This window comes from Desulfovibrio sp. An276 (assembly GCF_002159665.1).
Taxonomy (GTDB): Bacteria; Desulfobacterota; Desulfovibrionia; order Desulfovibrionales; family Desulfovibrionaceae; genus Desulfovibrio; species Desulfovibrio faecigallinarum.
In genome coordinates this window covers 284,957-399,762 of record NZ_NFJC01000001.1, presented here as the reverse complement: position 1 = coordinate 399,762, position 114,806 = coordinate 284,957, and the positions used below count along the sequence as shown (strand labels likewise).

Genomic DNA, 114,806 nt, shown 5'->3' with positions numbered 1-114,806 from the left:
TTTTTCATCACCGCTTCTTCAATATGTTCAAAAAGTTCTGTTACCTGATGCAGAAGATTTTCCAGACCTGTGTAGATCTGCATCCACTTGAGCACGGAGGGAAGGCTGGACAGATTTTGTTCGCTCACATCCATCACCTCGGCAAGGCCGACTGCGAGCAGTGAATCGCATTCCGCACGCATGTTGCGGAAAGCCCTTGTCTTGTGTGCGTCCCGACGCTTGCTCAGGCCGACAAGCATGTCCGTTGTGAGTGCGAACATTTCCTGCACAATGCTTGCTGTCTTTTGGGCTGAAAAGAGCATGTCCGGCATGTTATAGGACGTGAGTCTGGCAGCCAGACTCTGCAGATTGTCCAGACATTCTTCCTGGCCCTGGCTGATGCGCAGGATGTCTTCCCTGTCGATTGGAGTTATGAAGGTTGAAGACAGGCTGCGTCCTAGCTTGCGGTACAGGATATCTGCCTTGTCTTCAAGTTCCGCAATGATTTTGTAACTGCTGTAGCGGTTTTCTACTTCGCTGAAGAGACGCACATTTTCTTCAGCAGCTTGGCGCAAAAGATTGTTCTGTTCGAGGAGCATCTCGAAAAAAGGGGCCGATTTGGGGAGCAATGCTGCAAACATGGGCGATCCATCGGTTTGAGATGTCGGGCATGCCCTGGCGAGAATGCCAAATACGTGACAGGCATGTTTCGGTTATGTTACACCGGACATCTACCATAGCCGACAAAATTGTTTTGTGCAAACCATTTGTGCGCTTCATGTTCGCCCCTGTCGATCCTGGAAAGCCAGTCTGGCAGGCTTTCAACCACATTTTGGTCAAATTCGAGTCTTGCATGATGCAGGAAAAAATGTCGTGTAGTCCCTGTATCCTGCACACGTTCCTTGTTAGTCTTGAGTTTGTGTGGGGAGAAGGTATTGCTGCCCTGCCCGTTAGAGTGTCCGTAGAGGTCGTCATTTGCCAGGGGGTGTCCGGCTAGAGCGCAATGGGCACGAATCTGATGTCGAAATCCCCTGTGGATACGGCACCCTGCCAGGGTAAGGCTTGAGTCCTGCACGTCTCTGGGGAGGAAGAAACAGGCCTCTTGCGCGTCGAGAACCTTGAGGGGAACAATCTCTGTCCAGCGCGCAGGATCGGGATTGTTCTCGTTTGTGGCCTGAACCCTTGCACCCTTGCCCACAAGCCGGGCCTTCATGAGCAGGGAATGATCGAGATTGCCCTGCAAAAGACAGAGGTAGTATTTGCAGACATGGCCCGAGCTTTCCTCTGCACGGAACAATGCTTCTGCACTGGCATTCAAAGCACAGGTCACTATGCCCGATGTCGCGTAATCCAGACGCTGCAAAAGCCTTTTGTCTTCCTCTCCGGGCAAGAGATGCGCAAGAAAATCCTCAAGACTTGTGTTGTTCCTGCCTGCAAGATGTACGGTATGCAAGAGGGACGGCTTGTACAGAAAGGCAAAGCTTGCGTTGCAAAGCAAAAGCCTCGCAGATGCATGCTTCTCATTCTCGTCAAGGCTTTTCTCTGGAGCCGTTATCTGTGCAACGCATACGACGTCTTCTTCCCGTACCCTTTGACCTGGCCTTGCCCTTTTGTTGTTGAGAAGGACCTGTCCATCGTCGATAAGTCTTTTGCTGGCCCGCAGGGAAAGATTCAAAAACTGGGAAAGGCAGTGATCAAGCCTGTCTCCTGCATGTTGCGGCCCGACTATGTATATTGCGTCAGGCATTATTCGTTCCCGTCATGTGCTGGATAAGCTCTGCAAGCTTTTGGGGATTATGGTGTTGTCTGTCTTCGTCTACCAGGGGCAGATCGAGAACCTGCACCCCGACTTCCTGTGCAAGTTTTTGCGCAAGCTCCATGCTTCCGGGATAGTGACCGTTGCGGGTATCCACCATCATGTGGGTGAGGAAAAGACCTGCAGACTCCTTCCAGCCGTTGTCTGCTGCACTGCAACGTTCACCCAGAAGCGTCTGCACAAGGATGCGCATCTCGTCGCACAAGGTATGACCCATGAGTTCGTGATCGTGCCCAGTATTGGGAATGAAGACCTTGGGACAGTCAAGTGCTGCCACGACATTGGCCACCCCGTCTGCAAGAAGGTTCGCTACCACGCTCGAAAAGAAGCTCCCCATGGGATAGCAGACAAGTCCTGCCTCTCGCAGTCTTGCAAGGGCAGCCGAGGAAGCCCTTGGTTTGCAGACGACAGGTTCGTCCCTGCCCCTGTCGGGCTCGTTCACGGTGAGGAAGCACTCTTGTATCGGGCTTGTGAATTCCTTGAAGTGGTGCTGCCCCACACGCGTTGTGCCGTCACACAGCCTTGCCGCAAGATGAAGGCTCTCTTCCACAATGGGCAAGACCTCGCCCTGCACGTGAAGCAGGCGGGAGAAAAGCCCCAGGACGGCATTGAGCGAGCGGTGTTCCTGCAGATATTTGCCTGCCATGCAGATATTGCCGAGACTTGCCTGTCTTGCGTCAAAGCTGGCTGGCATGGCTGCGAGAAAGTGGGTCAGACACTGACGCAGACACCTTGCCGGAGTTGCGTTTATGCCCTGCCAGACAGGATGGTCCTCCCTACCCATGGCAACGAGCATTTGCCGCAGATTCTGCGGATCACCTGTGTCAGGGATCCTTGTTTCCATGCAGTGCACAAGGGCGTGGCTGCACAGGTCTGGGTCCGCAAGGGCAACCAGGCGGTTGCGCAAATCCCCCAGGGCAGGCATGGCAAAGGCCGCCCTCAGCCTAGCCGTAGAGCCACCGGAGTCAAAGGTCGTGACAAGATGCACAGTGTGGCAGCCCTGGGCGGCAAAGGTCGAGCTCAGCCTTTTGAGAGCAGTACCGCCGCTGAAGAAAATGGGCGGATGTTCCGTATCTGCAAGGTGGGGCTTGTCGTCAGTCAAGTTGGCTCCCCTTGGGCAATCCCTTGAGGCCGAGTTCACGCATGCGCAAAAAGATGCGCCTGCCCATCCATGCGTCTGTGGCAGCGTATATGACCTGACGAACGCTCAGGTTGGGAAGGCTCCAGTTGGAACACTGGGGCCCCTTGGAGATGCGTTCGCCGAAGAGACTGGCTGCAAGCGAGCGGAGCCCGCGGCTGCTGATGTCGTTTTTTTCTGCTATGTTGGCGAGATCCACATGCCCCTGGGGGGTGAAGGACAAAAGATTGGCCAGTTCGCGCATGTCCTCGCCAATGCCCACGCCTGCCTTGATCTGATTGGGGGAGGACAGCAGATCCGTGATTTCCCTGTTCAGGGGTAGATGCTTTAGCTGAATGATGTAGACGCACTTTGCCGTAGCAAGCTGGATGAGGGAGGGGTAATGGGCAACTCCCTTGCGAAAGGTCGGCCGAGATTCGGTGTCAAAGCCCAGTACAGGCTCCTCCTTGAGAGCAGGCAGGGCAAGATCCAGCAGCATTTTGCTGCGTATGATGGAAACCGGACCTCCATAGTGCACCAGGGGCAGCTCATTGATCTCTTCGCTTGTCAGCTTCTTGCGTATGTTTTCATCAAGTTCCATGAAAGAGCCCCCAGCGTGCCGGCTCTTCTCTCCGGCTGGAAGGCCGGCAGGACTTTAGGATGTGGCTATTTGCCTATGCAGAAGCTTTCAAAGACGTGATTGAGCACATCCTGAGCGGTTCCCACACCAATGACTTCATCCAGAAAAGAGCAGCACATGTCTAAATGTACCGACAGAAGATCATACAGCTGTCCGGCCTCAATGTCACGAGCCAGGGCGTCAAGCTCCCTGCAGGCGTAGTGCAGGGCATGGGCCTGCCTGTCGTTGGGAGCTAGACCGTATTCGTCACCAGGAAGATTGCCGAGGATCAGCTGCGCCATTTTGTCGCAAGCCAGATCAAGATTGAAGCCTGTGAGTGCCGAGACACAGACAAAGTCCACTTCTCCATGCGCTGATACGCACCATTCGGGCCTTGTCTGTTTTTCGGAAAGTTCCGGAAGGCATATATCAGCCTTGTTCCAGACTACAAGAGTGGACGGGGAAGCATTTTGCAAAAGCCTTGCCGCAACCTCGTCCGGGCAGCTGAGCTCTCCTGTCCCGGAAGAACCGAGGGCTGCCCCGTCAACCACGATAACAAGCAGATCCGCTTCCTCTATCTGCTGCCTTGAGCGTTCTATGCCGAGGGATTCGACCTTGTCGCTGCTTTCGCGCACACCGGCAGTGTCCACCAGGCGTATGGGAAGATCTCCCAGAAGAAGCCCCTCTTCCAGAAAATCCCTGGTCGTGCCGGGCACGTCTGTTACCAGAGCACGGTTTTTGCCGAGCAACGCATTCATGAGGCTGGATTTGCCGGCATTGACGGATCCGGCCAGAACAACCCTTGCGCCGTTCGCATAGACCTTTGCACGCGCCACTCCACGCAGAAGATCCTGCAGTGACCTGCCTGCAGACTGGACATGGGCCAGAAAATCCTTTCTGTCCAGAATTTCGACTTCGTCTTCGGGGAAATCTACCGCAAGGCTCATGTTCATGCGCACCCAGTCGAGTTTCTCACGCACTTTGCCGACCCTGCGGCCGAGTTCGCCGTTCAGTCTGCGCAGGGATTGTCCGAGAGCAGTCCTGCTCGGAGCAGCAATCATTTCCGCCACTGCTTCGGCCTGACTCAGATCCATGCGGCCGTTGAGAAAGGCCCTGTGTGTGAATTCTCCACGTCGTGCGGGACAGGCGCCTGCCTCAAGCAAAGCCTCGATGATGGCCGACACTATAAGCTGCCCGCCATGGCAGTGTATTTCGGCGCAGTCCTCGCCAGTGTATGTCCTTGGACCAGGCATGTAAAAACAGAGCACATCGTCTATTTTTGTGCCATTCAGGTCATGAACTATGCCATGGTACACCCTCCAGGGTACAAAATCGCTGAAAGTAGCCTGGGATGGCGTAAAAAGCAGGCCCAAGAGCTTTTTTGCCATTGGGCCTGAAATGCGGATAATAGCAATGGCACCACTGCCCTGGGCTGTTGCCTGGGCTACAATGGTGCCATTTGTCGTTGTAGAAGCTGTCATGACAGGCAAGGGTTCTCCTGCTGTGGGGCTTTTCTTTTCTGTATGAGCACGCGCTTCAGTGTGCCCTGGCCCGCGCTGCGCGTCTGGATGCCTTCCTGTCCCTTCAGAGCCATGTGTACAATACGGCGCTGATAGGAACTCAAGGGCCGGGTGGAAAGAGACTTTCCGCTGTCGCTGACCTTTTGGGCCAGAGACAGGGCCAGTTCCTTCAATTCCTCCTCCTGTCTGCTGCGATAATCCCCAACGTCAATCCGTATGCTTATCCCTGCCTGCATCTTTCGCGAGACCAGGCGGCTTGCCAGATGCTGCAGGGCTACAAGCACAAGTCCGTCACGGCCGATTATGTGGGACGGGTCGTCGATGCCGGACACACAGGCAAGGATTTCTCCTTCTTCACAGAAAAGCTCCAGCCGGGGAAGACTGTTTACCAGAGGAACAAGAAGTCTGGTCAGAATTTCCCTGGTTTCCTCCAGGGCAGAGGGTATGGCCTCTTTCTTCAGGGGCCTGTTTGGCAGGCTTTCCTCGCAGCTTTTGCGAAAGCCGCGGGAACACCCCCCTTCTTCCTGGTGCCTGTCCGCTTCTTCTGCTGCCTGTGAACCGAAATTTTCGCGACCAGCCCCTGCCCTTGCGGGCGAGGGGCTTATGGGGCGCGAGACTTTTCCGTGTGCTGAAAGGGAACCGAGCACGCTTTGCACGGTAGCGCGCAGTCTTGCCCGCCGTGCACGAATTTTGGCCTTGCGGGCACCGACTATGCCAAATATGCCGTTCCTGGCATCCTGCAGTATCTCTATTTCCAGCCGCTCGCGGCTGGCATTGAAGTACTGACAGGCGTCCTCGATGGCTGCATCAAGATTTTTTCCCAGAAACTCCTTGAACCCGTCCTCGGTCGCTGTCTCCATGCCAGATACCCGGAGCTAGGCGTTCTTTGGGCCGGTTGCTGCCGCAGGTGCAGGCTTGGAGGCAGCCGGCTTTGAAGAGGCTGGCTTGCGCAGCTGTCCCTTGGGGCCCTTGTCCTTCTTGTTGTGATTCTTCTTGTCTGTGCCCATCTTGTGCATCATCCAGCGCTGCTGACCGATGGAGATGATGTTGTTGACAAGCCAGTAGACCACAAGGCCGGAAGGGAAGGCCAGGAAGAGGAAGGTAAAGACAACGGGCAGCAACATCATGATTTTCTGCTGGCGCGCATCAGTAGCCGGCGGAGAAAGACGCTGCTGGATGAACATGGAAAGACCCATGACAATGGGGGTGATATACAGGGGGTCCTTGGAGGACAGGTCGGCCAGCCAGGCAATGTCCGTACCGGGGAGGGTGGCCAAAAGGGGCGCGTGGCGCAGCTCGATTGCTGTCAGAAGAGCCTGATAGAGACCAAGGAAGACAGGCATCTGGATGAGGATCGGGATACAGCCGCTGGCGGGATTGACGCCGTAGGTCTTGTACAGGGCCATCACTTCCTTGTTGGTGGCTTCCTTGTCGCCCTTATGCTTTTCCCTGATCTGCTGCATCATGGGGGCCAGTTGCTTCATTTTCTCCATGGAGGAGTAGCTCTTGGCTGTGAGGGGCCAGAAAATGATCTTGATGACAATGGTCAGCAGGATGATGGCCACACCCCAGTTGTGCACGTAGCCATAGAAGAAATTGAGAATCCAAAGAAGGCCCTTGGCGATGAGGCTGAACATGCCAAGGTCGATGCACTTTGTGAGCTCCTCGCTGACGGGAGCCATGAGATGGCGGTCCTTGGGACCCATCCAGTAGGTTGTGGAAACAACGTTTTCCTGGCCGGGGATAGCATTGAAGGGCTCAAGCTCAATGGCAACGCGGTAGACCTGATTCTGCAGCACGCCCTTGAAGGTCACGTTCTCGGGCTTTGCCGGAAGCACGCCATTGAAGAAGTAGGTGCTCATGGCGCCGGCCCAGTAGATGGTGCCGGTTTTGGTAACGCCTGTGGCGAGCTTGTCGGCGCTGCTTTCCTCTTCAAGGCTGCCTGCTTCATCCCAGCCAACACGCATGGCATCGTAGCGATCCCCATGAGCGTTGCTTGCGTCTGCGCCGGCAGTGTAGCCAAGACGCACGGACAGTGCCTGTGTTCCCACAGGAGTCACATGCACGTTTTCCTTGATGGCATAGCTTGCAGCATCAAAGGTGAGCTCGCGAACCACGCGCAGATCGCCTACCATGCCGATAAGGCGAATGGTCTTTTGCGTCCCTTCAGCAACGGTAACGTCGCCCTGTTCCTCGCACTGCCATTTGCCGACACTCCAGGTAGGCTGGCCGTTGAGCAAGAGTCCCATGGGAGCCATGGCAGCAGTGGTTTCATTGATAAGATTGACCTTGGGAGAATCTGCTTCCACTGCCGTACGGTAGTTTGCCAGCTCGAAGGAACGCAGGATACCGCCACCAGTGTAGAGCCTTGCCGTGTACAGGGGAGTGACAATGGCCATGTCACGCCCTTCGGATTCGGTGAAAACAGGCAGGGGGGCAGCTGGAGCCTGAGGCGTCTGGGCTGCCTGCTGGGCCTGTGCCTGAGCTGCTGCCTCCGGGTTTTGTGTCTGTTCGACCGGGACAGGCTTGGGCGCCCAGCCCATTTTTTCTCCCAGATAGGACCAGCCCACTACGACGAGCAGACAGAGAACTATGGCCAATATGAGATTTTTACCATCTTGCATGGGACATACCTTGATTCGGACTAGCGGGGATTTTTGCTGCGTGGCGGGGGGACTGGATCATAGCCGGAACCGCCCCATGGATGACAGCGCGCAAGACGCCGCAGGGCAAGCCAGCTGCCGCGCAATATGCCATGGGTCATGATGGCCTCGTAGGCATACGCAGAACATGTAGGAAGAAAGCGGCAGGAGTTGGGCAGAACCGGAGAGAGAAACAGTTGGTAGATGCGAATGGGAATGACGGCAATCTTGCGCAAAATGTGCATCTTTCACTCCCCTGCACGCCGGAGCTGAAAGTGCCTTGAAAGGGCGCGAAGCAATTCGTCCGAGACGTTGTCAAGCTTGAGCCTGGCTGCGCCGGCAGAGGACTTTGCCACGACCACTATGCGTGCATTCACGGGAAGATGCCGCAGGCTGAGCCTGAAGCATTCCCGCAAAAGTCTCTTAATACGATTGCGGACCACCGCATGCCCGACCTTCCGGGATACGGCGGTCCCCAAGCGGACCCCCTCGTTGCCGTCGGCTGGAGGTGCAACAAAAAGAAGGAAATGTCTGGTATGCAGCCGAATCCCAGTTTCATAACACTGAGAGTATTCGGCTGTGGTACGTATCAGACTTTCCTTCGGCAGCGAGAAGCCGCACTCGTTGTGTGCGCAGATGCGATATTCCGCACTGCTGTCTTCGAGCTTAGGCACTCAGAGATTTGCGGCCCTTGGCGCGGCGGCGGGCAAGCACTGCACGACCATTCTTGGTGGCCATGCGGGCACGGAAGCCATGAGTGCGGGCGCGGCGCACCTTGCTCGGCTGATATGTTCTTTTCATCTGAAATTCTCCTGCGGGCAGATTGATTTTAGTGCCATTAAAGGCCCTTGCCCTATAGAAATTTGTTCCATGAAATGGGTTTTGGGGATCAGCCCCCCAAATAAAGAGCTATTCCCTTACACGCCAAAAACACCTTCGTCAAGGTGTCGCCTGCATTCTTCCTCCGCAGGGAAAGTATCCCCCGAGGGCGTGATCCCTGGGCAAAAAACAAAAGCGATCCCGTGTACAATCGCAAAAAACACAAATATTGTTGAGAAAATAGCAGGCCCTTGCCCATGGAAGCAAAAGCCGATTACCAGAGTCTTCTTGACAAGAGAAGGGCTGTCAGGGGAAAATTATGGAAAATGGAGGTTGTTCGCACATGGCTGAAAATAACACTATCCGTCGCCCCGAACACCCGGATCCCTGTATCACTATCATTGGCATGGCCGGTTCGGGCAAGTCTACGCTTGGCAGGGCTCTTGCCACAAGGCTGGGATACGCCTTTGTCGACACGGATCAGCTCATGGAATCTGCATACGGAGCTCCTCTGCAGGCCATCACCGACGCCCTCTCGGGAGAAGAGTTCCTGGATTTGGAAGGCCGCTTTGTAGGTTCCCTTCGCATGGGAAAAGCAGTGATCTCCACAGGTGGATCGGTGGTCTACAGGGATGCCGCCATGCAGCATCTGCGCTCGCTTGGGCCAGTAGTTGCGCTTGATGCTCCATTGAATGTCATTCAGCAACGTATAGCTCTCAATCCTGACAGGGGCCTTGTGATAGCCAAGGGACAAACCATAGCCGATCTCTACAATGAGCGTTCTGCCCTCTACAACAAATACGCGGACATATACTGCGATACCACGCAACCCCTGGAAGCTTGCGTTGAAAGCATTGCACGCGAGCTTGAGAAGAGGGCAAATGGCAACTGATGCTCAGTCAGCAGCCTGGATGAACAGAAAGTACTGCTCAAGAAAATAGAAGGGCGGCAGATTTCGCTGGGAAATCTGCCGCCCTGAAATTTGTTGTGCCCGCGGGAGGAGAGCTGAAAACTGCAGCCTTCCGTGTGGTCTGGCAGTGCTCAAGGCCGCAAGGCCCGGTCAAAAGCTCTTGTTGCCCGTACAAATCCTGAATGGCTCAGGATATGTTTTGTCAGCACTATGGGCTGAAAATGAAGTCTTGCAGTATCCCGGACAAGCCTAGTACTGCCACTTCTTGCCATCGTAGCTGATAAGTTCCTGAACACGCCTGCTCTTGGTCGGCTTGCAGTCCTTGAGGGACTTTGCTGCGGCCCTTGTTGTGCCGCGGCACTCGTAGCCGTTTTCCATGTATTCGATGATGCCCACATAGGGCACCCTGGAAGACTGGCCGGGACGCATGGTTGTGCGCACGGACTGCAAATCGACTTCCACATAGGAAGCAACGTATTCCTTGCCCCTTTTGGTAACCGTGGGGGTTTTCTTGTTGGGGGCCACTGTCCTGTTGGCCATGGACGCGAGTTTCATGCCGGTCTGATCCAGCTTGGCCTGAACCTGATTCTTGCCCTCTGGGGCCGTGGACGCAGCCTGCGAGCCGGCCTGAGCTGCAGCTTTGCCTGCTTCGCTGCCATTTGTTCCAGACGCTGCGCATCCGTTCAGGACGAGCAGAAGAGCGCACATGAATGCGCATGCCTTGATGTTTTTCATCTCTTTCTTCGGCGCGGCCCCTTTTCGTTCATGCAAAAAGGGACCAAGCGCCGCCTCCATTTTGTTTTTTTTTTGATGGACAAGAAGGATAAACCCCGACAGCAGAAAGTTCTTCTGTCGGGGTTTTGTACTTTGAGAAAAGCTGCTTTGGAACTAGTCGAACGAGATTTCCGTGCGACGGTTCATGTAGCGGCCTTCTTCGCTGTTGTTGTCATACTTGAAGGACTTGCCCTTGCCCACGGTGGTCATGCGGCTGGCAGGCACGCCCTGTTCGCTCAGGTAGCTCTTCACTGCGTTGGCACGATTCTTGGAAAGCTTTGCGTTGTAGGCGTTGGAACCGATGGAGTCGGTCCAGCCGGTCAGCACAACGTTCTTGCCGGGCTGGCTCTTGATGATTTCGGCAGCTTCGGAAAGGATGCCCTGGGCCTTGGCGTCGAGAGCATAGGAGTCGAAGGCGAAGTTCACGCCACGCAGAACGATGACAGACTCGGTCTTGCCGCAGAACACTGCAACGACAAAGCGCTCGAGAGCAGCGTCGTCATTGGCAAGGTCTTCAGCCTTCACGTACTGGGCCTCGGGATGCATGGCAGCGATGGCCTTCAGATTGGCTTCGCCGTCCTTGGTGTCGGCAAAGGACACGATGTGGATAACCAGATTGCGCTGGGAAGCGTAGATCTGGCGGGCAGTCTCGACAAAGTCCACGCCCATGTTGTTGGCGCCGTCGGTGAACAGGATGATGGCGGCATCGCGCTTCATGCTGCTCAGGAAGGACTCGTACTGGTTCAGGCTGTCACCCATGTAGGTCAGACGGCCGTAGATGGGGAAGTTGCCCTTCAGCTTGTCGATGGCAGTGTGCATCCTGGCGCGATCCCAGGGGCCCTGGGCGTAGAGGGTGCCATTGGGGGTGATGGTGTGCAGGCCGCCGTTGAAGGTCTGATTGGGAATGGCATCGTTGATGCGATGCATCACGTCCTTGGCGAGAAGAATTTTGCCTTTCTTGGCAGCAGTGCTTTTCATCATCATGGAGCCAGAGTAGTCCACAACGAAGTCAAAGCTTTCGATTTTCTTTGTGCAGTCCAAGGGAGCAGCAGCGGCATTCACCGTGTAGCTGAACACCAGCACGGCTGCAAGAAGCAGGAAACGCAGAGTTTTCATAAAATGGAAGCCTCCATTCAAATGTAGTGCGTGGAAATCACGCCATTGAGACCTTTGACATCCTCCCCTGACGGAACAGAGGATTCCTGGGGACAGCAATCCTTGGGGTGCACCACTGCCTGCAGGAACAAAGGGGATATTGAGCCAGTATCCCGGTTTGCCTCCACAGGCGGATGCTGTATGCCCTGCCATCAAGCTCGCTGTTAGCACACAAGAAGCATAAAGGCAAAATCCCGTTGAAGGAGCACGCACCCTGTTTTGAGAAAACGCGGCGCGCATGAAAGCCACGCGTATTGCAGTTGCCTGCATCCTGTGCGGGACAGTGCGGCGACAGTGCAATGCCGTCTATACACGGCTTTCAATCAACAAAGTACAGGCTTTTGACTGAAACCGCAAGCATAGACGAGTGCTGTGGAAACTGTATCTCTGCCACAGAATTCATTTGTTTGCCTGCGCAATGTCTGCCGGATATCTCGGAATGCCACATAGATAAAACATGTTAGTTACAATATGTTGAGTATCGTGTAAGGCTTTTGGGTGACAAGGGCCTGTCGGAAAAAGGCCTTTTGATCTGCCCGAAGCGCAGCCACCTGGCACGCAGGTCTTGATAGACTTTGCCGGAGAAGTGTACAAGCCCGGAAGGAAAGCAATCGAATATCCTGAAGTTCGGGAGTCATCATGCAAAAGTACGTTTTCAGCAAGTGGAATGCCTGTGGAAACACGACACTTTTTTTCGAAAGGGAATTGCCGAGGGCCCTGGTCTGCAGGGCTCTGGAAGCCGGACAACTCGATTGCGAGCAGGCTGGCTTTGTCGTGCCGAAGGAACGCCGCATGCACATGGCCGGAGGAGAATTCTGCGTAAATGCGACCCGTTCCTTTGGCGCATATCTGGCATGGATCGACCAGAGTGTGTGCGCAACATATACGGTTTGCGTTTCCGGCTGGCCTGCCAGCGTGCATTTGACAATTGAAAAAAGGGAAGAGGGCGTGTGGGATGCCAGTGCCTGCCTGCAATTGCCAGAGTGCGAGATTGAGGACAAAAAACTTGGACCTGTTGTTCACCTGCCTGGCATAAGTCATCTTCTTCTTCCCCATGACGGAACATGGGACAATAAAAGAGCCCGTGAACTCATGGCAGAGTACGGGCTTGACAAAAAGGATGCCTGCGGCGTGGTCTGGTATGGAAAGGACAGCAGGACATCAGTCCTGACCATACGTCCCCTGGTCTATGTGCGGGCCCTGGACACGCTGTATGCAGAAGGGGCATGCGGTTCCGGCTCCCTTGCCCTGGCCATTGCCCTTGCACGCACAGGAAAGGAGAGTCCTTCACCCTTCAATATCGTGCAGCCAAGCGGAGGCAGCCTCAAGGTGCGTCTGGAAAAGTGCAGCGCCACTGTGTCGGGAGAGGTGCGCCTTGTCTGCACGGGCTCATGGTATGCCTGATGCGCGGGTGACAATATCCTGTCAGCCGGTGATTTCCAGCCGGCCTTCGCGCATGAGAGCAGTTCTGTTGATGGATGTGGGGATGTCTTCCCGATAGTGGCTGACAAAGACGTAGGAAAGCCCCTCGTCGACCAGCCTGTCTAAAACGTCCAGATAGTCAAGGCGCCCCCTGACATCCAGTCCGGTACAGGCTTCGTCCAGCAAGAGCACCAGGGGAAAGCCCATGAGTGCGCGGGCCAGGAAGGCTCTTCTCAGCTGCCCTGTGGAAACGGAGCGGATGGAGCCGTTCTCCTTGCCCTGCAGGCCGACCCTGGCAAGCTGTTCGGCAGCAAGAGCGCGCTCTTCTTCGCTGAAATCCCTGTAGATGCCAATCGTATTTTCAAGCCCCGAAAGAACCAGTTCGAGGCAGGTCACGTCATACTCATAGAGTGCCTGGGAGTAGTCGGAGACAAGGCGCACTCTTCTTCGCAGTATTGTGAAGGGGATGTTGTCTTCCCTTGGCAGGGAAAACGTGATTGAGCCCGGCCAGGCTACCTGCTCATCCCCTGCAAGCATACGCAGGAAAGTCGATTTTCCGGATCCGTTTGCTCCCTGCAAAAGCCAGTTTTCTCCTGCGTGGAGCTCCCAGTTTATGTTGTGCAACACCTTTTTGCCGTGCACATACACATCGGCCTTTTCCACGCAAATGAGCGGTTCCGGTTGTCCGTTTTTGCGAACTGCATCCTGCGAAGAGACAAGGGAAATGCTTTCCGTGTCTTCTTCCAAAGCCCTCGGCTCATTGAAAAGCATGCCATCATCAATGTAGATCTTTTTCGAGATCCAGTCCGGGAGCATGCTCTCCCTGTGCGTAGTCAGGACAATGGTGCTTTCTTCTGCCAGCTTTTCGAGAGCCTTTGCAAAAAGAGCCCTGTGTCTTGCGTCAAGACCGTCTGTGCATTCGTCGAGTAGCAGCAGGGAGGGTTTTCTCACCATGGCACGTCCGAGGAGCAAAAGCCGCAGCTGCCCCTGCGAGAGCTCCAGGATACTGCGTGAGAGCAAGGCAGTCGCGTCCAGGGCATCGGCCATTTCCTCCGCTCTTTTCACCCTTTGGGGCAAGGGGTCGCTGTAGAGTAGGTCCGTGCCGTCAAAGCCGGTGAGCAAAAGTTCGCGGCCGGTAATGTCCCAGGCATGACGCTGAAAGTTTTCCTGCATGGCTGGAGACACGAGGGAGGTGACAGCAAGGCCGGTGATGCGCGAAGAGGAAAACTCCCTGCCGTCAAACCAGGCGATACTGCCTTGCGTCGTCCAGGCTTCGCCGTGCAAAAGACGCAAAAGAGTGGTCTTGCCAGCACCGTTCTTGCCTATGAGAACAATGTGTTCGCTCTTGGCAATTTCAAGGCAGATATCCTTCAGTATCAGTCTGCGCTGCATGTCTCCGGGCAGGAAAAGACCGGCATTTTCAAGACGACAGAGAATCTGGCTCATTGTTTGCAACCCGCAATCCTAGAATTCTTCGGAATGCCAGCACCTGTCGGCAAAATAGCTGGCCTTTTCGAAGCCGAAGGCCCTGGCGTAGCTTGCAAGCACAGGGAATGCATAGGCCACATCCCCATCAGTGTGCGCGTCCGAGGCAAAGCTGATACGCACCCCAACCTCACGCGCAAGGCGCATGATCATGGGGCAGGGATAGATTTCCCTGCAGGGCTTGCGCAAGCCGGCAGAAGAGATTTCCATGGCCATATCCTGTGCCTTCAGCACTTCAAGGGCCTCCTTGACCAGACGCTGGCTCTCTTCCCTGACCATCCACATGTGGAAGGAGTCCCTGGTAAAAATCTTGATAAGATCCGGGTGCGAGGCAATGTTGAAAAGCCCGGTGGCAAGCATTTTTTTCCAGGTGGCAAAGTAGGCCGTGTAGGCTGAAAACCTTTCTGTCTCGTCCATGGCTTCCCATGGCTCTGGGCCTGCATCAAAGCCCCACGTGCCAAGAAAGTGCGTGCTTCCAAGCAGATAGTCAAAGGGAAACTGCGTGGCAGCCCTGCGCACAAAATCCTGATCTTCCTCGAACCAGTCGATTTCCATGCCGAACAGGACACGGCAGGGCCCCTGTTCCTGTTTAAGCTCGGCAACTTCACGCACGTAGTCCGAAAGATGGGCATTGAGTCTGTCCCTGTATTCCGTAGGATAGGTGTAGCGCTCGGGGCGCGGGCTGTGTTCTGTAAAACCGTACACGGACAAACCCTTTGCCAGGGCGGCCTTGTACATGTCGGTCACGCTGTTTGCGCCGTGCGAGTAGAAGGTGTGGTTGTGCAGATCAAAGCGTATCATGGAAGGTTTCCGCAAGAAAGTTCGCAGAAGAAGAAAGTGGCAGGAAGACAAGCGCCTTCCTGCCACGCAACAAGAACCTACTTTGCGCCGAGCAGGCGTTCGCAGATGGACATGCCGGCTCTGCGGCCCGCGCCGGCAGCGAGGATGACCGTGGCTGCGCCAGTCACGATGTCACCACCAGCATAGACATTGGGAATGGACGTCTCGCAGGTTTCCTCGTTGACGACTATGTAGCCCCACTTGTTCTTTTCAAGGTCTTCCGTAGCTTCGAGAAGAATGGGGTTGGAGCGCGTGCCAAGGGCGACAATGGCCAGATCCGTCTTCATTTCGAACTCGGATCCCTGCACTGCCACAGGGCGACGTCGGCCGCTCTCGTCCGGCTCCCCAAGCTCCATGCGCTGCAGGACAACTCTTTCGAGACGCTGATTGGCGTCCCCCTTGAAGGAGAGGGGATTCACGAGCATGTCGAAAATGACGCCTTCTTCCTCTGCGTGTTCGACTTCTTCGTGACGGGCAGGCATTTCCGCGCGGGTACGACGATAGCAGACGTGTACCTCTTCTGCGCCCATGCGCAGCGCTGTCCTGGCAGCATCCATGGCCACATTGCCGGCACCGAAGACAGTGACGATTTTGCCGTGGAATGCAGGAGTATCGTACTCCGGAAACTTGTAGGCGCGCCCAAGGTTGATACGGGTCAGATACTCGTTGGCAGAAAAGACGCCGACAAGGTTTTCTCCGGGAACACCCAGGAATTTGGGAAGGCCCGCGCCTACACCAATAAAGACAGCGTCGTGCTTTTGCAAGAGTTCGGAAATCTGAACAGTCCTTCCTGCCACGCAGTTGAGGTGCACTTCAACTCCCAGCTCCTGCAGGGCGCTGACTTCGCTGTGGACCACGTCCTTGGGCAGTCTGAACGAGGGAATGCCGTACACGAGCACGCCACCGGGTTCGTGCAGGGCCTCGTAGATATGCACCTTGAGGCCGTGGGAGGCGCAGTAGCCGGCACAGGAGAGGGAAGAGGGACCGGAACCCACGCAGGCAACGCTCAGCCCCTGCACCCTGGTGGAACAGGCATTAGTGCCTGTCTGCTGCTCGCAGGCGGATTTGGCAATGTGCGTGTCTGCCACAAAGCGTTCAAGGCGGCCAATGGCAACGGGTTCACCCTTGCGGCCGAGAATGCAGCGCCCCTCGCACTGGTTTTCCTGGGGACAGACACGGCCGCACACTGCGGGCAGGGCGTTGGCTGTCTTCAGAAGGCGGTATGCTTCTTCCAGGTTCTGTTCCTTGACGGCCTTGATAAATTCGGGAATGGGAACACAGACCGGACAGCCTTCTACGCAGAGAGGCTTTTTGCAGTGCAGACAGCGGCTGGCCTCGTCAAGGGCATTTTCGAGAGTATATCCGAGGGCAACCTCGTCGAAGTTGTGGCTGCGGACATTGGCCGGCTGACAGGGCATTGCAGTCCTGTCCTTTCTTTTCTTGGGCGTTGTCTTATCCATTGACTGCGGTACTCCTGTAGGCTTCCATAGACTGTTGTTCCTGGGCCCTGAAGGCTCCAAGCCTGAGTCTCAGCTCGGCAAAATCCACCTTGTGGCCGTCAAATTCCGGACCGTCCACGCAGGCAAAGCGGGTCTTGCCGTCTACGGTGACGCGGCAGGCTCCGCACATGCCGATACCATCCACCATGATGGGATTGAGGCTGACGGTGGTCTTGACACCGTACCCTCTGGTCAGATCGGAAACAGCTGCCATCATGGGCACAGGGCCGACAGCCACGACTTCGAGAATGGGTTCGTCGCCGTCGAGCTTGCCTTTCAGAAGTTCGGTAACCAGTCCCTTGTGGCCATAGCTGCCGTCGTCCGTGGAGATGAGCAGTTCGTCGGCAAACAGGGAAAGCTCTTTTTCGAAGAGGAGCAGATCCTTGCTGCGGGCGCCAATGATGGCCACAACCTTGTTCCCCGCAAGGTGGTGTCCCTTGGCAATATGGTGCATGGCCGCGATACCCGTGCCGCCGCCGACACAGATGACAGTGCCGCCCTTTTCGATGTGGGTGGGGCGTCCGAGGGGGCCGCACACGTCCAGAATGCTGTCGCCGGGATTCAGGGCTTCAAGCAGGGCCGTGGACTTGCCAAGAACAAGATAGACAATGGTGATCAGTCCCTTTTCCTTATCCGTGTCGGCAATGGTCAGGGGAATGCGCTCGCCGTGTTCGCTCATGCGCAGCATGACAAAATGGCCGGGCTTAGCGTGACGGGCAATTTCGGGTGCTTCGAGAACCATCTTGCTCGTTTTGCCGGGAATCAGGGGTTGTTTTTCGACAATTGGTACAGGCATATAGCCTCCAGGAAAGAGAAAGAGGGAATGAGGTGTTAAAGGGATACCAGCCATGAGGGGGGATTGTTTTTAGTGAAAAGTGAAGTACCTTGCTTCTTTGCTCTTGGCAAGATGAAAGGTGTGCAAAAGCGCGGGTGTATGTCGCGCGAACAGTGCCGCAAAAATCTGAAGCCCGAGGCTTGCCGCATACGTTGCGGGCCTGTCTGTGTACTTTTGGCAACCATGCGACAGGACGGCTGAACAAATGTGGCAACATGTGCCGTACGCTGTACGATAGTTGCTAGGCACGGGAAATTTTGTGTAGTCTGCAGCCATGCGCACACTGTCCAAACACATATCCCCTGCCGGCAGGCCGGTTTCTGCGGGCACGAGAAAGGAGCGACATGCGGGGCTTGTCCTGTTTGTCTGCTCCCTTGTTTTGTCTGTCCTTGCCCTGCCCCGCGTGATTCAGGCAGAGGACATGCTTGATCCAGACACCTTTGGCCCGCGTCTGAGCTCCCAGGCGGCCAGACCCATTGCCCCTTCCCGCTTTGAAACTGGGAAGAAGGCAAGGGTACCCAAGGCTCCCGGGGAGGCATTTACCATGGGTCGGGCAGTGCGCCATGCCCTGGACTATTATCCGTCAGCCGGTGCCTCGGAAGCTGCAGCAAAGGCATCCGAGGAAGGGCGCAAGGCAGCCCTGGGAGAACTCTTTCCGGAGCTTTCCACAAGCTATTCCTATGGATACCAGCGTCAGGACAGGGATCCCGGCAACTTCAGCAACAGTCAGCCGGCAGACAGGGGAACATTTACCTGGAACATGCAGGTGCGCCAGATACTCTTTGATGGTTTTCGCACCCTTGGCACCTATCAGAAACAGGCCCTGCAGGCGGAAAGCGACAGGGCGTCTCTTCGCCAAAGCGAGCTTGAGACCACGGGCAGTGTGCAGGAGAGCTTTATCAGTTATCTGTGCGCTGTGGAAAATGTCCGCAGCCAAAGGGAAGCCGTGGCAAGGCTTGCGGATCAGCTGGACATCACCCAGGCCTTCCACGACGTAGGCCTGCGTCCCATGCTCGATGTTTTGCAGGCAAGGGTGGATCTGGGCGACGCCCAGCGCGAGCTCATAACCCAGGAAAATACGCGCGACACGTCCCTGGCAGAGCTCAACACTCTGCTCGGCTATGCAGCAACACAAAACGTGCAGTACAAGGGTGCCCTGGTGACCCGTCCCTTCAAGCGCAGCCTTGAGGAATGCCTGGAGCGAGCCTACAGAATGCGTCCGGATCTGTATGTAGGCTACAAGGCCGTGGAGATGGCAGTAAAGGACAGACTGATTGCCAGGGCAGGCTACTACCCGCAGATTGAGGCCTATTACAGCATCAACGCCAACGGCAATACCCCGGACTTGCAGCGCGCAGGCAACAACGGCAGCAGGTCAACGACATGGGAAGTGGGCGCTTCGCTTTCCTGGGAAGTCTTTCAGTGGGGGACAACCTATTTTTCCGATCAGCAGGCAGGCTGGCTGGTTTCCCGTGCGCGCAGTCAGGCAAGGGAGCTCATGCTCAATGCGGGCCTTGAGGTAAAGCAGAACTTTCTTTCCCTGCGCGAGGCAAACAAGCGCATTGATGTAGCCAGACAGAATGTGGCGCACGCGCGCGAGGCCTACGAGGCTGCCCTTGCACAGTATCGCGAACAGGTAGGCACCAACTTTGACGTTCTTGATGCCTCCTCGAATCTTCTTTCCGCCGAGGTCGCTCTGACTGCTGCGCGAGGGGATTATCTGACAGCCCTTTCCAGACTCTACAGGGCCATGGGCGAATTTCATCCGGAACTGCTCTGAAGCCTGCATTTGCCGGCATGATCAGAAGCAATGCCCTGCAAAAGGCCCGGGCTTTCCCAATGATGCGGCCCACAGGACAAAAAACAAAAAAATTCACATAAGGAGGCGGCGCGTTATCCCTGACACGAGGGCAGGGGCCTTGCGCTGAACGTTGATGACAGTACAGACAGACGAGAAGCTTGTCATAACCCCGCTGGGCGGTCTCGGAGAGATTGGCCTCAATTGCCAGCTCTGGGAGACCGCAAGGGGCGTGGTCATGGTGGACTGCGGCCTCATGTTTCCCAGCGACGAGCATCTCGGCATAGATGTGCTCATTCCCCACTTTGGCGTGGTCAAATCCGTCAAGAACAGTATTCTCGGCATAGTCCTGACCCACGGACACGAGGATCACATAGGAGCCCTGCCCTGGATTGTCCCCGAGCTTCGGGGCGTGACATTGTACGGCTCGCCTCTTACCCTGGCCCTTGTCAGCCACAAGCTGGAGGAAAGAGGCATTCTGGATCTTGTCAATCTGCAGACTGTCGGGCCGGACAAGCCTGTACAGCTGGGGGACATGCGCTTCCATTTTCTGCCTGTCTGTCATTCCATCCCCCAGGGTTTCGCTCTGGGGGTCGAGACCCCTGTAGGCAAGATCCTGCACACAGGCGACTTCAAGGTCGATCCGCACCCCCTTTCCGGTGCGGGAACGGATCTTGAGCTTTTCAGTGCCTTTGCCGGCGAAAAGGGAGTCCGTCTGCTCATGTCGGATTCCACCAATATTGAACGGGAGGGGAGAAGTCTCACGGAACGCGAGGTCATGGATTCCCTGGACAATGTCTTTGCCAGGGCCAAGGGGCGCATTGTCATCACCCTGTTCTCGAGCCATCTGCAGCGTATACAGGAAGTCTTCGATCTTGCCGTCAAATACGACAGAACAGTGGTCATCAGCGGCCGCAGCCTTGCCAACAATATCGAAATGTCCAGCGATCTGGGCATCAACCATGTGCCCGAGGCCTTTTACAATGCCCACAACGGCATACCCGATCTCCCGGACGAGAAGGTGGTCCTCATCGTAACCGGAGCCCAGGGCGAGCCCATGAGTGCGCTCTCGCGCATGGCCTATGGCCGTCACAGACAGCTCCACATACACAAGGGGGACACTGTGCTCATGAGCTCCAGGGTCATTCCCGGCAATGCCAGGGTCATCTCGCACCTCATAGACGAGATGTACAGGCAGGGCGCGGAAGTCTTTTACGAGAGCGTCTGGGCAATCCACGCCTCTGGCCATGCCCAGAAGGAAGAGCTCAGGGACATGCTCCTTGCCACGAGACCGGAATACTTTGTGCCTGTGCACGGGGAGTACCGCCATCTCATAAAACACGGGCGCCTGGCCCATGAATGCGGTGTCGCCGAGGACAAGGTGGTCATTCTTGAGGATGGCCATCCCCTGAGCCTTGAAAGGGACAGGGTCGAGCTTCTTCCCCCCATCGCAGTCGACTACACGCTTGTGGACGGCAAGGGCGTTGGCGACGTGGGCGTTTCCGTCTTGCACGAGCGCCGTATCATGGGCGATGAGGGGATGGTCATAGTCGTGCTCGTGACGGACAGCGAGACGGGATACGTTCTCTATGGTCCGGAAATAGTGTCCAGGGGCGTTGTCTTCGATCAGTTCCGATATGTTCTGGATGACGCCAAGTGTCTTATTCTGGACGAGCTTGAAAGGGCGAGGGCTTCCAATCTCGCGCCTCAGGACGTGCAGGAGGGAATACGAAGCACGCTGCGCCATTTCTTCAGGCGCGTGCTGGATCGCGATCCCATAGTGGTTGCCATCATTTCGGAGATTTAGGTGCAAGGCGTCAGCCCAAATGAGGAATAAGGCGCATACAAAACAAGCCTCCCCGGTTTCCAGGGAGGCTTGTTTTGTATGGATGCGTGCGCAAAACCTAGCGCGGGTTCAGGTGCTCTGGTTCGACCAGAAGATGGTAGCGTGGCTGCTGGACCTGCTGGTCCGGCAGGCTCACGTGCCCCTCGATGCGCAGCGGGTTTTCCGAAAAACCAAAGGGCTGCACCATTTCGGGCTTGGCAGCCAGGGAAAAGACACTGTCGTAGGAAAGGGAGATGACAGGCAGGCTCGACTGCGAGGATCCTGCAGAAAGCTGCAATGCTCCCAGATGTTCGGCATTGCTCAAAAGATCACTGACTCTTGTCTGTGTGCTGTTGTTGAAGAAGGAGGGCAGACGAAGCTCTGCCTTGCGCAGGAGAGCCAGAAAATCGTTGCCTGTCTGGCCGACAAAGCTGATGAGACTGTTGCCTGTGCTTGTGGCAAGAAGGCTCACCGGAACTGTCCCGCCGTGAATGCCAAGGTAGGCCGAGCGGGCTCCGGCAGGCATGGAAATCCAGCCGGGTTCGGTCATGCGAAAGGACGATGAATGACTCTGGACCACGGAATGCATGGTCAGGGCAAGGCACAGAACAAGAAAGAGCGCCGAAAGCCCGAGAGAAAGAAAAAAGTTGCGCGAGTCGGATTTCTGGGTGCCCTCAGGGGGCAGGACGCCTGGATCACACGACATAAAATGCACCAAGAAAAAATGCACCCAAAAGGATGTGCGACAAATCTGGAAGATACTTGTTCCTGTTGGGAAAATGCCCTTGGTTGTGGCGGAGCAGTTCTCAAATACAGGCTACAATTTGCATCTATAGTGTCTTTTCCCCGGCTGTCAAGAAAGGAGATTTTTCCGCAAGCAGGGCTGATACAGGCCGGATTGCTGCAGGGCAATTTCCCTTGGAGAGCATATGTCTGCCGGGTTGGCAGGAAGTGTATGTTTCCTGTCCCGGCAAACAGAAGCCAAGAAAGTCAGGACAGGGACAATCTGGCTCGCTTCCTCTTCAGGATTGTGACCGCACAGTTAAGGTCTGATGACGGTCTTCAGGACATGTTCCGAGGGAGAGATCTGGCGCTCGAAGGCCTCCTGCAGTTTGGCGAGAGGCAGAATGTCTGTGACATATTTTGCGGGATCAATGACGCCCTTGGCAATGAGATCGATGGTCTCCTCGAATTCGTTTCTGGTGCAGGACACGGAGCCTGTCAGACGGATTTCGTTGAGAACAAGGCGGTTGAGCTCGAAGGGAATGGCAGGCGTCATGGAATTGCCAATGGCCACGATTTCACCACCGGGCTTTACGCCATCGAGGCAGGCTGCGAGAGAGGATTCAGCGCCAACGGCTTCGAAGACCACGTCGAAGCCCCCGTTGGAGGCCTCCTGCATCCTTTGGGCTCGATCCGGGGCATTGCCGTCGAAATAGAGATTGAAATCGCCAATCTCGCGGGCCTTGCCGGTCTGCCTTTCGTCAATTTTGGACATGGCGAGCAGGGATGCGCCTGCCTTTTTGGCAAGGCCGCCGATGAGCTGGGCTATGATGCCGCTGCCAACCACAAGGACCTTGTCGTGCAGCTTCAGGCTGGACTGCTTCACCGCATGGTAGGCGACCATCAGGGGATCGATGAGGCCTGCTGCCACATCGGAAACGCTGTCCGGAAGCCTGTAGGCATTTCTTGATCTGCCGACAAAGTATTCTGCGTAGGCGCCGTTGCAGACAAAGCCTATGTAGTTTGTCCCGTGGACATTGCGGCACAGATGTTCCTTGCCTATGCGGCACATGTCGCAGGTCCCGTAATAGAGATTGGCCCAGAAGGTCACTCTGTCGCCAATGGCAAAAATGCTGTCACCCGGATCAACGACTACGCCGCAAAATTCGTGTCCCATGTGAAAGTCCGGGTCAGGATTGGGATTCCAGCCCTTGCCCTGCTTCCACATGTGAATGTCGCTTCCGCAGACGCCGCAGGAGCTGACGCGAATCTTCATCGTGCCTGGCGTAACAGCCGGCACGGGGACCTCGCGTATTTCTATCTTTTGCGGCCCAACGAGCACTGCAGCCTTCATTGTCTCTGATGTCATGGCTATTCTCCTTGTCCTGAAGTGGCCCCGGATACCCTGAGGGGCCTTGCATCAAACAGAGCCAATGTATGCGAAAGGCGCGTATTTTCTACACAGTATGCTGGCACATTCTTGCCTGAAAGTGGCAGAGGGAGCGTCCCGGTTCTTGTTCCTGCAAAGAAGATCCCGGACGATTATCCTGCCCTGCTATTTGGCCAAGCCTTTTCTTTCGGGAAGCATGGGGCCAACTGGTTCGAAGACTGGTGGGGCAGGTATTGCCCTCGGAGAGCCTGTGGCAAGGGTGCGGGTAAAGAAGTCCGCGAGAGTGCTGACAAGCCTCTCATGTATCTCTTCTCTCAGCTTGTCGTCCACGCTGTAGCAAAGTTCGGGCAATTCCTGCAAAAGTCTCTCCGGGCAGGGCGCCATGAAGGATTCCTCGTCTGCGCGGGGCAGGGTGACCTTTTCTATCCTGCGCCCAAAGCGGGTTGTAAAAAGCTCGCTTTCGCGCATCAGGGCCTGATCCCTTTGTACTCCACCCCTGACAAGGAGGACAGGAGGATAGAACCAGGCAAGAGCATCGTGCGAAAAAAGCATGGAAAAACCTGGCTCTACCAGTGCGCAGGCCTTGACGCGCACATCGGCAAGGCTGTGTTTCAGGGGAAGGGCAGGGCAGATGTTTTTGTCAATGCGGTTTTTTGCCCACGAGTTGCAGTAGGGATTGCGCAGATCGCTGCCAGTGCAGAAGGTATCCCACAGGGTGCAGTCTGGCAGGGCTCCGCCCACAAGAAGGGCTGCGGCACCGCCAGCCCCGAAGCCGAGCACGCCTATTCTTTCCCTGTCTATGCTTTGGGCAAAGTGTTCATGGTTCAGGATGATGTCCAAAAGCAGCCTGAGATCGCGGGCCCTGTGCACAAAGAGATCCCAGGAATAGAGATCGGGCATACTGTCCAGATTGTCGAAAGGATGCGTCATCACAGCCACGATAAAGCCCCTGGCTGCAAGATCGGAGGCCGTATTGTGGTGTGTCAGGCGATTGCCCGAGGAGGGGTGGGAAAGCAGGATCAGAGGCCATGAGCCAGGGGAAACGGCAGTCTTTCCCGCAGCCCTGAAGCTCCAGGACTGCAACTTGTAGGGCCGCCTTCTGCGCGAGTCCGTGGGATACCAGACATTGATGTCCAGATTGAGCTCGCGTTCGGGCAGGGAAATGCCCATATTGTAAAAGCCCACATTGCGGACTTCAGCCAAGGATGTGTCGCAGCTTTGCCAAAGCAAAAAAACAAGCGCGAAAAGACAGAAGGACAGCCTTGACAAAAGCGCAGGAAAAGGGCGCACACGCTGTGCAAAGTTTGCAGCCAAGTGCCCAGATATGTTGCAGAAGTTTATTTGATGCATAGATGGTGTATTGTGCCACAGGCAAAGCTACGGTACAAGGGCGCTGACAAGGCAGTTCCCGGAGCCGGAAGCACGGTTTGGGACACATGGGATGCGCCTTTTCCCAGATCCCGGCATCGGAACAGGGACAACATCAGACAGGAAAAGAAATCTCACTTATGGAATTCATACAGTTCTTTATCGATTTTGTGCTGCATGTGGACGATCATCTTCTGGAGCTGGTCACCCAGTATGGCACATGGATCTATCTCATCCTCTTTGTCATTGTCTTTTGCGAAACAGGGCTTGTGGTAACACCCTTTCTGCCTGGCGACAGCCTGCTCTTTGCAGCAGGCGTACTGGCAGGTACTGGCGTCATGGGCTATCCGGAGGCCCTTGGCATCTTTCTCTTGGCAGGATGCCTGGGGGATGCGACCAACTACTTCATCGGCCGCCATGTGGGACCGGCCATCTTCCAGCGCGATTCGCGCTTCATACGAAGAAAGTATCTGCTTGAAGCACACGCCTTCTATGTGCATCACGGTGGAAAGGCCATTGTCATAGCCCGCTTTGTTCCCATAGTGCGTACCTTTGCCCCCTTTGTGGCAGGTATTGCGCTCATGCATCCCCACACCTTTTTCTTCTACAACATCACTGGCTGCGTTCTCTGGGTGGGACTGCTGGTGTCCACAGGCTACTTCCTCGGCAATCTCGAATTCGTGCAAAAGCACTTTTCCCTTATTGTCTATGGCATAATCCTTGTTTCCATCATGCCGGTTCTCATCGGGATAGTGAAGGCAAAATTTGGCAAGGGGGAGAAGAAGGCAGAGCCAACAGAGGAAGACTACCTGAAGGCAGCCGCGTCTTTTGACAAGAGGAAGCAGAACTGATTTCTCCAACCATTGGTCCCATGTCAGGATTCGCACGGCGAATCTTGTGGAGGCCTTTTTTTACAGCAATTGAGGCGTTACATGAAAAGTGTCAGTGAAATACGGGCCCTTCTCGCAAGAGACGAGGCAACCGTCGGCACATGGCTGCAGATTCCCAACGCGGATGTGGCAGAACTCATGGCCAGGGCAGGATACGACTGGGTGGCTGTGGACATGGAACACGGATCCTTCGGCAGGACCATATTGCCGGACATCTTCCGTGCCATCGAATGCGGAGGTGCCGTGCCCTTTGCCCGTCTGGCCGAAGCCAGCAGGACGCAGATAAAGGCTGCCCTTGAGGCCGGGGCCCAGGGCCTTATCTTCCCCATGATCGAGAGCCGCGAACAGCTGGACAGGGCCATAGGCTGGTCCATCTACCCAGGCCTCGACAACTGGGAGGGAGAAAAGCCTTCCGAGTACCGCGGGGTCGGCTACTGCCGCGCCAATGTCTTCGGCAAGGACTTTGACAGCTATCGTGCAAAAATTGCCGGCGATATCTTCATTTGCGCCCAGATAGAGCACATCCGCGCAGTGGAAAATCTGGAAAGCATACTTTCCCATCCTCGCCTTGACGCCATCATGGTGGGACCCTACGATCTTTCCGGCTCCATGGGGCTGACGGGACAGTTTGATCATCCCGACTTCAAGGCCTGCATGGCAAGGATTGGCGAGATCTGCCAGCGCTGTCACGCCCGCATGGGCCTGCATGTGGTGCAGCCCGATCCCGCGCAGCTCGAAAGGGAAATTGCCAACGGCGCGCGCTTTATTGCCTACGGCATAGACACAGTCTTTTTGTGGAAGTACGCCGAGCGTCCCGGTCGGAGGGAAAACTAGTGAAAATCACGGTATTTGGCGGTTCCGGCTTTTTGGGATCGCATATTTGCGACAAGTTGAGCGAGGCAGGTCACGAGGTGACCATTGTCGATCTGAACCCCTCTCCCTGGCTCAAGGACAATCAGAAAATGATTGTAGGCAGCATCCTGGACGAAGCAGTCCTGGACAAGGCTGTCGAGGGGGCAGACATAGTCTGCAACTACGCTGGCATTGCCGACATAGGCGAAGCCAACTCAAGGCCCGTGGATACGGCAAGGCTCAACGTGGTGGGCAATGTCATGGCTCTCGAGGCCTGCAGAAAGTACGGGATCAAGCGCTACATCTTTGCAAGCTCGCTCTATGTGTACGGCAAGTCCGGCGGTTTCTACCGTTGCAGCAAGCAGGCCTGCGAAATCTACATTGAAAACTATCAGGCCATGCACAATCTGCCCTACACCATCCTGCGCTACGGCTCGCTCTATGGGCCCAGGGCAGACAACAGAAACGCCATACACCGCTTTGTGCACGAGGCCATGACAAGCGGAACCATTACCTACTACGGAGCGCCCACGGCCCTGCGCGAATATGTGCATGTGGACGATGCGGCAACGGCAACACTGGAAGTCCTGGACGAAAGCTTTGCCAACCAGAACATCATTGTGACCGGCAATCAGCCCATGCGCGTCGGCGATCTCTTCAAGATGATAGGCGAAATGCTGGGCAAGGACATAGAGATCCGCTACCAGAACGATCCCAACAGCGGTCACTATCAGATCACGCCCTACAGCTTCATGCCCAAGGTTGGCCGCAAGCTGGTGCCCCCGCTGACAGTGGATCTCGGCCAGGGCATACTGCGCGTCATGGAAGCGGAACACAGGGACATGCACCCGGAGCTCACGAGCGAGGGCGGCTATCTGGTTCCCACAGACGATTAGCGCTCATTTCGGGCTGCAAGAGTCCGGGGATTTCAGGAAAAGACAGGGGGCTGCCAAGCCCCCAAAAACAAAAAAACAAAGGAGGCGGCGCCTTTTTTTAGTCCCAGGCACGGGACTGCGCCGAAGGAACTCTATGAATATCGTAGCCATCATTCCCGCCCGCATGGGCTCAAGCCGTTATCCCGGCAAACCCCTTGCCCTTATCCATGGTGTCCCCATGGTGGGCCATGTTGCCTTCAGAACTGCCAAGAGCAAGATTCTGTCCGAAACCTATGTGGCCACCTGCGACGACATTATTGCGGACTACTGCAAGAAGGTCGGCCTCAAATGCATCATGACAAGCGACACCCATACCCGCTGTTCCACAAGGACAGCCGAAGCTCTTTTGAAAATCGAGGAAGAGACTGGCAAGAAGATTGATATCGTGGTTATGGTGCAGGGCGACGAGCCCATGGTGCAGCCGCAGATGATCGACGACGCAGTGGAACCCATGCTCAAGGATGCGTCCATCAATGTGGTGAATCTCATGGCAGACATGGCAACAGTGGAGGAATTCGAGGATCCCAACGAGGTGAAGGTGGTCGTGGACCGCAACAATGATGCGCTCTACTTCTCCCGCGAGCCCATTCCCTCCCGCAAGAAGGGCGTCACAACAGTGCCCATGAGAAAGCAGGTGTGCATCATTCCCTTCCGCAGGGACTATCTGCTCGAATTCAATGCCATGGAGGAAAGTCCCCTGGAAATTATTGAATCCGTAGACATGATGCGCATCCTTGAGCACGGCGGCAAGGTGCGCATGGTGCCGACAGCCTTCAGGACATGGAGTGTGGATACCCCCGAGGATCTGGCCAGAGTCGAAAAACTCATGACCAACGACACGCTCATGCAGGAATACAGCAACTGATGCGTCCTGTTCAGCGCCTGAAAATGGCCTTATTGGAGCTGTGGGTATCCTGCCTTTGCTGGATACCTACGCCCGTGGGCATTGCCCTGCGCTATGCGGGCCTGAAGCCATTTTTCGCTTCCATGGGCAGTGTGCGCATTGCCACTGGTGTCGAGTTTGTGGGGCTTCACAACATGCGCCTTGGCAATGGGGTGCGCATAGGCAGACACTGTATCCTGTCGGCCCAGAACGGTAGTCTTGTCATGGACGAGAGGGCTGCCATATCCGCCAATGTGCATGTGGGGGCTGACGATGGCCTCATCCACATAGGCGCCCGTACGGCCATTGGTACGGGGACAGTGCTCAGGGCTGCCAACCACCGCATTGACCGTACGGATATCCCCATGATGGACCAGGGCCATGTCCCTGGCGAGATCCACATAGAGGAAGACGTGTGGATCGGAGCCAATTGCGTCATCACTGCAGACGTGCGCATAGGAAGGGGAGCCGTTGTAGGTGCCGGGGCAGTGGTGACACGCGATGTCGAGCCCTTCTCGATTGTGGGCGGAGTTCCGGCAAGGCCCATTGGCCACAGGCTCGAGAAAAAACAGCAAGGTAGAAACCATGTCTTTGAAATGTCTTGTTTTTGACTGTGACGGCGTTATTCTGGACAGCGTCCCCACCAAGACCAGGGCCTTTGCCAGACTGGCCGAGCCCTACGGGGACGAGGCCAGGGACATGATGGTCATGTACCACAAGACCCATGGCGGAGTGAGCCGCTACCTCAAGTTTGCCTGGTTTTTCCGCGAGGTTCTTGGCCGCGAGATAACGGAAGAGGAATCGCGCAAATGGGGCGAGCTCTTCTCTGAGTACGCCCTGGACGAGGTCAGGAAATGTCCCCTTATAGAGGGCATAGAAAAGGTGCTTACCCACTGGCACTACAAGCTTCCCATGTGCGTGTGCTCTGGTACTCCTACCGAGGAGCTGCGCTCGGTTCTGGCCCTGCGCAATCTTGCCCCCTATTTTGATCTTGTTCTTGGTTCGCCGCCAGTGAAGGCACAGGTTTTGGCAAACATTGTCAACGAATTCGGTCTCGATCCTGCCGATGTGCTCATGGTGGGGGACAGTTCTACGGACAGGGATGCTGCAGAACAGGTCGGCACGCTTTTCTATGGCTGCGGTCCGGAGCTCAAGAACGACGGTCTTTTCCCGTGGGGAGAGACACTTTCGGGCCTGGACGACTGGATTGCCGCCCATGTCTAGCACTATGGCTGCAGGGCGCAGGGGGACAGTCCTCATCCTTGCGCTCTGCCTGCTTCTCGCTCTTTTTGCAGGGTGTCGCGACAAGACTGAGGAAGAAAAGAGCCCTAAAGCGGAGAAGGGTGTTGAGGCGCCTCTTGTGGAAGAACAAAAGCCCAGGGCCCAGCCTCAAGCTCAACCCCAATCCCAACTCGGCCCGGAAGAAAGGGTCACGGTCTACGCATTGAGCGAGCCGCTCCCTCCTGCCTCGGCCGAGGAACTGGCTCTTGCCCAGCGCAGGGTGGACTACGCCAACATAGCAGACAGGGAGCTTTCTTCCCTGTGCGGCCGCTATCCGCAGCTCATCATGCTCGGCGTGGAGGAGTACAGGAATTCCTACACAACGCTGGGCTTTGGCAAGGACAAGCCGTCCGCCACATGCATGGCGTATGGCATAGCACCCGCGCGGGGCGTTTTCGACCCGGAAGAGACTGCGGAGCTGAAGAGACTTCTTGCCGAAATGGACAGGCTGCGCCAGGACATGGACAGGGACTACGAGAGCCTGCGCTCGTACGTGAAGGACACAAGCATTGTGGACGACGGCAGGCTCGGCAGCAGGCTTGCGGGACAGATAGAAAAAAACTACCGCGCCTACGCGCAGTCCCAGGAAAGATACAGAAGCATTGTGGAGAGCCGGGCAGCCGAGGCCCAGGACACCATATTGCGGGATCACCCTCTGCGCGACCACGTGCGTCTGGCAGCGGACATGATGTCCATACTGCGCAGGATAGCGGACGGTCTGGAGGTGACAGACCCGGATCCGGCTTCCCTGGACAAGCCCATAGCCAGACTGCGCGAGGACATAACCCGCGCGGAACGCCTGCCCTTCCCTGTGCCCGGAGTCACGGAAATGCACTACCGTCACTTCCTTAAGGACGCACGCGGGCTTTTGGCCCTGCTCATGCGCGGACAGCTAGAGTCCTTTCATGTGCAAGTGCGTACGTCTCTCAATGCACAATGGAGTTCGTGCAGACAAAAATACAATGCCTTTGTGGATGCCCTGGCAAACAGTTAGCCGCAAGCCCATGGGCGAGAATAATGAAAAAAGCGCCATCTTCCGGGAAAGCAGTTTTTGGAAAGGTGGCGCTTTTTCGATATGTGCGTGAACTTTTTGTGCTTATGCCTTGTTGCAACCAGGGCACGCTTTTTCGCCCTTTTTGAAGACGATGAGCGGACAGTTCTTGCAGATGTCTGCACCGGGGAAGAAGTCCCCCGGGCGTACCACCGAGGACGAGCCGCTGGCTTCGATGCGTTCAAGAAGTCTGGCAACAAGGGCGCGCACGTATTTCCCTGGCACAAGGACGTTGGCTTCCCCGCGCTCGATCTTGCCGCTGTTGTAGGCTCCGGAGCAGGGGGTGGTGAAATTCATGAGTCCGGACTGCCAGCAGTGGACAGAGCCTCCGCAGGAAGAGGAGCTCATGAGGATTTGCGTGGGCAGGGGGTGAATGTCCGTGGCTGCCATGAAATCCACTGCCAGATGGTAGGCCTGCAAAGAATCCGTCAGCATGTGCACCACGTGGGGAAGGGTGCGACAGGATCCCAGGGGAGAGATGCCGATGGCCTTGAGGGTACCCGGCTCAATGCGCGGCTTGGAGGCGAGAAAGCGCCTGGCCTGGGCGGCGCTTCGGCAATACTTGAGCTGGGAGCGGATTTCGCCTTCGTCTATCTCCCGCCAGCCGAAGCTCACCTGGGCGTTGGTACAGAACAGTTTGTCGAGGGTGCCGAGAACGGTTTTGCCCTGCATGCGCGCGGCAACTTCCCACTGACAGAAGGTCATGGGCCTTGTGGGCTGAAGCCAGTCCGGGTGTTCCTGCCTGAATGCTTCTGTTTCCTCATCGGAAAAGAGAAAGGTGACCCCGACAGGATGGTGATAGAGCCGAAGCATCTCCATCAGCGTCCTTTCCATGAAGGCGCAGTCGTAGTCTGGCACAATGAGGGGCGTATCTTGCGTCTCGCAAGCTGTTTCGGCCTTTTCAGCAGCACACATTGATCGTTTTCTCCCTGACAGTTCTCCCTGACAACAAAGGGAGCGTTTTCAGTCGTCCAGAATGACAGCGCGACCTTCCTCGTCCCTGTTGTGGGCGAGAAGGCCGTGTTTGGCAAGATAGGCCCGGCCGGCCCTGGCAAATTCGGCATGGGTGCAGTTTTTGTCTATGCCAGGGCAGAAGTCTTTGGCCATCTCAAGGCTATCCGGATCGACGATGTTGCCGCGGAAAAAGGGCCAGGCACGGCAGACGTCGGGCTTTCCGGCATGGACAGTACACCCCTTGCCTTCTGCAAAAAAGATGCAAAAGCCGTCTTCCCCTGTGCGTATCTGCAGTTTGCCGCCCCGCATTTCCCCGTATTTTGCCGCAAACTCCTCGGCACTCATGTTCAGTGCGCAGGTTATGCGCAAAAGATCCTTGGGGCTGACCACAATGCCGCCTTCACCGCGACAGCATTGGCCGCACATCCTGCAGGTAAAGACAGATGTATCGTCTACAGGTGCGGCAATTTCCGGGTCCTTGGCTTGCATGCTTGTGCTTGTCATGACAAAAAATCCGTTTTGGGCAAAAAATGGGGCAGGAAATGTGAAGGCCTTCAGCTGGCAGATTGCAGAAGGCGCCTGTGCTCGACCATGATGCAGCGATCCTCCACCACGGCAATGCCCTTGTCCTGCAAAAGAGTCCGGGCTTCGGGTGAGGAAATGCCTTCCTGCATCCAGAAGCAGGAAGGCCTGTTTTTCATGGCCAGCACCTCTTGTGCGTGCCCGGGACAGTACTGGGGCGCGCGGAAGAGAACCACGATGTCGCAAGAGTCCACCATGGTGATGGAGGGGTAGACCTGTCTTTCCCAAACCTGCTTGCGCTTGGGGTGTACGGGAAGAACCCTGTATCCGGCCTCGATGAGGTAGCGTCCCACCCTGTCCACGTCCTGGCCTGGCACGTCCTTGGCGCCGATGATGGCTATGGTTTGGGCGGATCCGAGAAGCGCGCGCAAAGCGTCGTCAGTGGGCAAAAACATGCTTGTCTTCCTGTTTGGGGCCCATGCGGGCTTTCAGGGCGAGAAGGTTATTCGGCCTTTGTCTCTGCCTCTTGGGCAGACAGGGGCTTTTGTTCATCCGGCTTTGCCTGTTCCCGTGCTGCAGCCCGTATCCAGTAGGTGCCAAAGCCATCGTCCAGAAAACCGTCTTCCACGGACTTGTATCCGGAGGAGGCAAAGAGCTGTCTGTATTCGCTGCGCGTCCTGCGCCAGCCCCAGAACTGCTGCTTGCGTATGCCAAGGTAGTGCAGGATGCCGCGTATGCAGTTTTTGCAGAAGTTGACAAAGGCTGCCACAGGGCTTTCCTCCTCGAGGAGCGAGGCGGAAAGACAGAGGATCTCGCCGTTGGGCAGAAGCTGGTAGCGCAGACTGTCCAGGGTGTGAGAGAGCTGGGCCTGGGGAATGCCGTAGTCGACAGCCGAGAGATAGATCATGTCGTAGTAGATGTCGGGAGACAGGCAATCCGGCGGCTGCCCGATAAAAATGCGGTCTGCAGGGATAAGGCGGCGCAGCCACTTCATGCACACTGTGCTTGGCTCGTTTACATAGAGCTCTATGGAATCGCCCATCTCCTTTAAGAGCATGCGTTCCATGAAGCCTACGCCACTGCCTATGGAAAGGACGCGCAAAGGAGAGTCGTGCGTCTTTTCCTCCTGCATTTTCTTGAGCCGCGAGGCTATCCACAGGGCGTCCGCAGTCTTGTTCCTGCGCCAGACTTCGGGCAAGTCTTCCCAGGACTGGTATCTGCGAAAGAGCTCTTCGTAGAAAACGGAGTAGAACTTGGCGTCCGCAAGATGGAAGAAATGGGTGTGCGCAAAGGTCGTAAAGGGTATACCCTGCCAGCTTTCCTGATAGAAACGACGCACTTGCTGCCTCCTGAATGCCGTATGAACTGCGGTTCCTATAGCCCAGCTTGCCCGCTCCTGCAATGGACACAGGGCGGGAAAAAGGCAGGGCAGGGAAGGAGATGGGGTGCCTCACTGTTCCCTGCTCGTGTTCCAAGTCTAGCACAGGAAGAGGGCGGAAGGGAAAGGAAAAATGCCCCTGAAAGCGGAAGGGAGGCCAAAAGATGAAGGCCCCTTGTGCCTGAATGAAAGTGCATAAGGGGCCTTGTGTCGTAGTGCGCGTCAGACAGAGTGCATGGCAGCCTTGTGCTCTTGTGCCCTGCGCACAAGCCAGCCATGAAAGCGTGTGTCGCAGGAAAGTTCCGGATGGAAGGAAAGGGCGAGCATATTGTCCTGCCTGACTGCCACGGGATTGCCCTGCAGGCTTGCAAGGACGTTCACTTCGGGTCCACAGGATGCGACAACGGGTGCTCGTATGAACACAGCCTCGATCAAATCGTTTGCCTGCCGGGAAAACTCCCTGACATGAAGGCGAGTTGCAAAGCTTTCCTTCTGGCGGCCAAAGGCATTGCGCAGGACTGCAATATCCATGAGCCCAAGACGTGGCTGTTCGGAAAAGCCGGGCAGGTTTCTGGCCAGAAGTATCATACCGGCGCACGTGGCAAGCACCGGTATGCCCGAAGCGCACAATTGGGCAAGGGGATGAAGAAGGCCTTCTTCCAAAAGGAGTTTGCCCATGACAGTGCTCTCGCCGCCAGGAAGGACAATGCCCCGCAGACCCTCGAGATCGGAAGGGGTGCGGATTTCACAAACCTCTGTATCATATCCTGCAAGGGCCTGGACATGCTCGCGAAAGGCCCCCTGCAGGGCCAGCACGCCTATGCGAACAGCCATCAGACACCCCTCTCCTGCATGCGATCCATTTGGGAAAGCGAGGCAATGTCCAGGCCTGGCATGGCCTCGCCAAGGCCTGTGGAAACCTCCGCAAGAAGCCTGTAGTCCTGATAGTGGGAGACAGCAGCCACGATGGCACGGGCCCTGCGGGCAGGATCCGCGGATTTGAAGATGCCGGATCCCACAAAGACGCCGTCGCAGCCGAGCTCCATCATGAGGGCCGCGTCGGCAGGGGTGGCAATGCCGCCTGCCGCGAAGTTGACGACGGGAAGGCGCCCGAGCTTGCGTGTCTCAAGGACAAGTTCGAGGGGAGCTGCGTGCTCTCTGGCAAAGGAAGGAACCTCTTCTGCGGGAAGGGCGCACAGTGCCCCGATTTCACCCAGAAGAAGACGGCAGTGGCGTACTGCCTCGACCACATTTCCTGTTCCTGGCTCGCCCTTGGTGCGGATCATGCAGGCTCCCTCGGCAATGCGGCGCAAGGCTTCGCCGAGATTGCGCGCGCCACAGACAAAGGGCACATTGAAGGCCGTCTTGTCGATATGGAAGCGATCGTCGGCTGGTGTGAGGACCTCGCTTTCGTCGATGTAGTCTACGCCAAGGCTTTCCAGGATGCGGGCCTCCGTGATGTGCCCTATGCGTGCCTTGGCCATGACGGGAATGCTCACGGCCTTCATGATGGCCGTCACGACAGCGGGATCGGCCATGCGGGCAACGCCTCCGGCTGCGCGGATGTCGGCAGGGACCCTTTCCAGGGCCATGACAGCGCATGCGCCTGCTTCCTGGGCTATGACAGCCTGTTCCGGGGTGGTCACATCCATGATGACACCGCCCTTGAGCATCTGGGCAAGGCCTGACTTGATCGCAAATGTTCCTGTTTCCATAGCATCCTCCTTTTTTTGTGATGCACTTTAAGGTGCCGATGGAGAGGAATAACGTCTCCGAACCCCTTTCCCCAGGGGTTGGGCCAGTGTATGTGACAATATTCTTCGCAAGGGATACAATTTGCTTTGTCAGGGCGACAAAATGTCTGCCCTGCCACCAGAGCAAGGGGACGCGGGAGGAAGGACATGAATTTCAGGCAACTGCAAGATCTCTACGAGGATCATCTGCGCGACAGGACGCGCATGACGCGCTGGGAAGCCCTGGCGCAGGCAATAGCGGACATGATACGCACGGGTGCTTTGGCTCCGGGGGAGCGCCTTCCCACCCACAGGGAACTGGCAGGATTTTTGGGGGTGACAGTGGGCACTGTGTCCAGAGCCTATGCAAGGACTGCGCAGCTGAATCTGAGCCAGGGGATTGTGGGGCGGGGTACATTTGTGGTGCGCCCGGTGCAGGAGGTTGATGTCTATGCGCAAAGGCCACTGCCAAGGGCCTGTTCAGACACAAGCCTATGCGAGCAGGGAAAGCCCTTTGGCCCGGGAAAGCCTCTGGACATGGGCTTTATCACGCCTTTCGAGCATCTGAACCCTTCCCTTTTGGAGGGACTTTCTGTGCTGCAGGGGCGGGGAGGCCTTGACGAGCTTGGCGGCTACCAGCCCCCGCAGGGGCGGGCAGGCCACAGGGAGGCCGGTGCCCTGTGGGCCGCACGTTTCGGCCTGCCGGTTTCGCCAGACAATGTCCTTGTCTGCGCAGGCGCTCAGCACGCCCTGCTCACTGTCCTTGCCTCCCTCTTCAATCCGGGGGACCGCATAGCTGCGGAACAGCTGAGCTATCCCCTGCTCAGACATCTGGCGCAGAGGCTGCGCCTGCAAATTGTCCCCATACGCATGGACAAAAACGGCATTATTCCCTCGGCATTCGAGACTGCCTGCAGGACAAGGGCCATCAGGGGAGTGTATCTCATGCCGTCGTGCCACAATCCGACTCTTTCCCTGATTCCGGAATTTCGGCGCAGGGAGATAGTGGCCATCTGCCGCAGATATGATGTTTGCATCATAGAGGATGACGTGTATGCCCTCTCCCTTGAGCAGCATCTTCCGCCGCTCTCCCGCCTTGCTCCCGAGCGCAGCTGCTTCATTGCCTCGACAAGCGAGGCTTTGGGGGCTGGGCTCCGCATAGCCTATCTCTGTGCTCCGACGCATTTTGTGCAGGCCCTTGAGCACACCATATCCTACACGGTTTCCATGGCGCCGCCGCTCATGGCCGAGCTTGCAGCACTCTGGATTGGGGACGGCACAGCGGACAGTGTCCTTGTTGCCAAGCGCAAGGCTGCACACAAGGCCAATGAGCTTGCGCGAAGCAAACTTGACGGCTTCGAGCTCGTTACCAGAACTACCGGCTTTTTTTGCTGGCTCAAGCTGCCGGGTGGACCAGAGGAGGCCACGGCCTTTGCACAGGCGGCAACAAGGCAGGGGATCATCGTGGCCGACGTGTCCTATTTTGCAGTTGGAGGCCAAGCAGAGAGTGCTGGTGTGCGCCTGGCCCTGGGCCTCAGGGATCAGGATATTCTTTCAGGGGCTTTGGAGTGCCTCGCCCGGATCCTGCAAAGGGGATAGTGTCTAAATTGAGAAGTCCGTCTACTTATATATTGCTGAAATCATTGAATTTCATCACCAAAGTAGCAGGGCGAATTTTTGCAATTAGACAATAGTTTTTTGCCTCGCGTTCCTGCCTTGACGGCCAGGCGCACAAAAGGCAGATTTCGGGGCATGCGGCTTTTGCCCCTTTGGGGAAGCCAGAGCGATACGGCAAAACAAAAAAACGTTCCGGGTTGAGGGGCTTTGCCCGGACAATTGCAGAGAGTGAGGAACACATCATGGCAATAGCCAACATCCTGACCATAGCGGGCTCAGACAGCGGTGGCGGAGCGGGCATACAGGCGGACCTGAAGACCATCATGGCCATGGGCTGCTATGGCATGAGCGCCATAACGGCGCTGACTGCGCAAAACGGCCTTGGCGTCAATGGCATCTTCCCTGCCTCTGCCGAGTTTATGGATGTACAGCTCAAGACCATCTTTGAGGGCTTTCCCGTCCATGCGGCCAAGACGGGCATGCTTTTCAACGCGGAACTCATTCACACAGTGGCAGAGAATCTGGCGCACAAGGATTTTCCCCTGGTCGTCGATCCCGTATCGGTGAGCCAGAGCGGAAGCAGGCTTTTGCAGGAAGACGCTGTGGAGGCCCTTGTGAGCGAACTTGTGCCGCTTGCGGATCTGCTCACCCCCAATATCCCAGAGGCTGAGATGCTCTCCGGCATGAAGATCTGCGATCAGGAAACCCAGGCGCAGGCAGGGCAGAGGATATTGTCCCTGGGACCAAGGGCAGTCCTTGTGAAGGGCGGACACATGGAGCACGCGGATGTGGTCCTGGACATACTGTGCCTGCCGGACGATACCCTGGTGTTCCTGACCCAGAAGGCCATAGACACAAACAACAACCACGGAACAGGCTGCACGCTCTCCGCTGCCATTGCCTCGGGCCTTGGCAAGGGCGAGGATATGGTTCAAGCCATACGCAACGCCCAGGCCTATCTGAACAGGGCCCTGACCATGAGCTATGCCCCGGGCCTTGGCTGCGGTCCGGTCAATCACGCGGCAGGCCTTGTGTCTGTCCTGGACTAGCCCATGCGTTTAAGGCTTGTGATAGCCTATGTGGGCACAGGCTACATGGGCTGGCAGGTTCAGGCCCAGCACCTTGCCATGCAGACCATACAGGGGCAGCTGGAGCATGCCCTGCAGCTTCTTGCCGGGCAGGAGGTGCGCGTGCACGGTTCGGGCAGGACGGACAGCGGCGTGCATGCGGAGAGGCAGGTTGCGCACTGCGATTTTCCCGAGGATCGCTATGCCAGGCTCAAGGATATGCGCAATTCCCTAAACGCCCTGCTTCCCTGTGACATACGTGTCTTTGCGGTTCAGCCCTGTGAAAGGAATTTCCATGCCCGCTTTGACGCCCACAACAAGACCTACCGCTACCGCTTCTGGCAAGAGCGGGGCTTTGTACCACCAGCACTCAAACCCTATGTCTGGTGCTGCGGGCCTTTGGACGTGGCAGTCGTGCGGGAGGCCCTTCCCCACCTTCTCGGGGAACACGACTTTGCCTGTCTGGCAAACGCGGGCACAACTGGTCGGGAAAGCACTGTACGCACCCTGTACGCGCTTGAGCTCAATGAAAATACCGTGTGGGAAGGCTGCGCCCCAATGCTCGAACTCTTTGTCACCGGTTCCGGCTTTCTGAAACAGATGGTGCGCAACATGGCAGGCCTTTTGGCGGAAATAGGCAGGGGCAAGGTGGGTTCTTCCGATGTCCCGCGCATTCTTGAAAGCCGTTCAAGAACTGCATTGCCGGCACCCACGGCTCCGGCCTCGGGACTTACGCTCATGTGCGTCGAATACGGCAAGGGGCACGGGAAAGCCTGAAACGCCCCCTTTTGTTTTGCTCACCCCTCTTTTGCAAAAAGTTCCAGGGGGAGCAGCAGGAGGCACTCTCCGGCAAGGCCGTCAATGGCCAGGGAAAGGCGCAGGGCGTAGACCCGGATGTTGCGGACTGTCAAAAAAATGTCGTCTGCGTACCAGACGATGCGTGACATCTTGCAGGGCGGCAGGGCAAAGGCCCTTTCGATCATCTGGGGAAGACCGTCAAGGCAGCGACGCACCAGTTCCTTGTCAAAATAGCTTAAGGTCCCCCGCGGCTGAAGGCTCATGTGCCCGGCCCCAAGGCTTGCGTCCGCCAGAGCCTGGGTTGTCAGGGGATTGCAGGCAAAGACAATGTCGCTTTTGCCTGCGGCAAGGAGAGCAAAAAAGGCAGGGTTTGCCGACCGTTCCGCAAGGTCTTCGGGAAAGCCGACTGCAAGGGAAAGGGGGCGTGCGCGCATGTGGGCCCTTGTGGCAGACCCCAGTTCCTCCTCGAGAAGGCTCGCAAGGAATTCGGCCCTGGCCCAGAGGACCGGGTTTGCATCTGCCACATCGTCTTCTTCCAGCGTCCGGGGCTGCCAGGCGTTTTTTTCGCATTGCGGACTGTGTTCAGCTTCACCTTGTGTCTGGCCGTCGTTCTCTTCGTCTTCGTCTTCATCCTCAAAGCTTTCCCCATGTGTGGACAGGTCTTGAGACTCCCCGTCGGTCAGGGGAGAGAGGAGGAATTCCAGTTCTTCCTTGCTTAGGACATCCTGTGCCTTGTCCATGGTGTTTTCCGGAATGGCAAAGAGCGAAAAAGAGGGGAGCAGTGCTGCACGTTATGCGCAAAGCTTTGGGAAAGGGCTGCCCTTGGGAGGCGAACCAAATCGGGCCAGAAAGGCGCTTGAGGGCGCATCAATATCTATGCAAGAGTCTTGCCATTGGCAACAGGAACAGTACGAGGGGTGGATACACGTTGCGCATACGCATCATACGCGAGGGACAGTCCGAAACGACTGTGGAATACGACGGCAAGGGGCCGCTTTCAAAGGCAATCTGGCTTTCGGGCAAGCTTGAGCCCATTCCCCTGTGCGCCGGCATCGGGCGCTGCGGCAAGTGCCGGGTGCGCTTTGTCTCGACTCCGCCCGTGGCTCTGGAAGAGGAAGTGGAGCGCCTTGGCAAGGAGGCCGTGGACGCGGGATGGCGTCTTGCCTGCCGCTGTCAGATACCTGACAGCGAGGAAGTGCTGCTGGAAGTTCCGGGCCTGGCAAGGGCTCCTCTAAAGGAGAATGCGCAGGGAAAGCATCGGGGAGAGCCGCAGGGATCGTGCGTGTGGGGCTTTGATCTCGGCACGACCTCCATTGCCTGGAGGGCTCTTGATGCCACAAACGGCGAAATCCTGAGCGAGGGGCAGGCCCTGAATCCGCAGGCCGGAGCGGGCGCGGACGTCGTTTCCCGTATTGCCATGGCACAGGATCCGCAGGGGAAGGCCCTTCTTTCACAGCTTGTGCGCACCTTTTTGCGTGCAAGGATGGACGAGGTGGGCCTGTCTCCCTCAAGAGTGGTGGTAGCAGCAAACACGGCCATGAGCGCCATTCTTTTGCAGGCGGATGTTTCGGGCTTGGCTCACGCACCCTACAGCACCTCCATACACGGACACGAGAGCTGCCGGATTGTGGACCTTGGAGAAGTGTACATTCCGCCCCTGCCGGCACCCTTTGTGGGAGGCGACATCACGGCAGGACTTGCCTTTCTTGGGCATGCCGGGGCAAGGCCGCCCTATCTGCTTGCGGATCTCGGCACCAATGGCGAGATTGCCCTTGTCTGCGAAAGGGATTTGTATCTCACAAGCGTCCCCCTGGGACCGGCTCTTGAGGGCATAGGCCTTGAGTGCGGTGCCCTGGCAGGAGATGACGTTGTCACAAACGTGACAGCAGGACCTGCAGGACTTGTCGCGAAAACGGCAGACGGCAGGCTTGTCACAGGAGACGCCCCCTGCAGAGGCATTTCGGCCACAGGCTATCTTTCGCTCATGGACCTTTTGCGCAGAATGGGGATAATGGACGAGGCGGGGCATATCCTGCGCGATCCGCACGGGTGCGCCATGCCCCTGGCAAGACGTATTGCCGGACTTTGGGACTGGAATGGAAGTGTTCCGCGCCTTGTCCTTTTGCCGAATCTCTGGATGTCCTCCGCGGACGTGGAGGAAATTTTGAAGGTGAAGGCAGCGTTCGCTGTTGCTGTGGAAAGCCTCCTTGCAAAAGCCTGCCTTCGCCCTGGCTCCCTCAATGCCATATGCGTGGCCGGGGCCCTTGGCAGGCATGTGGATGCCGGGATACTGGAAAATCTCGGCTTTGTGCCCAGAGGATGCGGGCGTATGGTCAGGGCTGTGGGCAATGCGTCCCTTGAAGGGGCCTGCCTGCTTGCCAGGGAGCCCAAATACAGGGAAGAGCTTGCCGCTTTGTGCGCCAGGGCCTGTGTCCTTGCGCCGGCAGAGGAGAAGGACTTTCACACACGCTATGTCGGGGCCATGAATTTTGCGCCCTGGGGGGAGTATGCAGGAAAAATCTAGCGTCAATCGGGATCGGAAGAATCGGGACCGGAAGGACAGGGGAAATTCGCAAGAGCGTGGCTTTGGGAAGAAGGGCGAAAGGCGCACCGAAAGGGGTGCGCCCGCAGGAAGATTTGCCGGGGGTCGGTCGCAGAATGGTGCGGGAGTCCGCAAGTTGCATGGGGAAGAGGCAAGGCGTTTTGTCCCTGGGTCCGGAAAAATCCGGACTGGCGGAGCAGGGGAAGCCTCCGGGCACGTTGTGCGCCTGGACGACCTCTTTCCGCTCACTGCAGTTCGCGAGGAAAACTTTGCCCTTCTGCACACGGCCCTGAATGCCGTGCTGCCCCTCAAAAAGGCGCACAGGGAGGAACTGCCACGCAATATCATTGCACTCTCGCGCCTTTTGACAGTGAACAGGGCAGACCTGCGCAGTCCCTACTGGGCAAAGCCTGCGCTCACCAGCGCCTATGTGCACTATTTTCTGCCCTGGAATGTCTACCGTCTGTCGCGTCTGCTCGCAGGCCTGCAGTTGCCAGAGCCTTGTGACGGGCATTTTGTGCTCGATGTGGGCTCAGGGCCCCTGACCATGCCCCTGGCCCTGTGGCTTGCCAATCCTGCATGGAGGAAGAAAAGGCTGCAGCTTGTGGCTTGCGACTGTGCTGGCCATCCCCTCCATATTGGCAGGGATCTGCTTGTGCGCCTGGCCCGTGAAGAAGGCGTTGAGCCGTGGGATATTCACCTTGTCCAGGCCCCGATCCTGCAGGCCTTGCGCTCCTGTCAGCCCATGCTGAAAAAGGGGCAAAAGCCCCTGCTTGTCACTGCAGCCAATGTTCTGAACGAGCTTCCCTTCCCGAAAAGGGCGCGCTTTGAGGACGAGGAGGAGAGCGAGGAGGATTTGTACTACTCCCGCTTTGAAGATGTCGTCTCCTCGGTAGGCTACCTTTTGCGCAAGGGGCCGGACAATGCCAGGGCGCTCTTTGTGGAGCCTGGTACCCGCCTTGGCGGGCTTACGCTCATGCGCTTGCGCAGCATGATTCTTGAGCAGGGTCTTGAGGTCCATGGTCCCTGTCCCCATCAGGATCCTTGCCCGCTCTTGCAGGAAATGGATTTTGCAAGCGAAACCTCGCGCATAGCTGGCAAGACATGGTGCCACGCAACCTTTGCGCCACAAGGTGCGCCGGACTGGCTGGAAGGCCTGACGGCCGAGACGGGCTTTGCCAGGGAAAGCCTTTCCCTGTCCTGGCTTGAAGTCGGCAGGGAGCAGGAAGCACCCGAGCATGCCGGGCAGGCAGAGAAGGGAGGGGAAAAGACAGAACAGGGACGCTCGCGCTCTGCCATCGAGGCGCGTGTCATCTCCAATGCCTTCTCTGTTCCGGACCTTGGCAGATGCCGCTACGCCTGCTCGCAGCTGGGACTTTTGCTGCTGGCCGGAGCGGAAGATATCCCCGACGGGGCCTCCCTGACTCTTGACGTGAACGATATCGGGGCAGCCAGGAAGGACAGGCGCAGTGGCGCCCGCATCTTGAGGCTTGTGTCCTGCTCTCGGGCCTTGGCGGACAGGGAACGGCCAGACAGAAGAAAGAGCGACAGGATGCCAGCAAGAAACGAAAGAAGACGCTGACCATTTGGGGGCTGCGGTCGGATAGCCGATTGCGCCCCCATACTTTTTTATTCGAATACGATATTGACTTTCAATTTCTTTTTGAGCACCATTTTTCCTCACGCTGTCCCTCAAGGCAGAAATCTCAAATTCCCGCGGAGGCAATATGGGGCCCAAACAGATCGTATCGGCACTGCACACGCTCATTTCCATCAAACAGCCAGTCTTTCTCTGGGGTGCTCCGGGCGTGGGCAAGAGTCAGGTCGTTGCCAGGGTAGCAAGGGATCTTGGCCTTGCGCTTCGCGACATACGTGCTGTCCTGCTCGATCCCGTGGACTTGCGCGGTCTTCCCCGCATTTCGACTTCCGGAACTGCCGTATGGTGTCCCCCGTCCTTTTTGCCGGCTGAAGGAGACGAGAAGAGGGGCATTCTCTTTCTCGACGAACTCAACACGGCTCCTCCCCTTGTACAGGCTGCCTGCTACCAGCTCATCCTGGACAGGGTTATTGGCGAATACCACCTTCCGGACGGCTGGACCATTGTGGCTGCAGGCAACAGGGAACGAGACAGGTCCGTGACACATCGCATGCCTACTGCGCTTGCCAACCGCATGGTCCATCTGGATTTTGACGCTTTGCTCGACGACTGGCTCGACTGGGCCAGGGAAAGCGGCATACGGGCTGAAGTGCGGGCCTTTTTGCGTTTCAGACCAAAATTTCTGCACAATCTTGAGCCAGACCTTGCAGAAAAGGCCTTTCCCTCACCCAGATCCTGGGAATTTGTCTCCCGCATTCTCGATGCCGGGCCGGAAAGCGACGTGGCCTATGAGCTTTTCAGGGGAACAGTGGGCAAGGCTGCGGCAGCGGAATTTGCCGGATTCATGGACGTGTGGCAACAGTTGCCGGATGTGGACGAAGTGCTTGCCAATCCTGGCAGTGCAAGGGTTCCCGAGGAACCGGCAGCCATGTACGCCTTGAGCTCAGCTTTGGGCCTTGCAGCAGACGAGGACAATATGGACGCCATTGCCTTGTATGCCATGCGCATCCAGCCGGAGTTCGGCGTCCTTGTCATGCGCGAGGCCGTAGCCTGCAATCCCTGTCTTGTCAGGACAAGAGCCTTTGCCCGCTGGGCCGAGGACAACGCCGAAGTCCTTTTGTAGGTGACAGAACATGTTTGCGGCAAAAAAAGGAGGCGAAGGCCAGGGCGCCGAATGTGCGAGGGAAGCCATGGCTATCATGCGGCGGGTTCGGGCGCGCCTTGTGACAGAGCACCCCTTTTTCGGGGACATAGCGCTGCATCTTGAGCTCAAGGCGGATCCGGCCTGCAGGGACATGTGGACCGACGGCCGCACCCTTGGCTTCAACCCACTCTACGCCACCACCATCCGCGAGGAAAAGCTTGCTGGCGCCCAGGCACACGAGGTGCTTCACCTGGCCTTCGGGCATCATGTGCGCAGGAAGAAGAGGGAGAAAAGGCTGTGGAACAGGGCCTGTGATCTGGCTATCAACTCCGTCCTGCTCAAGGCAGGCTTCAGTCTTCCGGACGGTTTTTTGTTTGACGCGGATTTCGCTGGCAAGAGCGCTGACGAGATCTACGACATTCTCGTGGCTCGCAGCATGGAAAGCCGGAAGGAGGGAAGCGCAGCTTCAGGAAGGAATGAGGCCCCAAACGGGGAACAGAATCAGGATGGTCCTGCCGGCAGGGGAAAGGACGGGCTTGGCTCAAGTTCGCTCAATAACGGGGACGGTGAGGAAAGGAGCGAGGACGGGCAGCGTGTCCGTCAGGAGGGGCGGGGAGTTGTTCCCGTTGCCGGAAAAGCCAGCCGTGGCAAGTCTGCGCAAGGCAAGACCGGGCGCTTTGACGGTGAGGTGCGGGATTTTCCGGAAAGCGAGACAGATGGCAGGGGCAGTGGAGACAACGGGAACAAGGCACAGCGCGAGGCAGACATTCTCTTTTCCCGGGCAGTGAACAGGGCAAGACACATGGGAAGCCTGCCAGCCGGAATCGAGCGCGAGGTTGAGCGCGTGGCCCCGGCAGCTCTGGACTGGAGGGAGATTTTGCTGCGCTTTCTGTCCACCTGCGCGGACAGCGACTACACATGGACAGTCCCCAACAGGCGCTATGTCTTCCAGGACATCTACATGCCCTCGCGCTGGGAACAGCGCCTTGAGCACGTCGTGGTGGCAGTGGATACATCCGGCTCCGTAGACAGGGCGACACTTGCGCTCTTCATGGGAGAAGTTGCGACTGTGCTGGAATTTTTCGACACAAGGCTCACTGTTCTCTTCCACGACACGAAGGTGCAGGGCGTCTCCTCACTTGCCCGCGGCGATCTGCCGGATCTCCTTGTGCCTGTGGGAGGCGGGGGCACAGACTTTCGGTCAATACCAAAAAAAATCAGTGACGAGGGCATACATCCGGCCTGCCTTGTCTGGTTTACGGATCTTGAGTGCAACCGCTTTCCGGAAGACCCCGGCTACCCTGTGCTCTGGGTGACGCCGGAAAGGAGCGGTGAGAAACCGCCCTTTGGCACAGTGGTCTTCATGCGCGAAAGCCGAACGCAGCTGTAGGAGAGAAGATGTATATCGAATGGAATATCACGAAGGAACGCGGCAATCTGCGGCCTGTTCTGCAGTACAGGGTCCGCCTCGAAGATCACGAAAAGGCTCTGGCCCTGCCCGGGGTGAGCATTGAGTCCACCATTCCGAAGCCGGACGAGGAGCACATGAAATACTGCTATCCCGGCGTCATGGAGCGGGCCGATGGCTGGCAGGCGCATGGCTTCCATACCCTCGAAGCGCCGTCGCATGTGGGGCATCCCATGCTGCATACCCTGACGCTTCCCTGGCGCAGCGACAACGACTACCCCGAGGTGCAAGCCTCGTTTGACAGGCTGCGCGAAGCTCTGGAAAGGGAGATAGAGAGGGCAAGCAAGAGCGAGCCCATGGACGAGAAGGGGAGTGTGCGGGCATCGATGCGTGCAAAGAAGCTCCTTGCGCCGGACGTGGCTGCAGTCCGTTTCCTGCGCCTTGCGCGCGAGCAGCAAAAAAGCGCCTGAGCAGCGCGACTTTCCTGACCCGCATAGGTTCCCTGCGGTGCAAAGCGCGCAATTTTCGAGCTCTCCGCTTGCAAGTCCCTGCATGTACGGTATACAAGAGCGTCTTGCTGCCTTTTGGCGACACATACCAGGCATGGGGTTCTGCGACTCTTGTGCCGGAATTTTTTCAAGACAACGACTGTGAAGGACACATGCGCTGGATTACACATCAGGTAGGAGCTCTGGGCACGGCCTTGTGGCTGCAGCTGCCATTGGCTGGCGTTGCGGCAGCCTGGGTGGGCGGCATTTTGCCAGACGTCATGGATCAGAAAATGGCCGGACTCTCCCGCAACAGGCAAAGGGCTTTCAACCGCATACACAGGGGCTTTACCCACTGGCCAGGACTGTGGCTCGGGCTTGTCATTCTGGCAGTGGTCTTTGTGCCGCACGAAAGCGTGCGACTCCTTCGGCCTGTCTGCGTAGGCCTTGCCGTAGGCGGGCTCTCCCACGTCATACTGGATATGCTGACCCCACAGGGAGTTCCTTTTTTGCCCTTCAGCCGCAAGAACCGCTTTTCCCTGAAGCTGTGCAAGACCGGCGGCATTGGCGAATATCTCTTTCTGGCAGCCATGCTGGCAGGCATGGCATTCTTCCTGCGCGACGACATTGTGCGCCAGGCGCAAGGCCTTTTGCCAGCCCTCTTTGGCAGGGTCTGATCGCAGGGGCGAAAGTCTGGTAGCTGCCCAGGATTAGCCTGCATCCTTTTCCTTGAGGAGCAGATCGTAGATATCCTTTGCACTCCAGCCCTGCACCAGTTCCTGCACCATCTTGGCTGCCTGCCTGGGCTTGGCCTCCCTGGCCCTTTCCCTGACAAGGGCCAGCACCTCTTTTTCGGGCGTGACCTGTCTTTCCAGGGCAGGCCCCAGGATGACCGTGACCTCTCCCAAAAGGTCTCTAGGATACTCCTTTGTGGCCCCCAGTCTGAAAAAACAGAATTCCTCGTGGATCTTGGTGAGCTCGCGGCAGACTGCGACCTCGCGCGCGCCAAGGATTTCGTGCGCGTCTGCAAGGCTTGCTTCGAGCCTGTCCTTGCGCTCGAAGAAAACAAGAGTCGTGGGCACAGTGGCAAAGGAAGAAAAAAGCCGCACCCGTCCAGCCCTGTCTCTGGGAAGAAAGCCCAAAAAGGTGTAGGGCAAGGGTGCTATGCCGGCAGCGCTCAAGGCCGTGACAGGAGCCGAGGGGCCCGGGATGGGGTGTACTGCAATGCCTGCCTTTCTGCAGGAGCGGACGAGGCGAAATCCGGGATCCGCCACAAGCGGGGTGCCCGCGTCCGAGACAAGGGCAACGGATGCGCCCCCTTTAAGCAGGGCCAGCACTTCGGGCTCCTTTTCCTCCTCGTTGTGATCGTGAAAGCTCATGACCCTTTTGACATGGAGGTCCAGCTCCCTTGCGAGGGCAAGGAGTCTGCGGGTGTCTTCGGCAAGGACTAGATCGCAGCCTTCCACAATGCGCCTCGCCCTGGGGGAAAAGTCCTCCCTGTTGCCAATGGGCGTAGCAACAATGAAAAGCCTGCCAGAATCGCTGGGGAAATCGGGCAGGGAGTCCTGTATGGCAGAGTTGGTGGGCATGAGTTGCTCCCGTAATCAGGAAGATTTTGTTCGCGAAACACCCTTCGGAACACCCTTGAAGGAGAGCCTATGCAAGGGACAGGGGCCGAGCTCCTGCAGGGCCTTCAGGTGTTCCTTTGTCCCATAGCCCTTGTGGGCAGCAAAGCCGTATCCAGGGTATGCGCGGTCCATTTCGTCCATGAAGGCATCCCTGTAAACCTTGGCCACAATGGAGGCAGCGGAAATGGCAGGCACAAGGGCGTCTCCCCCGATGACGGCTCTCTGCCTGAAAGGCGGCCTCATGGCAAGGGCTGTCTCGATCCTTATCCTTTCCTCCTTGTCTTTTGCGAGATTTTCGGCAGCAAGTTTTTGGGAAAGGACGCGTGCCAGAACGTCTGCGGGAATGGTCTTGTTTCCGTCCACAAAAAGGCGGGAGGGCATGACATGAAGAAAGCTCTTGAGGGAAGGGACATCCTGGTTCTGCTTTTCGAGCATTTTGAGGCCCATGTCGACCAGGGCCAGGGACATGGCCTCGAAGGTGGCCTGCAGGATGTTGATCTCATCAATGCGCGCAGCATCGACAACGCCAATCCCCAGGAGCAGCGCCTGTGATCTTATGGCAGGATCGAGCGCTTCCCTCTGCTCCCTTGAGAGCTTTTTGGAGTCTGCAAGGCCGGGCAGATCGAATTTTTTGGGCAAGAGAACTGCGCAGGCAACCACAGGACCTGCAAGGCATCCCCTGCCCACCTCGTCGATTCCGGCTGCACCCTCGCAGGAGAGTGTCTGGGCCTCCAGCCCCGGAAGAAGCGCTGCATTCTGCTTTTTGTATGCCATGGCAAAAAAGGGGCAGGGTCTTGGCCTGCCCGAAAAAAGGGTAAAAAAATAAGCCAGTCTCACGTCTGAAACCGGCTTACTCTTTTTTTGCAAGGATGAAGACTAGTAGCTGGTGCGGGGCTTGATGCGGGCAGCCTTGCCCTTGAGGGCACGCAGGTAGTAGAGGCGGCTGCGGCGCACGCGACCACGAGTCACAACGTCAACATGATCGATGAAGGGGGAGTTGAGGGGGAAGATACGCTCAACACCAACGCCTTCGGAGATCTTGCGCACCGTGAAGGTGCCGCCGGTGGTGCCGCGGTGAATGCGAATGACATTGCCCTGGAAAACCTGGATGCGCTGCTTTTCGCCTTCGATAATGCGCAGGTGAACCTTGATGGTGTCGCCGGAACGGAATTCCGGGATATCCATGCGCATATTTTCGCGTTCGATTTTGCGAATGATGTCCATTTAGGTGAGCTCCTGTACATGGCGCCATGACGCCTGATATTTTTCGGGTCCGGGCCCGAAATACAGCACGACTGTTTCTCTGGCCAGAGAATATTGCGGTTTTGGGAGGCCCTTCCTCATTGAGCCAGTGCCGGAAGCCTGTACAGCCTCCTGGCATTGTCGCCGCAGCGCTTCCACAACTCTTCTGCCTCAACGCCCAGGCATTCGGCCATGGTGCGTATGGTAAAGACCGTGTAGGCAGGCTCGTTGCGGGTCCCGCGCCAGGGCATGGGCGAGAGGTAGGGACAGTCCGTCTCCACAAGAAGTCTGTTGTCCGGAATGCAGGGGAGAGCCTCGCGAGCCTGTGGATTGTTCCGAAACGTCACTGTGCCGGGAAAGGAAACATACCAGTCGTGGGCAACAATGCGTTCGGCAAGGGCTCTGTCGGCACCAAAGCAGTGCCAGACGAGGGGATACCCCGAAAAGCCTTCTTTTTCAAGAATGGCTAAAGTTGGTTCTACCGCATCTCTGCAGTGTATGGCCACAGGCATGTCCAGCTCTCTTGCCAGGTGAAGCTGGGCCACAAAGGGTTCCAGCTGCTGGTCCGGGCTGGCTGTGCCTGGTTCCGTGCGGGAAAAGTCTAGCCCGATTTCCCCAATGGCCCGGATGCGGGGATTTTCCTGCACATGCCTGCGTATGGTCTCCAATGTTCGGGACGTAAACGTGGCTGTGTCGTCCGGATGGACGCCCAGCAGGAAGAACACTTCCGGATGATCGTCAAAAAGACGGGCTTCCTCGGGGAAGGTGTCCGGATTGAGGAAGACATTGGCGATTTGTGCCAGGCCGCAGGCCCTGGCCCTGGCCAACACATCTTCCCTGTCGACCGAAAACGCACCGGATGTCAGGTGGGCATGGCTGTCTACCCCGTAGGGGGGAAGTGCAACACTCAGCGGGTCTGTACGTTCCCTGTGCTTTTTGGACATGATCGACGCTCCGAAAAACTCCCTTGTGCCCGGGAAATTGGGGCAGGGGAGTTGCAAGGGCGGAACAATGCCCCGCATACGGCATGATGTCAAGCCTTTTTTGTCTTTTTCAGCCGCAAGTGTGGCGATGGGACCCTGCAAAATGCGGGATACAGCCAGGGTCCTTGCTGGGCCCGATTTGTCCCTTTTGCAAAACTGTCCAGGGCGTATGTATAGAAACAATGTAATCCTGCAGGGTTGTGTGCCCTTCTTTGGAGTTCACAGACGGCTGTATCTTTGATACCATTGCTTCACGGCCCGGAGTCTGGTTCCGGGACCAAATAATCGCCAAAAACGTCAAAACGTCATTCAGGGACGGGCATGCAAATCAATACACAGCGAAAAAGCATCTTGGTTACAGGCGGGACCGGATTTTTGGGCGCCCATTTATGCAAGCGTCTGCTTGACGCGGGCCACGAGGTCCTTTGCGTGGACAACTTTTTCTCGAGTTCCAGATCCAATGTGGCGGAACTCATGGACAATCCGCGCTTTGAGCTCTTGCGCCACGACATCTGCATTCCCCTCTATGTGGAAGTGAACGAGATCTACAATCTGGCCTGCCCTGCCTCCCCCATACACTATCAGCACGATCCCGTGCAGACCATCAAGACCTGCGTCAACGGGGCAACAAACATGCTTGGTCTGGCCAAGAGGGTGCACGCGCGCATCTTCCAGGCATCCACAAGCGAAGTCTATGGTGACCCGGAAGTGCACCCCCAGGTCGAATCCTACTGGGGGCACGTCAATCCCAACGGCATCCGTTCCTGCTACGATGAAGGCAAGCGTTGTGCCGAGGCGCTCTTTTTCTCCTACTGGCGCCAGCACAACATTTCCATCAAGGTGGGACGCATTTTCAACACCTACGGACCAAAGATGCATCCCCATGACGGCCGGGTGGTCTCGAATTTCATCATTCAGGCCCTGCAGGGTGAGCCCATTACCATTTACGGCAATGGCGAGCAGACCAGATCCTTCTGCTATGTCGACGATCTCATAGAGTGCATGGTGCGCTTCATGCAGACGCCGGACGATTTCATAGGTCCCATGAATATGGGCAATCCCGGCGAGTTCACCATTCGCGAACTGGCAGAGAAGGTTGTGGAACTGACGGGAAGTTCTTCCAAAATAGTCTATGAGCCCCTGCCAGGCGATGACCCGAGGCAGCGCAGACCCAACATCGACCTTGCCAGGAAGATGGTGGGCTGGGAACCAAAGGTCAGGCTCGAAGAGGGTCTTAAAAAGACCATAGCCTATTTTGAAGAACTGCTTAGGGAAGGCTGGCAGTAGTCCCGGGAAAGGAGGGAAAGCCGAACCACCTTGGGTTCTTCTTTCGGCACATTGGGGCAAATCCGTCATCCCGTGTACCTTGACGAAAAAACAGGGACAGCAAATCCGGTTACAGGCGCCAGGCGGCCGGCCCTCAAGGCCCTGCGGCGCGTCCATACTATGAGCATTGCTTCCGGAACAAGCCGGAAGCCTGGAGGAGAGTCATGAACGTCAGGAAGATTATGTGTGCAGTGGACCTGTCCGAAGACAGCAAGCCCATAGCTACCTATACGGCAAAGATGGCCAAGGCCCTGGGTGCCAAGGTGCTGGTCATTTACGCAGCACCCTCCCTGAGTCAGTACGTTGGTTTCCATGTGCCCCCGAACACCATCGAGACCTTTGTGGATGAAATCATCTCCGGTGCGGACGAGAACATGAAGGCCTTTGTGGAGGAGAACTTCCAGGGTGTGGAAGCAGAGGGCAAGGTGCTTGTGGGCTATGCCTCCGAGGAAATCCTGCGCCATTCTGTCGAGGACGGTTGTGACCTCATTGTCATGGGCACGCATGGCCGCAAGGGCATAGACCGCATTCTCTTCGGTTCCGTGGCAGAAAAGGTTGTGCAGAATTCGACCATACCTGTGCTGACGGTTCGCCCGGAGGACCTGGACTAGTTTTTTTGCCAAATGTCGTATGGCGGCTGACGGTCGATGAGCGAAAAGCAGTCTTCCGTCAGCCTTTCTGTCTTATATTTTGTTCAAGGAAAACAAGATGTTTGAAAACGTTGTCCGTCCCGAGATACGGGCCCTGAAACCCTATGTGCCTGGTCGCTCCATTGACGAAATCCGCGAGGAATACGGTCTTGAGCACGTAGTGAAAATGGCAAGCAACGAAAATCCCCTGGGCGTCTCCAATCTGGTCAAGGAGGCTTTGGGGCGGCACGCAGATACGGTGTTTCGCTACCCCACAGGAGGCAACCCCCGTCTGGTCAGGGCTCTTGCCGAACAGTGGAAGACGGACCCTGCCCGCATAGTTGTGGGAAACGGCTCGGATGAAATCATAGACATGCTCGTGCGCATGCTGGCCGTTGCCGGGCGTGACAACGTGGTCTGCTTCAGACCCTGCTTTTCGCTCTATCCCATACAGTCCCTCATCCAGGGCGTGGAAATACGCCGCCAGCCTGTCAACGCGGACTTTTCCTTTGATTTTGACAAACTCCTGGGGCTGGTGGATGAGAACACCCGTCTTGTCTTTGTCACAACTCCGGACAATCCCTCGGGGTTTTGCCCAAGGCCGGACGACGTCAAGGCTCTGGCCCAAAGGCTTCCCCAAAACTGCCTGCTCGTCATAGACGAAGCCTACATGGACTTCGCTCCTGCCGAAAACGAGAGGGAGGCTGACTGGTCCCTGTTCAAGCGTGGGGATCTGCCGGACAATGCCTGCGTCATCAGAACATTTTCCAAGAGCTACGGTCTTGCCGGACTGCGCATAGGGGTTGGCATACTGCCTTGCGAGCTTGCTTCCTACTACTGGAGGGCAAGGCTTCCCTTCTCGGTCAATATCCTGGCCGAAGAGGCTGTGCTTGCAGCCCTGGAAGACAAGGCTTTCCGCGAGCTGACGTTGAAGACCGTGCGCGAGGGCAGGGAGCTCTTGCAAAAAGGCCTTGCCGATCTTTCCTGCACGGTTTTGCCCAGCAGGGCCAATTTCCTCATGTTCATGCCGCCAAAGTCCTTGAGTGCGGACAGTTTGTACAAAGGCCTGCTTGAAAGGGGCATTATAGTGCGTGCCCTGGCAAGCTACGATCTGCCAGAATACATACGCGTGAGCATTGGCAACGAGGAAGAAAACAGGCTCTTTTTGCAGGAAACAGCCAAGATACTGGCCGGGAGTGCCAAGTAATGTCTGCCCGCCTTATTGTGACTATCGACGGTCCTGCCGGAGTCGGCAAGACAACCATGGCAAAGAAGACGGCAGGGGCCCTTGGCATTGCCTATCTGGACACCGGCGCCATGTTCCGCACCCTTGCCTTGCGCCTTGGCAGGGGCATCGAGAACAGTGGAGAAGAGGAGATTCGAACTCGCGCGGAAGAACTTTCCTTCAGCCTCGAGGGTGTGGGGGAGAAGACAGCGCTTGTGTGCAACGGCCAGGTGGTAGGCAGGGAGATACGCACCGAGGAGGTCGGACAGATGGCCTCGCGCATTGCGGCCCTTCCTGTCATTCGCGACATCCTGAAGGAAGCCCAGAGAGCAATGGGCAAAAGCACGGATCTCGTGGTGGAAGGCCGTGACATGGGTACGGTGATTTTCCCGAAGGCTGCCTGCAAGTTTTTCCTGGACGCAGCACCAAGGGTAAGGGCCGAACGTCGCAAGGCGGATCTCGAGGCCATGGGTGCCACTGTTGACCTCGATGAGCTTGAGGCCCAGATAGTGGAGAGGGACAGAAGAGATCGCACCCGCAAGGTAGCCCCCTTGAAGCCCGCAGAGGACGCCACGGTCATTGACACCTCCTTCATGACACGAGAGGAGGTGCTCTCCACCATACTCAAGGCAGTTTCCCGCAGCGGCAGGGCCAAGAAGGCTTTTGCCCAGGGGGCCTATTTGGGGCATTTCCTGGAAAGGGTGCGCGAGGCGCGGCCTCTTGTGCACTTCATTACCAATTTTGTGACGGTCAACGATTGCGCGAACATAACGCTTGCCACCGGTGCCTCGCCGATTATGGCAGACGCTCCGGAGGAGATGGCAGAGGTCACTTCCATATGCGATGCCCTTGTCATCAACATGGGAACGCTCAATGCCCGCACGGCAGCAAGCATGGTTGCTGCAGGCAAGGCTGCAAGCAAGGCCGGACACGTGGTTGTCTTTGACCCGGTGGGAGCCGGAGTTTCCGCCCTGCGCAATGAAACTGCGCACAACATCCTGCAGGAGGTCAGGCCCACGCTCATTCGCGGCAATCTGTCCGAAATACGCTACCTTGCCCTGGGGCTTGGGGGCTCGCACGGCGTAGACGCAGCGCAGGGCGACAGTGTGACCATCGACAACATCCATACCCACGCGGACATGATTCTGCATTTTGCAAGACGTCAGCAGTGCGTGGTTGTGGCATCCGGGCCCATCGACATTGTGAGCGACGGCAGAAAGGTCTTTTGCGTGCACAATGGCTGTTCCTTCATGGGCAGGATAACGGGAACAGGGTGCATGGCATCGGGCGTTCTGGCTGCCTTTGCCGCAGCTGGCAGGGACAGGCTTTTCGAAGCAGCCGTGGCTGCCACGGTTTGCATGGGCGTTGCCGGAGAGATGGCAGCAAGGCGTCTGAAGAAGGGCGAAGGAACAGGGAGCTTCAGAACGTATCTTCTGGACGCGGTAAGCTGCCTGAAACCAAGGGAGCTCGACAGACAGGCCAGGCTGGAATGCCTTGCGCCAGAGAAAGGAGGAGAAGGCAATGTCGATTGAAAAGGCCCGGGCTGCTTTGGCAGCCTTCGGTGCGGACACAAGGATACGCGAATTCGAGGTGTCAAGCGCAACGGTTGCCCTGGCAGCCGAGGCTCTGGGCTGTGAACCGGCCCGTATTGCCAAAACCCTTTCCTACAAGCTGAACGATGGATCGGTTATACTGATCGTCACAAGTGGCGACACGCGGGTGGACAACAAGCTTTTCAAGGCCCGTTTTGCCTGCAAGGCAAAGATGCTGAGTCCCGAGGAGGCTGTGGAATACGTAGGCCACGCTGTGGGCGGTGTCTGCCCCTTTGGTGTGCCGGACACTGTAAAGGTGTTTCTCGACATCTCCATGAAGCGCTTTGCCACGATCTTTCCCGCCTGCGGCAGCAGCAACAGTGCGATAGAGCTTGACTGCGAGGAGCTTGAGCGCTTTTCCCGTGCAGAGGCCTGGGTAGACGTGTGCTCTGGCTGGGAAAGAGAGGTCTAGGACTGAACACTGACTCCTTGGCTTTCAGGACGGAAATTCTGGCGCAAACCCTGCTCTCTGTGGGGGATGCGCCACTTTTGTTGCGACGAAAACACGCAGCCTTGTGTGGCAAAATGGTGACAACCCTGAACATGGCCCAAAAGTGGGGAGAAGCAGGGGCAAAAACAACAAAACGAGTCAAAGACAAGCCTGTCCTGTCAGGAAACAGGGAGTGAATACAAGGTAATGGCAGGTATTGGTGCTGTCCTGAGCTCGGCCCCCAGGCTTGCTGCTCGTTTTTGGAGGACAAGGGAGAGGTGAAAAAAGCCGGAAAGTCGTAACAAAAAGGTCATATTTGGGGGCAAGGCTTCCTGGGCTTCTCAAAAACAAGAGAAAAATCACTCTGTTATCATGATGCGCTCTTGCTCTGACATATGGAAAAAGGAGTTGCGGAAAACGGGATGTACGTTGCCCTTTTGGTTTTTCTGGAGTAGTTTTTCCAAAAATCTTCAAGCTGTTGGAGCTTGAGGGAAAAACTCTTGAAGAGACGTTTGAGGAGACGTTATGAAAAAGCTGATGCTGCTTGTGGCCGTCCTGTGCGCCCTGAGTGTTCTTGCACCTCAGGCTCAGGCAAAACCGGAGCCCGGAGCCAAGTACGACTACATACTGAAAGACGTGTTTCCTGTTGCCGGACGTCAGGGTGTGACCTGCGATGGCAAGTACATCTACGTGAGCTGCTCCAAGGCTCTCTACAAGTACGACATGAAGGGCAAGCTCGTTGCCTCCAACAAGAACCCCTTCGAGGGCTATGCCATTCCCTCCAACCACATTGGCGACATCGATGTCTACAACGGTGAGCTGTATGTGGGCGCAGAGGTCTTTGTGGATGGCGTGGGCAAGGACATCCAGATTGCCGTCCATGATGCCGAGACCCTGAAGTACAAGAGGACCTTCAAGTTCGAACCCAAGTCCGGCCAGATGGAAGTCAGCGGCATCACCGTTGACCCCGTGAAGAAGACCGTGTGGATGTGCTCCTGGGTCGGCGAGGAAAGCGGCCGCTACCTGTATGAGTACGACCTCAAGGGCAATTATTTGCGCAAGGTGCATCTGCAGCCCGTGCCGCAGTGGGTTCAGGGCGTGTTCTACTACAAGGGTTCCCTGTACATGACTGCCGACGACGGCACTGCCGATCTGAACGAGCCCGATCACCTCTATCGCATCGACATCACTTCTGCCACCAACGCCCACGTGTACCTTGAAAAGTGTTTTGACGAAGCCATTCGCCAGGGCGAGATCGAGGGCCTGTGCGTTGATCCTTCCACCGGCGATCTGCTTGTGCACATGAACCGTGGCGCCCAGATCGTGCTTGGCATGACCAAGGGCCTCTATCCCGGCTACAAGGAAGAGATCCACGAGATCTACAGATACGAGATGATCCCCGCCAAGAAGGGACCCAAGCCTCCGCTGCCTCCCATGCCCGCACCCAAGCCCGCAAAGTAGGCTCTGAAGACTGAATTTTTCTCCCCCAAACATGTATAATGCCCGCTTGCCATTGAGGCTTGCGGGCATTTTTGCTGGGGGCGACAGTGCCCAGGAGTTCTTCTTTCCCTCCAAAACTGTCAGAGCCTTCATTGTGAACGCCCTCCGCGAGGGATACCAACAGGGATACCAGATATCAGAGATGACAGGCCGAAATTGGGGAGGACGAAAGCAGGGCAGCCGCATAAGGGGAACGCGACAGGTTACCACAAAGTTACCAAAAGGTTACCCAAAAGTTACCACTACAAAGAAAAAGGTTACGGCAGTACCGTAACCCATTGATTTCCTTGGTGGAGAAGAGGAGATTTGAACTCCCGACCCCCGCAATGCGAAGGAGAAAAATTGTAATAATAACCAAATAAATTCAACGGGTTAAAGAAAATTTATTTGGCAAAAAAAGCATTTTCAACGCTTCACTCGCGCAGGAAAGAGCTTCTCCATGAGGTTGGCAGCCTATAACTTTATTCCTGACAATACTGAACTAGTGTCTAAATTGAAAAGTTAACAAATTTATAAATTTCTGAAATCATTAGATTTCATAGCTAAATGGTATGGCGAACTTTTTCAATGAGGTACTAGTGTCCTTCAAAAATAAAAAAGTATACTTTTTTTAGTATATGTCATTGTTAAAGTCAATCATTTTTTTTTAATAACTACCCATGAGTCGAACGGCATGCCTCTATCAATGAAGCTTGGTTAACCCCATTCCCAGTGGGTACGTCGGTTATAGGGATGCTAAAGGCATAAGTTTCTTAAAATTTGATTACTTAGAGACATAAAAAATAACAAAAGTTCTTTATAAGCGTTAATGTAATAGAAATATGTGTATTTTTTTTGTAATGTACTTATCCTATTTATATAGAGCAAAGCATAAGTAGGACTGATTTTAGCTGTCAACAGAGGATCTAATTCAAGTCTCTCTAGATCGCAATGGGACTTAAACCGAGTCCTTCTGAAGGATAAAGTTTAGACACCTTTTTACTAGATGTGGAGAATAAGCTTGGCTAAAACGAAGCTAACAGTCTATATTAACTGAAATATCATATCGATGATTGACGACATGTCTCCAACGCCCTTTCCTCCCACAAGGGGAGGAAAGGGCGTTTAGAGCGGGCATATTAACGGGTAAGCTAGGAGTGCGTATTGGCCAATATTTTGTGAAAAAGCTTGACTACAAAGTTGCCCACAGAGAACTAGCGAAAACATGAAGTTTAATATATTTTTCAATTCGTTGAGAGGAAATCCTCGCTTAGCTCTGAGATAATATTTTGTATCAACTAGATTGCTTTTCTTGTGAAATTTGATTTAAAGCCTGTATAAACATCTGCACTACATTATAGAAAAATCTTGGTATAGAATATATATGCTAAAAAAAGTATTGATATTTTGTTTATAAAATATTTAATTTATTGCCTGTATATATTTAAATTGTGAGGGTGGGTGTTAATGAATAAATTATAAATATATTAAATTGCTTTTTAAATAAAATATTGCTATATGTAAAAGTAAATATAATTATAGTTTTTATAAGAAAATAAAAAAAATATTAATCTTTATATAATTATAAAAATACAGTGTGTAAAATATAATAATATATTATTTTTATAACTAATATAATTAAATAAAGCAGGAAAAATATGCAAAAAAAATTTTTTAATATAAATAATCAGCATAAAATAATTATATTTAAAGATTTTAATACACAATATATTCAAAATAATCATAAATTATTTAAAATATATCATGATGTTGAAAGAGGAATAGTATTAGATTATATTGATAATGATCATAATAATTTTTTAGAAAAAGAAAATAATTTATTTCATAACAAATTGTTAGACAATAATTTTACAAATAAAGAATGTATAGAATATAATCAAAATGCATTAAAGAATATAGAAAAATATTTGCTTGAAAATAACACAGCTAATATCTATGGAATAGATTCTCCTGAATTAAGTGAAAGATTTTTTATGTGTGTAGTTGAACAATATATATTTTATAACTATTTTTATGAGCATGATGATGATTTTCTTTTATTAAATAAAATAGATAAATATATTCAAATAGATTTAATTGATCTTTCTATAAATAATATCTTCTTGGCAAACAAATTTTATATTCATTATATTGATTTTATATATAATTATTGTGAACAAAATGAACAAATTATTATTTGCTTGCCATCAGATGTGCAAACACAACATATATTAAATCGAATTCAATTTCCGATAATTAAACAAAATACATCTGTATATAAAATGCTAGGAAATCTTTTTGATGATAATCCTATTAAATTAATAAATATATATCCTTGCGAGAATATATTAACAAGCACAAATTTTCAACAATATATTGAATATTTTCAATATAATTATACAAATACACCATATTCTTATATTCAATGGGAATCTAATTGTATTTCAAGAGGTAATTCTTTTATATCTCTATATGCTTATATGAATAACTGTAGTTATCAAACAGCTATAAGTGAAATCATAAATAAATATAAGAAGAAATTTGAAAAATCTGATATCACATTATATAAAAGTATATTATTAAATCATAATTATATATTTAGTATGGCACAAAGATATGGATTTAAGTATTGTAATAGTTATCCTATATATAAAACAAAAAATGAAATAGGTGCATACATATTTGAGTTTAATTACAAAGATTTTAAATTTTATGTGCAGACATATTTATCTAATAATGAATTTGTTTTTCAATATAATAAAGAACAAAAAAGATTATTTTTAAATCATGAAAAATTTATAGATGAAGAATATATTGATTGTGATGTAGTATTGTTTCAAGATATGAGGGCTGCTATAGAATTTCAAAAAACAAATTATTATAATACAAATATTATCACAGCACATTTAGATCAAAATCTCAAAAAATATGATTGGACTTTTTTTGCAAATAGGGATGTCTATTTCATTTGTGCACCATCAGTTAAATATATGGCAAGAGTTAAAGGTTATTATGATATATTAAAAAATATTGTATCTAACTTTAAAATATATCCATGGTTTGTTTTACCTTATGATGAATATGACTCATATCTATCTATAGATATTAGCATGTATAAATCTAGTAGTATATTTGATAATGATGATAATGAATGTGAATCATATATTTTTAAAGAAGAAAATCTATCAGATAATGAAAAGAAGATATTAAAAGAATCTGGATTCATTTTAAATGGTAATAAACCAGGTGTTTATAAAAAATTTAATAATTATATTGAAATTAGTTTGCAAGAAATTAAAAATGAATCTATTTCATATCAAGATTATATTGAATGGGGATATAATTTAGGTATATTTAAACGTCCTAATATATTAAATGAAAATGAAGTTCTTAAAACTTCAAATTTATTAAAATACTCTCGAATGTTGCCTCCTGATGATATTTCAAAAGTGTCTATTCAACATTTATTTGCAAGAAAAAAATATACTTTTATATATGGTGCAAAAGATGTTGGAAAAAGTTATGTTTGTTTATCTATTGTTTCTTCAATTATTAATAATAATAAATTATTTAATATGTTTAATATAGAAAATGCCTATGGAAATATTCTTTATATTGATGGAGAGACAGAGCCATCTATTTTGCGAGCAAGATTGGAGCAATTTAATATAGATATTGAAGATAAAAGTAAAAACAATAAATTATTTTTATTATCAAAAATTGCAGGGATGGAAGGGGGAAATAAATTAAGTTTTAATCTATTTGATGATAATTTTTTAGGAGAAATAAAAAAGTTTGTTACAAACAAATCGTATAAATGTAAATATATTGTTATAGATAACTTAACAACTTTAGCAAGCGGTGAAATATATAATACACAAAATGTAAGTAAATTATTTAATAAACTTGATAGTTTTCAAGAGTTAGATGTTTGCTTAATTATTATTCACCATGCTGATGAAAGTAAGTCAGAAGTAAATTCTAGAATGCGTGGAAGTGATGAATTTCATATACGTGCACATACAGAGATTTTTATTATAGATGGTAAACAATACATACTAAATAATAATTTATTTGATAAAAAAAATGGACTAAACATAGGAATTTACTTTAATGTTTGTAAATCAGCTGCTATTTTGAAAAATAAATATTTTTGGTTACATCTTCCATTTAATAAAAAAAGAATTTGAATATTTGGGAGAGACAGATGAATTAATTAATAAAAATAATAATTTAAATAGTAAAAGTTGTTCTAATGATAAAAATGATTTTATAAATAAGAAAAATAATGAATTTATTGATAATATTGACAATAAAAATTTAGAATATGAATTGTCTTCTCTTCGTGAAAATACTTTTTCTGAAGATAGCATATATTACAGCCTTTTTGGAAACGATAAAATAATTATTGATTATGCACTTAATAATAACTTAGATAGTATTGATAAATATTTTAAAAATAGTGATATAAGAAAATTATTAAATATTGGAGATGCTGGGTCAGATATGAATAAAATAAGACTACAACTTTTTCGATTGGTGGAAAGAAATATTTTATATACATGTGGAGAAAATAAAGGCAAAAAATACTGGCTTAATAAAGAAACATTAAAACAAATTAATAAAAATAATGATTAATATTCTTCTTGTATATGATAGGATCCAACAACTTGGATCCTATCATAAATATATTAAAATTGTTTATAGATAATTTAGTCTTCGTTATTAAATATTTCTTCAGCTGCCTTGAGAACGATGATTGCAATATCTATCCAACCCATAAGTCACCTCCTTGTGACTAGTTGTTTGTGAAGGATGCGGTAGAGAGCGGGGGCGAGTTCGGAGAGCGATGTGATTGTCTCACTGCTGGATGGCAGGAAGCCACCAAGTACCCGGGATTGAATGCCTATGCCTCCAATCTCGAAATTGCTTGCTTGAAGTCTCTGTATGGCTTTCGTGGCGAGGATGTGGTCGTCAGGCTCTCCATCCGTGATCAGCAGGATGAGCTTGCGCTTTTCCTTCAGGGGAACCATCTGTGTTGCTACCCAGCACAGAGCTTCGGCCAGTGGAGTGGAACCACTGGCCTGCACGTTCATTGGCCTGAGTCTTTTCCCGTGACGTTTGAGGGGAAAGACGGTCGGTAGCAAATCGGCTGTCTGTTGGCCGGGGAACGTAGTGATGCCTACGTTGAGCCCCGGTATCCGTGTCAGAGCGGTAGCCACCGCATAGCAGGCTGCCGTAGCCAGCTCCATGTCACTACTCATGGACGCAGAAGAATCCAGTAGGATATGGACCGCCGTATCGGTGTCCTCTACAGGATTTGACTGGAGGAAAACTCGTGGATTTGCGGTAGCCAATCGGTAGAGATGGTGTCCGTCTGTCCGTCCCCTTCTTCCGAGTGAATTTCTCTTGAGAGTCTGGGCCTGCAACAGAGCTTGCAGCTTCATGCCCATGGCTCTGGATGTTGTCTGTGTTTCCTTGAGCAATGCGTCTGGTAATGGTGTTGTTTGCGTTGGGGATACGACTGCCAATCGCATTCCATGCGTTGTGTTTGCGTTTGCAGTCAGTTGCGCAGAGAGCTTTTCATCAAGATTTTCAGGGAGTTCATCGGCAGTGGCCTCCAGACACTGCTTCAGCAAATTTTCTCCTTGTGATTTGTCCGAGTCAGGGTTGGCAGGGGTAGTGTTGGAAGAGGAGGGAGTGGTAGAATCGTTGGAGATAGTCGAGGAATGTGTACTTGGGGGATCTGTCTGGTGATTGCTGGCAGAGGTATGAATAGCCTCCTGTTTTCGTCGGGATGCGTTGTCTTTGCTGTCGGAATGCTGTGCGGAATTGTTATGATTGGGTGCAAAGTGTTCCTCCTTCGATTTTTGTTCCAGCAGGTGAAGGATGCGATGCGTGAAAGAGATGCTGTCGTGGGTACTGCGGCAGTGGTCTGGGATATCCTCCAAGATGGCGTCCAAATCTTTCTTGAGCGATCCCCAAAGACCGGAAATAACAGCTGCATATTTATCGCATTGGGCAAGCAGGTCAGGTACGTCCCAGGAGCGCAGTGTCAGCAAGATGTAGTTTAAAACAGGAAAGGACGGCATTTCACCGTCCTTTCCCTGTTCCATGAACATATGGCGTATTAGCCAGTCAAAATGTCTTCGACACCCAGGGTATCGTTTCACCAGTTCGTGCTCGATGCGCCAGTCCTCTATGGCATTCCAAATGAAGAATCCGGTTGGACTCAGGTTGGCCGCTTTCACGGCCTGAAAATCGGTAAACCTGATATGGGCAGCCTCGTGGTCAATGTATCCGTTGATTAGACCGAGCATCTCCTCCTCTCCGTCCATAGGGAGAGGAGGGATGTATATGGTGTCGCCGTCTGTGCAGGCTGTATCAAATCCTCTTGTTTGTACCTTCACGCCCAGTTTGTCACCGAGCATGGAGGCTACAAGGGGCAGGGCTTGTCCGATGTCTTTTGTCCTGTTCATCTAGTCTCCTTTCGTCACCCTACCATAACCCCATGCTGTCCAGGTGGGAGACAGGAATGGCTGTTTGGTCAACCAGGGTGTCTGGATTGGAATTGTCCTGCGAATTGGATTGGCTGGGGAGTCCCCCAGCATCTTCTTCAGTGAGTTCGGCGATTGGAGCGAGCTGATCGCTGTTCCAGTTCATAAGCATATTCTCAGCAGACGAGTCCGTCATAATAGCCTGTGACTGGGCCAGAAGAGAATCCGTGTCCTTGAACATGCAGATGAGTCCCTGAAGAGTGAGCAGAGGAGCACCCACGATGTTTCCCTTTTTGGGCATCTTGGAGAGGGCGGTATCAATGAGCTGCACGGCAGGCAGGACATGGGGATCAACGAAGGATAGGCCAGCAAGCTTGTCCCTCATGGTTTTGATCGGAGAAAGCGCCTTGTGGGTCACTTCTGTTCTGCCCTCAAAGACCTTCTTCCAAATGTCGGCTGCATCACGCGAGATCTCCTGAAAGAGTGTCGTTCCGAGGTTTCCGACTTCTTCACCCAGTCCAGATTCAAGTTCGGTAGTGTCATTGCTCAGTTGGGCCGCTGGCATGACACGGAACATTTGCCATACGAAATTCATACGGGAATCGACGTATTCTCTGCTGACGGTCGATCCCTTGGTGATTCCCGCCCATGTGGGATGTCTGGCAATCCAGTCTTCTATAGCTGCGTCATAACCAGAAAGAAAATCCTCCTTTTCCACGAAGAAATTGTCCCGTATATCGCAAAGGCCCTGTATGACTTCCGACGCCTTGTCTTCGGGAATAGCCCATCCAGACAGGAAGCGGACGCCTACCTTGTTCAGAAGAGTGACGGCACGGGCCTTGAGCTTGAGGAAGACGTTGAGGCGAGCCGGATCACAGATTTTCTTGGAGCCCAGAGAGGCCAAATCTTCCGGCGGCAATTCGATTCCACCAAAGTCTTCTGCCGTGAGTTTTCTTCTTGCGGACCACAGGGTGATGTCCAGATTGATGACAAGAATGTTATCAAGAACTTGTATGGGTGTGACCAGTGTCTGTGTTTCCATGAGATTCTCCATCGAAAGTGTACGGGATTAGTCGGTCGTTATGGGAAAGATGCGTTCAGCCATTTCACGAAGAGCCATTCTGCTGGGAGCAGAGGCACGAAAGCCCAGAGCCCTGTCCAGTGCATACAGGACAGGCGAGATCCCCTGACGGGCAAGAGGTTGAAAGGCTACTGTGAGCTTTGCCCAGCGGATCAGAGTACGGGTAGAAAACGTCACTTCCAGAGCGTCATGCGCCGAAGATGCGCCCATGAAATTTTTGCGGACATCGTTGGCGAGGTCTACCATCTTGTCTGTTACTTCAGTTGGGAGCACGGGGAACATGCGGTGCAGGATTCCACATTCCACTTGACGGCTCGGATAGGTGATTTCCGTCACGATGAAGCGATCCATGAAAGCAAGGTTCTGTCTCAGTACGCCTTGATACAGACCAGTTTCGTCACTGGCTCCATTGGAGTTGGCAGTCGCAATGAAACGAAACATGGGATCGGGGACAATCAGCTCTCCATTGTTTTCTGCGATGCAAAGCGGTGAGCCATCCAGTATGGTGTTGAGCCCTGCAAGTGTCGCCGGGGAACAGAGGTCTATTTCGTTGAAGAGAAAGATTCCTCCCTGCTTCATGGCCATGGTGAGAGGACCATCTTCAAAGACCATACTGCCTTCATGCACGGCGAGGTGTCCGATAAGGTCAGGGAACTCCAGACGGTCATGCCCGTTTGCTTCAAATACGGGATAGTTCAGGCGGGCAGCAATCTGGCGGATAAGGCTTGATTTGCCAGCACCCACAGAACCAAAGAGATAGAGCGGATCAGGGCTTGGCATGAGAAACCAGACCACAACATCTCTGACTTCATTGTGGAGGGTGTAGTAGGGATCTACGGAAGGGGTGTATTCGGAAGGGGCAGCGTACCCCATGATTTTTGTTCCAGAGCTCTTGCCGCTAAACAGAAGGCCAGCATCAAAGGTTCGAGGGTGTGCCATGACAAACTCCATAAATGAAAAATCCCCAGTCCATCCGAAGACGGACCGGGGATTTATGCATGGGATTCACGAAAGATTATCTGTCTGCTGAATCTGACATCGAAAGGGTTTGAGTAGAATGTGCCCAGTTCTTCCACATCATCAATGAATTCTCCCACTCGAATGAACAGATATTCATCTTGTTTCAGAGAGTTAATGAATTTTTCTATCCATTGCACCTCTGGAAAATCTTCGTACCATTTGACGGATTCCCAATAGAAGAACTCTGCTCCAGAAGAATCCTTGAGATGCTTTTCAGGATGATTTATCAGATTCGTGTTAATGTTGTTTTGTGGTTTGCTTTTCGTATATTTAAATAATTTTGCAGTAGCATGTGCCGAGAGCACAAGCGCAACATCTGAATAGTATCCCATTGAGGTTATCCTTTTAATGTGTTGATTGTGAGCCTGCTCGACGGAAGTCCTACCTTTTCATGTCGGGCAAACATGGCAGGTACATCCATGTCTATTCCTTCCATGGCAAAGACCGCACCTATCTCTTCTGCCAGACTGTCACGGTCAAGGCTGCGGTGGCCCGGAATATCGGAGACCCTGAATCTCATGTTGCCAACGCTCACCCACTGTCCATGGGCGTCAATATGGGCATACATCTCTTTCATTTCTCCCTCTGCTTGCTTGATTTTTTCATCCAAGGTTGAACGTTCCGACTTCCAGGTGATCAGTTGTTCCAGTTGTTCATGCAATTCGGGGTGTTCGAGACCAGCAAATTTCGGACAATTCCCGGCATAGTTGCAGTGAGAGCACAGGGGATGGTAGCAGGAGGCTATCTTGAGATCGTTTGCAAGCAACTGACCTTCTTTCAGTGCAGAGGTTTCCTTCCAAAGAGACACGCCGGCATCAAGACCAGCTTTCAGCATGTTGCTATCCGGTATGTAGGGGCCAAAGACCTTGGCATCCTGCATGGAAAGGCACAGGACCCATGCCTCAAGATCCACATCCCGAACGTCCCAAGGGAGTTCTGCCCCTAAAGCAATGTTGGCTATGGATGGAAAAGTGAGGTTTTCATACGGATAGGCTCCAGTATAAGGGATATAGCTGAAGCATGGCTTTTTCCAAGATTCTGCAAGCAGTCCGATCTGGCCGTAGACTTGCATCTCGTAGGAAGAATACAGGGACTCCGGTAACTTCTGACAACTTTTGACTTCAAGGATTCTGACTGTAGGGCGAGGCTGTGTAGTTGCCAGCACAAAATCAAGATGAGCTTTGAAGTCTACTCCTTCGTATTGGGTTGAGATCTCCAGCTGACGGATATGCGGCAACATCAGACCATCAAAAGCCTGTGCAACGCCATTTTCAAACCAGTGACCACGGCTAAGGGTGAGAAGTTGCGGCAAGTCCTGAGACTGGCCTTGTCCATGTGCACGCTTCAAAACTGCTGCCCTTGGGCATGAGAAGTATGAGGCCACATCGCTCATACCTATATAGGACGCACGGTCTCCAAGCTGTTGCAGGGTAGATAATTGCTGGAATTGAGCCAGACCGCTGGCTATGATGTTTAGCAAGCGTTCTTCTCTGTCTTTCATGGTGAACTCCATTTGATGAGAGGCTTGGATTCAATTTTGGGGTCGGATTTGTTGTAGGGGACATCAGGCAGCTTCGGTGAACTTCCACCAGACTCGTTGCTGGCTGTTCCACATGAAACCTGCTGCCTTGAGGAATTCCTTTTTGTTCATGGTATTCCCCGTAGCAATGACATACTTGCGGCCATCCTGAGACTGCATGGCCTTGTAGGTGACCCCATCCAGTCTGGGTAATGGAGAAGGGGCTTCCTGCTGAGTTTGGGGAGGTTGCGGAGGCAAACGATGTGGGCGATTGTTGTTCTGGGTACGTGTAGGCAGCTTGGCTGCTTCACCATCATCGTCTTCAGTGATGATGCCCAGCATGGCGCACAGTGAGTACCTGCGGGCATAAGTCATGGCAGAGCCCATGCCCTGGGGATCGTTCTTGGGCAGGGGGATGACGGCAGTGCCAGAAATCCATTGGCCTGATTCGGCATGAATCAGACGGGTTTCAAGACCGATATGGCCCGGACCGAGTTCTACAGGTGCTGCGCACGGCAGTTGTGTCAGCCAGATACCATGAGAAAGCAGCACATCCCGACAAGCTTCCATCACGCTGTTAAGACTAGCGTAGGTACTTTTCGTGAAGGGATTGGTTGAATCCTTGACGACTGGGGTCAGCTCTTTTTGGACTTCTATGAGAGACTTGGCCAGCCTAACAATATCTTGTGAGCTGTGACTTTCCATATTTCCTCCTGAGATAACAAAAAAGCCCTGCCCGGATCACTCCGAACAGAGCAATTAAAGAAAAAATGTTTTTTTTTCTTCAAAGGAATAATATATATATCAAAAATTTTTAACTACATTAAATTAATAAAAATCCCTCATATTCCAAAAACGATTTTTAAAAATACCATTTATCTCAGACCATATATCAAAAGTATCTTTTATTTTTTTATAACATTGTTGTGCTTTAGAAGTCTCAAGAGAAATACCTTCTTTTTCACATCCGTATAAATATGTTTCAGCACAAAGATAAGCATAGTGTGAATAGTTTTTAAATAAATTAAATCTTGATATTCCAAATAGTCTTGAGGAGCCTGATAGATTATCCAATATGTCTTTTGGTGATCTTAGTTTATTTATATCAAATAATGGCATGATCAAATTTGTATAAAAAAAATCTTCTTTATGTTTATAATTTTTAACTTCTTGATTTTCACCATATATATAACGTTTTATTTTTGTGTTATCTGATAATAATTCTTCTTTTGTTTTAGAAAAAGGTGGAATAACAAATTGTTTCCCAATAGAAAGTAAATTTTTTGCACATATAAATATTAACTTGTCATTTACTATTGAATCTGTCTTTTCTTGTATTAAAGATTCAATAAATATATTTTCTCCTATTAAAATAGTATTTTTACATAGTTTGTCAATATATATATTTTTTGCGCATATACATAAGCTTTCACTTAAGCAATCTGTTTTACGTATTACAACATTATCCCCAGTAATAAATGCTCTTCTATGAATTTCAAATTTATTATCTATGCTATCATCTTCAAACACTAAAGAAACATCACTTGAATTCAAAGCAATACAGTTAGGAGCATTATAATTAGAAATTTTTATTAAATTTGTATCTTCTATAAAATCACATCCTTTTTCGTCTTTAAATTCTTTAATATTTGTTAATATAAGATGCTCATCTTTATAATAAGTATCACTATGTTCACAACCTTTATTAAACAAAAATGATAAATTATTAAGTAATACTTCTCTCCATTCATCTATTTTTGGATCATCAACGATTTCTGGAAATATTAATTCTTCTTTAGAATCAGAAGATATATTTTTCTCATTGATATGAGAAGTTTCTTCATATTTTAAAGCGTCTTTTATGTCCTTAAGCTCAATATCTATGCTCAATATCTGACAAATAGCATAGAGATCCTGTGCCTTGTCCCCAGAGAGGGACAGGGCACTGAGTTGATCTGCTTCATTTGTGCCACCATGGGCACGTACCCAGCGTGAGAGACGGCCATCCTGCTGAAAATCGAGAAGCTCTGTCGATGGATGTTCTCGCAGCTCTTCCAGCGAGTTGATCTTTTCTCCATCGAGTACCATATCAAATTTGAGGTCTCTTTTGACGATTTTCATAATGCTATTCCTATAAATTAATTTTTTTGAAATATTTATTTCTATGATGCAGGACGAATGCTGTTTTTTTTATAATATCTAGGGCTATAGTTTTCAGAGGATTGATACTTTTCATAGCATATTCAAGATATTTTGAATTTAATTCAGACTTGTTATTAAGAAAAGTAGATTCAACATATTCCTTGAATAATATAATTTTCTCCTGCTGTATATATAATTGACACACTCTTGACATGTTTTTCTGTATAATAAATTTTAGTTAATCTATTACAACTGTTACTAACCTATTTCTTAGATACGAAGATCTCCGTAGTACCAACGGCCATGTTCCGTTCCCAGAAAGGTGAAATCCTATTCTTGAGAATCCAGCAGTCACTGCGCTCACTTTGACTGTATCGGGGGAGAAGACATGTGCCATTTGTGAGCTCGTATCTAAAGAATCTAAAGAATCAATTAGTGCAAAGGATAATATAGATAGTGGAATTAACTCCTTATGCTCACTTCATGCAAAGCAATATCACAATGCTCACAGGCAATATTTCCATCGCCTATAGCCGTCATTATGGCATCTGTGTTAGCAATTTTGAGCTCCTCATCTTTCGGATCCTTACGTACCAGTTCAGTTTTGCACATCTTGTGCAGAACGTTGACTAAGATGATGGTATTCTCCGTAATTAGTTGGTCATTCGCACTAAAAAACGTCCAATCACGCTTGCCAGCAACATTCACTATGTGGTCAAGTTCATCAAGATGCTTGGCATAAATGTCATATACACTGTTTAAAGAAGACAGGAATCGTTTTCCATAATCACTGATCTCTTCAAGTTTAGAGCATATTTGATCAACTGTTTCTTCTTGTCTGTGGGCCTCCCTCCAAGCATCATCGGCCTTATCTGAAAGCTTGGAGCCGGTTACTGAGAAGATAAGCCCTCCAACTAGAAGACCAGCACCGAGAGTAGCCGCACTAAGAACAGTAGCTCCGAGGGCCATACCGCCGCCACCAGCAGCCAAAGTTCCGCCACCCAAAAATGCCAAGGTGGCATTCGTGGCAGCAGCTCCAGACAGAGAAGAGATGAGCGAGCCGGTTCCCGCTGTGCCTAGAGCCCAGACGGCAGCAGTAGTCGCACCAGATGCGGCCAAACCACCTGCTGTCCCGAGCCCTGCACCGACCAAGGCACTAGCAAGCGCGGCAGCTCCAACGGAGACCTCCCGCAGGTCGGCAATGGAGTTTTGGGGAATATCACAGTCGCCAAGCTTCGTACGGAATTCTGGACGATTGTCTATTTTTTCAATGATATCCGAGAACTTTTTGAATGACTGCAGTATCTCAAGCTCTCGATTGCCAATAGCATCCATATCTCGACAGGTCGTCTCATTTTGTTGTTTGAGTTTCTCACTCGCACGCTCGTGTATATGCTTGGCAAGTTCCATGGTGTCTTTGGCTTCTTTCATATCTACAGCACCTTTGACTCCAGCAGCCACACCAGCAATACCGGCAATAGCAGCAGCTGCACCAAGAATAAATGGAATAGGCATTATAAAACTCCTGTTTGCAATTTTTTGCAGTATTTCATGTTGATTCGATAGTATTCTTCTCTGGACATATAGTCCTTGAAGAATGCATTCCAAGCATCATCAACGCGACAAATCAGCGGGCGCTGCTCGTAGATAGAGCACAGATTGCCGTTAAGAAATCTACACACACCATCGCCTCGATCCAACTCTCTGTACATGGGGGCAAGCTTGAGATGTCGACAACATGCCCCACATACGTCGCATGGGAAACTCATTCAAACACCAACTTTTTTGTTTTGTCGCCCATGAACGTCTTAAAATCTCCTTGCCAAGGTAGTTTCATGTCATTTGCCTTAGATATCTGGTGAAGCCTTGTGTTGAGTTCCTGATTATCTTTGGCGCTAGCAAGGCAAGAAGCAATGGATTCGCAGCGTGCTACATCTCTTTGGAAAGCTTCTAAATCCAATTTTTCAAGTTCCGCTGCATACGCTTCAAGCTCAAAGGAATAGCGCTTAAAATCTTGGGCTATGGCGTCAAAGCTAAGGGAATTTAAAAAGTCGGCGATTTTGCGGATGACCGAGCTGCGATCCAAAAAATAGAGTAACGTGCAGCTCAGAATGCCAGTCACCAAGGTGCCGCAAAATGTGGGCACTATTTCTCCTACCACGGGTAGGCTACCCAAGGGTGACTTGCTGATTATTTCGCTCACGAATATACCGGCTACGGTAGAGGCACCGACAGCTAGGATCTTGGTTGCAGCCAGAATGCGGTCACCAATAGGCAGGCGATCTGGATTGAAGATCAAAATCTTGAGAGCAGCAACAATATTGGCCCAAGTCTCGCGGATGATTCGTACCACATTTTTGCTGGTGGTCAGAAAGATATTGCAGATAGTAGTAGAAATGCTAGAGAGTATGCCAGCAACCAAACCATCTCCTAAGGCTGCGAAAATTTCTCTGAATTTTTTCTTTGCGTTGAGGATACCTTGTTTGATACCAGTGCTGATAGATAAAAAAAGCTCACTGAGGTTAAAACCACTACCAACTTTGGCAAATTCGTTCTTTACGGCAAACCAGATCTCTGCAAAAGCCAAACCTACTGCCTGCCTTAATCCCATACGTAAACCAGTCCCTGTTGCACTGCTGACAGTATCCATCAAAAACCGAGAACTGGTGTAGTATGTTCCAGCGATCTTTGCTTCGTAGACCTCACGGGATCGGGCATCTTCATTGCGCATCCTGGCCCGCTGTTCTGGAGTATATTCATTCCCCCTGCGCGCAAGAAAATCCTCCATGCTGTCTGCCTTCTTGCTCCGGTTTGTACGCATGTTGGTAGGCCTAAGATTATCAGGACTGTTGGCCAGATCCTCTCCGCGCATATCTGCCAGAATCCGACCGGGATCATCATGAATTTCCTTGGCCGAGATCACGTGATCCAGATCCACTCTGGCATTTTTTTCAAAAATCTCACCTGTATAGGCATCACGCAGTTGACCTGCCAGCTTCTGCTGCTTGATTTCGGCGTTTTTGCTGATATAGCCGGTATGGCTGTGATAGCTATGGCTGTCGTAGTCGCCGCGTGCCTCATAGCGTGCCTTGTTGTCGGCGTTCTTATAGGCCATCTGCTCGTCAATACCGATTTGACGAACATTGTGGATGGTGTCCACATCACCGCCGTGTTGATCTCTGTTGAAGAGAGCATCTAGCCCAAAAGATGTAATTAGACTGCGAACAACCACGTGCTCATACTGGGCAAAAAGGCCTTCGACCACGGGTTGATTTTTTTGATAGCTGAAGTTGTCAGCTACCTGCACAACAAAAGATGAACTCATAACAACCTCTTGTATGGATATGGCCTAGCCAGATCTTACCCGAATTCTCAAATCGCGTGCAATCTGAGTGTGACCGAACAAAGCATATTTCAGCGGCAAAGAATCAGCCTTGAAAATAAACAGGTGTTTATTAATTAGAAGTTTCCCAAATTTATGTACTATTTCTTACTCAATCAGGTAAAAGTAGTAATGATGCGCATTTAAAATACAGCTATAATTTACTGGCAATACATATTTTTAGTTTTAATTCACTTTTCATAAAAATATTTTTTGTAATAAACATAAATTTATTATCTATAAAATTATAGTATATATTAAATATGCACTATATATTTTTTAAGAATTTATCCAAATTTTAATCAAAATATTGGAATTTTGGGACTTAAAAAATCAAATTTTACCTGATTTCCATCTCGACCTCAAGCTGTGTAGTACATTTTCATGGACAACTTTTAATTAATTATTTTTACCGCTTACCGACAACTATTCAGAAAATACTTCATTGATCTGCCAAGTGTCGGTAGCAGCGATGTAACTTACGGTGATGGTAGACGGGTCCTGTGACTCTGTTCGGATAACTAAGTTGTTATCCTTAGTTACGTATATGCTACCAATAGGGGTAACAATACGTGTGCCGTTGGGGAACTTGCGTTCCGTTTCCCCATCACTGCCAGAATACACAGTCCACATCTGTGACACGGGTTCATGCCGTAGTTCGATGGCAGCGATTTGTCTTCCGTCAGGGGTTACTACGGCCGCCACAGGTGCCCTAACCATGCTGGAGTTATCACTGATGATGAGGTTCCAAGTACCATCCCCATCGAACATAATAGAGATGTTGCCATCAAGCTCATCGGCTTGCACCAGCAGAGTACAGTCCTCCGCAGCAGCCATAAATTTGCCTACGGAAGTTTCCACGTACTTCGCAGCAAACACCGAAGTTGCTGCAATGAGAGAAAGAATAAGGACCACAATCAGGGTACGAATCTTGTTCAACATCATAACCTCCTTATGACCCCTGTCACAAATCATTTGTCGGTAAGCAATTTTTCATTACAAATGAGGTTTAATTATAGATTTCCTAAAAAATTGTACTATACCCGGCTCGACCTTGAATTTTCGTTCAGATGCCACTGAGTCGTAAAGCAAGGTGGCAAAGAACCTCACCCTCTTAGCGGATAATTCTATTTTTGGAGTTTAGAGTCAACATATTAGGGCACTACGCTGTTCGCAGGTTCAAAAATTTCCTTCAGACTTGTACTGATAAGAGGTACACGCATGAAGGATTCACATGGTCACAAGCTGGCTCAGCTGGTAGGCAGCAATATCGCCACTCGCCGGAAACTCAAAAATTGGACTCAAGCTCAACTGGGAGAGATGCTTGGCATAGGTACTGACTCCATATGTCGCATTGAGCGTGGCGTGATGGCTCCCCGTTTTCAACGCCTCGAAGATCTTGCCCACCTCCTTGATTGCTCTGTTGCTGATCTTTTCAAAACACCAGAAGAGCTCCTTCAGTCAGTCCAGTGCTCCAGGCAGGCTGAGCTTGCGAACATTGCTCTGGATGTCCCTTCCCAAATAGCAAGGCTCTCTGAGCAAATCATTTTTCTGACCAAGTTGCTCAACAAAGATTCAAATGTTGTATGAGCTTTGGGAGCTACCCTGGGCAATCTGTCACAGGTAGGAAGCTCTCTACCTTATCTCCAAAACTGCGAACCCATGCCGCAAGTTCCGGCTCACTTCTCGTGGTTATCTCAAGCAACACACCTCCATCCTCCTGCTCGACAAGTCGTTGTGTGTCAGACCAGATACGTTCCCGCACATAATCGGAGGCACTACCTGCTCGGAATTTTATGCGGAAGCTGCATGGTTCATGCCAGGGCAAGCCAAACATACCAGGATCCCTTTCCGGTATATCGAAGGGCACAGGCTTGTCCGTCTGAATCACATCCTGTATGCGGTGAACTGCCAGATTGGTGAGATGCTTTATAGCCTTGAAGTCTTCAGTGACGCTGGCTCCCAAGACGTACAGGGCATTGCTCATGCTGACAATTCTCTGAGGGGCGAAGCGGTGCTCCTTGGGCTCTGTTCGTCCAGCGGCTTTATAGCGCACCAGACAGATGAGCTTTTCATCAATGGCCTTGACCAAACAATCCAGATGGCCGAAATGTGGAGAGTAGTCTATTTGTCCCTTTCCGTAGAAGACGAACTGGGGACGCTGACATTTCTCACGGTCGGCATAGGCTGTGTCTGCCATCAGCATGGAGAAGTTGAAGATACTCTCGTCTACTCGTTTTTTGATCTGATCCGGTAGATAAGGAGTAGCCAGATCTCTGCAGATGGACAGGTAGCGAAGCTCCTCAAAATCCAGTCCCAGACGGCTCCGGGATATGGAGCGGATCTGATACCACCTCTTGTGACCATCCAGACCAGTGACAAGATTTGCTCCTATGACTCCCTCGATTTCACCGACCAGGCGAATGATCGTCTGCTTTGAGCAGCAAAGCCATTCACTCAGGTCAGCCTGATAGTGTCTGCGGCCATCAAGCATGAGGCGCTGGAAGAGGCGAAGCAGCTTGTTGCTTCGGCTGGCATCATCAATTTTCTGCATCAGAGAATAGCTCCATCATACGAAAATTACGATATATCAAGCTGTTAGCAAAAATCATGGCGATTTTACCCCCTGTTTTGTTAGTTTTCATATCTGGAGTCGAACCTATACGATAGAAATTCCGTTATACGGAATCTTTCTGCGAGTAGACAAAAATTTTTCAAAAAGAATTATACAAGTGATTCCAAAATATTATGCTTAAAAACGCCCGTAGAAGGTTCTCAGGCTGAAAAATCTCACTGAAAGAAGAGAGGGGAAACCGGGATAGACAGTGCCACGGAGGGAAACTGCCAATAGATCCATCTTGGCCCCGACTCCTCAGCGCAAGAACCATTTTTGAACAACAACGCTATTGACACTCTTTCTGAAAAAACTCACGTTGTCCAGACAAAGCTGTTTTTATTCCATTCAAGCTCTACGGTATATTTCTTAGCAAAAAGCTATTGATACAATGTTACGAGGGCCGCAAGATATCATGTGGCAAGAACGAGGCCCTTCAACAAAGGGGGAAACATGGCAATCAAATTTACGAACGTCGTTGTACAAGGACTGCTCATTGCCAGTCTGGCTTTGCCATCCGCTGCCCTGGCTCAAGAGCAGGGAAGTGAGGAATTGGCCCCTGGCTTTGATGCCTGCATGGGACAGGCTACCGCTACGGTTGAGATGGTGAATTGCCTGAATTCCGCTTACGAATATTGGGACGGCATCCTCAACAGAAACTACAGGCAGGCAATACGAGACTGTGCTGATTCTGGAGAACCTGAGTGCAAGAAGAAGCTGCAAAAGGCACAAAGGGCATGGATACAGTACAAAGAGGGTATGGCTGACTTCATCTACTCCTCCACGGGTGGAACCATGAGCAGCCTGAATGCTGCGAGTTTTCTGGCGACAGAAACCAAGAAGCAAGCAGAGCTCTTGTCAGGGAACATGGATGAATAGCACTCAACCCCATCTATCCCAACCTGAGAGACGGGTATGTCTGGAAGAAATTTTCCATGAGAAAACAGGGCAGGCTGTGGCGCACAATCCACGACCTGCCCAAATCCAATTTCACATGACTGATGTTTTCATCTGCTAAATTAATTCAATTTGCTTGATAAGCTTGTTTGCACCTGCTCCTGTCATATTTTTTAACGATACTCCATTTTCTCTAGCAAATGCTTCTATATCTATACCTTTCTTCTTGCACTTATCTGAAATCATATTTTTTTGCTTTTCAGATGCAGGTTTTGAACCTCCACCATTGAATCTGTTTTTATCCTGATTACTATAGTTATTTGTGTTTTCAATAACACTAGATTTAGTAATTATAGTATTACTATTTATATCTTGATTATTTTTGTTTTTCAAATATGACATCTCTATTAATGCATTTTTCTTTGCATTTAAAGAAGCTTCATCTATAGTTGAACCTTCTCCAATAGAAGAAGCTTTGAATTTTTCATCGATAATTTCTGCACTACAGATAATTTTCTGTTGATTATTTTGCTGTATATTTCCAACGAAAGAAATGTTAATAGTATTCATGATTTCTCCTTGTCTTGTGTTGAAAAAGAATGAAAATAATAGATAAAACAAGAACAGATGTTAGCGCACCTTGGTACGCAGCCACTCCATAAAGGCTTCTCGTGTGTAGCCAATCTTGTTACCCACTTTGATCTTCTTGGATGGACCTTTGCCTAGACTGTCTTCATTGCTCATGGTTTTGGCACTGAGGAGCCCTCCTATCACCTTCGATGCATATTCCCTGGAAAAGACAGGTGGTAACGTTTTCTCGACTTCCTTAAAGAATTCGTTTTCCTTGCCACGGTAGAAAAAATCACCAAAGTTGACAGAATCATGTGGATCATTTGGATCATTTGGGTAATCAGAATAATCAGGATAATTGGGATAATGGTTCATGGTGCACTCCTGCATGGGAAATTGTGTGTCCCGCGTCTGTAGGTCAGGGCAGGTAAATTTGGGATATCTCCCACATCATAGTAGTTCGGTGTAGAATGAAAAAAGGAGGAGAATGTTAACCACTCCCCTCCTGCAAACCTACGATGGCCCAGATAGCCCCCACGGGTGCTGTGCTCTATATGCAGAAAATGGCGATTACAAGGCCGAGAGAATCGGCCATTCAGCGCTCATAAATCCCCTCAAAGCTGCTTTCCTGGGGTATACTACTGGCACCTGTTTTCACCCCCAGATGCCCGATAGATCCATGAAGCTCCTGTGCCTTTCATGCTACGGACGACCTAGCCCTTTTTCTTCCCCTTTAAACGACTCATCCCGAAATCCCTGAGACCGTCCTTCGGCTCTCCCTTGCCACTGGGTTTCACCATGTACGATATCTGCCTCTGCACATGCTCTGGAATACCCTCGCTCCTACGAAACACCGTGCCATTTTCCCTGTAGCTACCATCTGGATTCTTGTTGCAATGATGGATCAGCCCCTTCTGCTCACTGCCTATCGTCTTTTGCCAAAGAGCTTCTGCCTTCGAGAAGACCCCATAGGGATTCTGTATCTTGTGACCGTTTAACAAGAGAATGCCGTGATAATGAGGAGTCTTGCTTGTCTCCTGTTCTCTCACCCAAATATAAGCCGGATCTAATCCCTTTCGTTTGCAGTGCTGACAAAGCTTGGCCATCATCTTGGAAATGTCCTTATTGTCCATAGTGCTCACTTGCTCCTTGTCGTTTGCAAAATCAGTTTTGTTCATATCGCCCTTATCCTCCTGAAAATCCTTGGGATACCTAACGTCAAACCGTATAGCCAACACCTTGGAGTGCCTCTCGTTGTAGTCCGCCAAAAGGGTCTGTGCTTTCTGGTTAAGCTCAGGCATCACAGGGTAGGTGTTCGGACTGTCCTGGTGTCTGTTCGGGATGGACTGCTCGTCCTGATGGATCTGAGAATTTTGGTTGCAGTGCTTTTTCATGGAAATTTCCTCCAATGAATAAAAGTGGAATGGCACGAGGTGGACCCTCTGCCTGGTTGCATAAGGACAGGGATATAGCCAAGAGGTCCCATGTAGCTGGTCCTGTCTTGGTGAGGACAGAAATAGTGCTCCAAGGAACCTGTGAAAATTGAATGTGTGAACAATCATCTTGGGCTAGAGGTGTGGTGCTCCAGTCCAGGTGTGGTAATCGCTTTGTGCTGTGTCCCCGACACTTGATTGATGCTGTATATTTTCGGGAACACACTGTGTTGTGAATATTGTTTCAGTATTATTTGTATATATCAAATGGAGAATAATTATCTACTTCTATTTGTCTATTTCAATATCACAAATTGGAAGATATGGTATTTCTAGGCAAGCAAGATGTATAACTGTATTTTACATAATTGTGTTTTATATAAAGTATAGTGTATAAATTTGGTGTGCTTAATATACCTATATATTAAAGTACTACAATATACCTACACTTGTTTTGTCAATTATTTGATCTAACTAGACGATTCAAATGGGTTAAAAGTATGTTTTTTTGTCATAGTATGAGTGAATGAATTAAGTATAAAAACACTAAACAAAAATAATTTTCAGAACAGAGAACTGGTGCTCATCCTCCTATATGTCATGCACCAGTAGATAGTTTACAGCACCGAGAGGTTTGTTTGGAACTATGAGGCAGGTCCACATCTCCGAAGTAGAGGTCAAGGACTCTGCAAATAAGGGGCTAGTAGGGCGATAGCTTGAGAAGGCATCAAGGGGGACGCTGGGACTGAATATTCATTTTCAGCCAGGGGTAGGCGAAGCTTCAAGCGATGGGTTATGCAGTCGAGATCTGCATGTTCAGGTTGAGACAATTCTACACAGCCTCTAAAAGCCATTCGATCAAATCAGCCCAGCAGCTGACGTTCCTCCTGAGCATTCCTCTTCAGTTCCCCGTATTGTGGGAGTTCCTGTGGCGTTCCTGTCAGATATGTCTGACACCATCTTAAAGTACTGTGCAGAAAGACCAACCGTGTAAGCCTACAGGGCATCATGGCTGATAAACCTCTCCCCTTTCTGCGCTGTCCTTGCTCAGAAGTACAACCGAGCCCTTGCGCAGGGTGACGGCAGGCAATACGAAGGAACGTGCGGAGAGATTCAAAGGTGCCTTCAAGATGTGACACAAGAGTGCCGAGTCCATCGCTCTGCTTTTATGAACTCCTTGAGCATTCGCCGCGTTCTCATGCCCCCGCCACCCCTGGTCAGGGTTTCTGGATTCATTGGGGTGAGGCGGTGAATTTCTTTGTAGAGCCTTTCTCCGCCTCGGGCTATGTCTGGATCGGAGTCTTCCCGGAGTTTTTGGGCAGTTCGAAGATGATGGGCAAGACCACTCTACCGCTTTTGGCCACGAACGGTACAAGGCATAATCATCAAAAGGATGCCTGACCAAGAGTCAATGAGCTCGTAGAAGGCTTCTCTGCTCCGATGCCTGTGGATACTGAAAAAGACGACCAAACACGAGCCAGCTGTTGTCATCGACATAATTGATAGGGACCTCACGCGAGACTTCGCCGATTTTCTTCAAGTGTTACTTCAAGTGATCGACTACAGCGATCAAGCCTCTGTCCAGACCTCCAAGCGAGAGGAATCGATTCCCCCTCTTCTTTTGAAGGGGGTACACTGGAATTTCCCGAGTTCGCAGTGGGCGGCCGCTGCTCTTGCCACTACCGTTTTCCAGCGCCTCAATTCTGGCCAACAATTGCTGGACCAATGCCTTGAGCGCCGTGATTTCAGCTAGGTGCCTAGCATTGGCTGACTTTAATTCACTGAGTTCAACAACGCCTGTCAATGTAAGCCTTTACAGGCTCCGGCGTAAGGCCGAACGCAATCATCTCCTCTGGTGTCATTTGCACGGGAGCGAGGGTATTCGGCATCAGAGTTTAGGTATTGGCGGCCAGTAAAAATTGTGGGGGGAGCCGGAAGGTCTACCCCCTGAACGGATACGAAGAAGAACAATGTCCCTGAAAGCCACCATATTGTGCAGAGGCTTCCTGTTTGTGCATTTGCCACAAATCAAAAACGGGGCAGGTGAGCTTGAATCAGGGCATCGCCAGATCAGAGTCAGTCCACCCCTAAAAACTTGTGGTGCGGGTCAGATGTGAAAATATGGATATCGTGAATATTTTGGGGATGTGTTTTTAATATATTGAAATCATTTGTTATTTTGTCGTATGTTATTCATATTCATGGGATATTCACAGGTAAAAAGTGCCAGCTTGTTTGTCTTGATAGTCCAGTCCCCCACCTTCTAAAAGAAGGCATTCACTGTCTGCGGTGAGGGCTTGGGAGCGGAGATTTTCTATGAGACATTGCCTGATTTCAGTTTGCTCAGATAGTCACTCCATGCCTGCATCATCTCTTTTCCCTGGGGTAGCCACTGGGCCTGGTTGTATATTGCCCCGGTTCGATCCCTGTCTATGTGTGCCAACTGGCTTTTACTCAAATCGGTGTTGAAGCCCATCTCGTTGAGCAGGGTAGAGTAGATGCAATACCTCTGAAGTTAATCGTCATAAAATTTCATCGATGATGGCTGCTTTTTTGAACGTTTGCGCAGGGATGAGATGTGCATAGCGCTCGGTCATGGTGATACTCTTGTGCCTCATCAGGTCTCTCAACTCGTAGAGGGTTACTTTCCCAGATTGGGCAAGCCAGCTGGCAAAGGTATGTCGCAAGGTATGAAACCAGACTCGCTTACGAAAGTCCCTTTTCCCTTTTTCTTGCGGAGTAGCTGGATTCCAACCCAATTCCACGCAGACACGCTCAAAGGTGTCGCTGATATGGGTCATTTTGCCTCCATGTCTGTCTGGAAAAATATATTCTGATGGCTGTCTGCCGTAGGCAGCCAGTTTGTCTATAACTTGTCTGGAGACATGTAGAGCAGTACGGTTGCCCCCTTTTTCGGTAATCCACAGTACTCCAGCATTGATATCAATATCTGCTCCCTGTAGGCGAAATATCTCGGTGCTTCGCAAGCCAGTTTTCAGGGAGAGCCAAGCCATGTCGTGCAGGGCAGGACTACGCTTCTGCAATTCTACCAAAAGGGTTTTGGCTTCTTCTGGAGTCAAAAATCGTTCACCCTTGTTCTGAGGGCGTGGCATAGTCAGGCGGTCACGTCCGAAAGGGTTTACTCCTGTCCACATCTCCTGCTTGATGGCATAGAACACAGCCGCCCGGCAGGTAGAGAGTCGTCGCAGGACAGTTGCTGGGGCCAGACGTTTGAGAAGTTCGGTTTTGATTTGCTGTATCTGCCCGGCTTTTATCTCGGAGAGAGGCATTTTGCCTAATGTATTTCTAAAAGTGACATCGTATCCATTTCGATCTCTGCTATCGCCAGAGCTTGTATCAGTTGCAAGGTATGATAGGTAGAGCTCTACAGCATCGTTTAAAGTATAGGTTTGTATAGTGGTTACTTGAGGTACTGCAGCTAAGTGTTCCTTTATGTTGGAGCATTCCCGCTTTTTAGTTGGCGTAGCACTTAATTCTGAAATTTGTGCTGTTTCTGGGGAAAGAGCTGTTTGACAGGTTGTATCCTGCCCAATCAAAGACTGCCTGGTATGTGTTAGATAGTTCTTGCGCGCCTGTGCAGCTTGTTTTTCGGAGATTCCTTCGCTTAGCCAGCCTACGTTGATCCACTTGAGCTTGCCATCAATCTTTACGCAAAAGTCAAAACAGCGGTCAGGGCGACCGTTAAACCTGTTTCTGGAGGACTCTCTCCAGTAGACGCCTGGATACCGGGACGACTTGATCCTTTTGTGAGCCATAATAACCATCCCCATGAGAGGTAGAGGATAGTATCATCAGGGCAGAGCATTCGCCTAGTGCGAGGTTAGCACCGGGTTAGCACTCGGTTAGCACTACGGTTAGCACAAAAAAAAGGGTTACGGCAGTACCGTAACCCATTGATTTCCTTGGTGGAGAAGAGGAGATTTGAACTCCCGACCCCCGCAATGCGAATGCGATGCTCTCCCAACTGAGCCACTTCCCCACTCTGATAAACAGAGTAAAATCTATACCTCTGTCGCTTTGAAGCGTCAAGAGGGAAAATGCACAACTTCAGGGTGGGAAAGGGTGACTCATGCCAGTCAAGAGGCTTCTTTTTCTCTGTTTTTCCGGATAGAAGGCCCTTTGCTGCCTCTTGGCTTGTTTGAAAAAAAAGTGTATGTGCACTGGGCTTTCACGCTCGGACAGGCAAAAGTCTGTATCGAACAACTGCATTGTGCGCGTCCGTGTGCCAGGGGGACTCCCCTTCAGGCACTTTGGGAGTATCTGTGAAGGAATATCGCGATCATTATTTTCTGAAGGCCAAGGCGGAAAACTATCCCGCGCGAAGCGTCTACAAGCTCAAGGAGCTCGACAGCCGCTTTCATCTATTCCGCAAGGGCATGCGCGTGCTGGATCTGGGAGCAGCCCCCGGCTCCTGGTCTCTTGGCGCAGCCGAAAAGGTCGGGACAACGGGCCTTGTTCTTGGCTGCGACATACAGCCTGCGCGAACGGAATTTCCCCCGCAGGTGTCCTTCATGATCGAGGACGTTTTTGACAGATCGCCGGAGTTTGAAGCCAGGCTAGATGAGATCGGGCCCTTTGATGTGGTGATGAGCGACATGGCGCCGAGCACGACCGGGAACAAGTTCACCGATCAGTGCCGTTCCCTGGATTTGGCCAAGGAGGCCTTTGAAGTGGCCCTCATGCGCCTCAAGCCGGGAGGTTCCTTCATAGTCAAGATTTTCATGGGCCCGGATATCCAGGAGCTTTTGCAACCCATGCGCAAGGCCTTTGCCACGGTCAAGACCTTCAAGCCGAAAAGTTCCAGGGCTGAAAGCAAGGAAACATTTTTTGTGGGGCTCAACCGCCTGGCCGACAAAGAGGCCAGCCCCAATATCTGAGAGAGGTAACATATGTCAGGTCATTCCAAATGGGCGAATATTCAGCATCGTAAGGGCCGTCAGGACGAAAAGCGCGGCAAGCTTTTCACCAAGGCCGCCAAGGAAATCATCATTGCTGCCAAGGGTGGCGGTGACCCCGCAGGCAACTCTCGTCTGCGTGCAGCCATAGCCGCGGCCAAGGCCGTCAATTTGCCCAAGGACAAGATTGAAGCTGCCATTCGCAAGGGTACTGGCGAGGACGCAGGCGGTGATCTGACCGAAAGCTTCTACGAGGGTTACGGTCCCGGCGGCATCGCCATCATGGTCGAGGTTGCCACGGACAACAAGAACCGTACAGTGGCAGAAATCCGCCATCTTTTCAGCAAGCACGGCGGCTCCATGGGTGAAAACGGCAGCGTGGGCTGGATGTTCGACCGCAAGGGTGTCATCACCATCGACCGTCAGGCCTACGACGAGGAAAAGATGATGGAACTGGCGCTGGAATGCGGTGCCGACGACGTCATCGATGACGAGGATGTGTGGACCATTCAGACAAACATGGAAGACTTTACTTCCGTGCGCGATGCTCTGGAAGGCCAGGGTGTCACAATGCAGTCCGCTTCCCTTGCCATGGTTCCCCAGAATCTGGTGGCAGTGGACGCTGCTGTTGCCGAAAAGGTGATGCGCCTCATGGACGCTCTGGACGACAACGACGACGTGCAGAATGTCTACGCGAACGCCGACTTCCCGGATGATGCCGAGGTCTAGTTGGATCCCGTTACTGTCATTGGCATAGACCCAGGTTCCATCAATACTGGCTGGGGTATAGTGCGTACGGTTTCCTCCGGATTTGAGCTTGTGGACTGTGGTCTCATACGGACTACGTCCTCGCAAAAAACGGAATTCTCCCAGCGCCTTGCGAGAATCTACCGTGAGCTTGTCGCTGTACTCGAACGCTACAGGCCGCAGGAAGCAGCCATAGAGCAGGTCTTTCAGTCCATGAATGCTGCCACTGCCCTCAAGCTGGGTCAGGCACGGGGCGTGGCTGTAGCGGCCTGCGCTGCCTTTGACATAGGAGTGAGCGACTATCCTCCCACACTGGTGAAAAAGACGTTGGTGGGAGTGGGGCTTGCCGAAAAGGAACAGGTTGCCTTCATGGTCCGCTGCAGACTGGGCATCAAGAAGTCCGACTGGGCCCTTGATACCTCGGATGCCCTGGCCATAGCGCTCACGCACTTAAGTTTGCGTCGCTTCAGGGCGATGGAAAAACTCGGGAAGCACTGATCGCCTTGCAAACAAAGTACAAAAAAGGCCCTTTGCCATTTGGTGAAGAGGCCTTTTTTATTGCCCGTGAGCAAGAGCAACAGACAATGCATTTTCACAAAATTGTGTGTTGACTGAGTTTCAATAAAGATATAGTGAGGGGCACAATCGAAAGTAGAGACTGCCAAAATGTATGGATTTCAGGAGGAAGTTTTTTATGCGTTGGACCGCACTTGCAAGAGCAAAGGCAGCCTGCGCCTATTTTTTTGTTGTCCCGGGTCTTGTCTATTCCCTCTTTACTTCGAGGCTCCCTGCACTGAAGGAACAGGTAGCAGCCAATGAAGCGGAAATAGGCTTCATACTTCTCTCGCTGGGATTTTCGGGCCTGATTGGACTGCTTTTGAGTGCCCCGCTCATCCGCAGATTTACCTCGCGCCGTGTGCTGCGTGTATCATCCCTGGCACTTTTGTTCTCTCTTCCCGTGGCTGCAATGGCAACCTCTCCCCTGACTCTTGCGGCAGGCTGCGTATTCATTGGTCTGAGTACAGGCCTTGCCGACGTTGCCATGAATACCCAGGCCATTGAGGTCGAAAAGCACTATTCCGTGCACTGTCTGGCCTTCATGCACGCTGGATACGGCATGGGAGCATTGCTTGGCTCGATCAGTGCTGCAGGACTTGCGGCCCTCGGCATGTCTCCCTTCTGGAATTTTGTTGTTCTGATGAGTGCAGCTGCTCTTGTTCGCCCCTTCATGGTGGGGCATATGCAGGATGACAGCCTGACAGTGCCCAGGGAAGAAGGTCCCAAAAAGGCCTTTGTACTGCCTCCACTCTTTGTCATTCTCTGTGGCCTTGTTGCCGGATGCGACTACGCGACCGAAGGCAGCGTGGGAGAATGGGGCGCTCTCTTCCTGTTCTCCGTAAAGGGCGCAAGCGAGCAAACTGCGGCGCTCGTCTATGGTGTCTTTTCCCTGTCCGCTGTGGCCTGCAGGCTGGTGACGGATCTGCTGCGCACGCATTTTGACGATTTCCACATCATATTCTGTGGCAGTATTGTGGCTGTCACGGGCATGACAACAGTGCTCTTTGCTCCCGGTTCTTTCCTGACGCTTGCAGGATATGCCTGCATGGGCTGCGGGCTTGCGCCCGTTGTTCCCATACTGTTCAGCAGGGCTGGAAGCTACCCCGGAGTGTCCGCCAGCGCAGCCAGTGCCGTGGTGTCGGTTCTTGCCTACAGCGCGCTTCTTCTCTTCCCGCCACTCATCGGTGTTCTGGCACATGCCTACAGTCTGCGGACAGCCCTGATGCTTCCCCTGCTCTTGTGCGGTCTGCTTGTGGCAGCATCCTTCCTGTTCAGACGGGGAAGCAGGAGTGCGGGCGCGTAGGAAGCCTCGCTTGTGGGGGACGGAAAGATTCCAAGATCTTCCGTCCCCTTTTCAGACTCAGGCTGTTTTCTTGCGTGACAGTCGTGCCTTGAGTCTCTCGAGAAGTTCAGGACAGAATCTGAGACACAGGGGCACATAGGTCAGCAAGAGGACAAGGCCTGCGCAGGCAAGCCCCAGAAAGGCAGCAAGAATGGGGGAATCGGCACCCAAAGCCCTGCGAATTGCCCCATCAATGAAGAAGCCGAGAACGGTCCCGGGCAGGACGCAGAGAAGGGAGCGCAGTGCCGTGCCGGCCACTCCGGCAAAAACCATGGTTCCTTCCCGTTTAAGCCAGATCAGGATGAGCACGAGAGAGTAGCAGGCAAGACTTGCCACAGAGGTCAGGGCTATGCCTGCAGCTCCATACGGGACAGCCAGGAAGTAGTAGACCGGCAGGAAGACCAGGGTGAGCAGTGTGCCGGAGACGGCAGGGGTAATGGTGTCTGTCTGGGCGTAGTAGCCCCTTGTGAGGAGTTCCAGAAGAACCCAGAAGGGGCTTGCGCACAAAAGCAGCTGCAGAAGGGGGACGGCACGCACGATTTCGTCACCAGCCATGCGGCCGCCGTAAAAGAGGAAGATGAAGGTCGAGGGGGCAAGCACTGCCATCCACACGGCCAAGGGCAGGATGAGGCCTGTTCCTGTCCGTATGGCGCGTCCCAGAACCTGCGCAAAGCCATCTCTGTCATTCTTGGCGAGCAGCGAGACAAGGAAGGGGTAGGAGGCCAGGGCGGCTGCCTGGCCTACCAATGCCACAGGGACCATGGCCACGCGCTTTGCGTAATTGAGAAGGCTGACGGAGCCGTCGCCTGCAAGGGAGCCGAAGATGCGCAAAAACTGTTCGTCAAGGGCCGTTATGGTCTGTCCCAGCATGAGCGGTAGTGCCAGCAGTATGAAGCGCTTCATGAGCGGATGGGCAAGGTTTGGCCTGAAGGACAATCCACCCTTGCGAACCATGTAGAGGGGAAGGAAAAGTGTGCCAAGGGCAGCTCCTGCAACAACGCCCACGCAGTAGCCTGTCATGCCCTGGACCAGTCCCAGGGCAGGCAACGCCACGCCGAAGGCAATGATGCAGCCATTGTAGATGAGAGGAGCAAGAGCTGGAACAGCAAACTGCTTGCGCAAAAAGAGAATGGCTGTGACGCAGGACCCTGTCAGAAAGAAGAACTGGGCTGGAAGGGTGATGCGCATGAAAAACTGCAGGCGCAAAAGCTTTTCCTCGGCAAGGCCCGGTGCCACAAGCCGCGAGAGGGGGGCTGCAAAGGCCATGGCAACGATTGTGAGCGCAATGGCTGCCAGAACCATCCAGGTGAGCACAGAGGAAAAGAATTTCCAGCCGTCAGCCTCGTTCTCCTCAAAGCGCCTTGCCAGCAGGGGCATGAGGGTGATGCCCAAAAATCCCCCTGCCAGAAGGTAGTTGAGGATGTCCGGGACCACAAAGGCTGCAAAGTAGATGTCGGATTCGCTCCCTGCGCCAAACTGCCAGGAAATGACCTTGTCGCGCACAAGACCCATGAGCCTTGAAAGTATGGTGCTTGCGGCAAGAAGGAGGGCAGCCATGCCAATGCCCTGTTTCTTTGTCAGAATGCTCATATGTTTGCCTCGTTGGCCTTTCCTTTGCCCTGTGTCCCGGTATTTCCCCGAGAGAGTACCTCCACGAGAGCAAAATCTATGAAGAGTGAAGTGAGGGAGATACTGGTCGGGAACACTTTCACCCTGCTCCCCAGGACAAGGTTCCTTGCTCGTCCCGAGGAAAAGTAGGGAATAAGCCCCTCGACCGGAACTTCGTCCAGGCTGACAAAGGCTCCATAGTGCTGCACAGAGTTGATGTGTCCGATGTATTCGGTTTTTTTTCTGTCAAGCATCCACAGGCAGGCAAGACGCTTGTTCATTTCCCTCTCGGCGAGCTGGGCACTGCGCTCGTCGTCATTGATTCGGGTCGCAATGATATCGAGAGTCTTGCCAGCATGGATGGCATCTTCATCCGCTCCAATCGCTCGCTTGAGGACCCTGTGAACCAAGAGATCGGCGTAGCGGCGTATGGGAGAGGTGAAGTGGCAATAGGCAGGGGATGCGAGACCAAAATGTCCTATATTGTATGGACTGTACATGGCAATGGGAAGAGCTCGTACACAAAGCTTGCCCACAATGCCCTCGTTTTCCGTTCCCCGTACAGTATCCATAATCTGACGCAGGCTGGGATCGGCTGTCTTGCTGGCCAAGGTCTTCATGAATCTTGTGTGCTTCAGGCTTGCATACAGCTCCTGCAATTTTTCGTACGATGGTTCTTCATGGACACGGTAGAGAAAGGGAAGATCCGTCCTGCCGAGAAATGATGCCACTGCCTCGTTGGCGCAGAGCATGAATTCCTCGATGAGGCAATGCATTTCGTGACGAAAGACATAGGAGTAGGAGCTCAGATGTCCGCCTGTGTCAAAGACAGCCTTGCTGTCCGGAAAGTCGAAATCAAGGGCGCCTCTTGCGAGACGACGCTTCTTCAAAAGCTCTGCAAGTTCAAGCGCAAGCTGAAGCATGCTTCTGATATCGCAGCCTTCACATTTTTCCGGGGCAAACTTTTCCGATGTTGCCTCGTCCATCTCGTGGACAAGGTCCCTTGCCTCGTCATAGGTAAGTCTTGCCTTGGAGCGCATGACAGCAGGGGCAAAGGAAGTTTTCAGCACATGTCCCTGGCTGTCGATACGGATGTCTGCGCTCACGACAAGTCTGTCTTTGTGTGGGACAAGCGAGCAGAGATCGTTGGAAAGCGCAAAGGGCAGCATGGGCACAACCGAGGTAGGAAAATACCAGGAGTTGCCGCGCTTGAGTGCTGCCTCGTCCAGGGGATCGCCCTGACGCACATAGTGGCTGACATCGGCGATGGCAACCTGCAAGAGATAGCCACAGTCCGTGCGCGTCACGCAGATGGCATCATCGAAATCCCTGGCATCGGCACCGTCAATGGTGACGAGGGCAATATCGCGCAAATCTCTTCTGCCCTGCAGGTCTTCAGACCTTTGGGCAAGTTTCGAAGCATGCAGTCTGGCTTTGGAAGGAAATTCGCCAGGAGCCAGATGATTGAGTCTGACTAGTCTCTCATGGAATTTGATGCTCATGGGAGAGTCGACAACTCTAATCACCTCGGCAGTGAAGTAATCGCCCTCATTGCCTTCTTTTTCTTCAGTGATGCGGCACAGAACTATGTCTTCGGGATAGAGTCTGCCAAATGCGGAGTTTTCCCGGACCAGAAAATTGCAGCGTCGAGATCCGGCATCAACACCCCACCACTGTTTTTTTTGCTTGCCCTTCTTGTCTCTGCCAACAATGCGCAGAGCAACGGGAGTAATGGAGCGTGCGACGATCCTGTGGACAGCAGCGGCGAAGCCTTCTTTTTTGGATATGAGCAGTTCGCACACTACCTTGTCGCCATCCAGAAGAAGAGCTCTGCTGTTGGCAAGCTTGGCTGTGGCAATTCTGCCGTCGCTTGTCGTATAACGAACTACTTTGCTCTTCCCGTTAAACAGCACATAGCCCTCATGGAGAGCTGTTTCATCAACGGAAGCGGATGCCTTTTTCCCTGCAACAGCTCTGTAGAGCAAGGCCTTTCCCTTGCTCTTCGAGGAGGAATGTATTTCTTCAACCTGTCCATCCTCCACAAGTTCTGCGAGGAGGGTATTCAGGGTTTTCATGCATCTGCGAGCGGAGAAGACATTTGCCAGCGTATCAATGCTGCACTCTCCTGCGCGGACAAGAAAAGAGAGCAATTTTTTTTTGCTCAACACCTTTTCCTTCAGGAAATATCTTGCCTCGCTGTCTTGAACCAGACAAGCCCTGTTGTCATCAAGCAGGTTCTTGAGGTCGTTGTGTCCGACAACGCCAATCTGTGAGCAGTCAAGGAATCTAAGCTGGTCCCGAAGTTGCTTGAAAGTAAGCCCGTCCTCCTTTTCCAGAATCCGAACAATATCCTCCCAAGTCACATGTACAGCCTTGCGTGTACCATAGTATCCCAGGAACTTGTGTCCTCCAGTGGACGCTCTTGGAACCATATACCCGCTTCTCACGGGAACGCCGGGTAGATTGTTTGCGTCCCTGCCCCACGCCTGCAGATGTTCCTTCCCCGGCTGCCAGAAAAGGCAGACATTGCGGGAATCTTTCTTGCAAGGGGCCGCAGGTGCGCTATTGTCAGTCTCTGTGGAAGCTGGGGGATACTGATCAACGAGAGAGGCAAAATCCTCCAGAATCTCGTCACTGTTGTTTGCAATGTCCTTGATTTCCATAATGCATCCTCAGAAGAAATCGGGTGCGCAGGGAAAAAAGACCCTGTGCATAACTGAATATGCACAGGGTCTTTGGATTCATCTTCAAAAGCCTTTACAGACTATAGGGTGTCCGAAGTGTGTTGCGTCTGATATATGCTCGCTTCGGACGGAGTTACATTTTGCTCCACATTGGTGGAATGCGCTATGCGGTCAATCTCTAGTCGTTGCTGTTGCCACCAAAGAGGCGCAGGAGCATGAGGAAGAGGTTGATAAAGTCGAGATACAGGGTGAGGGCACCGAGGATGGCACCGCGGCGGATGGCAACGGCGTCGTCAAGAGGAGCACCGGCACCGAACTGGCGCAGCTTGTTGGTATCGTAGGCGGTAAGGCCGGTAAACACGATAACGCCCACCACGCTGATCACAAAGTCCATCATGCTGCTGCCAAGGAAGATATTGACAATGGAAGCAATGATGATGCCGATGAGACCCATGAACAGGAAGTTGCCCATGCCGGAAAGGTCACGCTTAGTCACTGTTCCGTAGATGGACATCGCAAGGAACATGCCTGCTGCCGTGATGAAGGCATTGGCAATGGCGCCAATGGGGTAGACAATAAAGATGGAAGAGAGTGTCAGGCCTGTCAGCACGGAGTAGAGCATGAACATGCCCGTTGCCATGGTGGCAGACATTTTGTGCACTGCTGCAGAAAGAGCAATCACAATGCCGAACTGAGCCACGATCAGGGCAATCATGACAATGAAATTGCTGAAGATCATCTGCTGCAGGGCAGGGCTTCCGGCAACGGCCAAAGCCACAACGGAAGTGACGCTGAGACCTGCGGTCATCCATGTGTACACGTGGCGCATGTACACGGAAGCCACACTGAGAGTTCTGGCCTCAAGGGTGCGAGAGGTCTGCATTGATTTCCTCCACAAAATGGCGTCAGCTCCATTGACGCCTTGGTTGCGCAAAGATTGTTTTCGGATGCTGAAGAGCAATGTCTTTCCCCCGGAGAGGTCTCGATTGCGTGTGAGAGTAGGGGCAAGACTTCCAGGAGAAGGTACGAAGAGATGTTTCCTTCGTGCCGAATATGCTTGTTAGCATACAAGGGAAAGAAAGGCAAAATCTGAATGCGCACCTGTTTGCCAGAAAATCCTGGCAAATGAACACGCTCTGTATCATAAGGATAAGGCTTTTTGCGCAAGGGGCAAGGGGTGAGTGAACGCTTGTGCCCTTGCCTGCAGGCGGGTGGCGTGCTATTTCGGCGCTGTTGCGCAAGGGCTGACAACCCTGTCCAAAGCGCGGCAAAGCTTTTCACTGGAGGCCCGTCCCCGGGACGGTGTTTTACGCTATGAAGAAATTTCTCGCATTGGCAATTTTTGTTCTTGGCGCAGGCCTTGTCCTTTGCAGCCCGTCTTTTGCCGGGGCGCCTGTAGTCCAGATAGAGACGAGCATGGGCAACATTGTGGTGCGCCTTGAGGAGCGCAAGGCCCCGATCACCTGCGAAAACTTTTTGAAATATGTGAAGTCCGGCTTCTATGACGGCACTATCTTTCATCGTGTCATCAAGGGCTTCATGATCCAGGGTGGCGGCTTTACCCAGGAGATGAAGGAAAAGCCCACCCACGCGCCCATCAAGAACGAAGCGTCCATTCAGTTGCGCAACCGCAAGTACACCATTGCCATGGCCCGTACTTCAGCCCCGGACAGCGCAACTGCACAGTTTTTTATCAACACCGCCAACAACCGCTTCCTTGATCCCGACAAGGCCAGTGACGGTGTAGGCTACGCAGTCTTCGGCACTGTCATCCAGGGCCAGAATGTTGTCGACAAGATTGAGAAGGTCGAGACCAGCAACAGGCATCCCTTCTACAAGGATATGCCTGTGGAACCGGTAGTCATCAAATCGATGAAGGTCCTTGGCGAATAGAGATACCCTTTCCCTTGTGTGAAAGCACAAGGAGCAAAACAGAAGCCGTGTTCTGCAAAAGTGTTCTTTTGCGGAGCACGGCCTTTGTTTTGCTTGTCGCAATCAATGGTCAGGACAGATGCTGCAAGAGTCCTGCGCAAAGAAGGCGTCCTTCCTCGTCATAGCATGCGGCAACCTGTCCCGGAGCAGAAAGGCTCAATGGCTCGTGGCACAGGATGGTCATTTCCTCAGCATCTCCACCAACAACAAAAATGTCGGCAGGGACAGGCCTTTGCCTGTAGCGCAGGCGCACAAGGCAGGTCTTTGGAAGCTCGTCTGCGTCTACCAGCAGATTGAGCTTGTGCACTCTTGCCCTGGTAATGAGAGTGTGCTTTTTCCCTCCGACATATAGCGTGTTTGTAGCCGGATCCTTTCCCAGGACATACAGGGGCTCGGACCAGGCTATGCCAAGGCCGTGGCGCTGCCCCTCCGTGTATTGCCAAAGACCACTGTGTCTGCCCACCCTTTTTCTGCTGTCTATTTCCACGATGTCGCCAGAAGGAAGGCGTAGACCATAGCCGCCAAGAAAGTCCCTGTAGCCCTGTGGGGTGTCCGGGACAAAGCAGATCTCCTGGCTTTCGTTGGGCTCAGGGACGGCAAGCCCCTTTTCCGCCACAAGGGCCCGCACCTCGTCCTTTGTATAGGAGCTTAAGGGGAAGGCTACCCTTGCAAGCACTTTCTTCTGAACCAGTCCCAGGAAATAGGACTGATCCTTGCGCGCATCCTTTGCAGTGGCAAGCAGAGGGGCTTTTGTCCTGTAGGGATGGTTGTAGTCGAGTCGTGCGTAGTGGCCGGTTACAAGGGCTGCGGCGCCGAGGCTTGCTGCCTTTTCCCAGAGTGCACCGAACTTTATGCGCCTGTTGCACAGGGCGCACGGGTTGGGAGTCAGCCCCTGTTCCCAGGCATGGACAAAGGGACGTACAACGCTTTCCTCGAAGCTTTTTTCAAGATCTGCAAGATGGAAGTCGCATCCAAGGTCGGCAACGGTTTGGGCAAGGCTTTGTTCGCACGCCCTGGCCTCGGAGCTCTCTTCCCTGCGCCACATGCGGGCATGAATGGCCAAGACCTTTCGGCCAGACTCCAGGCTGAGCAAAAGGGCTGCGAGACTGTCGACGCCCCCGGAAACAGCAACTGCCAGAGGTCCCTCTGGCAGTTGTGTTGCTAGATTGCTGTGTGGTGCGGGCATGGGGCTAGAGAATCTGTTCCAGGAACTGGCGCAGACGCGGGTGACGAGGAGCGTTGAAGATGTGCTCTGGCTTCCCCTGTTCGATAATCTGGCCGTGATCCATGAAGATGACTCTGTCTGCGACCATCTTGGCAAAACCCATTTCATGCGTCACACAGCACATTGTCATCCCGTCTTCGGCAAGGCCCACCATAACGTCGAGGACTTCGCCCACCATCTCGGGGTCCAGGGCCGAGGTCGGCTCGTCAAAAAGCATGATGGTAGGCTGCATCGCCAGGGCCCTTGCGATGGCAACGCGCTGCTGCTGGCCGCCGGAAAGCATGGCAGGGTAGACTGCCGCCTTGTCGGAAATGCCCACTTTCTGCAAAAGCTTCAGCGCCCTTTCCTCTGCCTCCGTCTTGCTCAGGCCGAGCAGCTTGCGGGGAGCCATGGTGACGTTTTGCATCACAGTCTTGTGGGGAAAGAGGTTGAACTGCTGGAAGACCATGCCGACATTGCGGCGCATCAGATTGAGTTCATGGGAACGGCAGTGGGAAATGTCCTGTCCCTGAACTGTAATGCTGCCCTGATCAATGGTCTCCAGTCTGTTAATGGAACGCAAAAGGGTGGATTTTCCGGAACCGGAGGGGCCGATGATGACAACCCTTTCCCCGGCATGCACGGTCAGATTTACGTCCTGCAGGGCCGTCAGCGAGCCAAAGAACTTCCACACCTGGCTGATTTCGATGATGGATTCACCCTTTGCAGGCTGTGCGGGATTTTTACTTTCTTCTGTCATAGTAGTTCAGCTTGGCTTCCATGATGGCCACGCATTTGGAAAGGAGCAGGGTAATGATAAGGTAGACCAGGGCTACAATGGTGTAGGTCTCGAAATAGAGATAGGTCTTGGCCGCAAAGCTTCTGCCTCTCTGCATGAGATCCGGCATGGCCATGACGGACACAAGCGAGGTGTCCTTCAGCATGGCGATGCATTCGTTGCCCACAGGAGGCAAAATGGTGCGCCAGGCCTGGGGCAGGATGACGTAGAACATGGTCTGGAAGCGATTGAAGCCAAGGGATCTGGCCGCCTCGGTCTGTCCCTTGGGGATGGCCATGATGCCGGCCCTGAAGACTTCGCCCATGTAGGCGCCATAGCAGAAGGAGATGGCGACAACAGCGCTGGTCAGGCTCGAAACCTGCAGAAATTTGGAAAGGGCATAGTAGATGTAGAAAATCTGCACAAGCAGCGGAATGCCGCGTATGATTTCCACATAGGTGGACGCGCCAAGGTTGATAATCGGATTCTTGGCTATGCGGCCAAGGCCGGTGAGTAGGCCAAGGGGTACTGCGCAGCAGATGGCAAGTGCCGTGACCTCAAAGGTGACCAGAATGCCGTCGGGCAGAAAGGTCAGAACATCCAGATAGGGGTCTGGCCACATTGTGCACAGCACAATGAGCGTGATGATAGCGCCCATCAGGGAAATGGACCATGCTGTGATGATGCGCTTGCCCCAGGGCTTGGGGATTTGCGGACCTTGTGTTGTGAGAACAACGATGTTGCCAGTGCTCTCGTTGTCCGCGCTCTTTTCTGTTTCAGGTGCCATCGCGTTCCAACTTTAAGCTGATTCTGGGGACAGTACATGCGGGGATCCGCAAGATGCCTGTTCCAGATGCAGGGAAATAGAAAGTCCGGAGTCCTGTTCTTGCCAGAACTCCGGACAGGAATATGCAAAAAGACTACTTGGCGCTGCCAAGATGCTCGCTCAGGACGCGATCATAGGCGCCGTTTTCCTTCACCAGCTTGATGCCCTTGTTGAGCTTTTCCACCAGCTCCTTGTTGCCCTTCTTGACCACAAAGGCGTAGCGCTCGGGTTCGCCAAACTGCATGGCAATACGCAGCTTGCCCTTGTATTCGGCCTTCTTGTTGAAATAGTAGAGAGCCACCACGCTGTCGACGGCAACAGCGTCAATACGGCCGTTAACCATGTCCTCAATGGCAAGACCCACGTCATCGTATTCGCGAATCACGGCTCCAACCTTGACTTTTTCAAGAGCCATGATGGCCGAGTTGCCGATCTGGCCGCCAACCTTCTTGCCTTTCAGGTCTTCGGGCTTGGCAAAAGGGGAGCCCGCAGGGGCAAGAATGGTGGGATAGATGTCCAGATAGGGGTCGGAGAAGGTGAAAGCCTTGGCGCGCTCGGGGGTAATGCTGACTGCGGCGGCCACAATGTCGTACCTGCCTGCGGCAACACCGGCAAATATACCGTCCCAGGCGATGTTCTGCACTTCAACCTCGAAGCCACAGGCCTTGGCGATTTCCTTGACCAGGGAAGGATCGAGTCCTACCGGCTGCTTGTTTTCGTCAAGATATTCCATGGGCGGGAAGGTGCAGTCGGTTGCCACAACATACTTTTCTGCGGCATGAGCGGACACTCCAATGCCGAGCACAAAAAGTGCGATCAGGGGGAGCAGGATTTTTTTCAGCATTAGCCGATCCTCCGTGTTAAAGTGGAAAAAATATGTCCTTTCAGTCTAGTACGAGGGGCTTTTGGGGTCAAGAAAATGATTGAAACGCTTGGGAAAAGGAGGACCCCGGGGACAGGGCAGACAAAGTGGCAGGATACCCCTCCGTGTCTGCCGAAAGGAAGCAAAACAGATTGAAAAAACCTGTCTTTTCCTTGTCTGGCATATGTTTGCGAAAGGACAGTTTCTTCCGCCATGTCCCCTGGCCTTCGGGAGAATGGGACTTTTTTGAGGCTTCACTTGTCCTTTTGTCTTGGGTATTGTCTCCCTGCCCTTGGGGACAATTGTTCCCAGGGGCGGAGAAGGCAGCGGAAAGCGGGACTTTTCGCTGGCTTTCGAAAACAGAACCATCAAAAATCGGCAAATCAAGGAGGCGGCGCCCTCCCTTGCCTGCACGCAAGGGGTTTTGCGCTGAATTTTTCATGAAAGTCATAATCATGTGCGGTGGCAAGGGCACAAGGCTGCGCGAAGAGACCGCGGTCAAGCCCAAGCCCATGGTCGAAATTGGCGGAAGACCCATTTTGTGGCACATCATGCACATCTACAGCCGCTTTGGCTACAACGACTTCGTTCTCCCACTGGGATACAAGGGCGAAGTCATCAAACAGTACTTTGCCGACTACCACAGAAGGAACACGAATTTCACGGTTTCCCTGAAAACCGGGGACATCACCACGGACACGGGCGAGATTGAGGACTGGCGCGTGACACTCTGCGACACGGGCGCAGAGACCCTCAAGGGTGGGCGCCTGAAGCGAGTTGCCCGCTACATCGACACGGATCGCTTCATGGTCACCTACGGAGACGGTGTGGCGGATATCGACATTGACGCTCTCGTGCGCTTCCACAAGGAGTCCGGCTGCATAGGCACCTTCACAGGTGTGCGTATGCCCTGCCGCTTTGGCGCTGTACGCACGGACGAGACAGGCAAGATTACTTCCTGGGAAGAAAAGCCCATCCTGAACGAATACATCAACTGCGGCTTCTTCGTCTTCAAGAGGGAGTTTCTCGACTATTTGAGCGAGGACGAGTCCTGCGATCTCGAAAAGGAACCCCTGCAGCGTCTGGCAAGCGAGGGACAGCTTTCCATGTATCCCCATCCCGGCCAGTGGCAGTGTATGGACACCTTGAGAGACAGCCTGCTTTTGAACGAGCTGTGGGACAGCGGCAAGGCCTTCTGGAAAGCGGAGAAATAGCATGTTTCACAATGTGTACAGGGGAAAGCGCGTCTTTGTGACTGGCCATACCGGCTTCAAGGGTTCCTGGCTGTGCGCCTGGCTTGTGAGCCTCGGAGCGGAAGTGACAGGCTATTCCCGCGACATTCCGACGAACCCCTCCCATTTCGAGGCCATGCATCTTGCAGGGCACATGCACGATGTGCGCGGCGACATACGCGACAGGGAGCACTTGTGCAGGGCCATGGCAGAGGCAAAGCCCGACATTGTCTTCCATCTTGCGGCCCAGGCCCTGGTGCGACTGTCCTACGACAGGCCCGTGGAGACCTTCGAGGCCAATGTTCTTGGTACCCTCAATGTCCTGGAGGCCGTACGGGCCTGCGACAGTGTGCAAAGCCTTGTACTCATCACCTCGGACAAGTGCTACCGCAACGACGAACAGGTCTGGGGCTACAGGGAAAACGATCATCTTGGTGGCTACGATCCCTATTCCGCGTCCAAGGGCTGTGCGGAAATCGTTGCACACTCCTACTTCAAGAGTTTCTTTGGGAATGGCCCTCGCTGCGCGACAGTCAGGGCAGGCAATGTCATCGGCGGCGGAGACTGGGCTCTTGATCGCATAGTGCCGGACTGCGCCAGGGCCTGGGCGAAAAACGAGCCGGTGCTCATTCGCTCGCCCCACGCTACCCGTCCCTGGCAGCTCGTGCTTGAGCCCCTGTCGGGCTACCTCTGGCTCGGCGCCCTCTTGTACGAGAAGGACAGCTCCCGTCCCTTCGAACTTTCCGGGGAGGCCTTCAACTTCGGTCCTGGTGCCGAGGTCAACAATCCGGTCAGCGATGTGGTCAAGGGCCTTGCCAGACACTGGCAGGACTTCGAGAGCCGCATGGACATGAACCAGGAAATGACCCGCAAGGAGTGCACGCTTTTGAAGCTGTGCTGCGACAAGGCTCTGGCTGCACTTGGCTGGAAGGCGACCCTCGATTTCGACGAAACCATACGCTACACGGCCGAATGGTATCAGCGCTACTACCGCGGGGACGGCATGAACACATCCATGCTGGACTTTACCCTGGGACAGATCAGCGCCTACGCAAACGCAGCCGAAATGCGCAACCAGGCCTGGGTGTAGCATCCCGAAACGACAAAATGCGAAACAGTCCGGGCCAGATGCCCGGCACATAGACATAGAGGTACCATGAGCGAAGGACAGGTGCACGCAACGGACATCATTGGCGTGGAATACATGGAGCTGGACATGAAGCAGACCCCGGGCGGGGCGGTCCTGCACATGCTTAAGCCCGATTTGCCCATACGCCTCCCCGGAGAGGAGAAGATGCAGGTGGGCGAAGTGTACTTTTCGGAAGTTCTGCCCAATCACGTCAAGGCATGGAAGCGCCACACACGCCAGACACAGCACTTTTGCGTGCCCCAGGGCTCTTTGGGAATCGTTTTGTACGACACAAGACCAGATTCCTTAAGCTGCGGAGCTCTTGTGAAGCTTGTGCTCGGGCGCGAGGACATGTACGGGCTTTTGCGCATCCCGAAGGGGGTATGGTACGGCTTCACGGCTCTTGGCGAGAAGCCGGCGCTTATCTGCAACGCTGTGGACATTCCCCACGATCCCGCAGAAGGGGAGCGTGTCGAGTGGACGGACGAGAAGGCAGGGTTCATTCCCTTTGACTGGAAAAATCCGGATTTTGTGAGGAAGCAGGCATGAGCCTTGGCGAAATACTGCAAAAGTCCCTGGCAGGCAGGCCAGAGGGCGCTCCCAAACGGACTGGAAAAGAGCTTTGTGGCGTGTGGTACCGCCTCATGCGTCCGCCCTTTTTCATCACTGCTGCCATACCGGTCTGCGTTGCCTTGGGCTTTGTCATGCGGACAGGCTACCCCATGGACAGTGCGCTGTGGCTGCGCTTTGCAGGACTTCTGCTCGGCTGTTTCTGCGGCCTGACCATTGCCAATCTTGCCAACGAGCTCTTCGACTACGTGCTCGGCACGGACGCAAGGGAGGAGAGCATTGGCGGCACCGGGGCCATACAAAGCGGGCTTGTGTCCTGCCGCGAGCTCTTTTTGGCCATACTCTTCTTTGTGGCAGTGACCATTGCCATAGGCCTTGGCCTCATCCTCTCCCTTCCGGAAGGGTTGCATGCCCCCCTGATCCTGCTCACCCTCTTTGCCGTGGCCTCTGCCATCTTCTATGTGGCTCCGCCCATACGCTATGGCTACAGGGGCCTTGGCGAGGTCATGGTGGGGATCAACATGGGCTTTATCATCGTGGGAGCATCTTCTGCCATCCTGGCCGGAACCTTCGAGCTTCGGGCCCTGGCCCTGGCACTCCCTGTGGCGGGCATGGTGGCAGGCATTCTCTACTATCAGAGCCTGCCGGAAATAGAGACGGATCTGGCAGCAGGCAAGCACACCCTGGCCAATATCCTGGGCAAGGATCACGCGCTCCTTGTCTTCAGGATATGGTGGCCTGCCATCTGGATTTTGCTGGGCAACCTCTGGCTCAGTGATCTGGCAGGCTGGCCTGTGGTGTTTTGCCTTTTGAGCGTGCCCTTCTGGTGGAAGGCGCAAAGGCTCATCGCGGCCAGGGGGGATGGCGACTGGCTTCCCCTGGACAGGTACGGCTATCTTGTCAGACTGTGCTATCTTATCAGCGGAGCAGCCCTTGTGTGGGGCGCTGCCTGGAAATAGACAGGATCCGACAAAACACAAAAATACAAAAAGGCGTTCATTCTTCGGACAATGCCGGAGAGGGAGCGCCTTTTTTCATGCCGTGTGCTTATGGGCTACAGGGCAAGCAGGCCCCTGACAAGACAGACAACGCCGGCAGCTGCAATGACAAGCAAAAGGATGCGGCGAAAGACTGCCTGGGAAATGTGTTTTGCAATTGGCAGGGCAGCCATCATGCCAAGGATCGTGGCAGGTCCTCCGAAAAGGGCATGCTCAAAGACGTCCATGGTGTAGAGGCCTGCCGAGGCGTGGGCTGCCATGGTGATGAGGCAGACGAAAAAGGTGTACACGTTCATAGATCCGAGCGTTTCGAGCTGGTTCCATCCTGCGTACAGGGAATAGATGGCGACAGGCGGGTTGCCGAAGGAGATGGATGTATTGACAAAACCGGCAAAAAAGCCGGCTGTCAGGCCTGCTGGCACAGTGTCGCCATGGGCCTTGCCCTGAGAATGGTTGAATTGCCAGGCCACAAAGAGAATCATGATGACGCCTGCGGCAAGCTGCAGGACAGATGTTGGCAGGATGAGAAGGATGCCAAGGCCGGCTGCTGCGCCTGGCACGGCGCCAACAAGAAGGGCCTTGAGTGCATGCCAGCGGGTATGTCGCCAGAAGACCCAGGCGGTGGAGGCGGAAATGATGGTGACGCAGACGGTCGTTGCGGGAACAAGGATCGCGGGATTCATGGAACCGGCCACAATGGGCAGGGCCACCATGGCGGCACCCATGCCGCTTATGCCGTTGACAAAGCCAGCCAAAAACCAGGCGAAGGCAAAGAGCCAGAGAGATGGATCGTCAAGCATGTCGGTGGAGAAGAGTTTGGGTGGAAAAAAGGGGGCGGGCCTGCACCCACCCCCAAAAATCTGGAAACCTTGTCAGTGAAGAAGGGCTAGTTGCCTACAAGGCAGAGCGGAACCTGCGGGAAGTAGGTGATGACAAGAAGGACCAGAATCATGAGACTAATCATGGGCAGGGCTGCCTTGGCGATGCGTATGATGTTCTCGCCGGAAACACCACTGGCCACGAAGAGATTGACGCCCACGGGCGGGGTGAGGAAGCCGATGGCAAGGTTGACAACCATGATGACGCCGAAGTGGAGCGGGGAAACGCCCACGCCGGTGACAACGGGCAGCAGGATCGGGGTGAGAATGACGATTGCTGCCAGAGCTTCCATGAACACGCCGACGATCAGGAGCAGGATGTTGATGATGAGCAGGATGAAGAACTTGCTGTTCGTGAAATCAAGGATGGCGCGGGCGATGGTGCCTGGCACATCCTCGATGGTCATGATGTTGCCGAAGATGGTGGCCATAGCCATCAGAAGGATGATGGTGGCAGAGGTTTCGGCAGCGCTCACGCTGCATTTGAACAGCTTCTTCAGATCGATTTCGCGGTAGATGAAGACACCGACGATGATGCCGTAGAAGGCTGCCACAGCAGCCGCCTCGGTGGGTGTCATAAAACCGCCGTAGATACCGCCAAGCACGATGACCGGCACCATGAGGGCCCACTTGGCATCCCAGGCAGCCAGGGCAAGCTTTTTGCCGGAGCGCTCTTCTGCGTCACCCTTCCATCCCATCTTCTTGGAATGGAAGTAGGAGTAGGCCATGAGCACAAGGCCGCAGAGGATGCCGGGAATGATACCGCTGATGAAGAGGTCACCAATGGAAACCTGGGCCGCGATGCCGTAGACCACAAAGGGGTTGGACGGGGGAATCATGACGCCAAGGGCGCCTGCTGCAGCCACGATGGCGCAGGAGAAGGCCTTGTTGTAGCCGCGCTCAAGCATGGCGGGGATGGTCAGGGAACCAATGGCTGCCACTGTGGCCGGGCCGGAACCGGAAATGGCGCCAAAGAACATGCAGGTCACGACCGTGGTCATGGCCATGCCGCCGTACATGCCGCCGAGCATGGAGTCGGCAAGCTTGAGAAGGCGGGAGGAAAGACCGCCTTCACCCATGTATTCGCCAGCCGCGATGAAGAAGGGGATGGCCATGATGGGGAAGTTGTCCAGGGAGGTGAAGGCAACCTGGGAGAGGTATTCCAAAGGCAGGGTGTCTGCGCAGATGATGGTGGCCAGGGTGGAAAGGCCAAGGCCGATGGCGATGGGCACGCCAAGGACGCAGAGAGCTATGAAGTAGCCGAAAAGTGCCGGCAGGGGTGCAATGTAGTCGTAGATGAAGACATCACCTGTCACGTAGAGGCTGATCATGACAGGATACATGGGGATGCCGAGTGCAAGGAGTGCCACAAGGCCTATGATGGTATCGGTTGTGCCGCAGACCTTGATCTGCTTCCACAAATTCTGGATGAGCCTCAGGCTCATGAGGCCGAAGCCTATGGGCAGGATGAGGTAGGGGACGAGGAAGGGTATGCGCAGGGCCGTGGTGTACTGCGGATACTGCATGAGGCGCTCAATCTGACCCCAGCCGGTGATGGCAATGACCAGGGTGAGCAAGAGGAAGCAGCCATCGACCACTATCCAGCTGATTTCCTGCCAGCGCTTCGGCAATTTCTCGTAGATGATGTCGATACGAATGGACGAACGCTTCTTGATGGCAACGCAAACTGCAAAGTACGTTATCCAGATGAAGATGTAGCGGGAAATTTCTTCGGTCCACACCATTGCGCCTGCAGTTTCAAGCAGGTTCGAAACGATGTAGCGGTAGAAGGTCTGCAGGGTGATAAAGCAGATAATGGCTATGAGGCCGGCAACAAGAAAAATCTTTTCGAAATTTTCGTCAAGCCAGTGCCATATGCCTTGTTTTTCTTCGAGTACAGCTGTGGCCATGAAGTCCTCTCGGATGGAAAAAAGAAAAGGGGGCTGCCTTTCGTATGCAGCCCCCTCCGATTACTGAAGCTGTCTGACCGGATATACGGAGGCTACTTCTGGGTATCGGCGATCATCTTGGTCAGTTCTGCGGGGATCTGGGCGTTGTACTTGTCACGCACAGGCTGGGTCAGCTTGTAGAGTTCGGCAAACTGGGCATCGGTGTAGTGATGCATCTTGATTCCGGCCTTCACAAAGGCGTCGTAGGCCTTCTGTTCCAGAGGACCGGAGATTTCGCGCTGATACTTCAAAGCCTCGTCGGCAGCTTCGCGCAGGATCTTGCGCTGTTCGTCGGTCAGGCTGTCCCACTTCTTCTTGTTCATCATGAGAAGATGCATGGAGTAGTTGTGACGGGTATCGGTGGCGTACTTGATGACTTCTGTGTGCTTTGCGTCGTTGAGCAGGGAGTAGGTATTGCCTTCGCCGTCAACGGTGCCCTGCTGCATGGCTGTGTAGGTTTCACCCCAGGCGATGGGGGCGGGGTTCATGCCGAGGGCCTTGGCCACATCCACTTCCACGGGAGAGTCGGTGGTACGCACCTTGAAGCCCTTGAAGTCGGAGACGTTGGCAATGTCATGGGTAGCGGAGACAAAGTTGCGGTAGCCGAATTCGCTGAACATCAGGGTCTCGAGGCCAATCTTGCGGGAAAGCTCGCGGTAGAACTTTCCAAGCTCGCCATTGTCGATGGCGTCATACAGCTTCTGCTGGTTCTTGGGATTGGTAACGTAAGGGAGATCCAGAGCCATGTAGTAGGGGTGGAAGGAGGCCATGTTGGGCGTGGAGCTGGAGGTGAGATCCAGGGTACCGGCCTGGGCGGCCTCGGTGGTCACACGGTCGTTGCCGATCTGGGCATTGGGGAAGATCTGGATGGTGATCTGGCCCTTGCTCTTCTGTTTCACAAGCTCGGCAAACTTTTCGTAGCCCAGGGTCACGTTGTTGCCCGGAGCCATGGGATGGCCAAGACGCAGCTTGAGAGGACGCGCATCGGCAGTACCGGCGCACAGGGCGGACACTGCAAACATCAGCAGGATGGCGCAGGAAAGAAGCTTTTTCATGGGAACTCCTCACAAAAACAAGATGTAAATGAAGCATCCAAGAACCTTGGAGCAGAGAATTTCAATGTGCCGAATTCATGTGTGGCAGGGCCAGGCAACTTGTGTTGCAATTTTGCTACTTGTGCCTGTGCGCACATGAAGCATGTGCTGTGCTGCATGCCTTCAAGGGGTTGCCTGGAAACGGAGTCCGCGTGTTTGCCAGCACAATGCGAATCACGAAGATATAGGGGCTCAATCTCCAATATCTGGCCTTGCAGGAGAGGAAAAAGGCCTGGGTGGTTTGGGTCCCCGGACAGGGAGAAGGACATGTGAGAAAAGAGACAATCGGCCTTGCAGAGCCTCGTTGGGAGAGCTTTTGCCGAATTCAGTTGTGTATGCATGCACAGATCTTGCCAAACTAACAAAAATATGAACGTCATGTGAAAAAAATCGCGTAACTATTTGATTATAGATATAAATTAAATTTGTAATATGGTCTCAGTGCTTTCCTCTTTTCTGATGCATGAATGAACAAATGATGCAAAATAGCATCACATGTCTAGATCGGAGGGATGTGATGTTGCAAATTTAGGACTGCTCCTTTTTCGTGTGCAAAGCGGAACGATCTTCAATATTCTGAAATTTGTGGATTTTTTTCACTTGTGAAGGAAATGGAAAGCTTCATGCATAGGCAAGCACGCAAGTATGCTTGCGTGGGGATTGAGCACCTGTTCTGGCGTAGCTGTGCTTTGACAAGGCGGTGTGCCTGTCCCTGATTGGGCCGTCTGGCTCCAAAAATCACAAGGCTTGCTTTTCTTGGGCCTGCCCGGCTGCAAAGGGCAGGGCATTTGCAAACGTTCAACACATGGTCAAGGAGGTGGCGCCTGTTCCCAGACCAGGATTGTCGGCGCCAAGCACATATGAAAATTTTCGATTTTCGTTTCAGACCCAATACCAAGGCGATACTCGACGGCATCGCAAACAGCACCATGTTCAAGGCTTCGTGCGAAGCCAGCGGTTTCGACAAACGTGTGGCTCAGACCCTGCCCGAGATCGTGGACGAACTCAAAGGTCGTGGCGTTGTGGGCAATGTCATCACAGGCCGTGATTGCCGCACGACCTATGGCTTTCCGGACAACAACGGCAGTGTTCTCGAATTCTGCCAGGCCTATCCGGACTTTTTCTACGGCTTTTGGGGCATAGATCCCCATCGCGGTATGGACGCAGTGCGCGATGTGGAGAAGGTTGTGAAAGAGTACGGCATGCGCGGTATTGCCACCGATCCGTACCTTGCACACATTTCTCCCAGCGAAGCCCGCTTCTATCCCATCTATACAAAGTGCTGCGAGCTGAACGTGCCTGTGTTCATCACCATGGCTCCTCCGCCAATGGTGCAGGGCGCTCTTATCGAGTACACGGATCCCCGCGATGTGGACAAGGTTGCCCGCGATTTCCCCGAACTCACCATCATCATGAGCCACGGCGGCTACCCATTTGTGCAGGAAGCCATCTTTGTCTGCCAGCGCAACCGCAACGTGTACATGGACTGCTCCGAATACGAGCGCGCCCCCATGGCAACACACTACATCGAATCCCTGACCACAGGCGTTCTTGCCGACAAAATCATCTTTGCCAGCGCCCATCCCTTCATTGAGCAGAAGGACGCCATTGAGACCTATATGAACATGGGCCTTGATGAAGAGACCCTGGCAAAGGTCATGTACAAGAATGCCTACCGCGTCCTTGGCCTTGGCGAATAGGACTTCGGGACGACAAGAGCACGGTTGCGCATCTCGCAACTGACAAAATCGGGAGCCTTCGGGCTCCCTTTCTTTTGCCAAAGGCTCTGAGCAGATTCATGGAAGCGCGCGGCATCTTTTGTGCCACCCCTTGTGAAAAAAAGTAACTATCAGGAGCAATAGTGCGAATTTGCGACTTTATGGACAGAAATAAAAATCAAAAAAATCTAAAAATTACAAGTTTTTATATAATAAAAACTAAGTATTGTTACCGATAACTTGCAGAAATGTTGCAGTTCTGCAGCGGACAAGGTCCGGCAAAAGCGAGCGCCAAAAGCTTTGTGGTGCATTAGTGCAACATGATTGTCATGGCCTTGTGCAAAAAGCGCACAAGCCGAGAAAGCTCTGGCGGGGCAAAATATTGTTTTATCAGTATATTTAATTGGTTAAGAAAATAGTGTGCTCTTTGGCATGCTTTATGCTTAATTAGGGCATGAAGACGCGCTTCCGATACCCCACGGGGGGCAGGAACGCAAAATACAGCAAATCACAACCAACTTCCAAAATTTCCAGATCTTCACTTTGGAGGAACCAATATGACCGCTCCCGTTACAGAATGCTGCCTTCGCTCCCCTCAGGAAGAACGCCTGCAGGACCAGATCGACGGCAAGGTAGACCGCTATCGCAAAACCCACGAGCGCGTGTTCCGTATGCTCGAGCGTTTTGAGGGCCAGAAACCCCAGATCGATATCGAGCGCGCCCTGTACTTCACTCAGTCCATGAAGGAAACCGAGGGTCAGCCCCTGGTTCTGCGCTGGGCAAAGGCTCTTGCCCATATCGCCAAGAACATCACCGTGACTGTTGAGGAAGATCAGCTCCTGCTCGGCCGCGCCGGTGGTCTGCCCGGCCGTTATGGTATCCTCTATCCCGAACTCGACGGCGACTTCCTTGACATCGCTGTGAAGGATCTGCCCACCCGCGAGACCTCTCCTGCTTCCATTGATCCCGAAGACGCCAAGAAGGTTGTGGAAGAAGTGGCCCCCTTCTGGAAGGGCAAGACCTTCCATGAAGACCTCAACGCCGCCCTTCCTCCGGAAGTGCACAAGCTGACCTACGACGATCCCCAGGGCCTCATCTCCCGCTACATCGTCAACGAGACCGCTTCCTTCCGCTCCTCCATCCAGTGGGTGCCGGATTTCGCCAAGATTATCAACCGCGGCTTCAATTCCATCAAGGCCGAGGCTCAGGAAAAGCTGGCTGCCCTGGATCCGCTCTCCTGCAAGGACATGTGCGAGAAGAAGCCCTTCCTCGACGCCATCGTGATTGTGTCCGACGCCATCGTGCTCTGGGCTCATCGTTACGCTGATGCTGCCCGCGAAGCCGCAGCCAAGTGCACCGACGAGAAGCGCAAGGCAGAACTTCTGCGCATGGCCCAGAATGCAGACCGCGTTCCCGGCGAGCCCGCCCGCGACTTCTGGGAAGCCTGCCAGAGCCAGTGGTTCACCCAGATGTTCTCCCGTCTGGAGCAGAAGACCGGTACGACCATTTCCAACGGCCGCATGGACCAGTACTTCTACCCCTACTTCAAGGCTGACATCGAAGCCGGCAAGATCACCGAGGATCAGGCCCTGGAAATCCTGGAGTGCATGTGGGTCGGCATGGCCGAATTCATCGACATGTACATCTCCCCCACCGGCGGCGCCTTCAACGAAGGCTACGCTCACTGGGAAGCAGTAACCGTTGGCGGCCAGACCCCGGACGGTCGCGACGCCACCAACGAGCTCACCCACCTCATCCTCCGCTCCAAGCGCGAATTCCCGCTGCACTATCCGGATCTCGCTGCCCGCGTGCACAGCGGCTGCCCCGAGAGCTACCTGTGGGATGTGGCAGAGACCATCAAGTATGGTTCCGGCTTCCCCAAGCTCATCAACGACGAGGAAATCGTGCCCCTGTACGTGTCCAAGGGCGCTACCTTCGAAGAGGCCTTCGACTACGCAGTTTCCGGTTGCACAGAAGCCCGCATGCCCAACCGTGACACCTACACCTCCGGCGGTGCCTATGTGAACTTTGCCGCAGCAGTGGAAATGGTGCTGCGCAATGGTCGCATGAAGAAGTACGGCGACCAGCTCCTTGGTGTGGAAACCGGAGATCCGCGCAACTTCAAGACCTGGGACGAGTTCTGGAACGCCTACGTGCAGCAGCACATGCTCTTCATGCGTACAGCCTTCATCCAGCAGTACATCATCAACAAGCTGCGTGCCCGCCACTTTGCAGTGCCCATGCTCTCCGCCATGCATGACCTTGCCATGAAGCATTGCATCGACCTGCATCAGGAACATATTCCCGAAGGCATCGACTTCGGCTACTTCGAGTACATGGGGCTCGGCACTGTGGTCGATTCCCTCTGCGCAGTGAAGAAGCTGGTCTTCGAAGACAAGAAGCTGACCATGGATCAGCTTATCAAGGCCCTGGACGCCAACTTCGAGGGCTACGACGATGTGAAGGCCCTTCTGAAGTCCGCCCCCTGCTACGGCAACAACGACGAGTACGCCGATTCCATCGGCCGTGCCATTGACCACCTCAGCGTGGAATACGGCCACAAGTACAGCATGAAGGACCTTGGCATGCACAACGATGTGCGCTACGTGCCCTTCACCTCCCACGTGCCCTTCGGCAAGGTTGTGAGCGCTACCCCCAACGGCCGCGTGGACTGGTTCCCCCTGTCCGACGGTTCCTCCGCCTCCCATGGCGCGGACGTCAATGGCCCCACGGCAGTGCTTCTGTCCAACTACAACACCAAGAACTACGGTATGCGTGACCGCGCTGCCCGCATGCTGAACATCAAGTTCACGCCCAAGTGCCTTGAGGGCGAGCAGGGCACCGAAAAGCTCGTTGCCTTCATCCGCACCTTCATTGACCTGAAGCTGTGGCATGTGCAGTTCAACGTCATCAACGCCGACACCCTGCTGAAGGCCCAGAAGGATCCCGCAAAGTACCGCAACCTCATTGTCCGCATCGCCGGCTACAGCGCCTACTTCGTGGATCTGTCTCCCGACCTGCAGAATGACCTTATTGCCCGTACCGTGCACGACAGCATCTAGTGCCGCCATGCAATACACAATAGTCCCGGCCTGACAGAGTGTCGGGCCAGGACAAAAAATCTGAAAGGACCTGTTCCTTCGCGAAAGGAACAGGTCCTTGCAGCATCAAACGTCATGATTTCGCATTCCGGGGCAAGATGCGCCGGACAAACATTACAACGGCTCTTGCCAGAGGGAGGCCCTGCAGTGAGCAGAATAGAGGACAAAAAGACCACCGGCTATGTCTTCAACATACAGAAATACTCTGTCCACGATGGCCCGGGCATCAGAACAATTGCCTTTCTGAAGGGCTGCCATCTGCGCTGCAGATGGTGCAGCAACCCCGAATCGCAGGAGCCCCTTCCCCAGGTGGCAGTGAACAACAACCGCTGCATAGGAACGGACAAGTGCCACTTCTGCATGGATGCCTGTCCAAGGGGCGCTGTCTATAGCGATGGCTCCAAGGTCGCCATCAGGCGCGAGCTGTGCAAGGACTGTACGGACCTTGCCTGCGCCAATGCCTGTCCTGCCCAAGGCCTCAATATCTACGGCAAGCTGCAGACCGTAGACGAGGTCATGAAGGTTGTGGAGCAGGACGCGCCCTTTTACGCCAGAAGCGGCGGTGGCATGACCCTTTCCGGTGGAGAGCCTTTTTTGCAGGGCAAGTTTGCCCTGGCACTCTTGCGCGAGGCAAGGGCCCGCTTCATCCGCACGGCAGTGGAAACCTGTGGCATGTGCGAGCAAAGCGTGCTGCTTGAGGCAGGCAAATACCTGAACTACGTGCTCTTTGACATCAAGAGCATGGACAGTGCCAAGCACAAGGAAATGACAGGTCTTCCCAACGAGCACATCATAAGCAATCTGAAAGCACTGTGCGAGGAATACCCGGACAAGCCCATTCTTGTGCGTACGCCCATTGTGCCGGGCTTCAACGATACTCCAGAAGCTGTGACGGCCATTGCCGAATTCATTGAACCCTTTGGCGAGCATGTGCAGTACGAAATGCTGCCCTACCACAGGCTCGGCACGCAAAAGTATGAATTTCTGGACAGATCGTATCTCATGGGAGACGTTTCCCTAGACAATCTGGCCTACAAGAAGCTGCTCAAGTACGCACACCGTGTTTTGAAGGGCAGACACCATATCCCCAAATAGCAGTACGTTTGCAGGGAAAAATTTTCGGGCATCCGGATCTTGCGCAGGAAGAGCGTGGAAATCGTCTTTTCCGGATTTTGCGCAAAGGCTGGGTGCCCTTTTTTGCGCACCTTTTTCAAAGGCTCGTGAACAATGGTTTTCATTAGCAAATGACAACATTGTCAGAACCTTGGACAGGGGGAAAAATATGAATTAGAAGTAGAGCGCTAGGTTTGAGCAAGGCAGTGGCAGGAACCTTGTGTTTTCCCTTGTTCCGAACAACTTTTGCGAAGCGCGCATTCAGGCGGGTACCCATGAACAGACAGACAGAAGTGCATTTGACGGGGCACTTTCAGGCCATACTCGACGCTCTTTCCGACGGCGTCTACATTTCCGATGTCACGGGCAAGACCCTGTGCGTCAACCGCATGTACGAGCAGCTCACAGGCCTCAGGCGGGAAGATATAGAAGGATGCGATGTGCGCGACATGGTCCGCAACGGGATTTTCGACAGCATCCTCAATCCGGAAATAGTGGAAACCCGCAAGCCTGCGACAAAGGTGCAGCACCTGAAGGACGGCAAGACCCTGGTCTTGAGCGGCTATCCCGTCTTCGACGAGGAGGGAAAGCTCTGTTTCGTGGTGACCTTTGCAAGAGACATAACCATCCTGACCAATCTGAACGAACAGGTGGGCCATCAGAAAAGCCTTTTGCAGAAGACGGAAGGGCAGATAGCCTTCATGGCAAAGCAACAAAAGGAGCACAGCTTCACACCTTCCTTTGCCAGCAAGGCCATGGGCGAGGTTCTGAACCTTGTGGATCGCATAGCGCCTACGGACGCCACAGTGCTCATTTTGGGTGAGACAGGGGTTGGCAAGGACGTCATAGCCAACCTTGTGCACCAGAGAAGCCCCAGGGCAGAGAATCTCATGCTCAAGGTGGACTGCGGCGGCATTTCCGAGGGGCTGACCGAATCCGAACTCTTTGGCTACGTGGCAGGCGCCTTTACCGGGGCCTCCTCCAAGGGCAAGGCCGGCTACTTTGAAATCGCCAACGGGAGCACCATCTTTCTGGACGAGATAGGCGAGCTTCCCCTATCCATGCAAACACGCCTTTTGCGCGTCTTGCAGGACGGCGAGATTATGCGTGTGGGCTCTGCCTCGCCGCGCAAGGTGGATGTGCGCATCATCGCTGCCACCAACCGCAACCTGAAAGACTGCGTGCTTGCGGGAACCTTCCGCAGGGACCTCTACTATCGCCTCAATGTGGCAACCATCAACATTCCACCTTTACGGGAGCGCGCGGAAGACATTGGCCTTCTGGCCAAACTCTTTTTGGCCATGTACGCAAGCAAGTACAGAAAGAACCTCTACTTTCTGGACATCACGCTCGAGATTTTGCGCAGCTATTCCTGGCCTGGCAACGTGCGCGAGCTGCAAAACCTTGTGCACAGCATAGCCATTACGGCAAGGGGGCCGGCCATTTCCCCGCAGGATCTGCCTTCCCAGATATCCGGAACAAAACAGAAGGAAAGCTCCTTTGGCGAGGACATTTTTGCGGACAGCCGCTCCCTGCACGAGATCATGGAAGAGATCGAGGCGGATTTTCTGACCCGCGCCATAGAGCACTACGGCTCCATACAGGCCGTTGCAAAAAGGTTCAGGGTTGACAGATCCACCATTTTTCGCAAGATACGCAAGGGCAAACAGGACAAAAAACAGGACCAGAAACAGGAGCAGATGTGAGCCATGTTCACAAACAAGCTGCCAAAACCCGAGGATCCCGCAACTGTCGAGATTCCCGACTATCCCCTGAAAGGTATTCCGGATCTTGATCTTGCCGATCCTGTACGCATGCAGGGTATTGTTCCGGACGATGAGGCGTGCACAAGGCTCTGGGACAAGTACGAGATGCTGGACAACATTCGCGCCCACTCGAAAGTGGTCGCCAATGTGGCCACACGGCTTGCAAAAAGGGCCAAAAGTCTTGGCTTTTGCGTAAACGTGGAGGCTGTGCGCGCATCGGCCCTCTTGCACGATCTTGCCAAGACCCATTGCCTGTGCCACGGAGGCTCGCACGCAGAGCTCGGCGCTTCCTGGGTAGTGCAGGAAACCGGCAACTACGAGCTCGCCAGGGGAGTATTCCACCACGTGTACTGGCCCTGGAAACTGCCGGCAGACGATGCGGCAAGGATGTGTTCCCTGCCCTTTTTTATTCTCTACGCGGACAAGAGAGCGAAGCACGACAGCTTTGTGACACTGGAAAGCCGTTTTGAGGATCTCATCGATCGCTATGGCAAAACAGAGGAACACAGAAAGAGCATCCGTGCTTCCTACCTGCAGGCCAAGGCCATCGAGGATGCGCTCTCGAAACATCTTGGCGTGGGGCTTGCCCACACCATTCCTGCATAGGCTGTTTTCCTGACTTTTCCCAGTATGGGAAAAAAAGACTCAATCATAAAAAAGGCAGCGCCTGTCGGGAAGAGGGGCGCAGGGGGGGCTTTGATGAAGATTCTTTTGATAGCCGGAGGCTGGTCCAGCGAACGGGACGTGTCCCTTGCGGCAGTGCCTGTCATACGCAAAGGCCTCGAAGAACTTGGCCACACTGTGACCTTCTTTGATCTCATGACGGGTTTCGATTCCCTGCTTGCAGCTGCGAAGGAGCACGACTTTGCCTTCATAGATTTGCATGGGGCCCCTGGCGAGGACGGTCTTGTGCAGGCCATGCTGGACAGTGTCGGCTGCCCCTACCAGGGGGCAGGCGCTCCCGGAAGCTTCCTTGCCCTGAACAAGGCCTGCGCAAAGCAAATCTTCAAGGAAGCAGGCATTCCCACTGCGGACTGGGAATTTTTGCCCACCATGCCGGACGCTTCCTGGGAGCCGCGTCTTCCCTATCCCCTCTTTGTCAAGGCAAATCTGGGAGGCTCATCCCTGCATCTTGGCAGGGCAAGCAACAGGGAAGAGCTGGATGCTCTTCTTCGCGACATCCTTGCCCAAAGCCAGGGAGCGATCCTTGAGCCTGCCCTGCCCGGGCGCGATGTCACCTGCGCAGTCTTGGGAGACAGGGCCTTGCCGCCCATCCTCATTTTGCCCCAGAAGGGAAGCTATTTTGACTACGAGAGCAAGTACGAGGACGGCGGAGCCAAGGAAATCTGTCCGGCACCCATCCCCGAGGACGTGACCCGCAGGATGCAGGAGTATACCCTGAAGGCAGTGGAAGCCCTTGGTCTTGACGGCTACGGCAGGGCGGACTTCATCCTGGGCGATGATGGAAGCCTGCACATCCTTGAGGTCAACACCATTCCCGGCATGACAGAGGCAAGCCTTGTGCCCAAGGCTGCCAGGGCAGCAGGCATGTCCTTTGCAGAATTTCTGGGAGAGCTCATAAAGCTTGGCCTTGAGCGCAGGGGACGCTAGGTGGGAAGCCATCTTTGCGCGCATTTGTGCGCTTTTGGCACCACAGTGGTCTGGGGCCTGACCTTCATTTCCACCAAGGTGCTCATGAACCACGGCTCAACGCCCCTTGAGGTGCTCTTCTTCCGCTTTGTGCTGGCCCTTGCGGTCATGTACTGCATGAAGCCGAAGATCTTTCGTCACGGGCGCGGATGGAAGGAAGAGCTGCTCTTTCTTGGCGCAGGTGCAAGCGGGATCACGGTCTATTTCTGCTTCGAAAACACGGCCCTCACCCTGACCTATGCCTCGAACGTCAGCCTCATTATCTGCACGGCACCCTTTCTGACAGGCCTTGCTGCGCATTTTTTTCTGAAAGAGGCTTTGCACGGAAACTTCTTCACCGGCTTTCTTGTGGCCATTACAGGCATAGCCTGCATTTCCTTCAATGGCGCAGCCTACCTCAACCTGAACCCGGCAGGGGATTTGCTGGCAGTAGGGGCAGCGGCAAGCTGGGCCTTCTACTCCATCTTCACGCGCCGCATCTTTTCAAGGAACTATCCCCTGCTTGAGGCCACGCGGCGCATCCTTTTCTGGGGCCTTGTCACGGCAGGCCTGGCACTGCCCCTGCAGGGCGAGGTGCACCTTCCGGATCTTGGCAGCGCCGCTGTCTGGGCAAACTTCCTCTTCCTTGGCGTTCTGGCCTCGTCCGTGTGCTTTGTGACCTGGAACTACGGGTTGCGTGTGCTGGGCGCGGTCCGCGCCACTGCCTACATATATCTTACTCCCGTTGTCACTGTGGTAGGCGCCTTTTTCCTGCTTTCCGAGCGCATAACCCTGCTTTCCGCCACGGGCATGGCCCTCACCCTGGCAGGTCTTGTCCTGTCCGAGACAAGGGGCAATGTCCTTGGCCGCCTTGGGCGCAGGGGATAGTTTAGAGGCTATCATGACAAGACATGCTGTGTCGGGCCGCCTGTGTATGGCAGCCCTTGCACTTCTTTCCTGTTTCCTTCTTGAGCCAGGGAGTGTCCTGGCCCTTTCCGAGGTGCGCAACACGCCTGTGGTGAAGGTGGTCAATATGGCTTCACCTGCAGTCGTGAACATCACAAGCACGAGCGTGCAGGGAAGGCCGTTGTCTCCCCTTGAGCAGTTTTTCGGGGATTTCGGCATGCAGCCAAGGCAGCGCAAGCGGGCAAGCCTTGGTTCCGGTGTCATCGTGGACGGCAAGAAGGCCCTGGTGCTCACAAACTCCCATGTGGTCCAGTCCGGCACGGACATACAGGTGCGTCTGAAGGACGGGCGCGAGTTTACGGCCAAACTGCGTGGTGCCGACCCGGACTTCGATCTCGCTGTGCTCGAGCTTGAAGGTGCGAAAAATCTGCCCTCCCTTCCCATGGGGGACAGCGCGGACGTAAATCCCGGCGAGACAGTCATAGCCATAGGCAACCCGTATGGCTTTTCCCATACAGTGACTACGGGTGTGGTCTCTGCTCTCGGGCGCACCATACGCTCGGAAGGCGGGGTGTTCACAGACCTCATACAGACGGACGCAGCCATCAATCCGGGCAATTCCGGAGGCCCCCTCATCAATCTCGACGGCAGCCTCATTGGTATCAATACTGCCATCTACGGCAAGGGCTGGGGGCTCGGCTTTGCCATACCCATCAACAAGGCCCGCCAGGTCATGCAGCGCATTCTGGAGGGCAGGGCGGCATCGCCTCTGTGGCTCGGGTTGCAGGCGGATGACATAGACCAGCGCCTTGCCATGGAATTCGGACTTGCCTCTATGCGCGGCATTGTGGTGAGCGGGGTGTACAAAAATACTCCTGCTGCCAGGGCAGGCATAGAGCCAGGGGATGTGCTTTTGTCCGTCAACGGCACGGACATCAAGAGCAGGCGCGACTACCTCTTCCTTTTGCGCAATCAGCTCGAGGGCACAGCCCTGACGCTTGAGGTTGCGGGGCTGCACGAACCGGACAGGATACGAAGGATAACACTGACGCCAGAGATCTTTACGGACAAGATGGCACTTGACGTGCTCGAAAGGCGCTGGGGTCTTGTGGTCAAGAAAAGCCGTGGGCGCCTTGTGATTGACAGGGTCGAGGAACAGGGACCTGCACGCTTTTTGCGCAAGGGCGATGTCCTGCGAGGGGTGAGCGGCTACGAGGCGGACAGTCTTGAAACACTTGCTGCCATATTCCGTGAGGAAAGGCTTTCGAACAGCGTTTTGCTCTTCATAGAGCGCCAGGGCAGGGGCTATTACGCGCGGCTGCAAATTCAGTAGCGGGCATTTTTTCCTGCCCTGCAACCCTACGGCAAAAGTGGCCTTGCAAGGGGCAATGCGTGGAACAACGAATTTGGCAGTAACACGGGCCCTTGTCAAAAAGGCAAGTCTATTCAGCCAATTACCGCACAAAAACGGAAAGGTTCTCACTTGACAGGAGAGGGGCCTTTGTCAATACTGCGAAAGACGGACGAGATTTCCGTCAAAAATCAATTCAGGTCATCGACCAAGTTTGGGAGGACATCATGTCTTACGAAGTTACTGTTGACACCGAGAAGTGCGTGGGCTGCGGCGAGTGCGTGGACGTTTGCCCCGTTGAAGTCTACGAGCTGAAGGACGGCAAGTCCGAGCCTGTCAACTCCGAAGAATGCCTCGGCTGCGAGTCCTGTGTGGAAGTTTGCTCTTCCGACGCCATCGAAGTCAAAGAAATGTAATTATTGGGCGCAAGCCCTTTTGACTATGCCGCCAAAAGACTTATAGTCTAATGGCGGCTTTTTTTCTGGCCTGTCTCAGGAAGGCAAGGGCCAGGACAAAGCCTCCCAAATCATCTTGCAAGGAGAAGCCCAGG

The 114,806-nt window shown here is 53.2% G+C and carries 105 protein-coding genes, 1 tRNA gene and 1 pseudogene (2 of these 107 running past the window's edge); 49 read left to right on the top strand and 58 right to left on the bottom strand.

The features are described from left to right. Position 1: a 1-nt sliver of an inorganic phosphate transporter gene (locus B5F76_RS01775; RefSeq protein WP_087350046.1), read on the bottom strand. The gene continues 1,007 nt to the left of window position 1, outside the view; only 1 of the gene's 1,008 nt is visible here; its start codon straddles the left edge of the window (only 1 of its three bases is visible, at position 1); its stop codon lies beyond the left edge, outside the window. Then, on the bottom strand, positions 1–578 hold the 5' portion of the coding sequence (locus B5F76_RS01770) for a DUF47 domain-containing protein (RefSeq protein ID WP_239406915.1). Its footprint begins 7 nt before the window's first position; 578 of the gene's 585 nt are visible here — the first part of the coding sequence; its start codon is at positions 576–578; its stop codon lies off the left edge, out of view. The genes B5F76_RS01775 and B5F76_RS01770 overlap by 8 nt, the downstream gene beginning before the upstream one ends. 119 nt (positions 579–697) lie before the next feature. Continuing rightward, positions 698–1,726, bottom strand: a complete 1,029-nt coding sequence (locus B5F76_RS01765; RefSeq protein ID WP_087350041.1) for a pseudouridine synthase — start codon at positions 1,724–1,726, stop codon at positions 698–700. Continuing rightward, the gene (locus tag B5F76_RS01760; RefSeq protein WP_162608623.1) at positions 1,719–2,897 is read right to left on the bottom strand and encodes a GAK system CofD-like protein; all 1,179 of its coding nucleotides are present in this window, start codon (positions 2,895–2,897) and stop codon (positions 1,719–1,721) included. Before B5F76_RS01760 ends, B5F76_RS01765 begins: the two co-directional genes overlap by 8 nt. Beyond that, the gene (locus B5F76_RS01755) at positions 2,890–3,513 is read right to left on the bottom strand and encodes a 3'-5' exonuclease (RefSeq protein WP_087350035.1); all 624 of its coding nucleotides are present in this window, start codon (positions 3,511–3,513) and stop codon (positions 2,890–2,892) included. Before B5F76_RS01755 ends, B5F76_RS01760 begins: the two co-directional genes overlap by 8 nt. A gap of 65 nt (positions 3,514–3,578) precedes the next feature. Next, a complete protein-coding gene (mnmE, locus tag B5F76_RS01750; protein WP_087350033.1) occupies positions 3,579–5,012 on the bottom strand; it encodes a tRNA uridine-5-carboxymethylaminomethyl(34) synthesis GTPase MnmE in 1,434 nt (477 codons plus the stop codon). Next, positions 5,009–5,911 carry a Jag family protein gene (locus tag B5F76_RS01745; protein WP_087350031.1) on the bottom strand — a complete coding sequence of 301 codons (903 nt, stop codon included), beginning with the start codon at positions 5,909–5,911 and terminating at the stop codon, positions 5,009–5,011. The genes mnmE and B5F76_RS01745 overlap by 4 nt, the downstream gene beginning before the upstream one ends. Positions 5,912–5,926: 15 nt before the next feature. Continuing rightward, positions 5,927–7,675 (bottom strand): membrane protein insertase YidC, encoded by a 1,749-nt coding sequence (gene yidC / locus B5F76_RS01740; RefSeq protein WP_087350029.1) that lies wholly within the window; start codon positions 7,673–7,675, stop codon positions 5,927–5,929. A 20-nt stretch (positions 7,676–7,695) separates the two neighbouring features. After that, on the bottom strand, positions 7,696–7,938 hold the full coding sequence (yidD, locus tag B5F76_RS01735) for a membrane protein insertion efficiency factor YidD (RefSeq protein ID WP_087350027.1): 243 nt from the start codon (positions 7,936–7,938) through the stop codon (positions 7,696–7,698). Positions 7,939–7,941: 3 nt separating this feature from the next. Beyond that, positions 7,942–8,367, bottom strand: a complete 426-nt coding sequence (rnpA, locus tag B5F76_RS01730) for a ribonuclease P protein component (RefSeq protein WP_239406914.1) — start codon at positions 8,365–8,367, stop codon at positions 7,942–7,944. Beyond that, positions 8,360–8,494 carry a 50S ribosomal protein L34 gene (gene rpmH, locus B5F76_RS01725; RefSeq protein WP_087350025.1) on the bottom strand — a complete coding sequence of 45 codons (135 nt, stop codon included), beginning with the start codon at positions 8,492–8,494 and terminating at the stop codon, positions 8,360–8,362. The genes rnpA and rpmH overlap by 8 nt, the downstream gene beginning before the upstream one ends. Positions 8,495–8,855: 361 nt before the next feature. On the opposite strand from rpmH, the gene thrB reads away from it, so the two are divergent. Next, positions 8,856–9,404 (top strand): homoserine kinase, encoded by a 549-nt coding sequence (thrB, locus tag B5F76_RS01720; RefSeq protein ID WP_087350023.1) that lies wholly within the window; start codon positions 8,856–8,858, stop codon positions 9,402–9,404. A 267-nt stretch (positions 9,405–9,671) separates the two neighbouring features. Here thrB and B5F76_RS01715 read toward each other — a convergent pair whose 3' ends face one another. Both B5F76_RS01715 and B5F76_RS01710 read right to left on the bottom strand, forming a co-directional pair. After that, entirely contained in the window at positions 9,672–10,157 is a 486-nt protein-coding gene (locus B5F76_RS01715; protein WP_087350021.1) for a hypothetical protein, read from the bottom strand. A 153-nt stretch (positions 10,158–10,310) separates the two neighbouring features. Continuing rightward, a complete protein-coding gene (locus tag B5F76_RS01710; protein WP_087350019.1) occupies positions 10,311–11,312 on the bottom strand; it encodes an OmpA family protein in 1,002 nt (333 codons plus the stop codon). Between the two features lie 678 nt (positions 11,313–11,990). On the opposite strand from B5F76_RS01710, the gene B5F76_RS01705 reads away from it, so the two are divergent. After that, positions 11,991–12,755, top strand: coding sequence for a hypothetical protein (locus tag B5F76_RS01705; RefSeq protein ID WP_087350017.1), 765 nt, complete (start codon positions 11,991–11,993; stop codon positions 12,753–12,755). Positions 12,756–12,776: 21 nt separating this feature from the next. On the opposite strand, the gene B5F76_RS01700 is transcribed toward B5F76_RS01705, so the two are convergent. The 4 genes from B5F76_RS01700 to B5F76_RS01685 form a co-directional block, all read right to left on the bottom strand. Beyond that, complete coding sequence (locus B5F76_RS01700; protein ID WP_239406913.1) at positions 12,777–14,165, bottom strand: ATP-binding cassette domain-containing protein; 1,389 nt, start codon at positions 14,163–14,165, stop codon at positions 12,777–12,779. A gap of 72 nt (positions 14,166–14,237) precedes the next feature. Beyond that, positions 14,238–15,059 carry a histidinol-phosphatase gene (locus tag B5F76_RS01695; protein ID WP_087350013.1) on the bottom strand — a complete coding sequence of 274 codons (822 nt, stop codon included), beginning with the start codon at positions 15,057–15,059 and terminating at the stop codon, positions 14,238–14,240. Positions 15,060–15,136: 77 nt separating this feature from the next. Beyond that, entirely contained in the window at positions 15,137–16,558 is a 1,422-nt protein-coding gene (gene gltA / locus B5F76_RS01690) for an NADPH-dependent glutamate synthase (protein WP_087350011.1), read from the bottom strand. Further along, positions 16,551–17,393: a sulfide/dihydroorotate dehydrogenase-like FAD/NAD-binding protein gene (locus B5F76_RS01685; protein WP_087350009.1), complete on the bottom strand. Its 843-nt coding sequence runs from the start codon at positions 17,391–17,393 to the stop codon at positions 16,551–16,553. Before B5F76_RS01685 ends, gltA begins: the two co-directional genes overlap by 8 nt. 313 nt (positions 17,394–17,706) lie before the next feature. Here B5F76_RS01685 and B5F76_RS01680 point away from each other — a divergent pair, with 313 nt between their 5' ends. Together B5F76_RS01680 and B5F76_RS01675 are read left to right on the top strand one after the other, a co-directional pair. After that, complete coding sequence (locus B5F76_RS01680; RefSeq protein ID WP_087350007.1) at positions 17,707–19,212, top strand: TolC family protein; 1,506 nt, start codon at positions 17,707–17,709, stop codon at positions 19,210–19,212. A gap of 154 nt (positions 19,213–19,366) precedes the next feature. Further along, the gene (locus B5F76_RS01675; protein ID WP_087350005.1) at positions 19,367–21,037 is read left to right on the top strand and encodes a ribonuclease J; all 1,671 of its coding nucleotides are present in this window, start codon (positions 19,367–19,369) and stop codon (positions 21,035–21,037) included. A gap of 97 nt (positions 21,038–21,134) precedes the next feature. Here the strand turns inward: B5F76_RS01675 and B5F76_RS01670 are convergent, their stop codons facing one another. From B5F76_RS01670 to B5F76_RS01660, 3 genes are all read right to left on the bottom strand, one after another. Then, a complete protein-coding gene (locus tag B5F76_RS01670; protein ID WP_087350003.1) occupies positions 21,135–21,761 on the bottom strand; it encodes a hypothetical protein in 627 nt (208 codons plus the stop codon). Positions 21,762–22,097: 336 nt separating this feature from the next. Then, the gene (locus B5F76_RS01665) at positions 22,098–23,147 is read right to left on the bottom strand and encodes a zinc-dependent alcohol dehydrogenase (RefSeq protein ID WP_204218290.1); all 1,050 of its coding nucleotides are present in this window, start codon (positions 23,145–23,147) and stop codon (positions 22,098–22,100) included. Between the two features lie 186 nt (positions 23,148–23,333). Further along, entirely contained in the window at positions 23,334–24,371 is a 1,038-nt protein-coding gene (locus tag B5F76_RS01660) for an alpha/beta hydrolase family protein (protein ID WP_144268359.1), read from the bottom strand. Positions 24,372–24,676: 305 nt separating this feature from the next. Here B5F76_RS01660 and B5F76_RS01655 point away from each other — a divergent pair, with 305 nt between their 5' ends. The 7 genes from B5F76_RS01655 to B5F76_RS01625 all read left to right on the top strand — a co-directional run bounded on the left by B5F76_RS01655 (position 24,677) and on the right by B5F76_RS01625 (position 30,371). Then, the gene (locus B5F76_RS01655) at positions 24,677–25,387 is read left to right on the top strand and encodes a DedA family protein (protein WP_087349999.1); all 711 of its coding nucleotides are present in this window, start codon (positions 24,677–24,679) and stop codon (positions 25,385–25,387) included. An 81-nt stretch (positions 25,388–25,468) separates the two neighbouring features. Then, a complete protein-coding gene (locus B5F76_RS01650; RefSeq protein ID WP_087349997.1) occupies positions 25,469–26,260 on the top strand; it encodes an HpcH/HpaI aldolase family protein in 792 nt (263 codons plus the stop codon). Beyond that, a complete protein-coding gene (locus B5F76_RS01645; RefSeq protein WP_087349995.1) occupies positions 26,260–27,174 on the top strand; it encodes an NAD-dependent epimerase/dehydratase family protein in 915 nt (304 codons plus the stop codon). Before B5F76_RS01650 ends, B5F76_RS01645 begins: the two co-directional genes overlap by 1 nt. A gap of 133 nt (positions 27,175–27,307) precedes the next feature. Beyond that, positions 27,308–28,078, top strand: a complete 771-nt coding sequence (locus B5F76_RS01640) for a 3-deoxy-manno-octulosonate cytidylyltransferase (RefSeq protein WP_087349993.1) — start codon at positions 27,308–27,310, stop codon at positions 28,076–28,078. A 23-nt stretch (positions 28,079–28,101) separates the two neighbouring features. After that, the gene (locus B5F76_RS01635; protein WP_239406912.1) at positions 28,102–28,707 is read left to right on the top strand and encodes an acyltransferase; all 606 of its coding nucleotides are present in this window, start codon (positions 28,102–28,104) and stop codon (positions 28,705–28,707) included. Beyond that, the gene (locus B5F76_RS01630) at positions 28,682–29,320 is read left to right on the top strand and encodes an HAD family hydrolase (RefSeq protein WP_087349989.1); all 639 of its coding nucleotides are present in this window, start codon (positions 28,682–28,684) and stop codon (positions 29,318–29,320) included. Before B5F76_RS01635 ends, B5F76_RS01630 begins: the two co-directional genes overlap by 26 nt. Continuing rightward, complete coding sequence (locus B5F76_RS01625; protein ID WP_144268358.1) at positions 29,313–30,371, top strand: hypothetical protein; 1,059 nt, start codon at positions 29,313–29,315, stop codon at positions 30,369–30,371. The genes B5F76_RS01630 and B5F76_RS01625 overlap by 8 nt, the downstream gene beginning before the upstream one ends. Positions 30,372–30,473: 102 nt before the next feature. Here B5F76_RS01625 and B5F76_RS01620 read toward each other — a convergent pair whose 3' ends face one another. The 6 genes from B5F76_RS01620 to pdxS all read right to left on the bottom strand — a co-directional run bounded on the left by B5F76_RS01620 (position 30,474) and on the right by pdxS (position 34,997). Beyond that, positions 30,474–31,343, bottom strand: a complete 870-nt coding sequence (locus B5F76_RS01620; protein WP_342633799.1) for a DUF169 domain-containing protein — start codon at positions 31,341–31,343, stop codon at positions 30,474–30,476. 48 nt (positions 31,344–31,391) lie between these two features. Further along, positions 31,392–31,886, bottom strand: coding sequence for a YkgJ family cysteine cluster protein (locus B5F76_RS01615; RefSeq protein WP_239406911.1), 495 nt, complete (start codon positions 31,884–31,886; stop codon positions 31,392–31,394). Between the two features lie 50 nt (positions 31,887–31,936). Beyond that, entirely contained in the window at positions 31,937–32,359 is a 423-nt protein-coding gene (locus B5F76_RS01610) for a CoA-binding protein (protein ID WP_087349985.1), read from the bottom strand. Positions 32,360–32,406: 47 nt separating this feature from the next. Continuing rightward, positions 32,407–33,243: a hypothetical protein gene (locus B5F76_RS01605; RefSeq protein ID WP_239406910.1), complete on the bottom strand. Its 837-nt coding sequence runs from the start codon at positions 33,241–33,243 to the stop codon at positions 32,407–32,409. A 261-nt stretch (positions 33,244–33,504) separates the two neighbouring features. After that, positions 33,505–34,116: a pyridoxal 5'-phosphate synthase glutaminase subunit PdxT gene (gene pdxT, locus B5F76_RS01600; protein ID WP_087349983.1), complete on the bottom strand. Its 612-nt coding sequence runs from the start codon at positions 34,114–34,116 to the stop codon at positions 33,505–33,507. Then, positions 34,116–34,997 (bottom strand): pyridoxal 5'-phosphate synthase lyase subunit PdxS, encoded by an 882-nt coding sequence (pdxS, locus tag B5F76_RS01595; RefSeq protein ID WP_087349981.1) that lies wholly within the window; start codon positions 34,995–34,997, stop codon positions 34,116–34,118. Before pdxS ends, pdxT begins: the two co-directional genes overlap by 1 nt. A gap of 186 nt (positions 34,998–35,183) precedes the next feature. Here pdxS and B5F76_RS01590 point away from each other — a divergent pair, with 186 nt between their 5' ends. The 3 genes from B5F76_RS01590 (at position 35,184) to truA (ending at position 38,476) form a co-directional block, all read left to right on the top strand. Then, positions 35,184–36,614, top strand: a complete 1,431-nt coding sequence (locus B5F76_RS01590; protein ID WP_087349978.1) for an aminotransferase-like domain-containing protein — start codon at positions 35,184–35,186, stop codon at positions 36,612–36,614. A gap of 260 nt (positions 36,615–36,874) precedes the next feature. Continuing rightward, complete coding sequence (gene thiD / locus B5F76_RS01585) at positions 36,875–37,681, top strand: bifunctional hydroxymethylpyrimidine kinase/phosphomethylpyrimidine kinase (RefSeq protein WP_087349976.1); 807 nt, start codon at positions 36,875–36,877, stop codon at positions 37,679–37,681. Positions 37,682–37,684: 3 nt separating this feature from the next. Further along, positions 37,685–38,476 (top strand): tRNA pseudouridine(38-40) synthase TruA, encoded by a 792-nt coding sequence (gene truA, locus B5F76_RS01580; RefSeq protein WP_087349974.1) that lies wholly within the window; start codon positions 37,685–37,687, stop codon positions 38,474–38,476. A 20-nt stretch (positions 38,477–38,496) separates the two neighbouring features. On the opposite strand, the gene B5F76_RS14725 is transcribed toward truA, so the two are convergent. After that, positions 38,497–39,237, bottom strand: a complete 741-nt coding sequence (locus tag B5F76_RS14725) for a hypothetical protein (RefSeq protein ID WP_162608621.1) — start codon at positions 39,235–39,237, stop codon at positions 38,497–38,499. Between the two features lie 188 nt (positions 39,238–39,425). Here B5F76_RS14725 and B5F76_RS14720 point away from each other — a divergent pair, with 188 nt between their 5' ends. The 6 genes from B5F76_RS14720 (at position 39,426) to B5F76_RS01550 (ending at position 46,353) form a co-directional block, all read left to right on the top strand. Continuing rightward, positions 39,426–41,021 (top strand): ASKHA domain-containing protein, encoded by a 1,596-nt coding sequence (locus tag B5F76_RS14720; protein ID WP_162608620.1) that lies wholly within the window; start codon positions 39,426–39,428, stop codon positions 41,019–41,021. A gap of 154 nt (positions 41,022–41,175) precedes the next feature. Beyond that, positions 41,176–42,621, top strand: a complete 1,446-nt coding sequence (locus B5F76_RS01570; protein ID WP_162608619.1) for a small ribosomal subunit Rsm22 family protein — start codon at positions 41,176–41,178, stop codon at positions 42,619–42,621. 145 nt (positions 42,622–42,766) lie between these two features. Continuing rightward, on the top strand, positions 42,767–43,759 hold the full coding sequence (locus tag B5F76_RS01565; RefSeq protein ID WP_087349968.1) for an AAA family ATPase: 993 nt from the start codon (positions 42,767–42,769) through the stop codon (positions 43,757–43,759). 10 nt (positions 43,760–43,769) lie between these two features. Next, entirely contained in the window at positions 43,770–45,170 is a 1,401-nt protein-coding gene (locus tag B5F76_RS01560; RefSeq protein WP_087349966.1) for a vWA domain-containing protein, read from the top strand. A gap of 8 nt (positions 45,171–45,178) precedes the next feature. Then, on the top strand, positions 45,179–45,658 hold the full coding sequence (locus B5F76_RS01555) for a hypothetical protein (RefSeq protein ID WP_087349964.1): 480 nt from the start codon (positions 45,179–45,181) through the stop codon (positions 45,656–45,658). A gap of 191 nt (positions 45,659–45,849) precedes the next feature. After that, a complete protein-coding gene (locus B5F76_RS01550; protein ID WP_087350265.1) occupies positions 45,850–46,353 on the top strand; it encodes a metal-dependent hydrolase in 504 nt (167 codons plus the stop codon). 33 nt (positions 46,354–46,386) lie between these two features. Here B5F76_RS01550 and rsmI read toward each other — a convergent pair whose 3' ends face one another. The 4 genes from rsmI to B5F76_RS01530 form a co-directional block, all read right to left on the bottom strand. After that, positions 46,387–47,265 carry a 16S rRNA (cytidine(1402)-2'-O)-methyltransferase gene (gene rsmI / locus B5F76_RS01545; RefSeq protein ID WP_087349962.1) on the bottom strand — a complete coding sequence of 293 codons (879 nt, stop codon included), beginning with the start codon at positions 47,263–47,265 and terminating at the stop codon, positions 46,387–46,389. Between the two features lie 15 nt (positions 47,266–47,280). Beyond that, positions 47,281–48,078 carry a ribonuclease HII gene (locus B5F76_RS01540; RefSeq protein ID WP_087350262.1) on the bottom strand — a complete coding sequence of 266 codons (798 nt, stop codon included), beginning with the start codon at positions 48,076–48,078 and terminating at the stop codon, positions 47,281–47,283. Positions 48,079–48,180: 102 nt separating this feature from the next. Further along, complete coding sequence (rplS, locus tag B5F76_RS01535; RefSeq protein ID WP_087349960.1) at positions 48,181–48,528, bottom strand: 50S ribosomal protein L19; 348 nt, start codon at positions 48,526–48,528, stop codon at positions 48,181–48,183. 116 nt (positions 48,529–48,644) lie between these two features. Beyond that, complete coding sequence (locus tag B5F76_RS01530; RefSeq protein ID WP_087350259.1) at positions 48,645–49,490, bottom strand: TatD family hydrolase; 846 nt, start codon at positions 49,488–49,490, stop codon at positions 48,645–48,647. A gap of 360 nt (positions 49,491–49,850) precedes the next feature. On the opposite strand from B5F76_RS01530, the gene B5F76_RS01525 reads away from it, so the two are divergent. The 9 genes and pseudogenes from B5F76_RS01525 to B5F76_RS14400 all read left to right on the top strand — a co-directional run bounded on the left by B5F76_RS01525 (position 49,851) and on the right by B5F76_RS14400 (position 60,848). Further along, positions 49,851–50,816, top strand: a complete 966-nt coding sequence (locus B5F76_RS01525) for a UDP-glucuronic acid decarboxylase family protein (protein ID WP_087349958.1) — start codon at positions 49,851–49,853, stop codon at positions 50,814–50,816. A 203-nt stretch (positions 50,817–51,019) separates the two neighbouring features. Then, complete coding sequence (locus B5F76_RS01520; RefSeq protein WP_087349956.1) at positions 51,020–51,466, top strand: universal stress protein; 447 nt, start codon at positions 51,020–51,022, stop codon at positions 51,464–51,466. A 97-nt stretch (positions 51,467–51,563) separates the two neighbouring features. Continuing rightward, positions 51,564–52,691, top strand: coding sequence for a histidinol-phosphate transaminase (gene hisC / locus B5F76_RS01515; protein WP_087349953.1), 1,128 nt, complete (start codon positions 51,564–51,566; stop codon positions 52,689–52,691). Further along, positions 52,691–53,356, top strand: a pseudogene (gene cmk, locus B5F76_RS15530) ((d)CMP kinase); the annotation flags it as partial. The gene hisC and the pseudogene cmk, both read left to right, overlap by 1 nt. A 33-nt stretch (positions 53,357–53,389) precedes the next feature. Next, positions 53,390–54,241, top strand: coding sequence for a hydroxyethylthiazole kinase (gene thiM / locus B5F76_RS15525; RefSeq protein WP_275074516.1), 852 nt, complete (start codon positions 53,390–53,392; stop codon positions 54,239–54,241). Then, on the top strand, positions 54,231–54,713 hold the full coding sequence (locus B5F76_RS01505; protein WP_087349951.1) for a YbaK/EbsC family protein: 483 nt from the start codon (positions 54,231–54,233) through the stop codon (positions 54,711–54,713). The genes thiM and B5F76_RS01505 overlap by 11 nt, the downstream gene beginning before the upstream one ends. 543 nt (positions 54,714–55,256) lie before the next feature. Further along, positions 55,257–56,192 (top strand): hypothetical protein, encoded by a 936-nt coding sequence (locus B5F76_RS01500; protein ID WP_087349949.1) that lies wholly within the window; start codon positions 55,257–55,259, stop codon positions 56,190–56,192. Positions 56,193–57,868: 1,676 nt separating this feature from the next. Beyond that, the gene (locus tag B5F76_RS01495) at positions 57,869–60,400 is read left to right on the top strand and encodes an AAA family ATPase (RefSeq protein WP_087349947.1); all 2,532 of its coding nucleotides are present in this window, start codon (positions 57,869–57,871) and stop codon (positions 60,398–60,400) included. 4 nt (positions 60,401–60,404) lie between these two features. Beyond that, positions 60,405–60,848 carry a hypothetical protein gene (locus tag B5F76_RS14400; RefSeq protein WP_144268357.1) on the top strand — a complete coding sequence of 148 codons (444 nt, stop codon included), beginning with the start codon at positions 60,405–60,407 and terminating at the stop codon, positions 60,846–60,848. A 146-nt stretch (positions 60,849–60,994) separates the two neighbouring features. On the opposite strand, the gene B5F76_RS01490 is transcribed toward B5F76_RS14400, so the two are convergent. The 11 genes from B5F76_RS01490 to B5F76_RS01440 form a co-directional block, all read right to left on the bottom strand. Beyond that, positions 60,995–62,689: a vWA domain-containing protein gene (locus B5F76_RS01490; RefSeq protein WP_087349945.1), complete on the bottom strand. Its 1,695-nt coding sequence runs from the start codon at positions 62,687–62,689 to the stop codon at positions 60,995–60,997. A gap of 19 nt (positions 62,690–62,708) precedes the next feature. Continuing rightward, positions 62,709–63,749, bottom strand: coding sequence for a DUF3150 domain-containing protein (locus B5F76_RS01485; RefSeq protein WP_239406909.1), 1,041 nt, complete (start codon positions 63,747–63,749; stop codon positions 62,709–62,711). 27 nt (positions 63,750–63,776) lie between these two features. Continuing rightward, on the bottom strand, positions 63,777–64,727 hold the full coding sequence (locus B5F76_RS01480; RefSeq protein ID WP_087350253.1) for an AAA family ATPase: 951 nt from the start codon (positions 64,725–64,727) through the stop codon (positions 63,777–63,779). Positions 64,728–64,780: 53 nt separating this feature from the next. Next, positions 64,781–65,140, bottom strand: a complete 360-nt coding sequence (locus tag B5F76_RS01475) for a hypothetical protein (protein WP_087349941.1) — start codon at positions 65,138–65,140, stop codon at positions 64,781–64,783. A 5-nt stretch (positions 65,141–65,145) separates the two neighbouring features. After that, positions 65,146–66,309 (bottom strand): hypothetical protein, encoded by a 1,164-nt coding sequence (locus B5F76_RS01470; RefSeq protein ID WP_087349939.1) that lies wholly within the window; start codon positions 66,307–66,309, stop codon positions 65,146–65,148. A 63-nt stretch (positions 66,310–66,372) separates the two neighbouring features. Then, complete coding sequence (locus tag B5F76_RS01465; protein WP_087349937.1) at positions 66,373–67,032, bottom strand: ERF family protein; 660 nt, start codon at positions 67,030–67,032, stop codon at positions 66,373–66,375. Between the two features lie 123 nt (positions 67,033–67,155). Then, positions 67,156–68,448 carry a hypothetical protein gene (locus B5F76_RS01460; RefSeq protein WP_087349935.1) on the bottom strand — a complete coding sequence of 431 codons (1,293 nt, stop codon included), beginning with the start codon at positions 68,446–68,448 and terminating at the stop codon, positions 67,156–67,158. A 483-nt stretch (positions 68,449–68,931) separates the two neighbouring features. Next, positions 68,932–69,984 (bottom strand): hypothetical protein, encoded by a 1,053-nt coding sequence (locus B5F76_RS01455; protein WP_087349933.1) that lies wholly within the window; start codon positions 69,982–69,984, stop codon positions 68,932–68,934. Continuing rightward, positions 69,984–70,238 (bottom strand): YkgJ family cysteine cluster protein, encoded by a 255-nt coding sequence (locus tag B5F76_RS15520; RefSeq protein WP_087349931.1) that lies wholly within the window; start codon positions 70,236–70,238, stop codon positions 69,984–69,986. Before B5F76_RS15520 ends, B5F76_RS01455 begins: the two co-directional genes overlap by 1 nt. Next, a complete protein-coding gene (locus B5F76_RS01445; protein WP_087349929.1) occupies positions 70,235–71,794 on the bottom strand; it encodes a hypothetical protein in 1,560 nt (519 codons plus the stop codon). Before B5F76_RS01445 ends, B5F76_RS15520 begins: the two co-directional genes overlap by 4 nt. Positions 71,795–72,277: 483 nt before the next feature. Continuing rightward, entirely contained in the window at positions 72,278–72,793 is a 516-nt protein-coding gene (locus tag B5F76_RS01440) for a hypothetical protein (RefSeq protein WP_087349927.1), read from the bottom strand. Between the two features lie 279 nt (positions 72,794–73,072). Here B5F76_RS01440 and B5F76_RS01435 point away from each other — a divergent pair, with 279 nt between their 5' ends. Further along, positions 73,073–73,441 (top strand): helix-turn-helix domain-containing protein, encoded by a 369-nt coding sequence (locus B5F76_RS01435; RefSeq protein WP_087349925.1) that lies wholly within the window; start codon positions 73,073–73,075, stop codon positions 73,439–73,441. Positions 73,442–73,451: 10 nt separating this feature from the next. On the opposite strand, the gene B5F76_RS01430 is transcribed toward B5F76_RS01435, so the two are convergent. Then, a complete protein-coding gene (locus B5F76_RS01430) occupies positions 73,452–74,405 on the bottom strand; it encodes a helix-turn-helix transcriptional regulator (protein ID WP_204218289.1) in 954 nt (317 codons plus the stop codon). A gap of 513 nt (positions 74,406–74,918) precedes the next feature. Between B5F76_RS01430 and B5F76_RS01425 the strand changes: the two genes are divergently transcribed. Next, a complete protein-coding gene (locus tag B5F76_RS01425) occupies positions 74,919–75,344 on the top strand; it encodes a lysozyme inhibitor LprI family protein (protein WP_087349923.1) in 426 nt (141 codons plus the stop codon). 135 nt (positions 75,345–75,479) lie between these two features. Here B5F76_RS01425 and B5F76_RS01420 read toward each other — a convergent pair whose 3' ends face one another. From B5F76_RS01420 to B5F76_RS01395, 5 genes are all read right to left on the bottom strand, one after another. Further along, a complete protein-coding gene (locus B5F76_RS01420; RefSeq protein ID WP_087349921.1) occupies positions 75,480–75,932 on the bottom strand; it encodes a hypothetical protein in 453 nt (150 codons plus the stop codon). Between the two features lie 60 nt (positions 75,933–75,992). Beyond that, positions 75,993–76,307, bottom strand: coding sequence for a hypothetical protein (locus tag B5F76_RS01415; protein WP_087349919.1), 315 nt, complete (start codon positions 76,305–76,307; stop codon positions 75,993–75,995). A 338-nt stretch (positions 76,308–76,645) separates the two neighbouring features. Beyond that, entirely contained in the window at positions 76,646–77,326 is a 681-nt protein-coding gene (locus B5F76_RS01410; protein WP_162608618.1) for a YagK/YfjJ domain-containing protein, read from the bottom strand. A gap of 2,561 nt (positions 77,327–79,887) precedes the next feature. Beyond that, a complete protein-coding gene (locus B5F76_RS01400) occupies positions 79,888–81,141 on the bottom strand; it encodes a tyrosine-type recombinase/integrase (protein ID WP_162608617.1) in 1,254 nt (417 codons plus the stop codon). Positions 81,142–81,289: 148 nt separating this feature from the next. Then, a tRNA-Ala gene (locus B5F76_RS01395) sits at positions 81,290–81,365 on the bottom strand. A gap of 283 nt (positions 81,366–81,648) precedes the next feature. On the opposite strand from B5F76_RS01395, the gene B5F76_RS01390 reads away from it, so the two are divergent. The 4 genes from B5F76_RS01390 to B5F76_RS01375 all read left to right on the top strand — a co-directional run bounded on the left by B5F76_RS01390 (position 81,649) and on the right by B5F76_RS01375 (position 84,889). Then, positions 81,649–82,263, top strand: a complete 615-nt coding sequence (locus B5F76_RS01390) for an RlmE family RNA methyltransferase (protein ID WP_087349910.1) — start codon at positions 81,649–81,651, stop codon at positions 82,261–82,263. A gap of 12 nt (positions 82,264–82,275) precedes the next feature. Next, positions 82,276–83,010 (top strand): YebC/PmpR family DNA-binding transcriptional regulator, encoded by a 735-nt coding sequence (locus B5F76_RS01385; RefSeq protein ID WP_087349908.1) that lies wholly within the window; start codon positions 82,276–82,278, stop codon positions 83,008–83,010. After that, the gene (gene ruvC, locus B5F76_RS01380) at positions 83,011–83,526 is read left to right on the top strand and encodes a crossover junction endodeoxyribonuclease RuvC (RefSeq protein ID WP_087349906.1); all 516 of its coding nucleotides are present in this window, start codon (positions 83,011–83,013) and stop codon (positions 83,524–83,526) included. A gap of 196 nt (positions 83,527–83,722) precedes the next feature. Next, positions 83,723–84,889 (top strand): MFS transporter, encoded by a 1,167-nt coding sequence (locus tag B5F76_RS01375; protein ID WP_087349904.1) that lies wholly within the window; start codon positions 83,723–83,725, stop codon positions 84,887–84,889. 57 nt (positions 84,890–84,946) lie between these two features. Here B5F76_RS01375 and murJ read toward each other — a convergent pair whose 3' ends face one another. The 3 genes from murJ to B5F76_RS01360 all read right to left on the bottom strand — a co-directional run bounded on the left by murJ (position 84,947) and on the right by B5F76_RS01360 (position 90,103). Continuing rightward, on the bottom strand, positions 84,947–86,518 hold the full coding sequence (murJ, locus tag B5F76_RS01370; RefSeq protein WP_087349902.1) for a murein biosynthesis integral membrane protein MurJ: 1,572 nt from the start codon (positions 86,516–86,518) through the stop codon (positions 84,947–84,949). Then, positions 86,515–89,199: a ribonuclease R family protein gene (locus tag B5F76_RS01365; RefSeq protein WP_087349900.1), complete on the bottom strand. Its 2,685-nt coding sequence runs from the start codon at positions 89,197–89,199 to the stop codon at positions 86,515–86,517. The genes murJ and B5F76_RS01365 overlap by 4 nt, the downstream gene beginning before the upstream one ends. Positions 89,200–89,398: 199 nt before the next feature. Next, positions 89,399–90,103 (bottom strand): Bax inhibitor-1/YccA family protein, encoded by a 705-nt coding sequence (locus B5F76_RS01360; RefSeq protein WP_087349898.1) that lies wholly within the window; start codon positions 90,101–90,103, stop codon positions 89,399–89,401. A 431-nt stretch (positions 90,104–90,534) separates the two neighbouring features. On the opposite strand from B5F76_RS01360, the gene B5F76_RS01355 reads away from it, so the two are divergent. Continuing rightward, a complete protein-coding gene (locus B5F76_RS01355) occupies positions 90,535–91,113 on the top strand; it encodes a peptidylprolyl isomerase (RefSeq protein ID WP_087349896.1) in 579 nt (192 codons plus the stop codon). 109 nt (positions 91,114–91,222) lie between these two features. Here the strand turns inward: B5F76_RS01355 and mnmA are convergent, their stop codons facing one another. The 4 genes from mnmA to B5F76_RS01335 all read right to left on the bottom strand — a co-directional run bounded on the left by mnmA (position 91,223) and on the right by B5F76_RS01335 (position 94,804). Next, positions 91,223–92,338 carry a tRNA 2-thiouridine(34) synthase MnmA gene (mnmA, locus tag B5F76_RS01350; protein ID WP_087349894.1) on the bottom strand — a complete coding sequence of 372 codons (1,116 nt, stop codon included), beginning with the start codon at positions 92,336–92,338 and terminating at the stop codon, positions 91,223–91,225. A gap of 4 nt (positions 92,339–92,342) precedes the next feature. Continuing rightward, the gene (locus tag B5F76_RS01345) at positions 92,343–93,116 is read right to left on the bottom strand and encodes an amino acid ABC transporter ATP-binding protein (RefSeq protein WP_087349892.1); all 774 of its coding nucleotides are present in this window, start codon (positions 93,114–93,116) and stop codon (positions 92,343–92,345) included. Continuing rightward, positions 93,100–93,921, bottom strand: coding sequence for an amino acid ABC transporter permease (locus B5F76_RS01340; RefSeq protein WP_087349890.1), 822 nt, complete (start codon positions 93,919–93,921; stop codon positions 93,100–93,102). Before B5F76_RS01340 ends, B5F76_RS01345 begins: the two co-directional genes overlap by 17 nt. A gap of 133 nt (positions 93,922–94,054) precedes the next feature. Continuing rightward, a complete protein-coding gene (locus tag B5F76_RS01335) occupies positions 94,055–94,804 on the bottom strand; it encodes a basic amino acid ABC transporter substrate-binding protein (protein ID WP_087349888.1) in 750 nt (249 codons plus the stop codon). 458 nt (positions 94,805–95,262) lie between these two features. Between B5F76_RS01335 and rfbF the strand changes: the two genes are divergently transcribed. The 4 genes from rfbF (at position 95,263) to B5F76_RS01310 (ending at position 98,712) form a co-directional block, all read left to right on the top strand. After that, positions 95,263–96,036 carry a glucose-1-phosphate cytidylyltransferase gene (gene rfbF, locus B5F76_RS01325; protein WP_087350246.1) on the top strand — a complete coding sequence of 258 codons (774 nt, stop codon included), beginning with the start codon at positions 95,263–95,265 and terminating at the stop codon, positions 96,034–96,036. Position 96,037: 1 nt separating this feature from the next. Next, a complete protein-coding gene (gene rfbG, locus B5F76_RS01320; RefSeq protein WP_087349884.1) occupies positions 96,038–97,144 on the top strand; it encodes a CDP-glucose 4,6-dehydratase in 1,107 nt (368 codons plus the stop codon). A 66-nt stretch (positions 97,145–97,210) separates the two neighbouring features. Further along, positions 97,211–97,732 carry a dTDP-4-dehydrorhamnose 3,5-epimerase family protein gene (locus B5F76_RS01315; RefSeq protein ID WP_087349882.1) on the top strand — a complete coding sequence of 174 codons (522 nt, stop codon included), beginning with the start codon at positions 97,211–97,213 and terminating at the stop codon, positions 97,730–97,732. After that, on the top strand, positions 97,729–98,712 hold the full coding sequence (locus tag B5F76_RS01310) for a prenyltransferase (RefSeq protein WP_087349880.1): 984 nt from the start codon (positions 97,729–97,731) through the stop codon (positions 98,710–98,712). Before B5F76_RS01315 ends, B5F76_RS01310 begins: the two co-directional genes overlap by 4 nt. 95 nt (positions 98,713–98,807) lie before the next feature. Here B5F76_RS01310 and B5F76_RS01305 read toward each other — a convergent pair whose 3' ends face one another. The 3 genes from B5F76_RS01305 to B5F76_RS01295 form a co-directional block, all read right to left on the bottom strand. After that, positions 98,808–99,551, bottom strand: coding sequence for a sulfite exporter TauE/SafE family protein (locus B5F76_RS01305; RefSeq protein WP_087349878.1), 744 nt, complete (start codon positions 99,549–99,551; stop codon positions 98,808–98,810). An 86-nt stretch (positions 99,552–99,637) separates the two neighbouring features. Continuing rightward, a complete protein-coding gene (locus B5F76_RS01300; protein ID WP_087349876.1) occupies positions 99,638–101,539 on the bottom strand; it encodes a TRAP transporter large permease in 1,902 nt (633 codons plus the stop codon). Between the two features lie 92 nt (positions 101,540–101,631). After that, a complete protein-coding gene (locus B5F76_RS01295; RefSeq protein WP_087349874.1) occupies positions 101,632–102,633 on the bottom strand; it encodes a TRAP transporter substrate-binding protein in 1,002 nt (333 codons plus the stop codon). An 899-nt stretch (positions 102,634–103,532) separates the two neighbouring features. On the opposite strand from B5F76_RS01295, the gene B5F76_RS01290 reads away from it, so the two are divergent. The 9 genes from B5F76_RS01290 (at position 103,533) to B5F76_RS01250 (ending at position 114,672) form a co-directional block, all read left to right on the top strand. Next, positions 103,533–104,372 carry an amidohydrolase family protein gene (locus B5F76_RS01290; RefSeq protein ID WP_087349872.1) on the top strand — a complete coding sequence of 280 codons (840 nt, stop codon included), beginning with the start codon at positions 103,533–103,535 and terminating at the stop codon, positions 104,370–104,372. A gap of 575 nt (positions 104,373–104,947) precedes the next feature. Further along, positions 104,948–107,452 (top strand): (2S)-3-sulfopropanediol dehydratase, encoded by a 2,505-nt coding sequence (gene hpsG, locus B5F76_RS01285; protein WP_087349870.1) that lies wholly within the window; start codon positions 104,948–104,950, stop codon positions 107,450–107,452. Positions 107,453–107,638: 186 nt separating this feature from the next. Continuing rightward, a complete protein-coding gene (gene hpsH / locus B5F76_RS01280) occupies positions 107,639–108,586 on the top strand; it encodes a (2S)-3-sulfopropanediol dehydratase activating enzyme (protein WP_087349868.1) in 948 nt (315 codons plus the stop codon). 293 nt (positions 108,587–108,879) lie between these two features. After that, positions 108,880–110,310, top strand: a complete 1,431-nt coding sequence (locus tag B5F76_RS01275) for a sigma-54 interaction domain-containing protein (RefSeq protein WP_087349866.1) — start codon at positions 108,880–108,882, stop codon at positions 110,308–110,310. Positions 110,311–110,313: 3 nt separating this feature from the next. Continuing rightward, positions 110,314–110,976, top strand: a complete 663-nt coding sequence (locus B5F76_RS01270) for an HDIG domain-containing metalloprotein (protein ID WP_204218288.1) — start codon at positions 110,314–110,316, stop codon at positions 110,974–110,976. Between the two features lie 93 nt (positions 110,977–111,069). Then, the gene (locus B5F76_RS01265; RefSeq protein ID WP_087349864.1) at positions 111,070–111,981 is read left to right on the top strand and encodes a D-alanine--D-alanine ligase family protein; all 912 of its coding nucleotides are present in this window, start codon (positions 111,070–111,072) and stop codon (positions 111,979–111,981) included. Continuing rightward, positions 111,982–112,887 (top strand): DMT family transporter, encoded by a 906-nt coding sequence (locus B5F76_RS01260; protein WP_239406908.1) that lies wholly within the window; start codon positions 111,982–111,984, stop codon positions 112,885–112,887. 13 nt (positions 112,888–112,900) lie between these two features. Continuing rightward, complete coding sequence (locus tag B5F76_RS01255; RefSeq protein ID WP_239406907.1) at positions 112,901–114,238, top strand: trypsin-like peptidase domain-containing protein; 1,338 nt, start codon at positions 112,901–112,903, stop codon at positions 114,236–114,238. A gap of 245 nt (positions 114,239–114,483) precedes the next feature. After that, positions 114,484–114,672 (top strand): ferredoxin, encoded by a 189-nt coding sequence (locus tag B5F76_RS01250; protein ID WP_087349862.1) that lies wholly within the window; start codon positions 114,484–114,486, stop codon positions 114,670–114,672. Positions 114,673–114,806 lie beyond the last annotated feature (134 nt).

What these genes read in the sequence shown, in the direction of transcription:
- rfbG (WP_087349884.1), top strand. Translation starts at nt 96,038, where the DNA reads ATGTTTCACAATGTGTACAGGGGAAAGCGCGTCTTTGTGACTGGCCAT.
- B5F76_RS01745 (WP_087350031.1), bottom strand. Translation starts at nt 5,911, where the DNA reads ATGGAGACAGCGACCGAGGACGGGTTCAAGGAGTTTCTGGGAAAAAAT.
- rplS (WP_087349960.1), bottom strand. Translation starts at nt 48,528, where the DNA reads ATGGACATCATTCGCAAAATCGAACGCGAAAATATGCGCATGGATATC.
- B5F76_RS01275 (WP_087349866.1), top strand. Translation starts at nt 108,880, where the DNA reads ATGAACAGACAGACAGAAGTGCATTTGACGGGGCACTTTCAGGCCATA.
- B5F76_RS01635 (WP_239406912.1), top strand. Translation starts at nt 28,102, where the DNA reads ATGGCCTTATTGGAGCTGTGGGTATCCTGCCTTTGCTGGATACCTACG.
- B5F76_RS01290 (WP_087349872.1), top strand. Translation starts at nt 103,533, where the DNA reads ATGAAAATTTTCGATTTTCGTTTCAGACCCAATACCAAGGCGATACTC.
- B5F76_RS01620 (WP_342633799.1), bottom strand. Translation starts at nt 31,343, where the DNA reads ATGTGTGCTGCTGAAAAGGCCGAAACAGCTTGCGAGACGCAAGATACG.
- B5F76_RS01355 (WP_087349896.1), top strand. Translation starts at nt 90,535, where the DNA reads ATGAAGAAATTTCTCGCATTGGCAATTTTTGTTCTTGGCGCAGGCCTT.
- B5F76_RS01500 (WP_087349949.1), top strand. Translation starts at nt 55,257, where the DNA reads ATGAAAAAGCTGATGCTGCTTGTGGCCGTCCTGTGCGCCCTGAGTGTT.
- B5F76_RS01715 (WP_087350021.1), bottom strand. Translation starts at nt 10,157, where the DNA reads ATGAAAAACATCAAGGCATGCGCATTCATGTGCGCTCTTCTGCTCGTC.
- pdxT (WP_087349983.1), bottom strand. Translation starts at nt 34,116, where the DNA reads ATGGCTGTTCGCATAGGCGTGCTGGCCCTGCAGGGGGCCTTTCGCGAG.
- B5F76_RS01375 (WP_087349904.1), top strand. Translation starts at nt 83,723, where the DNA reads ATGCGTTGGACCGCACTTGCAAGAGCAAAGGCAGCCTGCGCCTATTTT.
- B5F76_RS01520 (WP_087349956.1), top strand. Translation starts at nt 51,020, where the DNA reads ATGAACGTCAGGAAGATTATGTGTGCAGTGGACCTGTCCGAAGACAGC.
- yidD (WP_087350027.1), bottom strand. Translation starts at nt 7,938, where the DNA reads ATGCACATTTTGCGCAAGATTGCCGTCATTCCCATTCGCATCTACCAA.
- B5F76_RS01655 (WP_087349999.1), top strand. Translation starts at nt 24,677, where the DNA reads ATGGAATTCATACAGTTCTTTATCGATTTTGTGCTGCATGTGGACGAT.
- B5F76_RS01565 (WP_087349968.1), top strand. Translation starts at nt 42,767, where the DNA reads ATGGGGCCCAAACAGATCGTATCGGCACTGCACACGCTCATTTCCATC.
- B5F76_RS01675 (WP_087350005.1), top strand. Translation starts at nt 19,367, where the DNA reads ATGACAGTACAGACAGACGAGAAGCTTGTCATAACCCCGCTGGGCGGT.
- B5F76_RS01250 (WP_087349862.1), top strand. Translation starts at nt 114,484, where the DNA reads ATGTCTTACGAAGTTACTGTTGACACCGAGAAGTGCGTGGGCTGCGGC.
- B5F76_RS01665 (WP_204218290.1), bottom strand. Translation starts at nt 23,147, where the DNA reads ATGACATCAGAGACAATGAAGGCTGCAGTGCTCGTTGGGCCGCAAAAG.
- B5F76_RS01255 (WP_239406907.1), top strand. Translation starts at nt 112,901, where the DNA reads ATGACAAGACATGCTGTGTCGGGCCGCCTGTGTATGGCAGCCCTTGCA.
- B5F76_RS01305 (WP_087349878.1), bottom strand. Translation starts at nt 99,551, where the DNA reads ATGCTTGACGATCCATCTCTCTGGCTCTTTGCCTTCGCCTGGTTTTTG.
- B5F76_RS01365 (WP_087349900.1), bottom strand. Translation starts at nt 89,199, where the DNA reads ATGGAAATCAAGGACATTGCAAACAACAGTGACGAGATTCTGGAGGAT.
- B5F76_RS01410 (WP_162608618.1), bottom strand. Translation starts at nt 77,326, where the DNA reads ATGAAAAAGCACTGCAACCAAAATTCTCAGATCCATCAGGACGAGCAG.
- gltA (WP_087350011.1), bottom strand. Translation starts at nt 16,558, where the DNA reads ATGGATAAGACAACGCCCAAGAAAAGAAAGGACAGGACTGCAATGCCC.
- rpmH (WP_087350025.1), bottom strand. Translation starts at nt 8,494, where the DNA reads ATGAAAAGAACATATCAGCCGAGCAAGGTGCGCCGCGCCCGCACTCAT.
- thrB (WP_087350023.1), top strand. Translation starts at nt 8,856, where the DNA reads ATGGCTGAAAATAACACTATCCGTCGCCCCGAACACCCGGATCCCTGT.
- B5F76_RS01295 (WP_087349874.1), bottom strand. Translation starts at nt 102,633, where the DNA reads ATGAAAAAGCTTCTTTCCTGCGCCATCCTGCTGATGTTTGCAGTGTCC.
- B5F76_RS01475 (WP_087349941.1), bottom strand. Translation starts at nt 65,140, where the DNA reads ATGGGATACTATTCAGATGTTGCGCTTGTGCTCTCGGCACATGCTACT.
- B5F76_RS01505 (WP_087349951.1), top strand. Translation starts at nt 54,231, where the DNA reads ATGTCGATTGAAAAGGCCCGGGCTGCTTTGGCAGCCTTCGGTGCGGAC.
- B5F76_RS01555 (WP_087349964.1), top strand. Translation starts at nt 45,179, where the DNA reads ATGTATATCGAATGGAATATCACGAAGGAACGCGGCAATCTGCGGCCT.
- B5F76_RS01765 (WP_087350041.1), bottom strand. Translation starts at nt 1,726, where the DNA reads ATGCCTGACGCAATATACATAGTCGGGCCGCAACATGCAGGAGACAGG.
- B5F76_RS01480 (WP_087350253.1), bottom strand. Translation starts at nt 64,727, where the DNA reads ATGGCACACCCTCGAACCTTTGATGCTGGCCTTCTGTTTAGCGGCAAG.
- B5F76_RS01710 (WP_087350019.1), bottom strand. Translation starts at nt 11,312, where the DNA reads ATGAAAACTCTGCGTTTCCTGCTTCTTGCAGCCGTGCTGGTGTTCAGC.
- B5F76_RS01705 (WP_087350017.1), top strand. Translation starts at nt 11,991, where the DNA reads ATGCAAAAGTACGTTTTCAGCAAGTGGAATGCCTGTGGAAACACGACA.
- B5F76_RS01425 (WP_087349923.1), top strand. Translation starts at nt 74,919, where the DNA reads ATGGCAATCAAATTTACGAACGTCGTTGTACAAGGACTGCTCATTGCC.
- B5F76_RS01310 (WP_087349880.1), top strand. Translation starts at nt 97,729, where the DNA reads ATGAGCCTTGGCGAAATACTGCAAAAGTCCCTGGCAGGCAGGCCAGAG.
- B5F76_RS01610 (WP_087349985.1), bottom strand. Translation starts at nt 32,359, where the DNA reads ATGTTTTTGCCCACTGACGACGCTTTGCGCGCGCTTCTCGGATCCGCC.
- B5F76_RS01695 (WP_087350013.1), bottom strand. Translation starts at nt 15,059, where the DNA reads ATGATACGCTTTGATCTGCACAACCACACCTTCTACTCGCACGGCGCA.
- B5F76_RS01455 (WP_087349933.1), bottom strand. Translation starts at nt 69,984, where the DNA reads ATGCCTATTCCATTTATTCTTGGTGCAGCTGCTGCTATTGCCGGTATT.
- murJ (WP_087349902.1), bottom strand. Translation starts at nt 86,518, where the DNA reads ATGAGCATTCTGACAAAGAAACAGGGCATTGGCATGGCTGCCCTCCTT.
- B5F76_RS01420 (WP_087349921.1), bottom strand. Translation starts at nt 75,932, where the DNA reads ATGAATACTATTAACATTTCTTTCGTTGGAAATATACAGCAAAATAAT.
- B5F76_RS01650 (WP_087349997.1), top strand. Translation starts at nt 25,469, where the DNA reads ATGAAAAGTGTCAGTGAAATACGGGCCCTTCTCGCAAGAGACGAGGCA.
- yidC (WP_087350029.1), bottom strand. Translation starts at nt 7,675, where the DNA reads ATGCAAGATGGTAAAAATCTCATATTGGCCATAGTTCTCTGTCTGCTC.
- B5F76_RS01335 (WP_087349888.1), bottom strand. Translation starts at nt 94,804, where the DNA reads ATGCTGAAAAAAATCCTGCTCCCCCTGATCGCACTTTTTGTGCTCGGC.
- B5F76_RS01345 (WP_087349892.1), bottom strand. Translation starts at nt 93,116, where the DNA reads ATGACAGAAGAAAGTAAAAATCCCGCACAGCCTGCAAAGGGTGAATCC.
- B5F76_RS01485 (WP_239406909.1), bottom strand. Translation starts at nt 63,749, where the DNA reads ATGGAAACACAGACACTGGTCACACCCATACAAGTTCTTGATAACATT.
- rfbF (WP_087350246.1), top strand. Translation starts at nt 95,263, where the DNA reads ATGAAAGTCATAATCATGTGCGGTGGCAAGGGCACAAGGCTGCGCGAA.
- B5F76_RS01440 (WP_087349927.1), bottom strand. Translation starts at nt 72,793, where the DNA reads ATGTTGAACAAGATTCGTACCCTGATTGTGGTCCTTATTCTTTCTCTC.
- B5F76_RS01700 (WP_239406913.1), bottom strand. Translation starts at nt 14,165, where the DNA reads ATGCAGCGCAGACTGATACTGAAGGATATCTGCCTTGAAATTGCCAAG.
- hisC (WP_087349953.1), top strand. Translation starts at nt 51,564, where the DNA reads ATGTTTGAAAACGTTGTCCGTCCCGAGATACGGGCCCTGAAACCCTAT.
- B5F76_RS01415 (WP_087349919.1), bottom strand. Translation starts at nt 76,307, where the DNA reads ATGAACCATTATCCCAATTATCCTGATTATTCTGATTACCCAAATGAT.
- pdxS (WP_087349981.1), bottom strand. Translation starts at nt 34,997, where the DNA reads ATGGAAACAGGAACATTTGCGATCAAGTCAGGCCTTGCCCAGATGCTC.
- B5F76_RS01315 (WP_087349882.1), top strand. Translation starts at nt 97,211, where the DNA reads ATGAGCGAAGGACAGGTGCACGCAACGGACATCATTGGCGTGGAATAC.
- B5F76_RS01630 (WP_087349989.1), top strand. Translation starts at nt 28,682, where the DNA reads ATGTCTTTGAAATGTCTTGTTTTTGACTGTGACGGCGTTATTCTGGAC.
- B5F76_RS01525 (WP_087349958.1), top strand. Translation starts at nt 49,851, where the DNA reads ATGCAAATCAATACACAGCGAAAAAGCATCTTGGTTACAGGCGGGACC.
- truA (WP_087349974.1), top strand. Translation starts at nt 37,685, where the DNA reads ATGCGTTTAAGGCTTGTGATAGCCTATGTGGGCACAGGCTACATGGGC.
- B5F76_RS01465 (WP_087349937.1), bottom strand. Translation starts at nt 67,032, where the DNA reads ATGGAAAGTCACAGCTCACAAGATATTGTTAGGCTGGCCAAGTCTCTC.
- B5F76_RS01625 (WP_144268358.1), top strand. Translation starts at nt 29,313, where the DNA reads ATGTCTAGCACTATGGCTGCAGGGCGCAGGGGGACAGTCCTCATCCTT.
- B5F76_RS01530 (WP_087350259.1), bottom strand. Translation starts at nt 49,490, where the DNA reads ATGTCCAAAAAGCACAGGGAACGTACAGACCCGCTGAGTGTTGCACTT.
- B5F76_RS01400 (WP_162608617.1), bottom strand. Translation starts at nt 81,141, where the DNA reads ATGGCTCACAAAAGGATCAAGTCGTCCCGGTATCCAGGCGTCTACTGG.
- B5F76_RS01490 (WP_087349945.1), bottom strand. Translation starts at nt 62,689, where the DNA reads ATGAACAGGACAAAAGACATCGGACAAGCCCTGCCCCTTGTAGCCTCC.
- rsmI (WP_087349962.1), bottom strand. Translation starts at nt 47,265, where the DNA reads ATGCCCACCAACTCTGCCATACAGGACTCCCTGCCCGATTTCCCCAGC.
- B5F76_RS01755 (WP_087350035.1), bottom strand. Translation starts at nt 3,513, where the DNA reads ATGGAACTTGATGAAAACATACGCAAGAAGCTGACAAGCGAAGAGATC.
- B5F76_RS01670 (WP_087350003.1), bottom strand. Translation starts at nt 21,761, where the DNA reads ATGTCGTGTGATCCAGGCGTCCTGCCCCCTGAGGGCACCCAGAAATCC.
- B5F76_RS01460 (WP_087349935.1), bottom strand. Translation starts at nt 68,448, where the DNA reads ATGAAAATCGTCAAAAGAGACCTCAAATTTGATATGGTACTCGATGGA.
- B5F76_RS01540 (WP_087350262.1), bottom strand. Translation starts at nt 48,078, where the DNA reads ATGGCATACAAAAAGCAGAATGCAGCGCTTCTTCCGGGGCTGGAGGCC.
- B5F76_RS01550 (WP_087350265.1), top strand. Translation starts at nt 45,850, where the DNA reads ATGCGCTGGATTACACATCAGGTAGGAGCTCTGGGCACGGCCTTGTGG.
- B5F76_RS15520 (WP_087349931.1), bottom strand. Translation starts at nt 70,238, where the DNA reads ATGAGTTTCCCATGCGACGTATGTGGGGCATGTTGTCGACATCTCAAG.
- B5F76_RS01430 (WP_204218289.1), bottom strand. Translation starts at nt 74,405, where the DNA reads ATGCAGAAAATTGATGATGCCAGCCGAAGCAACAAGCTGCTTCGCCTC.
- B5F76_RS01680 (WP_087350007.1), top strand. Translation starts at nt 17,707, where the DNA reads ATGCGCACACTGTCCAAACACATATCCCCTGCCGGCAGGCCGGTTTCT.
- B5F76_RS01470 (WP_087349939.1), bottom strand. Translation starts at nt 66,309, where the DNA reads ATGAAAGACAGAGAAGAACGCTTGCTAAACATCATAGCCAGCGGTCTG.
- B5F76_RS01265 (WP_087349864.1), top strand. Translation starts at nt 111,070, where the DNA reads ATGAAGATTCTTTTGATAGCCGGAGGCTGGTCCAGCGAACGGGACGTG.
- B5F76_RS01560 (WP_087349966.1), top strand. Translation starts at nt 43,770, where the DNA reads ATGTTTGCGGCAAAAAAAGGAGGCGAAGGCCAGGGCGCCGAATGTGCG.
- thiD (WP_087349976.1), top strand. Translation starts at nt 36,875, where the DNA reads ATGGCAATAGCCAACATCCTGACCATAGCGGGCTCAGACAGCGGTGGC.
- B5F76_RS14725 (WP_162608621.1), bottom strand. Translation starts at nt 39,237, where the DNA reads ATGGACAAGGCACAGGATGTCCTAAGCAAGGAAGAACTGGAATTCCTC.
- mnmE (WP_087350033.1), bottom strand. Translation starts at nt 5,012, where the DNA reads ATGACAGCTTCTACAACGACAAATGGCACCATTGTAGCCCAGGCAACA.
- B5F76_RS01615 (WP_239406911.1), bottom strand. Translation starts at nt 31,886, where the DNA reads ATGACAAGCACAAGCATGCAAGCCAAGGACCCGGAAATTGCCGCACCT.
- B5F76_RS01340 (WP_087349890.1), bottom strand. Translation starts at nt 93,921, where the DNA reads ATGGCACCTGAAACAGAAAAGAGCGCGGACAACGAGAGCACTGGCAAC.
- B5F76_RS01435 (WP_087349925.1), top strand. Translation starts at nt 73,073, where the DNA reads ATGAAGGATTCACATGGTCACAAGCTGGCTCAGCTGGTAGGCAGCAAT.
- B5F76_RS01590 (WP_087349978.1), top strand. Translation starts at nt 35,184, where the DNA reads ATGAATTTCAGGCAACTGCAAGATCTCTACGAGGATCATCTGCGCGAC.
- B5F76_RS01270 (WP_204218288.1), top strand. Translation starts at nt 110,314, where the DNA reads ATGTTCACAAACAAGCTGCCAAAACCCGAGGATCCCGCAACTGTCGAG.
- B5F76_RS01495 (WP_087349947.1), top strand. Translation starts at nt 57,869, where the DNA reads ATGCAAAAAAAATTTTTTAATATAAATAATCAGCATAAAATAATTATA.
- hpsG (WP_087349870.1), top strand. Translation starts at nt 104,948, where the DNA reads ATGACCGCTCCCGTTACAGAATGCTGCCTTCGCTCCCCTCAGGAAGAA.
- B5F76_RS01445 (WP_087349929.1), bottom strand. Translation starts at nt 71,794, where the DNA reads ATGAGTTCATCTTTTGTTGTGCAGGTAGCTGACAACTTCAGCTATCAA.
- B5F76_RS01685 (WP_087350009.1), bottom strand. Translation starts at nt 17,393, where the DNA reads ATGCCTGTACCAATTGTCGAAAAACAACCCCTGATTCCCGGCAAAACG.
- B5F76_RS01360 (WP_087349898.1), bottom strand. Translation starts at nt 90,103, where the DNA reads ATGCAGACCTCTCGCACCCTTGAGGCCAGAACTCTCAGTGTGGCTTCC.
- B5F76_RS01385 (WP_087349908.1), top strand. Translation starts at nt 82,276, where the DNA reads ATGTCAGGTCATTCCAAATGGGCGAATATTCAGCATCGTAAGGGCCGT.
- mnmA (WP_087349894.1), bottom strand. Translation starts at nt 92,338, where the DNA reads ATGCCCGCACCACACAGCAATCTAGCAACACAACTGCCAGAGGGACCT.
- B5F76_RS01300 (WP_087349876.1), bottom strand. Translation starts at nt 101,539, where the DNA reads ATGGCCACAGCTGTACTCGAAGAAAAACAAGGCATATGGCACTGGCTT.
- B5F76_RS01640 (WP_087349993.1), top strand. Translation starts at nt 27,308, where the DNA reads ATGAATATCGTAGCCATCATTCCCGCCCGCATGGGCTCAAGCCGTTAT.